General features: G+C 63.8%; 98 protein-coding genes, 1 tRNA gene, 1 other RNA gene and 2 pseudogenes (1 of these 102 only partly in view). 48 read left to right on the top strand and 54 right to left on the bottom strand.

Translation table 11 applies throughout. The annotated features are described in order from the left end of the window. Both ACTIF6_RS07530 and ACTIF6_RS07525 read left to right on the top strand, forming a co-directional pair. Positions 1-2,373, top strand: the 3' portion of a protein-coding gene (locus ACTIF6_RS07530) for a UvrD-helicase domain-containing protein (protein ID WP_439587348.1). Its footprint begins 969 nt before the window's first position; 2,373 of the gene's 3,342 nt are visible here — the last part of the coding sequence; the start codon falls outside the window, past its left edge; its stop codon occupies positions 2,371-2,373. Between the two features lie 8 nt (positions 2,374-2,381). Then, complete coding sequence (locus ACTIF6_RS07525) at positions 2,382-3,662, top strand: TIGR03862 family flavoprotein (RefSeq protein WP_439587347.1); 1,281 nt, start codon at positions 2,382-2,384, stop codon at positions 3,660-3,662. Here the strand turns inward: ACTIF6_RS07525 and ACTIF6_RS07520 are convergent. Continuing rightward, positions 3,629-3,988, bottom strand: a complete 360-nt coding sequence (locus ACTIF6_RS07520; RefSeq protein ID WP_439587346.1) for a DOPA 4,5-dioxygenase family protein — start codon at positions 3,986-3,988, stop codon at positions 3,629-3,631. The two genes, ACTIF6_RS07525 and ACTIF6_RS07520, sit on opposite strands and share 34 nt — an antisense overlap. Positions 3,989-4,079: 91 nt before the next feature. On the opposite strand from ACTIF6_RS07520, the gene ACTIF6_RS07515 reads away from it, so the two are divergent. The 4 genes from ACTIF6_RS07515 to ACTIF6_RS07500 all read left to right on the top strand — a co-directional run bounded on the left by ACTIF6_RS07515 (position 4,080) and on the right by ACTIF6_RS07500 (position 8,313). After that, positions 4,080-4,967, top strand: coding sequence for a LysR family transcriptional regulator (locus ACTIF6_RS07515; protein WP_439587345.1), 888 nt, complete (start codon positions 4,080-4,082; stop codon positions 4,965-4,967). 96 nt (positions 4,968-5,063) lie between these two features. Beyond that, positions 5,064-6,092 (top strand): dipeptidase, encoded by a 1,029-nt coding sequence (locus ACTIF6_RS07510; RefSeq protein WP_439587344.1) that lies wholly within the window; start codon positions 5,064-5,066, stop codon positions 6,090-6,092. Then, on the top strand, positions 6,089-7,060 hold the full coding sequence (locus ACTIF6_RS07505; protein ID WP_439587343.1) for a Bug family tripartite tricarboxylate transporter substrate binding protein: 972 nt from the start codon (positions 6,089-6,091) through the stop codon (positions 7,058-7,060). The genes ACTIF6_RS07510 and ACTIF6_RS07505 overlap by 4 nt, the downstream gene beginning before the upstream one ends. 8 nt (positions 7,061-7,068) lie before the next feature. Then, positions 7,069-8,313 (top strand): NAD(P)/FAD-dependent oxidoreductase, encoded by a 1,245-nt coding sequence (locus ACTIF6_RS07500; RefSeq protein ID WP_439587342.1) that lies wholly within the window; start codon positions 7,069-7,071, stop codon positions 8,311-8,313. Between the two features lie 62 nt (positions 8,314-8,375). Here ACTIF6_RS07500 and ffs read toward each other — a convergent pair. Continuing rightward, positions 8,376-8,472, bottom strand: an RNA gene (ffs, locus tag ACTIF6_RS07495) — signal recognition particle sRNA small type. Between the two features lie 36 nt (positions 8,473-8,508). After that, positions 8,509-9,636, bottom strand: a complete 1,128-nt coding sequence (locus ACTIF6_RS07490; protein WP_439587341.1) for an AIR synthase-related protein — start codon at positions 9,634-9,636, stop codon at positions 8,509-8,511. 62 nt (positions 9,637-9,698) lie between these two features. Between ACTIF6_RS07490 and dnaX the strand changes: the two genes are divergently transcribed. From dnaX to ACTIF6_RS07465, 5 genes are all read left to right on the top strand, one after another. Further along, entirely contained in the window at positions 9,699-11,558 is a 1,860-nt protein-coding gene (gene dnaX, locus ACTIF6_RS07485) for a DNA polymerase III subunit gamma/tau (protein WP_439587340.1), read from the top strand. 38 nt (positions 11,559-11,596) lie between these two features. Further along, on the top strand, positions 11,597-11,929 hold the full coding sequence (locus ACTIF6_RS07480; protein WP_439587339.1) for a YbaB/EbfC family nucleoid-associated protein: 333 nt from the start codon (positions 11,597-11,599) through the stop codon (positions 11,927-11,929). Positions 11,930-11,962: 33 nt separating this feature from the next. Then, positions 11,963-12,556, top strand: a complete 594-nt coding sequence (gene recR / locus ACTIF6_RS07475; RefSeq protein WP_439587338.1) for a recombination mediator RecR — start codon at positions 11,963-11,965, stop codon at positions 12,554-12,556. A 35-nt stretch (positions 12,557-12,591) separates the two neighbouring features. After that, entirely contained in the window at positions 12,592-12,996 is a 405-nt protein-coding gene (locus ACTIF6_RS07470; protein WP_439587337.1) for an MAPEG family protein, read from the top strand. 152 nt (positions 12,997-13,148) lie between these two features. Further along, positions 13,149-14,222 carry an ABC transporter substrate-binding protein gene (locus ACTIF6_RS07465; RefSeq protein WP_439587336.1) on the top strand — a complete coding sequence of 358 codons (1,074 nt, stop codon included), beginning with the start codon at positions 13,149-13,151 and terminating at the stop codon, positions 14,220-14,222. Positions 14,223-14,238: 16 nt separating this feature from the next. On the opposite strand, the gene ACTIF6_RS07460 is transcribed toward ACTIF6_RS07465, so the two are convergent. The 3 genes from ACTIF6_RS07460 to gloB form a co-directional block, all read right to left on the bottom strand. Beyond that, positions 14,239-14,616 carry a DUF4148 domain-containing protein gene (locus ACTIF6_RS07460; RefSeq protein ID WP_439587335.1) on the bottom strand — a complete coding sequence of 126 codons (378 nt, stop codon included), beginning with the start codon at positions 14,614-14,616 and terminating at the stop codon, positions 14,239-14,241. 155 nt (positions 14,617-14,771) lie between these two features. Then, positions 14,772-16,379 (bottom strand): transglycosylase SLT domain-containing protein, encoded by a 1,608-nt coding sequence (locus tag ACTIF6_RS07455; RefSeq protein ID WP_439587334.1) that lies wholly within the window; start codon positions 16,377-16,379, stop codon positions 14,772-14,774. Beyond that, positions 16,379-17,149, bottom strand: a complete 771-nt coding sequence (gene gloB, locus ACTIF6_RS07450) for a hydroxyacylglutathione hydrolase (RefSeq protein WP_439587333.1) — start codon at positions 17,147-17,149, stop codon at positions 16,379-16,381. Before gloB ends, ACTIF6_RS07455 begins: the two co-directional genes overlap by 1 nt. Before the next feature lie 102 nt (positions 17,150-17,251). On the opposite strand from gloB, the gene ACTIF6_RS07445 reads away from it, so the two are divergent. From ACTIF6_RS07445 to ACTIF6_RS07430, 4 genes are all read left to right on the top strand, one after another. Next, complete coding sequence (locus ACTIF6_RS07445) at positions 17,252-18,055, top strand: class I SAM-dependent methyltransferase (protein WP_439587332.1); 804 nt, start codon at positions 17,252-17,254, stop codon at positions 18,053-18,055. Between the two features lie 46 nt (positions 18,056-18,101). Beyond that, positions 18,102-18,536 carry a ribonuclease HI gene (rnhA, locus tag ACTIF6_RS07440; RefSeq protein ID WP_439587331.1) on the top strand — a complete coding sequence of 145 codons (435 nt, stop codon included), beginning with the start codon at positions 18,102-18,104 and terminating at the stop codon, positions 18,534-18,536. A 133-nt stretch (positions 18,537-18,669) separates the two neighbouring features. Further along, a complete protein-coding gene (locus tag ACTIF6_RS07435) occupies positions 18,670-19,839 on the top strand; it encodes an efflux RND transporter periplasmic adaptor subunit (protein ID WP_439587330.1) in 1,170 nt (389 codons plus the stop codon). Positions 19,840-19,865: 26 nt separating this feature from the next. Continuing rightward, positions 19,866-22,949, top strand: a complete 3,084-nt coding sequence (locus ACTIF6_RS07430) for an efflux RND transporter permease subunit (protein ID WP_439587329.1) — start codon at positions 19,866-19,868, stop codon at positions 22,947-22,949. An 89-nt stretch (positions 22,950-23,038) separates the two neighbouring features. Here ACTIF6_RS07430 and moeA read toward each other — a convergent pair whose 3' ends face one another. The 4 genes from moeA to ACTIF6_RS07410 all read right to left on the bottom strand — a co-directional run bounded on the left by moeA (position 23,039) and on the right by ACTIF6_RS07410 (position 27,004). Next, positions 23,039-24,316, bottom strand: coding sequence for a molybdopterin molybdotransferase MoeA (gene moeA / locus ACTIF6_RS07425; protein WP_439587328.1), 1,278 nt, complete (start codon positions 24,314-24,316; stop codon positions 23,039-23,041). A gap of 20 nt (positions 24,317-24,336) precedes the next feature. After that, positions 24,337-24,960: a molybdenum cofactor guanylyltransferase MobA gene (gene mobA / locus ACTIF6_RS07420; protein ID WP_439587327.1), complete on the bottom strand. Its 624-nt coding sequence runs from the start codon at positions 24,958-24,960 to the stop codon at positions 24,337-24,339. 10 nt (positions 24,961-24,970) lie between these two features. Continuing rightward, positions 24,971-26,086, bottom strand: coding sequence for a GTP 3',8-cyclase MoaA (moaA, locus tag ACTIF6_RS07415; RefSeq protein ID WP_439587326.1), 1,116 nt, complete (start codon positions 26,084-26,086; stop codon positions 24,971-24,973). An 87-nt stretch (positions 26,087-26,173) separates the two neighbouring features. Then, a complete protein-coding gene (locus tag ACTIF6_RS07410) occupies positions 26,174-27,004 on the bottom strand; it encodes a metal-dependent hydrolase (RefSeq protein ID WP_439587325.1) in 831 nt (276 codons plus the stop codon). Positions 27,005-27,105: 101 nt separating this feature from the next. On the opposite strand from ACTIF6_RS07410, the gene ACTIF6_RS07405 reads away from it, so the two are divergent. After that, positions 27,106-27,696, top strand: coding sequence for a TetR/AcrR family transcriptional regulator (locus ACTIF6_RS07405; protein ID WP_439587324.1), 591 nt, complete (start codon positions 27,106-27,108; stop codon positions 27,694-27,696). A gap of 43 nt (positions 27,697-27,739) precedes the next feature. Here the strand turns inward: ACTIF6_RS07405 and ACTIF6_RS07400 are convergent, their stop codons facing one another. Beyond that, positions 27,740-29,803 (bottom strand): sodium-translocating pyrophosphatase, encoded by a 2,064-nt coding sequence (locus tag ACTIF6_RS07400; protein WP_439587323.1) that lies wholly within the window; start codon positions 29,801-29,803, stop codon positions 27,740-27,742. Positions 29,804-30,113: 310 nt separating this feature from the next. Between ACTIF6_RS07400 and ppa the strand changes: the two genes are divergently transcribed. Beyond that, a complete protein-coding gene (gene ppa / locus ACTIF6_RS07395; protein ID WP_439587322.1) occupies positions 30,114-30,653 on the top strand; it encodes an inorganic diphosphatase in 540 nt (179 codons plus the stop codon). A 4-nt stretch (positions 30,654-30,657) separates the two neighbouring features. On the opposite strand, the gene ACTIF6_RS07390 is transcribed toward ppa, so the two are convergent. The 6 genes from ACTIF6_RS07390 to ACTIF6_RS07365 are packed head-to-tail and all read right to left on the bottom strand — an operon-like array spanning position 30,658 to position 33,902. Then, complete coding sequence (locus tag ACTIF6_RS07390; RefSeq protein WP_439587321.1) at positions 30,658-31,062, bottom strand: bactofilin family protein; 405 nt, start codon at positions 31,060-31,062, stop codon at positions 30,658-30,660. Between the two features lie 4 nt (positions 31,063-31,066). Further along, positions 31,067-31,390 carry a hypothetical protein gene (locus ACTIF6_RS07385; protein ID WP_439587320.1) on the bottom strand — a complete coding sequence of 108 codons (324 nt, stop codon included), beginning with the start codon at positions 31,388-31,390 and terminating at the stop codon, positions 31,067-31,069. Between the two features lie 9 nt (positions 31,391-31,399). After that, positions 31,400-31,921: a bactofilin family protein gene (locus ACTIF6_RS07380; RefSeq protein ID WP_439587319.1), complete on the bottom strand. Its 522-nt coding sequence runs from the start codon at positions 31,919-31,921 to the stop codon at positions 31,400-31,402. 31 nt (positions 31,922-31,952) lie between these two features. Beyond that, positions 31,953-32,381, bottom strand: coding sequence for a bactofilin family protein (locus ACTIF6_RS07375; RefSeq protein WP_439587318.1), 429 nt, complete (start codon positions 32,379-32,381; stop codon positions 31,953-31,955). A 16-nt stretch (positions 32,382-32,397) separates the two neighbouring features. After that, entirely contained in the window at positions 32,398-32,715 is a 318-nt protein-coding gene (locus ACTIF6_RS07370; protein ID WP_439587317.1) for a hypothetical protein, read from the bottom strand. A 5-nt stretch (positions 32,716-32,720) separates the two neighbouring features. Then, the gene (locus tag ACTIF6_RS07365; RefSeq protein ID WP_439587316.1) at positions 32,721-33,902 is read right to left on the bottom strand and encodes a GNAT family N-acetyltransferase; all 1,182 of its coding nucleotides are present in this window, start codon (positions 33,900-33,902) and stop codon (positions 32,721-32,723) included. A gap of 56 nt (positions 33,903-33,958) precedes the next feature. Between ACTIF6_RS07365 and ACTIF6_RS07360 the strand changes: the two genes are divergently transcribed. Next, entirely contained in the window at positions 33,959-35,653 is a 1,695-nt protein-coding gene (locus ACTIF6_RS07360) for an NAD+ synthase (RefSeq protein ID WP_439587315.1), read from the top strand. Here the strand turns inward: ACTIF6_RS07360 and ACTIF6_RS07355 are convergent. Then, positions 35,650-36,663, bottom strand: coding sequence for an asparaginase (locus ACTIF6_RS07355; RefSeq protein ID WP_439587314.1), 1,014 nt, complete (start codon positions 36,661-36,663; stop codon positions 35,650-35,652). The genes ACTIF6_RS07360 and ACTIF6_RS07355 overlap by 4 nt on opposite strands. 98 nt (positions 36,664-36,761) lie before the next feature. Here ACTIF6_RS07355 and ACTIF6_RS07350 point away from each other — a divergent pair, with 98 nt between their 5' ends. Next, positions 36,762-37,100: a P-II family nitrogen regulator gene (locus tag ACTIF6_RS07350; protein ID WP_056274681.1), complete on the top strand. Its 339-nt coding sequence runs from the start codon at positions 36,762-36,764 to the stop codon at positions 37,098-37,100. 3 nt (positions 37,101-37,103) lie between these two features. On the opposite strand, the gene ACTIF6_RS07345 is transcribed toward ACTIF6_RS07350, so the two are convergent. From ACTIF6_RS07345 to ACTIF6_RS07335, 3 genes are read right to left on the bottom strand one after another with little or no spacing between them, the layout of a single operon-like run. Further along, positions 37,104-37,691, bottom strand: coding sequence for a TIGR00730 family Rossman fold protein (locus tag ACTIF6_RS07345; protein ID WP_439587313.1), 588 nt, complete (start codon positions 37,689-37,691; stop codon positions 37,104-37,106). 18 nt (positions 37,692-37,709) lie between these two features. Then, positions 37,710-38,108: a diacylglycerol kinase gene (locus ACTIF6_RS07340; RefSeq protein ID WP_439587312.1), complete on the bottom strand. Its 399-nt coding sequence runs from the start codon at positions 38,106-38,108 to the stop codon at positions 37,710-37,712. 15 nt (positions 38,109-38,123) lie between these two features. Then, positions 38,124-38,657, bottom strand: a complete 534-nt coding sequence (locus tag ACTIF6_RS07335) for an RDD family protein (RefSeq protein WP_439587311.1) — start codon at positions 38,655-38,657, stop codon at positions 38,124-38,126. A 245-nt stretch (positions 38,658-38,902) separates the two neighbouring features. On the opposite strand from ACTIF6_RS07335, the gene ACTIF6_RS07330 reads away from it, so the two are divergent. From ACTIF6_RS07330 to ACTIF6_RS07305, 6 genes are all read left to right on the top strand, one after another. Further along, a complete protein-coding gene (locus ACTIF6_RS07330; RefSeq protein WP_439587310.1) occupies positions 38,903-40,678 on the top strand; it encodes an acetolactate synthase 3 catalytic subunit in 1,776 nt (591 codons plus the stop codon). Between the two features lie 113 nt (positions 40,679-40,791). Further along, positions 40,792-41,283 (top strand): acetolactate synthase small subunit, encoded by a 492-nt coding sequence (gene ilvN / locus ACTIF6_RS07325; protein ID WP_439587309.1) that lies wholly within the window; start codon positions 40,792-40,794, stop codon positions 41,281-41,283. 58 nt (positions 41,284-41,341) lie between these two features. After that, positions 41,342-42,358, top strand: a complete 1,017-nt coding sequence (gene ilvC / locus ACTIF6_RS07320) for a ketol-acid reductoisomerase (protein ID WP_439587308.1) — start codon at positions 41,342-41,344, stop codon at positions 42,356-42,358. A gap of 111 nt (positions 42,359-42,469) precedes the next feature. Further along, positions 42,470-43,279 carry a CDP-diacylglycerol--serine O-phosphatidyltransferase gene (gene pssA, locus ACTIF6_RS07315; RefSeq protein ID WP_439587307.1) on the top strand — a complete coding sequence of 270 codons (810 nt, stop codon included), beginning with the start codon at positions 42,470-42,472 and terminating at the stop codon, positions 43,277-43,279. A gap of 245 nt (positions 43,280-43,524) precedes the next feature. Next, complete coding sequence (locus tag ACTIF6_RS07310; RefSeq protein WP_439587306.1) at positions 43,525-45,066, top strand: 2-isopropylmalate synthase; 1,542 nt, start codon at positions 43,525-43,527, stop codon at positions 45,064-45,066. Positions 45,067-45,290: 224 nt separating this feature from the next. Further along, positions 45,291-46,427: a serine hydrolase gene (locus ACTIF6_RS07305; protein ID WP_439587305.1), complete on the top strand. Its 1,137-nt coding sequence runs from the start codon at positions 45,291-45,293 to the stop codon at positions 46,425-46,427. 10 nt (positions 46,428-46,437) lie between these two features. Here the strand turns inward: ACTIF6_RS07305 and ACTIF6_RS07300 are convergent, their stop codons facing one another. From ACTIF6_RS07300 to ACTIF6_RS07285, 4 genes are all read right to left on the bottom strand, one after another. Continuing rightward, positions 46,438-47,238, bottom strand: a complete 801-nt coding sequence (locus ACTIF6_RS07300) for an IclR family transcriptional regulator (protein ID WP_439587304.1) — start codon at positions 47,236-47,238, stop codon at positions 46,438-46,440. 75 nt (positions 47,239-47,313) lie between these two features. Continuing rightward, positions 47,314-48,051, bottom strand: coding sequence for an arginyltransferase (locus ACTIF6_RS07295; RefSeq protein WP_439587303.1), 738 nt, complete (start codon positions 48,049-48,051; stop codon positions 47,314-47,316). Next, positions 48,048-48,818, bottom strand: a complete 771-nt coding sequence (gene aat / locus ACTIF6_RS07290; protein ID WP_439587302.1) for a leucyl/phenylalanyl-tRNA--protein transferase — start codon at positions 48,816-48,818, stop codon at positions 48,048-48,050. Before aat ends, ACTIF6_RS07295 begins: the two co-directional genes overlap by 4 nt. A gap of 30 nt (positions 48,819-48,848) precedes the next feature. Beyond that, positions 48,849-49,187, bottom strand: a complete 339-nt coding sequence (locus ACTIF6_RS07285; RefSeq protein ID WP_439587301.1) for a VanZ family protein — start codon at positions 49,185-49,187, stop codon at positions 48,849-48,851. A gap of 438 nt (positions 49,188-49,625) precedes the next feature. Between ACTIF6_RS07285 and ACTIF6_RS07280 the strand changes: the two genes are divergently transcribed. The 3 genes from ACTIF6_RS07280 (at position 49,626) to ACTIF6_RS07270 (ending at position 51,134) form a co-directional block, all read left to right on the top strand. Further along, on the top strand, positions 49,626-50,681 hold the full coding sequence (locus ACTIF6_RS07280) for a serine hydrolase domain-containing protein (RefSeq protein WP_439587300.1): 1,056 nt from the start codon (positions 49,626-49,628) through the stop codon (positions 50,679-50,681). Positions 50,682-50,769: 88 nt separating this feature from the next. Then, positions 50,770-51,000, top strand: a complete 231-nt coding sequence (locus ACTIF6_RS07275) for a hypothetical protein (RefSeq protein ID WP_439587299.1) — start codon at positions 50,770-50,772, stop codon at positions 50,998-51,000. A gap of 58 nt (positions 51,001-51,058) precedes the next feature. Further along, positions 51,059-51,134, top strand: a tRNA-Asn gene (locus tag ACTIF6_RS07270). A gap of 84 nt (positions 51,135-51,218) precedes the next feature. Here ACTIF6_RS07270 and ACTIF6_RS07265 read toward each other — a convergent pair. From ACTIF6_RS07265 to ACTIF6_RS07235, 7 genes are all read right to left on the bottom strand, one after another. Further along, positions 51,219-52,298 (bottom strand): NAD(P)/FAD-dependent oxidoreductase, encoded by a 1,080-nt coding sequence (locus ACTIF6_RS07265; RefSeq protein WP_439587298.1) that lies wholly within the window; start codon positions 52,296-52,298, stop codon positions 51,219-51,221. 11 nt (positions 52,299-52,309) lie between these two features. Further along, positions 52,310-52,639 carry a ferredoxin FdxA gene (gene fdxA, locus ACTIF6_RS07260; RefSeq protein ID WP_439587297.1) on the bottom strand — a complete coding sequence of 110 codons (330 nt, stop codon included), beginning with the start codon at positions 52,637-52,639 and terminating at the stop codon, positions 52,310-52,312. 103 nt (positions 52,640-52,742) lie between these two features. Then, positions 52,743-54,071: a sulfate adenylyltransferase subunit 1 gene (locus ACTIF6_RS07255; RefSeq protein ID WP_439587296.1), complete on the bottom strand. Its 1,329-nt coding sequence runs from the start codon at positions 54,069-54,071 to the stop codon at positions 52,743-52,745. Beyond that, a complete protein-coding gene (gene cysD, locus ACTIF6_RS07250; protein WP_439587295.1) occupies positions 54,071-55,036 on the bottom strand; it encodes a sulfate adenylyltransferase subunit CysD in 966 nt (321 codons plus the stop codon). Before cysD ends, ACTIF6_RS07255 begins: the two co-directional genes overlap by 1 nt. 14 nt (positions 55,037-55,050) lie before the next feature. Then, positions 55,051-55,674 carry a phosphoadenosine phosphosulfate reductase domain-containing protein gene (locus ACTIF6_RS07245; RefSeq protein ID WP_439587294.1) on the bottom strand — a complete coding sequence of 208 codons (624 nt, stop codon included), beginning with the start codon at positions 55,672-55,674 and terminating at the stop codon, positions 55,051-55,053. An 18-nt stretch (positions 55,675-55,692) separates the two neighbouring features. Continuing rightward, a complete protein-coding gene (locus ACTIF6_RS07240) occupies positions 55,693-56,082 on the bottom strand; it encodes a DUF934 domain-containing protein (protein ID WP_439587293.1) in 390 nt (129 codons plus the stop codon). 10 nt (positions 56,083-56,092) lie between these two features. Then, positions 56,093-57,868 carry a nitrite/sulfite reductase gene (locus ACTIF6_RS07235; protein ID WP_439587292.1) on the bottom strand — a complete coding sequence of 592 codons (1,776 nt, stop codon included), beginning with the start codon at positions 57,866-57,868 and terminating at the stop codon, positions 56,093-56,095. 187 nt (positions 57,869-58,055) lie between these two features. Here ACTIF6_RS07235 and ACTIF6_RS07230 point away from each other — a divergent pair, with 187 nt between their 5' ends. Then, positions 58,056-58,868, top strand: a complete 813-nt coding sequence (locus tag ACTIF6_RS07230; protein ID WP_439587291.1) for a hypothetical protein — start codon at positions 58,056-58,058, stop codon at positions 58,866-58,868. 3 nt (positions 58,869-58,871) lie between these two features. Here the strand turns inward: ACTIF6_RS07230 and ACTIF6_RS07225 are convergent, their stop codons facing one another. Beyond that, positions 58,872-60,029, bottom strand: coding sequence for an FAD-dependent oxidoreductase (locus ACTIF6_RS07225; RefSeq protein WP_439587290.1), 1,158 nt, complete (start codon positions 60,027-60,029; stop codon positions 58,872-58,874). A 2-nt stretch (positions 60,030-60,031) separates the two neighbouring features. Then, complete coding sequence (locus ACTIF6_RS07220; protein WP_439587289.1) at positions 60,032-60,310, bottom strand: oxidative damage protection protein; 279 nt, start codon at positions 60,308-60,310, stop codon at positions 60,032-60,034. A 238-nt stretch (positions 60,311-60,548) separates the two neighbouring features. On the opposite strand from ACTIF6_RS07220, the gene ACTIF6_RS07215 reads away from it, so the two are divergent. Beyond that, complete coding sequence (locus ACTIF6_RS07215) at positions 60,549-61,319, top strand: ferredoxin--NADP reductase (protein WP_439587288.1); 771 nt, start codon at positions 60,549-60,551, stop codon at positions 61,317-61,319. Positions 61,320-61,330: 11 nt separating this feature from the next. Next, positions 61,331-61,858 carry a disulfide bond formation protein B gene (locus ACTIF6_RS07210; RefSeq protein WP_439587287.1) on the top strand — a complete coding sequence of 176 codons (528 nt, stop codon included), beginning with the start codon at positions 61,331-61,333 and terminating at the stop codon, positions 61,856-61,858. Here the strand turns inward: ACTIF6_RS07210 and argA are convergent. Continuing rightward, positions 61,851-63,191, bottom strand: a complete 1,341-nt coding sequence (argA, locus tag ACTIF6_RS07205; RefSeq protein WP_439587286.1) for an amino-acid N-acetyltransferase — start codon at positions 63,189-63,191, stop codon at positions 61,851-61,853. The two genes, ACTIF6_RS07210 and argA, sit on opposite strands and share 8 nt — an antisense overlap. 2 nt (positions 63,192-63,193) lie before the next feature. Here argA and hrpA point away from each other — a divergent pair, with 2 nt between their 5' ends. After that, positions 63,194-67,129 carry an ATP-dependent RNA helicase HrpA gene (hrpA, locus tag ACTIF6_RS07200; RefSeq protein ID WP_439587285.1) on the top strand — a complete coding sequence of 1,312 codons (3,936 nt, stop codon included), beginning with the start codon at positions 63,194-63,196 and terminating at the stop codon, positions 67,127-67,129. A 15-nt stretch (positions 67,130-67,144) separates the two neighbouring features. On the opposite strand, the gene ACTIF6_RS07195 is transcribed toward hrpA, so the two are convergent. Beyond that, positions 67,145-68,101 carry a FecR domain-containing protein gene (locus tag ACTIF6_RS07195; protein WP_439587284.1) on the bottom strand — a complete coding sequence of 319 codons (957 nt, stop codon included), beginning with the start codon at positions 68,099-68,101 and terminating at the stop codon, positions 67,145-67,147. A gap of 292 nt (positions 68,102-68,393) precedes the next feature. On the opposite strand from ACTIF6_RS07195, the gene ACTIF6_RS07190 reads away from it, so the two are divergent. Continuing rightward, positions 68,394-69,110 (top strand): (2Fe-2S)-binding protein, encoded by a 717-nt coding sequence (locus ACTIF6_RS07190; protein WP_439587283.1) that lies wholly within the window; start codon positions 68,394-68,396, stop codon positions 69,108-69,110. Between the two features lie 91 nt (positions 69,111-69,201). Here the strand turns inward: ACTIF6_RS07190 and ACTIF6_RS07185 are convergent, their stop codons facing one another. From ACTIF6_RS07185 to lptF, 5 genes are read right to left on the bottom strand one after another with little or no spacing between them, the layout of a single operon-like run. Further along, positions 69,202-70,383 carry a pyridoxal phosphate-dependent aminotransferase gene (locus ACTIF6_RS07185; protein WP_439587282.1) on the bottom strand — a complete coding sequence of 394 codons (1,182 nt, stop codon included), beginning with the start codon at positions 70,381-70,383 and terminating at the stop codon, positions 69,202-69,204. 7 nt (positions 70,384-70,390) lie between these two features. Continuing rightward, positions 70,391-71,335, bottom strand: a complete 945-nt coding sequence (locus ACTIF6_RS07180) for a CysB family HTH-type transcriptional regulator (RefSeq protein ID WP_439587281.1) — start codon at positions 71,333-71,335, stop codon at positions 70,391-70,393. Then, positions 71,332-71,697: a sirohydrochlorin chelatase gene (locus ACTIF6_RS07175; protein WP_439587280.1), complete on the bottom strand. Its 366-nt coding sequence runs from the start codon at positions 71,695-71,697 to the stop codon at positions 71,332-71,334. The genes ACTIF6_RS07180 and ACTIF6_RS07175 overlap by 4 nt, the downstream gene beginning before the upstream one ends. Before the next feature lie 6 nt (positions 71,698-71,703). Beyond that, positions 71,704-72,822, bottom strand: a complete 1,119-nt coding sequence (gene lptG, locus ACTIF6_RS07170) for an LPS export ABC transporter permease LptG (RefSeq protein ID WP_439587279.1) — start codon at positions 72,820-72,822, stop codon at positions 71,704-71,706. Beyond that, the gene (lptF, locus tag ACTIF6_RS07165) at positions 72,819-73,940 is read right to left on the bottom strand and encodes an LPS export ABC transporter permease LptF (protein ID WP_439587278.1); all 1,122 of its coding nucleotides are present in this window, start codon (positions 73,938-73,940) and stop codon (positions 72,819-72,821) included. The genes lptG and lptF overlap by 4 nt, the downstream gene beginning before the upstream one ends. Before the next feature lie 25 nt (positions 73,941-73,965). Between lptF and ACTIF6_RS07160 the strand changes: the two genes are divergently transcribed. From ACTIF6_RS07160 to ACTIF6_RS07145, 4 genes and pseudogenes are all read left to right on the top strand, one after another. Beyond that, positions 73,966-75,477, top strand: a complete 1,512-nt coding sequence (locus ACTIF6_RS07160) for a leucyl aminopeptidase (protein ID WP_439587277.1) — start codon at positions 73,966-73,968, stop codon at positions 75,475-75,477. 22 nt (positions 75,478-75,499) lie between these two features. Further along, complete coding sequence (locus ACTIF6_RS07155) at positions 75,500-75,949, top strand: DNA polymerase III subunit chi (protein WP_439587276.1); 450 nt, start codon at positions 75,500-75,502, stop codon at positions 75,947-75,949. 186 nt (positions 75,950-76,135) lie between these two features. Then, on the top strand, positions 76,136-77,323 hold the full coding sequence (locus ACTIF6_RS07150; RefSeq protein ID WP_439587275.1) for a branched-chain amino acid ABC transporter substrate-binding protein: 1,188 nt from the start codon (positions 76,136-76,138) through the stop codon (positions 77,321-77,323). Between the two features lie 110 nt (positions 77,324-77,433). Beyond that, positions 77,434-78,402, top strand: a pseudogene (locus ACTIF6_RS07145) (IS3 family transposase). A 45-nt stretch (positions 78,403-78,447) separates the two neighbouring features. Here the strand turns inward: ACTIF6_RS07145 and ACTIF6_RS07140 are convergent. The 7 genes from ACTIF6_RS07140 to ACTIF6_RS07110 all read right to left on the bottom strand — a co-directional run bounded on the left by ACTIF6_RS07140 (position 78,448) and on the right by ACTIF6_RS07110 (position 94,625). Continuing rightward, positions 78,448-79,224, bottom strand: a complete 777-nt coding sequence (locus ACTIF6_RS07140) for an SDR family oxidoreductase (protein ID WP_439587274.1) — start codon at positions 79,222-79,224, stop codon at positions 78,448-78,450. Continuing rightward, positions 79,221-80,732 (bottom strand): GMC oxidoreductase, encoded by a 1,512-nt coding sequence (locus ACTIF6_RS07135; RefSeq protein ID WP_439587273.1) that lies wholly within the window; start codon positions 80,730-80,732, stop codon positions 79,221-79,223. Before ACTIF6_RS07135 ends, ACTIF6_RS07140 begins: the two co-directional genes overlap by 4 nt. Next, positions 80,729-81,484, bottom strand: a complete 756-nt coding sequence (locus ACTIF6_RS07130) for a 4'-phosphopantetheinyl transferase family protein (protein WP_439587272.1) — start codon at positions 81,482-81,484, stop codon at positions 80,729-80,731. The genes ACTIF6_RS07135 and ACTIF6_RS07130 overlap by 4 nt, the downstream gene beginning before the upstream one ends. Beyond that, on the bottom strand, positions 81,481-86,118 hold the full coding sequence (locus tag ACTIF6_RS07125) for a MupA/Atu3671 family FMN-dependent luciferase-like monooxygenase (protein WP_439587271.1): 4,638 nt from the start codon (positions 86,116-86,118) through the stop codon (positions 81,481-81,483). Before ACTIF6_RS07125 ends, ACTIF6_RS07130 begins: the two co-directional genes overlap by 4 nt. 27 nt (positions 86,119-86,145) lie before the next feature. After that, positions 86,146-87,129, bottom strand: a complete 984-nt coding sequence (locus tag ACTIF6_RS07120) for a glycosyltransferase (RefSeq protein WP_439587270.1) — start codon at positions 87,127-87,129, stop codon at positions 86,146-86,148. Then, positions 87,126-93,569, bottom strand: coding sequence for a type I polyketide synthase (locus ACTIF6_RS07115; RefSeq protein WP_439587269.1), 6,444 nt, complete (start codon positions 93,567-93,569; stop codon positions 87,126-87,128). The genes ACTIF6_RS07120 and ACTIF6_RS07115 overlap by 4 nt, the downstream gene beginning before the upstream one ends. Before the next feature lie 93 nt (positions 93,570-93,662). After that, positions 93,663-94,625 (bottom strand): ExeA family protein, encoded by a 963-nt coding sequence (locus tag ACTIF6_RS07110; protein ID WP_439587268.1) that lies wholly within the window; start codon positions 94,623-94,625, stop codon positions 93,663-93,665. Positions 94,626-94,765: 140 nt separating this feature from the next. On the opposite strand from ACTIF6_RS07110, the gene ACTIF6_RS07105 reads away from it, so the two are divergent. From ACTIF6_RS07105 to epsE, 3 genes are read left to right on the top strand one after another with little or no spacing between them, the layout of a single operon-like run. Further along, the gene (locus tag ACTIF6_RS07105; protein ID WP_439587267.1) at positions 94,766-95,506 is read left to right on the top strand and encodes a WecB/TagA/CpsF family glycosyltransferase; all 741 of its coding nucleotides are present in this window, start codon (positions 94,766-94,768) and stop codon (positions 95,504-95,506) included. A gap of 4 nt (positions 95,507-95,510) precedes the next feature. Continuing rightward, positions 95,511-96,824, top strand: coding sequence for a glycosyltransferase family 4 protein (locus tag ACTIF6_RS07100; RefSeq protein WP_439587266.1), 1,314 nt, complete (start codon positions 95,511-95,513; stop codon positions 96,822-96,824). Further along, positions 96,821-98,032: an exopolysaccharide biosynthesis GT4 family glycosyltransferase EpsE gene (gene epsE / locus ACTIF6_RS07095; protein ID WP_439587265.1), complete on the top strand. Its 1,212-nt coding sequence runs from the start codon at positions 96,821-96,823 to the stop codon at positions 98,030-98,032. Before ACTIF6_RS07100 ends, epsE begins: the two co-directional genes overlap by 4 nt. A 6-nt stretch (positions 98,033-98,038) precedes the next feature. Here the strand turns inward: epsE and ACTIF6_RS07090 are convergent, their stop codons facing one another. Genes ACTIF6_RS07090 through ACTIF6_RS07080 form a run of 3 tightly spaced genes read right to left on the bottom strand, consistent with a single transcriptional unit; the run spans position 98,039 to position 100,443 of the window. Next, complete coding sequence (locus tag ACTIF6_RS07090; protein ID WP_439587264.1) at positions 98,039-98,884, bottom strand: glycosyltransferase; 846 nt, start codon at positions 98,882-98,884, stop codon at positions 98,039-98,041. Continuing rightward, positions 98,881-99,450: a hypothetical protein gene (locus ACTIF6_RS07085; protein WP_439587263.1), complete on the bottom strand. Its 570-nt coding sequence runs from the start codon at positions 99,448-99,450 to the stop codon at positions 98,881-98,883. The genes ACTIF6_RS07090 and ACTIF6_RS07085 overlap by 4 nt, the downstream gene beginning before the upstream one ends. A gap of 18 nt (positions 99,451-99,468) precedes the next feature. Next, entirely contained in the window at positions 99,469-100,443 is a 975-nt protein-coding gene (locus tag ACTIF6_RS07080) for a glycosyltransferase (protein WP_439587523.1), read from the bottom strand. A 311-nt stretch (positions 100,444-100,754) separates the two neighbouring features. Between ACTIF6_RS07080 and ACTIF6_RS07075 the strand changes: the two genes are divergently transcribed. The 6 genes from ACTIF6_RS07075 to ACTIF6_RS07050 all read left to right on the top strand — a co-directional run bounded on the left by ACTIF6_RS07075 (position 100,755) and on the right by ACTIF6_RS07050 (position 108,249). Continuing rightward, positions 100,755-101,561, top strand: a complete 807-nt coding sequence (locus ACTIF6_RS07075; protein WP_439587262.1) for a polysaccharide biosynthesis/export family protein — start codon at positions 100,755-100,757, stop codon at positions 101,559-101,561. Positions 101,562-101,563: 2 nt separating this feature from the next. Beyond that, a complete protein-coding gene (locus ACTIF6_RS07070; RefSeq protein ID WP_439587261.1) occupies positions 101,564-102,667 on the top strand; it encodes a hypothetical protein in 1,104 nt (367 codons plus the stop codon). A 12-nt stretch (positions 102,668-102,679) separates the two neighbouring features. Next, a complete protein-coding gene (locus tag ACTIF6_RS07065; RefSeq protein ID WP_439587260.1) occupies positions 102,680-104,221 on the top strand; it encodes a GumC family protein in 1,542 nt (513 codons plus the stop codon). Beyond that, a complete protein-coding gene (locus ACTIF6_RS07060) occupies positions 104,161-105,105 on the top strand; it encodes a CpsD/CapB family tyrosine-protein kinase (RefSeq protein WP_439587259.1) in 945 nt (314 codons plus the stop codon). The genes ACTIF6_RS07065 and ACTIF6_RS07060 overlap by 61 nt, the downstream gene beginning before the upstream one ends. A gap of 103 nt (positions 105,106-105,208) precedes the next feature. Continuing rightward, positions 105,209-106,756, top strand: a complete 1,548-nt coding sequence (locus tag ACTIF6_RS07055; protein WP_439587258.1) for an O-antigen ligase family protein — start codon at positions 105,209-105,211, stop codon at positions 106,754-106,756. A gap of 89 nt (positions 106,757-106,845) precedes the next feature. Continuing rightward, positions 106,846-108,249, top strand: a complete 1,404-nt coding sequence (locus tag ACTIF6_RS07050) for an oligosaccharide flippase family protein (protein ID WP_439587257.1) — start codon at positions 106,846-106,848, stop codon at positions 108,247-108,249. Positions 108,250-108,291: 42 nt separating this feature from the next. On the opposite strand, the gene ACTIF6_RS07045 is transcribed toward ACTIF6_RS07050, so the two are convergent. Continuing rightward, complete coding sequence (locus ACTIF6_RS07045; protein WP_439587256.1) at positions 108,292-109,464, bottom strand: glycosyltransferase family 4 protein; 1,173 nt, start codon at positions 109,462-109,464, stop codon at positions 108,292-108,294. 457 nt (positions 109,465-109,921) lie between these two features. Between ACTIF6_RS07045 and ACTIF6_RS07040 the strand changes: the two genes are divergently transcribed. Beyond that, a complete protein-coding gene (locus tag ACTIF6_RS07040) occupies positions 109,922-111,181 on the top strand; it encodes a tyrosine-type recombinase/integrase (RefSeq protein WP_439587255.1) in 1,260 nt (419 codons plus the stop codon). Between the two features lie 250 nt (positions 111,182-111,431). On the opposite strand, the pseudogene ACTIF6_RS07035 reads toward ACTIF6_RS07040, so the two are convergent. Then, a pseudogene (locus tag ACTIF6_RS07035) lies at positions 111,432-111,668 on the bottom strand (efflux RND transporter permease subunit); the annotation flags it as partial. Between ACTIF6_RS07035 and ACTIF6_RS07030 the strand changes: the two are divergent. Further along, entirely contained in the window at positions 111,589-111,909 is a 321-nt protein-coding gene (locus tag ACTIF6_RS07030) for a universal stress protein (RefSeq protein ID WP_439587254.1), read from the top strand. The pseudogene ACTIF6_RS07035 and the gene ACTIF6_RS07030 overlap by 80 nt on opposite strands. A gap of 52 nt (positions 111,910-111,961) precedes the next feature. On the opposite strand, the gene ACTIF6_RS07025 is transcribed toward ACTIF6_RS07030, so the two are convergent. Beyond that, positions 111,962-112,521, bottom strand: a 560-nt coding sequence (locus ACTIF6_RS07025; RefSeq protein ID WP_439587253.1) for a transposase, incomplete at its 5' end; no start/stop codon positions are given.

The raw sequence follows: 112,521 nt of genomic DNA, 5'->3' as shown, positions 1-112,521 counted from the left end.
CGCACACAGGCTGCCGATGCACAACACGCAGCCTGGCAACATCACCAGCGCATGGCACGCCTGTCGCGCGTGCTGCTGGCCAGCTTTGCCGAGCTCAAGCGCGAACGCGGCTGGGTCGACATGAACGACGTGGAAGGCGCCGCGCGGCGTCTGCTGGGCGACGCCGAACTCTCCGGCTGGCTGCAGCAGCGGCTGGACGCGCGCGTGCGCCACGTGCTCATCGACGAGTTCCAGGACACCAACCCGCTGCAGTGGCAGACGCTCTACGGCTGGCTGTCTGCCTATGCAGGCGCCGGCTCGGGCGAGGCGCCCTGCGTGTTCCTGGTGGGGGATCCCAAACAATCCATCTACCGCTTCCGACGCGCGGAGCCGCAGGTGTTCAGGGCTGCCCAGGCCTTTGTGGTGGAAGGGCTTGCGGGGGCGTTGCTCAGTTGCGATCACACACGCCGCTGTGCCCTTGCCGTAGTGAGCGTGCTCAACGAGGCCATGACCGCCGCCGTGCAGGCCGGCGAATACGGCAGCGACTTCCGTGCCCACACCACCGAAAGCATGTTCGAGGGCGCCGTGCTCTGCCTGCCACAGCTGCCGCGCAGCGTGCGCGAGCGCGACGAGGGAGAAGGCGATGTGGGTGAATGGCGAGACAGCCTGGTCACACCACGCGTGCTGCCGGAAGACACCATGTCCGCGCTCGAAGCCCGTCAGGCGGCCGACTGGGTGGCCGCAGAGATCGCCTCGGGTCGTCTGGCGCCAGACGACATCATGGTGCTGTCGCGCCGGCGCGAGCGGCTGGCCTGGATGTTCGAGGCCCTGCGCGAACGCGGCATCGCCAGCGAACAGCCTGAGAAGCTGGAGCTGGGCGATGCGCCAGCCGTGCAGGACGTGATGGCGTTGCTCGACGCCCTGGTGTCGACCGGGCACGACCTGAGCTTGGCGCGCGCGCTGAAGTCTCCGCTGTTCCTTTGCAGCGATGACGACCTGGCGCAGTTGGCCCGCCTGCGGTTGCAATGGACGCCGCCGCGCGGCGCCGATGGCGCAGCGATGGCGAGGCCGTCCTGGTGGAATGTGCTGCAACGCTTCGGCGGCCTGACGAGTGTTGAACAGCGCGGTCTGGCGCAAGACGACCACCAGGCCGCGCGGCTGCACGACGCGGCGCAGCGCCTCGCGCTCTATCGGCAGTGGGTCAACGAGCTGCCGCCGCACGACGCACTCTCCGCCATCTACGACCACGGCGACTTGCTCGCGCATTTTGCCCAGAGCGTTCCGGCTTCGCAGCGGCCCGCGGTGCTCGCACAGTTGCGCGATCTGCTGGCCCAATCGCTCGCCCATGAAGGTGGACGGTTCCTCACGCCGTACCGGCTGGTGCGCGCCCTCAAGGCGGGCGGTATCCGGGCCACGCCCGTGCACACGCCAGGCGCTGTGCGGCTGCTCACCATCCACGGCGCCAAGGGCCTGGAGGCGGACACCGTGCTGCTGCTCGACACCGACACCGGCGGCTCAAGGCCCGAAAGCATGGGCGTGCTGGTGGACTGGCCGGGTGAGAGCGCCGTGCCGCGCCGCTTCGTGTTTCTGGCCAGCGAGAAGAATCCACCCGCGTGTGCCGCCGACGCGCTGGTCATCGAACAGCAGGCGCGCTCGCTGGAAGAGCTCAACGCGCTGTACGTGGCGATCACGCGCGCGGAATCGCGCCTGGTGGTCTCCAGTTTCGAGCCGCATCAGCGGGGCGCCGCACTCACCTGGTACCAGCGGCTTGCGCCCCTGGCCAGCGCCGAAGCCGCGGCCGGGCCTGTGGCGCCAGGCCTCATGCGCGAGGCGGCTGCTTCGCTCGCGACACTGCCTGGCTTGCCCCTTTTGACCGCGAAGCCTGCCGAGCCGCCGACGCCCATCGCCCCACCCGTCGATGACGCAGCCAACCGCTTCGGGCTTGCGCTGCACCGCTTGCTGCAATGGCGACCCACACCCGTCGGCCACTTCGACTGGAACACCGGTCACACGCAGGCGGTGGCGCGTGAGTTCGAGCTGGATGCAACACAGGCACGCGATGCCCTGAACATGGCCAGACGCATCGTCGCGGGCGAGGCCGCCTGGGCCTGGGATGCGGATCAGCTCGACCACTGGGGCAATGAAGTCGAACTGTTTCACCAGGGCACGCTGTGGCGGCTGGATCGACTCGTGCGCCGACGCGAAAGTGGCGACTGGTGGGTGCTGGACTACAAGAGCGCCGCGCATCCCGAACGCCAACCCGAACTGCTGGCGCAGATGCAGCGCTACCGCGCAGCCATGGCCGCAGCGCGGCCGGGCGAATCGGTGCGCCTGGCCTTCATCAACGCGCAGGGCCGGCTCATCGAACTGCCGGCCGATCCGGATACTTTGTGAACACCGAGATGAACATCGACGTTGCCGTCATCGGCGGTGGGCCGGCAGGCCTCATGGCCGCCGAGGTGATGGGCCGCGCCGGCCTGGCCGTGCACCTGTTCGACGCCATGCCTTCGGTCGGTCGCAAATTCCTGCTGGCGGGCAAGGGCGGCATGAACCTCACGCACGCCGAGTCTTTGCCGGCTTTCGTGAGCCGCTACGGCGCACAGGCTGAGCGGCTGCGTCCGCTGCTTGACGCCTTCGGCCCGCAGGCCGTGCGCAACTGGGCGGCGGGCCTGGGCATCGACACCTTCGTGGGCAGCTCGCAGCGCGTGTTTCCGACCGACATGAAGGCCGCGCCTCTGCTGCGCGCCTGGCTGCAGCGGCTGCGCCACCCCGCAGGCGCCGGTGTGCCCGTGAGCTTTCACATGCGCCACCGCTGGATCGGCTGGGGTGAACGCCATGGGCTGGATTTCGAGACACCGCAAGGCGGCTTGCGCGTGCAGGCCCGGGCAACCGTGCTGGCCCTGGGCGGTGCGAGCTGGGCGCGTCTGGGCTCCGATGGTGCCTGGGTGCCCAGGCTGCAGACCGCTGGCATCGAAGTGGCACGGCTGCGGCCAAGCAACTGTGGTTTCGATGTGGCCAACGGCTGGTCGGCCTTCTTTGCCGAGCGATTTGCCGGCCAGCCTTTCAAGTCGGTCGCCCTTCGAACCACCGACAGCCAGGGTCACGTCTTCCATCGCAAAGGCGAATTCGTGGCCACGGCCACCGGTGTCGAAGGCAGTTTGATATACGCCGCCTCCAGCCTGCTGCGCGACGAGATCGAGCGACACGGTAAGGTCACGTTCGAACTCGACCTGCTGCCCGATCGCAGTGCCGATCAGGTGCTGGCCCAGGTCACCCATCCCCGCGGCTCGCGCAGCCTCTCCAGCCACCTCAAGAGCCGGCTTGGCCTCGAAGGCATCAAGATGGGCATCGTCAACGAACAGGTGGACAAGGACACCCTGCACGATCCCGTGCGTCTGGCGGCATTGCTGAAGGCCTTGCCCATCACGCTGCTGCGGTCTCGCCCGATCGATGAAGCCATCAGCAGCGCAGGGGGCGTGGCGTGGGAGGGGCTGGACGATTCGCTGATGGTGCGTTCGCGCCCCGGGCTGTTCTGCGCCGGTGAAATGCTGGATTGGGAAGCGCCCACCGGCGGCTATTTGCTCACGGCCTGCCTGGCCAGTGGGGTGCGAGCGGGCGAGGGCGTGGTGGCCCACCTGCGCACGGGCCCTCAGTCGATCAGCGCTTCCAGAATCAGCGGATAAGACTTGCCCAGCCAGAGCGCGGCGTCGCGATGATCGCTCAGCGCATCACCCGTATTGGGGTGGAAGAGCACATCCAGCGTCCCGTGGTTCAGTGCGAGCCAACTTGCGACGTGGGCGAACTCCGAGGCGTCGAAGGCCACTTGAAACGTCCAGGCCGGGTGCGGGCCAACAGGCTTTTCATGGAAGCGCCCGACCTGCACGCGCGAGCCGAGCTCGGTGGTGATGACCTCGCGCAAGGCCCAGGCCGCGTCACGCATCTCGGCGCCGAAGTACACATGCGCGTGCCAGCTGTGAATGAAGGATGGGGGGCGCGGGGTGATTGCCATGGGGACAAGCTCGGGCCATTGATCTGCGGGCCAGTATAGGGGGTTGTGCAGATGGGCTCGGTCGCACAAAGTCGGTACATTTGGTCGCGCCATGATCAACTTGCGTCACGTCGAGGTCTTCTATGCGGTCATGCGCACCGGATCGGTGACGCATGCCGCGCGATTGCTGAACGTCACACAGCCGGCGGTCAGTGTGACATTGCGGCAGTTCGAAACCCGCTTGAAGCTCAGGTTGTTCGAGCGCACGGCAGGCCGCCTGGTGGCCACCCCGGAGGCACGTCGTCTGATGCCCCATGTGGGCGAGATTTTTGGTCGTCTGGACGCGATCGAACGGATGAGCCAGGATCTCGCGCATGGGGTGCTGGGCAGCTTCTCCGTGGCTGCGACCCCACCGTTGTGCGACGGACTGGTGGTGAACTGCGTGGCGCAGTTCGCTCGAAAGCGACCGCACGTGAGCGTGGGTATCCAGGCGACCGTTTCCAGCACCGTGGTCGATCGGGTGATCAGCGGTGAGGTGGATCTTGGGGTGGTATTCGAGCCGGTTGTCAGCGCCGCGATCGATGTGGAGGAACTGGCCATGGCAACCATCGGTTGCGTCATGCCTTCCAAACACCGGCTTGCTCGCAAGCGCTCCATCGAGATGAGTGACCTGATCGGGGAACGGCTGATCACATACCTGCCCCATGCTCTGCTGCGGCCCTACATTGATCATCTGCTGGGTGATCTCAAAGGAGCGTTGCAATTCCAGGTGCTGTGCGGCCACTCGTCCACTGCCATCGCGCTGGCCACCGAAGGCGCGGGTCTGGCGCTCATTGAATCCACGCTGTTTCGCGCGCGATCGCATCCGGGCTTTGTGCTCAAGCCATTGAAACCGACGATGAACTTGAAGATCCTTCTGCTGCGACCCATCCGCGCGGCCCGCTCGAATGTGATCGAAGACTTCGTCCAGATGCTCCGGGAGCGTTCGACACAAGCATGAATGCCATTAGCTCACGTTATGAGCCACCCCCCAACTTTTGATTGGTAGAGAGCAGTGCAGGCGGCTTAAGCTGCGCCCCGAAAGGGCAGCAACTTCATGACCGCATCAGTGAACACAGGCAGCAGCGCTGCGCAAAAGCTTCTTCAGTCTTCCATCGTCATCGACACACTGGGTGGTGCCGTGGTGCATCCGACGCCGCATGTGGCGCAAGGCACCTACGAAGAGAACATGGTCGCCGCAGGCTGGAGCGTGCTGCACGCCTGCCTGGTATCGGAGCCCTCCTATTCGCCCAGCTTCCATAACCTGTTGACGGCGGTGTACGAGAACCTGCTGAACTTCGAGATGAGTCCCAAGGTTCGCCACATTGAAACCGTGGATGACATTTACGAGGCCAAGAAGAACGGACAGTTGGGCGTGATCTTCGGTGTGCAGAACTCCACCTGGATCGAACAGGAGCGCGAACGCATCAGGCTCCTCTACAAGTTGGGTTTGCGGACCTTGCAGCTCACCTACATGGAGCGCAACTGGATCGGTGACGGCTGCCTGGAGCCGGAGAATCGCGGTCTTACAAACTTCGGCATGCAGGTGGTGCGAGAGTGCAATCGGCTGGGCATCGTGATCGATTGTTCCCACGTTGGCATTCAGACCACGCTGGACGCCGTGAAGTGCTCGAAGCAGCCCATCGTCATCTCACACACCGCCGTGCGGGCCATCACAGACAACCCGCGCTGTGTCACGGACGAGCAGATGAAGGCCGTTGCAGACAAGGGGGGCACCATCGGCATCACCACCTTCTCTCCCTTCATCCGATCCGATCGCCAACCCACGCTGGACGACTACCTCGACCATTTCGACTACGCGATCAACCTTATCGGGGAGGACCACGTGACCTTCGCGACGGACTGGTTTGACGGCAAAACCAAGGTGAACTGGGCAACGCCCTGGTACTACCCGGAAGTGACGCAAGGAAAGCAGTACGAGGGCCTTGGCCTCGTTGGCTTTGCTGTGCGTGCAGAACTCATCAACGTGGTCGAGCGGATGCTGCAGAGGGGCTACGGCCCTGAACGGATCCGCAAGCTGCTCGGGGACAACTTTATTCGCGTGCTGAAGGAGGTCTGGAAATGAAAGTCCTGTTTGCTTTTGCTGCCTTGTGTGTTGCGCTTGCTTCGCCATTGACGGGCTTGGCGCAGCAGTACCCCTCGCAGCCGGTGCGTGTGGTGGTGCCCTTCACGGCGGGTGGCTCCACCGACGTCGTGGCCCGCATCGTTGCCGAGAAACTTTCCCCACGCCTCGGTCGGCCCGTGCTCGTGGAGAACCGTGCAGGTGCTGGAGGGGCAATCGGTTCTGACCATGTGGCCAAGTCCACACCGGATGGACACACGTTGCTGGTGGGCACCAGCAGCACCATGGCCATCGCACCGCATGTGTACACCAAGCTTCCCTACAGTCCCGTGCGGGATCTGATTCCCGTGACGCTTCTGGGCACCGCCGACATCATGGTTGTTGTCAACCCGAACCGTGTGGCTGCGCGGAACATCAAGGAACTCGTGGCCTACGCGCAAGCCAATCCCAACAAACTCACCTTCGCGTCAGGCGGCAACGGATCGATTTCTCACCTGCTGGGCGAGTACTTCAAATCGATGGCCAGGGTGGATCTCGTGCACGTGCCCTACAAAGGGGACTCCCAGATGGTCACTGACCTCCTGGGCGGACAGGTCGACATGGCCTTTGGAACAGCAGTGGCCTTCCTGACCCATCTCAAGTCCGGCAAGCTCGTGCCGTTGGCGGTCACCAATCCGCAGCGCTCCACCAGCCTGCCTGATCTGCCCACGGTGTCCGAAGCCGGTGTTCCGGGCTACGAAGCCATCCAGTGGTTCGGCATTGCGACGCCAGCCGGAACGCCGGCGGCGGTGGTGCAAAGGCTTTCCACGGAGTTTCGAGCGATCCTCGCCATGCCCGATGTGCAGGCGAAGTTTCGTGAGCTTGGCTTCGAGGTGGTCGGAAACACATCGGACGAGTTCGGCCAGTTCCTGCGCGCCGAAGATCAGAAGTGGAAGAAGGTTGCCGATACGGCGGGCACCAAGCTGGATTGAGGTCCTGCATGCACCATCAGCACGTCGCGGTGATCGGGGCAGGCATCGTTGGACTCGCCACTGCCGCGCAACTCCAGATTCGCGGAGCGCGGGTCACACTTGTCGATCCAGCGGCGCCAGGCGAAGGCTGTTCTCTGGGCAATGCCGGATGCCTGAGCCGCGCCTCCGTCGTACCAGTGGGATTGCCGGGATTGTGGAAAAGCGTTCCCGGCTACCTGCTTGATCCCAAAGGGCCTTTTCGCATTGATTGGCGTTACGCGCATCGCATCGCGCCGTGGTTGTGGAAACTGCATGCTGCGAGTCGGATCGATCGCGTCAATGCGATTGCGGATGCCTTGCATGCCTTGCTCGATCCCGCGATCGAGGAGTGGCGATCCCTGGCTCAATGGGCCGGTGCACCTGAGCTGATTCGCCAAGAGGGATACGCTTTCGTGTACCGGAGCGAAGCCGCCTTTCAGGCCGATGCTCTCGGCCGCGAACTGCGCAGGGCTCGAGGCGTGAAGATCGAGATCCTGACCGGAGGCCAGATTCAGGAGCTGGAGCCGGCGTTGTCGCCAAGCCTGACCCACTTGACGTGGATGCCGGAGCAAGGCCATGTGCCCCAACCCTTGCGGTTGTCCCGGCAGCTGGCCACAGCGTTGTCTGCTGCGGGGGCCCAGTTTGTTCGATCGAAAGCCATCGACTTCGAATTTGCCGAAAACAAGGTGGCCGCTGTGGTGACCGAGTCCGGACGACTGGCTTGCGATGCGGTCGTTCTGGCGGCCGGCGCGCATTCGCGGCCGCTCGCATCAAGGCTGGGCGCCACTGTGCCGCTGGACACCGAACGCGGCTACCACGTGATGCTGAAGTCGGAGCGCGGCGCGCCCCGCATCCCCGTGTGTTCGGGCGAAGGCAAATTCTTCGCCACTCCCATGGAAGACGGCTTGCGCGTGGCTGGAACCGTCGAACTTGCCGGCCTGGAGCGACCGGCCGTCGATGCCCGAGCCCAAGCACTGGCCGAGCTGGTCACGGGCATGCTGCCCGGAGTCGACAACACGGTGCAGCGCAGCTGGATGGGTTTTCGGCCCTCCATGCCCGATTCGCTGCCGGTGCTCGGTCGATCAGAGCACCATGCCAACGCGTTCTTAAACTTTGGCCACGGCCACGTCGGTCTGACTGCGGCGGCACCGAGCGGTCGCCTTCTGGCCGAGATGATTGGCGGGGAAAAAACGACCATTGACCCCGCGCCATACCGTGCAAATCGCTTCGTGTGACGAAGCCGGGACGGTTGAAAGCATTTCCGTTCTCTGGCGAGACGGAAAAAACTCTTTGAAAAGGTGACGAGCCTTGACCCCGGCACTGGATTCACAGTTAGGGCTGCTTGGTTCCCCACCTGACCCGGTTGGCCGCTTCACCATGCGGGAAGGCCCGTCGAGGTCTATTGTAGGCGACGGGCCGTTTCGATGCGTTCAGCGCAGTTGCAAGTCTTCGTTGCCAAAGGTGATCGACAGCGGCTCGATGACCAGTTGCTTGGCGCCGGCTTCGACCCGCCCCGCCACCAGCGCATGCACGCCTTGCGCCTTGGCGATTTCCACGGTGCGTTCGGCCTGATCGGCGGGCACGAAGATGGCGAAGCCCGCGCCCATGTTGAGCGTGCTGTAGGCCTCGCGGTCGTCCTGCTTCGCGTGCTGCTGGATGAACTTGAGCACCGGCGTGACTTCGGGCACCTGGGTGATGCGGTAGGTGAGTTCGGCGGGGTGGCGTAGCAGCTTGCGCCAGCCGTGGCCGGTGATGTTGGCGCAGTAGTGCGGCTTGACGCCAGCGCGGTAGAGCGCTTCGGTCACCGGCGAGTAGAGCACGGTGGGCGCGAGCAGGGCTTCGCCAAAAGTCAACCCGGGGCTGACTTCGGTGAGATAGCCCTGCGGCAGGCGTTCGGCCAGCTTGCGGGCCAGGCTCAAGCCGTTGGCGTGGATGCCGCTGGAGGCCAGCAGCACGATGGCGTCGCCCGCGCCGAGGCGGTCGCCCACCGAGAGACGTTCTTTGGGGTTGATGAGCCCGGTACACGAAGCCGCCAGGTCGATGCGGCCGGCTTCGACGATGCCTGCCAGCGCGGGTGTTTCGCCGCCGCCCCAGGCCACGCCGCAGATGTCGCAGGCTTTTTTCCAGCCGGCCACCAGGGCCTGGGCGCGCGTGGCGTCGCCAAACCAGTCGCTGCCGCCAGCGGCCCAGTAGGCCTGCACCACCAGGGGCGTCGCGCCCACGGTGATGAGGTCGTTGATGGCCATGGCAATGGTGTCTTGCGCAATGCCTTCGTAGTAGCTCTTGCCGGTCAGGCGTGCCATTTCGTCGGCCACCAGGGCCTTGCTGCCCAGGCATTCGACGATGCTGGCCAGGTAGAACGGGCCCACGTCGACCACGTAGGCTGACTCGCCACGCGAAGCGGCAATTTCGCTGAAACCATGCGCGCCGAGGTGGGCGCCGGTGGCGGCGGCGGCGCGTTGCGCGGCCACTTTCAGGGGGTCGATCAGGTCGTAGTTGACGCCGGCTTGTTCGTAGCTCAGCGTGTCGGTGGCGGCGGGGGAGGTGGGGGAAGACATGGGCAGGATTATCCGGGATCGGCGGGGCGGCCCGCCGAGGGGGCACCCGTAGAATGCGGGGAATGTCCTACCTCGTGCTCGCCCGCAAGTACCGCCCCAAGACCTTTGCCGAAATGGTGGGCCAGTCGCACGTGGTTCAGGCTCTCTCGAACGCGCTCACCACCCAGCGGCTGCACCATGCCTACCTGTTCACCGGCACGCGCGGCGTGGGCAAGACCACGGTATCGCGCATCCTGGCCAAGTCGCTCAACTGCCTGGGCACAGACGGGCAGGGCGGCATTACTGCCGAACCGTGTGGCGTGTGTCAGGCCTGCACCGACATCGATAGCGGTCGCTTTGTCGACTACACCGAACTCGATGCCGCTTCCAACCGTGGTGTGGACGAGGTGCAGGCGCTGCTGGAGCAGGCGGTCTACAAGCCGGTGCAGGGCCGCTTCAAGGTTTTCATGATCGACGAGGTTCACATGCTGACCAACACGGCTTTCAATGCCATGTTGAAGACGCTGGAAGAACCGCCCGAGTATCTGAAGTTCGTGCTGGCCACCACCGATCCCCAGAAGGTACCGGTGACCGTGCTCTCGCGCTGCCTGCAGTTCAACCTGCGCCCGATGGCACCCGAGACCGTGCTGGAGCATCTGCAGCAGGTGCTGCAGGCCGAGCAGGTGAGTGCCGATGTGCAGTCGCTGCGATTGATCTCGCGCGCGGCGCGAGGTTCCATGCGCGATGCGCTCTCGCTCACCGACCAAGCCATTGCCTTTGGCGGCGGCCAGTTGCAGGAAGCCACGGTGCGCCAGATGCTGGGGGCGGTGGACCGCTCTTATGTCCTGCGCCTGATCGATGCGCTGGCGCGAGCCGATGGCTCGCAGGTGGTGGAAACGGTGGATGCGCTTCGCCTCAATGGGCTGAGTGCCGCTTCCACGCTGGAGGAAATGACCGGCGTGCTGCAACGCATGGCGGTGCTGCAAGCGGTGCCAGGTCACGCGCAGGCCGAAGGCCAGGACGATCCCGACGAAGCCCAGATCGCTCAACTGGCGCAGAGCCTGCCGGCCGACGAGACGCAACTGCTCTATAGCCTGTGCCTGCATGGTCGAGGCGAACTCGGCCTGGCGCCCGACGAATACGCTGCGCTCACCATGGTGCTGCTGCGTTTGCTGGCCTTCAAGCCTGCGGGCGCCGCGGAAAAAAAAACACTGAAAACCGCTGAGCCAGCGGTGCGCCCGGCGTCGCCCGTGGCCGTGGTCGCGGCGCCCGTTGTCATTCCGCCGCGCCCGCCAGCCATACCCGCTCCGCCCTCGAAACCTGTGCAGGCGGTCGTGGCCGCGCCGCCACCGACCCCGGCAAAGCCTGAAACCCACGCTGCGGTCGAAGAACCCGACGAGGCGCCCTGGCCCGAAGACGACGGCCCTCCCTGGGAGGAGACCGAGCCGACGCCCGGCCGCGTGCTGGCCATTCCCGTGCGCGACGCGGGCGAGCCCGGGCGGCTGGATCAGCCACAACCGCGCGCCACCGAGCCGATGGCTGCGCCCGGTGGCAGCGAAGAAGGCGATTTCTGGTTCGACACCGTGATGCAGCTTGTGCGAGCCGAAGTCATCACCGCGCTCGTGCGTGAGCTTGGCCTGCAGTCGCAACTGGTGGCGCGCGATGCCGGCCAGTGGATGCTGCGCGTGGATCGCGGCTCGCTCAACCAGGGCAATGCGCGTGATCGACTCGCCGCTGCGCTGCAGACGCTGGGCCACGAGGTGCGCCTGGTGGTGGAGATCGGCAGCATCACCGACTCGCCGGCGCGGCGGCTGGCCTTCGCGGCGCAGCAGCGCCAGCAGCAGGCCGAAGCGGTGATTCTGGGCGACCCGTTCGTGCAATCCATGATGCGCGACTTTGGCGGCAAAATCGTGCCGGGTTCGATCAAGGCCACCAGCGCCTGAGCGACTCATCATTCTTTCATTCAGACACAAGGAACACCATGTTCAACAAAGGACAACTTGCCGGCCTCATGAAGCAGGCGCAGGCGATGCAGGACAACCTCAAGAAGGCCCAGGACGAACTGGCCCACATCGAGGTGACGGGCGAATCGGGTGCTGGCCTGGTGAAGGTGCTGATGACCTGCAAGCACGACGTCAAGCGCGTGACCATCGACCCCAGCCTGCTGGCCGACGACAAGGACATGCTCGAAGACCTGGTGGCTGCTGCCTTCAACGCGGCGGTGCGCAAAGCCGAGGAAACCTCGGCCGAGAAGATGGGCAAGCTCACGGCCGGCATGCCGGGCCTGCCCCCTGGCATGAAGTTTCCTTTCTGAAGACCTGAACGCCGCCGTCCTTCCAGGAGCCACATGGCCGACAACCATTCGCTGGAACTGTTGATCCAGTCGCTTCGGCGGTTGCCCGGCGTGGGCGTGAAATCGGCACAGCGCATGGCGTTCCACCTCTTGCAGCACGATCGCGAAGGCGCGGTGCAGCTGGCGCGCGCGCTGGAACACGCCGCAGGTTCGGTGAAGCACTGCTCGCTCTGCCACACCTTCACCGAAGACGAGCTGTGTCCCACCTGCCGCGATCCGCGGCGCGACCACAGTCAACTCTGCGTGGTGGAAACGCCGGCCGATCAGGCCGCCATGGAGCGCACCGGTGCCTACAAAGGCCTGTACTTCGTGCTCATGGGCAAGCTGAGCCCGCTGGATGGTGTAGGGCCGCGCGACATTGGCTTGCAGAAGCTTTTTGATCGCATCAGCAGCGAGGCCGATTTGCGCGAGGTCATTCTGGCCACCAACTTCACCGCCGAGGGCGAGACCACGGCGCACGTGATCGCGCAGGCGCTCAAGGGCCGCGGTGTACAGGTGACGCGGCTGGCGCGTGGTGTGCCGGTGGGCAGCGAACTCGAATACGTGGACCTGGGCACCATCGCCCATGCCCTGGTGGACCGGCGCTGATCAGGCGCAGGTTTCTGGATGGAGAGAAGCACTTCATGAAGCTCGCAGGATTGACAGTGGCTTATTGGGCGGTGTTGGTGGCGGCCCTGTTGCCGCTGGCGTGCGGCTGGCTCGCCAAGTCGGGCAGCTTTGGCAAGTCCAGGCGCGATGGAGGCTACGACAATCACAACCCCCGCGCCTGGCTGGCCCGCCAGACCGACTGGCGCGCGCGTGCCAATGCGGCGCAGGCGAACAGCTTCGAGGCGCTGCCCTTCTTCATCGGTGCGGTGATCATTGCCCACCAACTGGGTGGCACGCAGATCCGGATCGACGTGCTGGCCTTCGTTTTTGTAGTGCTGCGTCTGCTCTATATCGCGATGTACGTGGCCGACATGGCCACTGCGCGCAGCTTGCTCTGGACGGCGGCGCTCGCGGTGAACGTCGCGATTCTGTTCACCTGAGAACGGCGCGTTCGTCGCCAACGCCCGTTACATCGACTTGCATTTGCGCTCGGTACAAACCCGCTCGGGATTGGTCCCGATGCGGCTTTGGTCCATCGCCCCTAGGCTCGAGGCTCACCAAGAAGTGTGAGCCAAGAGAGGAAAACCGGGTCATGTGGAGTCGCCGTCAGTGGGGTCGCGCCTGTGCGCTCGGAATGGTCGCTGCAGCACTGCCGCCTTTGCACGCCCAGAACGCGACCGCGCCGTCCACCACAGCTTCTGGTGGCTTGCCGAAGGCGGCTGCGCCGCGCCTCGTGATCGCAGCCTACGATCGGTCTTCCTTTTGCTACTTGCCCCTCACCATTGCTGAACGCCTGGGCTATTTTGCGCAAGAGGGGCTGGACGTTGAAGTGCGCGAGTTTGCCGACGCTCAACTGGCGGCGCAGGCCGTGCAGGCAAACACCGCGCATGTGCTCTCGGCACCCTACAGCAGCACCATCACCCTGCAGACCCGGGGCCAGAGTTTTCAGTCGTTCGTGTTGCAGGGACGTGCGCCGCAGATCGTGCTGGGCGTGTCGCTCAAGACCATGGCGCACTACCGCCAGCTCAGCGACCTGCGAGGTCGTCGGGTGGGCGTGGTGTCCGACGGATCGTCCTCACACCGCCTGGCGAGCATGGTGCTGGGAAAGGCGGGGCTGCGACCGGGGGAGGTGCAGTACGTCGCCCAGCCCGCACCGGTGCTGGCCCTGCAGGCGTTCCGGCGCGGGCAGCTCGACGCGATCAGCTACAACGATCCCACGGTGACCGAACTCGAACAGAGCGGCGAATTGCGAGTGGTGGTGGATACGCGCAGCACGCGGGGCACTGCAGACGTTTTTGGTGGGCCCATGCCATCGGGCTGCCTCTGCGCGCCGACGGATTTTCTGGCCCAGAACCCCCGGGCCAGCCAGGGCCTGGCCGATGCCATGGTGCATGCGCTGAAGTGGTTGCAGACGGCGGGGCCTTCGGATCTCATCAAGGCGGTGCCGGAACGGCACTTCCAGGGCGACCGGGCGTTGTACCTCGCGGCCTTCGCCCGTGTGCGCGAGGCCTGGACGGTCGATGGGCTCATGCCGGATGCGGGTCCGGCTACTGCGGCGCGCATGTTGGCCCTGTTCGAAGAAGCGGGCTCGGTGCAGCGGGTGGACCTGGCCCGCACCTTCACCAACGACTTCGCGCGCAAGGCCAAGGCCCGTTTCCGGGCCTAGGCGACCAGCGCAAGGATCAACGCAGGGTCGGGGTGGCACCGACGGCGAATTGCGGCGTCACTTCGGTGTTCTTGTGTGCGGCTGCATAGGCCGATCCACTGTCTTCACCGGTGATGGCGGCCACGCTGTCGCGCGAGGCCTGGTACTCGGCAATGACTTGTTCGCGGGTCTTCTCGCTGCGGAAGTCGCGCGTGGGGTTGTACGAGGTCGACCAGGGGTTCACGCCGGCCTGCTTGAACTGGGCCAGTTCGGCCTGGACTTCGGCGCGGGTGCGGGTGGACGTGAAGGCGGTGTCATCGATGCTGATGTCGCCAGCGAGCGAGGTGCCGGCAAAGGCGCTGCCCGTGGTGGCGGCGATAGCGATCAGGGCGGCGATGGTGGACTTGCGGTTCATGTGAATCTCCAGAACGGTCATGCGAAAGTGCATGGGGAGAAGTTTGAACTTCAATCCTCTGAAGAAAAATCACTTGGCCCAGCATGCAGCATTGCGGTATCCGCAACAATGCCACGCTTGAATCCCGCGCACGCGGCCTCAATACGACACCGCCCCTATTTCTTGGTCGTCGTCGCAACGCGCGTCTTGCTCGACGAGCTGGCAGCCTTGGCCTTCACCGGTTTGCGGGTCGACGCGGTCGTGGTCTTGCTCTTGCTCGAGCTCGCCGCCTTGGTCACTGGCTTCTTGGCGTTGCTGGCGACAGTGGCGCGCTTGGGCAGCAACAGGGTGATGCGCTGGCCCGCCTTGAGGGGCGCGTTCACCGCGAGCTTGTTCCAGTCCGCCGCGCTCACCGGGCTCACGCCATAGCGCCGTGCCAGGCGTGTCAGGTTCTCTCCCTGGCGGGCGCGCACCGTGGTGCGCGAGAGCACCACGTCAGGCTGCAGGCTCAGGCGCGCGTTGTCCGCCACGTGGCTGGGCACGTCGCCATTGCGTTTGTCGGTGCGTGGCACCAGCAGACTGGAGCCGGCACGCACCTGCATGCGCGGTGGGATGTTGTTGACGCTGCGCAGTTCGGATTCGCTCATGCCCACACGCGCAGCGGCTTGCGCTACCGACATGGTGGTGGGCACGACCCAGGCGGTCCAGCTGGCCAGCGGTCCGGTGTGTCTGCTCAGGTTGTCCTCGAAGATCACCGCGTTGTCCCAGGGCAGCAGGATGTTGGGCGTGCCTGCCGCCATCACCATGGGCTGTTTCAGCGAAGGGTTGAGCACGCGGAAATCCGCTTCGCTGATGCCGGCCAGGCGCGAAATGACGGCCACGTCCATGTCGCGCTGGAGCGTGACGGTGTCGAAGAACGGGTGGTTGCCGATGAGGGGTAGGGTGGTGTTGTAGGCCTCGGGCCGCGCAATGATGTTCTTCACCGCCTGCAGTTTGGGCACGTACTGGCGTGTCTCTGCGGGCATGGTCAGGTCGGTGTAGCTGGTGGGCTGGCCCAGGCGCTGGTTGCGGGTGATGGCACGGTTCACGTTGCCCTGGCCCCAGTTGTAGGCAGCCAGTGCCAGATGCCAGTCGCCAAACCGGTTGTGCAGCTGTTGCAGGTAGTCCAGCGCGGCGCGGGTGGAGGCCAGTACATCGCGCCGGTCGTCGCGGAAGACGTTTTGCCGCAGATCGAAGGACTCACCCGTGGCGGGCATGAACTGCCACATGCCGGCCGCGCGAGCGCTGGAGACAGCCTGCGGGTTGAACGCGCTCTCGATGAAGGGCAGCAGCGCCAGTTCCATGGGCATGTTGCGGCGCTCGATCTCTTCGACGATGTGGAACAGGTAGCGGCTCGAGCGCTCGGTCATGCGCTGGATGTAGTCCGGCCGCGTGGCGTACCACTGTTCGCGGTCGCGCACCAGTTCACCTTGCAGGTCGGGCATGGCAAAGCCTCTGCGAATGCGGTCCCACAGATCGGCGGGGGCATCAAGGCTGGCAACACCGTGTGTGCTGGTGTTGGAGATGCCGATGGCGCTCAGCGGAATGTCGCTGGGCAGGCGGTACGAGGGCAGGCTCCTGGGCGCAGGTGTGGGCGCAGGAACGGTGGAGGCCTGAGGTGCGGTCGGGGCGGTGGCGGGGTCGGGAGGCAGGGTGGTGGCGCAGCCGGAGAGCAGCAGGACCAGAGCGGTGCCGGCGAATGCAAGCCGGCGGCGGAAGATCCCGGGTAGCGAGGAAAGGGTCATCAGAAAACGTTCTTCCATTCCCGAAGCGTGGCGAAGACCGTCACGGCATCGGTGGGTTGGCCCGGCGATCGGGCTTGTGCAGTCCGCACCACCTCAGCCTGGTCGGTGCGCAGGAAAGGGTTGATGCGTTTTTCCAGCCCGATGGAGCTGGGCAGCGTCGGAAAGTTCTGCGCTCGCTGCGCCTGGCAGCGCAACTGGTAGGCGGCGAGGTCGGCGTTGTGCGGCTCCACCGCCATGGCAAAGCGCAGATTGGACAAGGTGTATTCGTGTGTGCAGCAGACACGGGTGTTGTCGGGCAGGGCGGCCAGACGGGTGAGCGAGTCCAGCATCTGCGCTGGCGTGCCTTCGAACAGGCGACCGCAACCACCCGAGAACAGGGTGTCGCCGCAGAACAGCAGGGGGGTACCTTCAAAATCGGCCGCGTAAAAAGCGATGTGGCCGGCGGTGTGGCCCGGCACCTCGAGCACCTCGAAGCGCAGACCGAGGGCTTGCACTTCGTCGCCTGCGCTCACGCGTAGCAGCGGCTCGGGCATGCGTTCACGCGCCGGGCCGATCACGCGCGCGCCAGTGGCTTCGCGCAGGGAGGCCACGCCGCCGGTGTGGTCGGGGTGGTGGTGGGTGATGAGGATCGTGTCGAGTCGCAGACCCTCCTTCGCCAACCACTGCGTCACGCCGTCGGACTCGCCGGGGTCCACGACCAGGGCTCGCTGACCATCGTGCAGCGCCCAGATGTAGTTGTCGGTGAAGGCCGGGATCGGAGTGAGGTGCATGGAGCGGAATCGGGGTGAGGGCGTGTAGAGTGCGGGCTGGCCGTTTCGGCGTCCCGCAGTGTCGCAGACTTCCAGCTGGGGCCGCAGCCTGCTTTACAAACCATGACCGCAAAAATTATAGGGTTGACCGACTGGTTCGGCACCGCGCCGGGCCGGTACCTGCTCGAGTGGGAACAGACCCAGTTTGACCTGGTGGCAGCCGACCTCTTCGGCTTCAACGCCTTGCAGCTCGGTCTGCCGGAGCTCGATGCCCTGCGCAACAACCGCATGCCGCACCGCTGGCTGGCCTTGCCCGAGGTACTGCCCCCGCGGCCCGACGACGACGGTGAGGTTCAAGCCGGTGCAGGCGCGCCGCGCGTGGCGCTGATCACGGACGCCGCCGCACTGCCTTTTCCGCCCGCCAGCCTCGATCTGGTGGTGTTGCCGCACACGCTGGAGTTCAGCGCCGATCCCCATCATGTCCTGCGCGAGGTGGAACGTGTGCTCGTGCCCGAAGGGCGCGTGGTGATTTCAGGATTCAATCCGGCCAGCCTCTGGGGCTTTCGCCAGGGCCGCAGCCGCTTCTGGGAGCGTACAGGCCTTCGTTCGAAGGGGGGACCAGATCTCTACCTTCCCGATGCGGGTGAGTTCATCGGCCCCTGGCGCCTGCGCGACTGGTTGCGATTGCTCAGCTTTGATCTGGAGTCGGATTGCTACGGGTGCTACCGCCCTGCGATGCGCACGGAGAAGTGGTTGCAACGCAGTGCCTGGCTCGATCGGGCTGGCGCGCGCTGGTGGCCCATATTCGGTGCCGTGTATTTTGTCGTGGCGGTCAAGCGCGTGAGAGGCATGCGCCTGCTGGGCCCGGCCTGGAAACCCCGCAGGGTCAAAGCCGCCGCGCCGGTCCCTGTGGCCAACCGGCATTGATGGCCCGGCTTTGCCGGGCCTTTGCACAACGAGAAGAGGAACTGTCTTGAACCACGTGGTGATCTACACCGATGGCGCCTGCAAGGGCAATCCTGGCCCGGGTGGCTGGGGCGTTTATCTCAAGTCGGAGGGCTTTGAGAAGGAGCTGTGGGGCGGCGAGCGCAACACCACCAACAACCGGATGGAACTCACCGCTGTGATCGAGGCGCTCAGCGCCTTGAAGCGGCCGTGCCAGGTTTCCCTCTACCTCGACAGCGAGTACGTGCGCAAGGGCATCACCGAGTGGATCCATGGCTGGAAACGCAAGGGCTGGATCACGGCTGCAAAGCAACCGGTGAAGAACGCCGAGTTGTGGCAGAAGCTTGATGCCCTGGTGCACGGCGGCGTGCACCAGATCGAGTGGCATTGGGTTAAGGGACACGCTGGCGACCCTGGCAACGAACGGGCCGACGCTCTGGCGAACAAGGGCGTTCCAGCGTGAGATTTGTACGGGCCTGAGCGTCGGAAAGCGGAACTTCCAGCCTCCGTTTTCGCTCAGCGCTGCTACATTTCGTTTCTTTGACTTGTCAACACCCTGATAGGGCGTTGACGCTTTTCCCCGGGCAATTACATCCATGGCGAACAGAGCGCTCTACGTGTTGGTGGCCGTGGCCGGCATCGGCCTGGCCTCTGGCGCGGGCTGGTGGTTTCAGAACCGGGCAGCCAGCGACCCGGCCAGGGGCGCATCGAATCCGGCCCCTGCAGGCCGAATCGCCAATGCCGGTGGTCCGCCCAGTGTGGAAGTGGCGCGGGTCAAGACGATGCCGCTGCAGGACGATGCGCAGGCGGTCGGCTCCCTCAAATCACGGCAGAGCGTGACCATCAAGCCTGAGACCGCGGGCCGCGTGGCGCGCATTGCCTTTGCCGATGGTGCCCAGGTGCGTCGGGGCCAGTTGCTGGTGCAACTGGACGACACCCTGCAGCGAGCCGAACTGAGCCAGGCGCAGGCGCAGCTGTCCATCGCCCGTGCGAACCTCAAGCGCAACCAGGAACTGGTGGCCCAGAATTTCGTGGCCCAGCGCGTGGTGGAAGAAAGCCAGGCGAACCTTCAAGTGGCCGAGGCCCAGGTGGCGTTGGCGGAAGCGCGCATGCAGCGCATGCGCATAGCGGCCCCCTTTGATGGCACGCTCGGCCTGCGCAGCATCAACCTCGGGCAGTACGTGGGAGTGGGCGACGCGCTGGTGAACCTCGAGGACACGTCCCAGCTCACCGTGGACTTCCGCCTGCCCGAGCGCTACCAGAGCCGCATTGCGCCAGGTCAGGGCGTGCAGGTGCAACTGGACGCAATGCCGGGCAAGAAATTCGAGGCGAAGGTGCTGGCGGTCGATCCTCTGCTCGATGCCAACGGGCGCTCCATTTCTGTGCGTGCCGCCATGCCCCGCACGCCGAATGTCGATCTGCGTCCCGGCATGTTTGCGCGGGTGCTGATCGTGTTTTCGGTGAACGATGGCGCGCTCGTGGTGCCCGAAGAGGCCATGGTGCCGCAGGCGGGCAAACAGTTCGTCTACGTGGTCGAGGAACAGGGCCAGGGCGACGCGAAGAAGCTCGCCTCACGCCGGGTCGAGGTGGAACTCGGCGTGCGGCGTGGTTCCGATGTCGAGGTCGTCAAAGGCTTGGCGGTCGGGGCCATGGTCGTGGTGGCGGGCCAGCAGCGCCTGCAACGTGACGGCACCGTGGTGAAGGTGGTGGACATGGCTCGCGTGGGCCAGGCGACGCCGGCCGCCGCCAGGCCTCCAGCTCAGTGATGACTTGAATCCGCTCAGGAGTCCTCGTGCAACTGCCTGAAATATCCATTCGACGCCCGGTTTTCGCCTCGGTGCTGTCCTTGCTCATTCTGCTGGTGGGCATTGTTTCGTTCAATGGCCTCACGGTGCGCGAATACCCGCGCATCGACGAACCCACCGTGACCGTCACCACGCGCTTCGGTGGCGCCTCCAGTGAAGTCATCGAATCTCAAGTCACCAAGGTGCTGGAAGATTCGCTCGCCGGCATCGAGGGCGTGGACATCATCACGTCCATCAGTCGGCAGGAACAGAGTCAGATCACCGTGCGCTTCAAGCTGGAGCGCGACCCGGACTCCGCTGCCGCCGACGTGCGCGACAAGGTCAGCCGAGTGCGGCAGCGCTTGCCGTCCGACGTGGACGAGCCGACGATTGCCAAGGTGGAGGCCGACGCCACCCCCGTGATCTGGCTCGCGCTGAACGCCGACACCATCTCCCCGCTGGAGCTCAGCGACCTGGCGAACCGGTTGATCAAGCCCCGGTTGCAGACAGCGCCCGGCGCGGCCGATGTGCGTGTATGGGGCGAGCGCCGCTATTCCATGCGCATCTGGATCGATCCGGATCGCCTGGCGGCCTACAGCCTGACGGTGCAGGACGTGGAGGATGCCCTTCGTCGCTCAAACCTCGAGGTACCCGCGGGCCGCATCGAGAGTTCGCTGCGCGAATTCAACGTGACCGCTGCCACCGACGTGCAGACGCCGGAGCAGTTCCGCGCCATCGGCATTCGCACCATCAACGGACAGACCATCCGCATCGGCGATGTGGCGCGCGTGGAGCAGGCGCCGCAAGACGAGCGCACCTCGGTGCGCTACAACGGGCGCGACGCGATCTCGCTGGGCGTGATCCGCCAGGCCACGGCCAATCCGCTGGAGCTGTCCGCCGCGGTGCAGGAGATGCTGCCCCGGATCACCGAAGAATTGCCGCCCGGCGTCAGCATCGAGGTGGCCAACGACAACTCGATCTTCATCGACCGATCCATCAAGGCGGTGTACACCACCATCGCCGAAGCAGCGGTGCTGGTGGCGTTGGTCATCTTCATCTTCCTGCGCACCTTGCGCGCTTCCGTCATTCCGCTGATCACCATCCCCGTGAGCCTGATCGGCTCGTTCGCGCTGATGGCGTTGTTCGGCTTCTCCATCAACACGCTCACGCTGCTGGCGCTGGTGCTGGCCATTGGTCTGGTCGTGGACGACGCGATCGTGATGCTGGAGAACATCTACCGGCATATCGAAGAGGGCATGAAACCCTTCGAGGCGGCCATCAAGGGGGCGCGCGAGATCGGCTTTGCCATTGTGGCCATGACACTCACCCTGGCTGCGGTGTACGCCCCGCTGGCCTTCACGCCCGGACGAACCGGGCGGCTGTTTGCCGAGTTCGCGCTGGCGCTGGCGGGGGCTGTGGTGGTCTCGGGCTTTGTGGCGCTCACGCTCTCGCCCATGATGTGCTCCAAGCTGCTGCGCCATGTCGACAAACCGAGCCGCTTCGACCGTTTCATGGAAAGGGTGCTGACAAGCATCAACCAAGGTTACGACCGCACGCTCAGCCGTTCGTTGAACGTTCGCTGGCTGGTGGTGGCCGTGATGCTCTGCAGTGCCGCCGGCAGCTGGTGGCTGTTGCAGACGACCCGTTCCGAGCTCGCGCCCATGGAAGACCGTGGCGTCGTGCTGGCCAACATCAATGGCCCCGACGGTGCCACGCTGGCCTACACGCGCCGCTATGCGGAGGCGATCGAGAAGATGGCGATGGAACAACCCGAGTTCGACCGCATTTTCACCGTGGTGGGCAACCCTTCGGTGGCCCAGGGCAGTGTGGTGATGCGAGGCAAGGCCTGGGAAGAGCGCGACCGCACCACCATGGAGATCGCAGGCAAGATGGCGCCGGGCATGGCTGCCCTGCCGGGCATCAGCGCGTACCCGATCACGCCGCCGTCACTGGGCCAGGGTTTTCGCGAACGGCCGGTGAACTTCATCATCGTCACCAGCGACACCTACGAAAACCTTTCGGCGGTGGTTCGTCAGTTCCAGGATCGCATGGCACAGAACCCCGGCCTGGTGCAGGTGGACACCGACCTGCGCCTGAACAAGCCCGAAATCCGCATGGACGTGGACCGCGAGCGCGCGGCCGACATGGGCGTGAGCGTGGACAACATTGCCCGCACGGTGGAGACCATGCTGGGCGGGCGGATCGTCACCCGCTACAAGCGCGACGGCGAGCAATACGACGTGGTGGTGCAGACTGTTTCGGCCAACCGCAGCACGCCTGAGGACATCGACCGCCTGTTCGTGCGTGGCCGCGGCGACGCCATGATCCCCCTGGGCTCGCTCGTGACCACGCGCGAGGTGGTGGTGCCGCGAGAACTGAACCACTTTGGCCAGCGCCGCAGTGCGTCCATCACGGCCAACATTGCGCCCAGTTATTCGCTGGGCGAGGCGCTGACGTTCATGGAACGGACGGCGGCTGAAATCCTGCCCGCAGGCTATGCCACCGACCTGAACGGCCAGAGCCGGGAATTCCGCAACTCATCTGGTTCGCTTGCGCTGGTGTTCGTGCTTTCACTGCTGTTCATCTATCTGGTGCTCTCGGCCCAGTTCGAAAGCTTCATTGATCCGCTGATCATCATGCTTTCGGTGCCGCTCTCCATGCTCGGTGCCTTGCTGGCGCTCAAACTGACGGGAGGCACGCTGAACGTGTTCAGCCAGATCGGGCTGATCACACTGGTGGGCCTGATCACCAAGCACGGCATCCTGATCGTGGAGTTCACCAACCAGTTGCGAGCGCAGGGTGTGGAGAAGATCGAAGCGGTCAAGCGTGCCGCCGGCCTGCGCCTGCGTCCGATCATGATGACCACCGGAGCCATGGTGCTGGGTGCGTTGCCGCTGGCGCTGGCCACAGGTGCGGGCGCCGAGAGCCGGCAGCAGATCGGCTGGGTGATCGTGGGGGGCATGTCGGTGGGCACCTTGCTCACGATCTTCGTGGTGCCGACCATGTACACGCTGCTGTCGCGCCGCAAGACGGAGCATCCGGCTGTCCAGCCTGCGCACGAAGAACCAGTGGGCGCGATTCCGGCGAAGTAAGGCAAAAGCAAGCGATCCGGCGCCGGGCCGCCCCAAGCCGGATCAGCCCCGGGGGCAGCAACCCGCACAGCGGCGCAGCGTGGGGGCCTTCAGACCACGCCGTCGAACATCATCACGTCGACGGCATCTCCCACGGCCACATTGCCTTGCGCGTGGTTCAGCACGATGAGGCCATTCGCTTCGACCATGGAGCTCAGCACGCCCGACCCCTGGTTGCCGGTGATGCGCACGCTCAATCGGCCATCGGCCTCTCGCGTCACGATGCCTCGCTGGTACTCGGTGCGGCCGGGCTTCTTGCGCAGCGCTTCCGAGCTATGTGCCTGCAGCAGCACCGGCTCGCTGGCCACCCCCCCCATGAGCTTCTGCAGGGCAGGGCGCACGAAGGCGAGAAAGGTCACCATGACTGCCACAGGATTGCCGGGCAGGCCGAAGAGCAGCGAAGAGCGGCCGCCTTCCTGAATGCGGCCGACGGCCATGGGTCGTCCTGGGCGCATGGCAATGCGCCAGAAGGCCACATCGCCCAGCTGCTTCATCATGGCCTTGGTGTGGTCCGCTTCCCCCATGCTCACGCCGCCGCTGGTGATGATGGCGTCGGCCCTGGCGGCGGCTTCGCGAAACGCGGACTCCAGCAGCGCGGGCTGGTCGCTTATGACGCCCATGTCGATCACGTCCACGCCCATGCGCCTCAACAGGCCGAAGACGGTGTAGCGGTTGCTGTCGTACACCGCGCCTTCGCGCGGTGACTCGCCCAGGCTCAGGATCTCGTCGCCGGTGGAGAAATAGGCCACGCGCACGCGGCGGAACACACGCACCGTGGGCAGGCCGAGGCTGGCGATGAGGCCCAGCGCGGCAGGGCCCAGCGTCTGGCCCTGGCGAAGTGCGGGCCGGCCGGCCATGAGATCCTCGCCGAGCAGGCGGCGGTTGTCGCCTGCGCTCACCACGCCAGGCGGCATCTCGATGCGTTCGCCGTCGACCCGCACGAATTCCAGTGGCACCACCGTGTCGAGTCCCTGGGGCATGATGGCGCCGGTCATGATCTTCACGCAGTCGCCATCTCCCACCTCGCCGCTCCAGGCCTTGCCGGCGAAAGCGGTGCCGACCACCCGCAGGCGCAGCGGCTCACCGCCTTTGAGCTGACTGCTTTTCAGCGCGAAGCCGTCCATGGCCGAGTTGTCGTGCGGCGGCACGCTGATGGGCGAGATCAAGTCTTGCGCCAGCACGCGGCCAAGGGCGTCGAACAAGCCGATGTCTTCGGTCTGCGAGACCGGTTCGACCAGGCGGGAAAGAAAGTCGTTGACGCTGGCCGCACTCAGCGCCTTGGGGTCATAGCCCTGCAGCTCGGCGGCGATCTGCTCGATGGATTTCATGGGAACAGCAAAAGGAGGGCTCAGCTCTTTTCCAGCGCGTGCAGCTCGGCCAGGGTGTTGGTGTTGTAGAAGGCGCGCCGATCGTCGCCCGGCTGGTCGAAAGCCACCAGCACGGTGCGGTGCTGGGCGGTCCATTTGTCGATCTTGCGCCCTCCGGCCTGCGTGAATTCCACCAGGCTTTCCAGCAATTCGCGCTTCAGCAGGCAGAACACGGGTTGGGGACGCAACTGGCCGTCTTCTTCCAGCGCAGCGGCCATGGCGATCTCGGTGTGTTCGTCGTCAAACGCCTGTGCGAGGCGCTCGGCCAGATCGAGTGGGAACAAGGGCGTATCGCAGGGCACGGTGAGCAGGTAGGGCGATTCGCAGCGCTCCAGGCCGGTCATGAAGCCCGCGAGCGGGCCAGCATAGTCGGTTAGCGTGTCGGGCCAGACCGGCACGCCGAAGGCCTCGTAGGCGCCCAGGTTGCGGTTGGCGTTGATCATCTGCTCGCTGAGCAGGTTGCCTTGCTGCATCTGCAGGCGCAGCAGCGTGTGCAGCGCCAACGGCGTGCCGTTGAAGTTCTGCAGGCCCTTGTCGACCCCGCCCATGCGGGAGCCGCGCCCGCCTGCGAGCACGATGCCGGTGATTTCGTGGGGTTGAATCATGGAGTTTTGGTCATCCGCCGATGTAGCTCATTTCAACCCGGCGTTTTCCAGTGGAGTTGTCATGAGGCATGCTCGCCCGCAACTCGGAATACCGATCGTTGCGGCCCTGCCAGATGGCGGCGATGGCACTGGCCAGTTGTTCGTCGGTGGCATCGCCCCGGATCAGGTGGCGCAGGTCGTGGCCCTGGCTGGCGAAGAGGCACAGGTAGAGCTGGCCTTCTGTGGACAGGCGCGCACGGTTGCAGTCGCCGCAAAAGGCTTGCGTGACGCTGCTGATGACGCCGATCTCGCCAGAGCCGTCCGCATAGCCCCAGCGCTCTGCCGTCTCGCCTGGCGCCGACGGATCGAGCTGAACCAGAGGCAGTTCCCGGTGGATGCGCTGGATCACCTCGCGACTGGGCAGCACTTCGTCCATGCGCCAGCCGTTGGTGGCGCCCACATCCATGTACTCGATGAAGCGCAGCACGATGCCGGTGCCCTTGAAGTGACGTGCCATGGGCAGGATTTCGTGCTCGTTGGTGCCGCGCTTGACCACCATGTTGACCTTGATCGGCCCGAGCCCCGCCGCCTGCGCGGCCTCGATGCCATGCAGCACATCGGCCACGGGGAAGTCCACATCGTTCATGGCGCGGAAGATGGTGTCGTCCAGGCCATCCAGACTGACCGTGACGCGCTGCAGCCCCGCGGCCTTGAGCACTGAGGCCTTGCGCGCCAGCAGCGAGCCGTTGGTGGTGAGCGTGATGTCCAGCGGTTGGCCTTCCACCGTGCGCAGCGCGGCCAGCTGCTCGATGAGGATTTCCAGGTTCTTGCGCAGCAGCGGTTCACCGCCGGTGAGGCGGATCTTCTGCACCCCATGCGCGACGAACTGGCGCGCCACCCGCGTGATCTCTTCAAAGGTCAGCAGCGAACTGTGGGGAAGATAAGGGTAATCCTTGTCGAAGATGTCCTTGGGCATGCAGTAGCTGCAACGGAAATTGCAGCGGTCGGTCACGCTGATGCGCAGGTCGCGCAGTGGCCGGCCCAGCGCATCCCCGAGCAGGCCCGTGGTCGCGATCGGCTTCGCCGGGATGGTCACGGCTCGCGTGATCAGGCGCTGGTCGATCAGGGGAATGACACGTTCAGACATGCACCGATTATGGGCGAGGGTACTGGGTGGTGCATCCGAGTATCCCCGGCACCCGGGCTCGCCGTGCGGGCATGCCGACGAGCTCCATCAGGCGGCTTCTGGCCGCCCTACCTGGGTGTATTGCGCGCGGTTGTCGCGCAGCCAGTTTTCCGAGAGGTCGCTGCTCTGCTGCTCTGGGTGAAAATCTTCGCTGAAATAGGCGCGCCAGGGCTTGAAGCCGGTGCGCAGCAAGCCCTGGCGTCCGAACAGGTGCCGCGCGCCGCTGCGCCAGGTGCTCCAGCGCCAGAGGGTGCCGTCGCGCCGCAGATTGTTCAGGGTCTGGCGCAAGGCATCGGCGAGAAAGACCAGCGTGATGCGCCGCATCCACTTCACACGCCAGGCGTGGCTGCCGCCCAGGGCCTGGTACAGGTCGAATGCCGTGCTCTTGTGCTCGGCTTCTTCGGCGCTGTGCCACAGCCAAAGGGTCTTCAGGCGGGGCTCGCAGCCATCCAGTACCTCATGGTGCGTCAGCATCCACTCGGCGAACAGGGCGGTGAAATGCTCGTTGGCGGCGGTGATGGCCAGGCTGTGCCGAGGGTCGGTGCCCGCCAGCAGCTTCATGCGCTCGTCGGCCCGGGGAGCCCACGCGTTGACCAGACCGTGCTTCTCGATCTGCGCATTGAACAGCGCGTGGATGCGGCGGTGCGTCGCTTCCTGGCCGATGAAGCCTTGCACCTCGTCCCGCAACCCGGTCTGCTGGTCCGGTGGCAGCGCCTTCAGACCGTTGCGCACCGAATCAATGAAGAACTGCTCTCCTACGGGAAAGCTCATGGAGAGCGCGTTGAACCAGGCGGTGAGAAAGGCGTCACCCGAGCACCAGTGGCGCTGCACAGGTTGTTCGAGGTCGATCAGGAGTCGGCGGACGACGAGTTCGGTCATGGCGTTCAGTGGGGAAAGTGATTTGGTACGATGCGGTACCAAAGGCCACATGGTGCCCCGCGTCGCGCGATCTGTCAACCCAGGGCCTAAGATGCCGCTCCATGAAAACCCGGGAATCGTCCACCGCCCCCAGCGCGCAGACCGATCATCACGGTCGCCTGCTGGACGCCATGGCCCTTGTGGCAGCCAGCCAGGGCCTCGCGGCCACCTCGATTGCCGCCGTGGTGGCAGAAGCCGGGGTGTCCAAGCGCACGTTCTACGAGCATTTCACGGGCAAGGACGACTGTTTCCTGGCCCTCTACCGTGCCGCCAGCGGCTCGGCGCTGCGCACCCTGCGCGAGGCGGTCGACCCCACGCAGCCCTGGCAACACCAGGTGGAGCATGCGCTCGGCGCCTACCTGGCGCACCTGGCGTCCGGGCCCCAACTCGTCCGCATGCTGTTTGTCGAAATCCACCACCTGGGCCAACCCGGCGCCGAGGTGCGGCGCGAGGTGATGCAGTCGCTGGCCGACTTCATGCTCCAGACAATCCAGGATCGGCTCGCGCTCACCCCCGACAGGGCCATGGCGGCGGTGGGTGGCATTCACGAGCTGGTGCTGCAGGCCATCGAGCGCGGCGAAGCCGATCACTTGGAGCGCCTGGCTCCGGAGGCCAGTGCGGTGGTTCGTCTGCTCGCGGGCGCGCAAAAATAAAACGGCCCGCTTGTGCGGGCCGTTGAAGCTCAGGTCGAACCGATCAGCCCGCCATGGGCAGCAGCGGCACGATCAGCAGGGCCACGATGTTGATGATCTTGATCAGCGGATTCACCGCCGGACCTGCCGTGTCCTTGTAGGGGTCGCCCACCGTGTCACCGGTGACGGCGGCCTTGTGGGCTTCGCTGCCCTTGCCACCGTGGTGGCCATCTTCGATGTACTTCTTGGCGTTGTCCCAGGCGCCACCGCCCGTGCACATGGAGATGGCCACGAACAGGCCCGTGACGATGGTGCCCATGAGCAGGCCACCCAGCGCCTTGGGACCGAGGAACACGCCCACCAGAATCGGCACCACCACCGGCAGCAGCGAAGGAATCACCATTTCCTTGATGGCTGCGGTGGTCAGCATGTCGACCGCCTTGCCGTATTCGGGCTTGGCCGTGCCTTCCATGATGCCGGGGATCTCCTTGAACTGGCGGCGCACCTCCACCACCACCGAACCGGCGGCGCGTCCCACGGCCTCCATGGCCATGGCGCCGAACAGGTAGGGGATCATGCCGCCGATGAACAGGCCGATGATCACCATCGGGTCGCTCAGATCGAACTTCACCTGGTGCCCATAGGTTTCCAGCTTGTGGGTGTAGTCGGCAAACAGCACCAGCGCGGCCAGGCCTGCGGACCCGATGGCGTAGCCTTTGGTCACGGCCTTGGTGGTGTTGCCCACGGCGTCCAGCGGATCGGTGATGTCGCGCACGCTGCTGGGCAGCTCGGCCATTTCAGCGATGCCGCCAGCGTTGTCGGTGATGGGGCCGTAGGCGTCCAGAGCGACCACGATGCCGGCCATGCTGAGCATGGCGGTGGCGGCCACCGCGATGCCGTACAGGCCCGCCAGCTGGTAGGACGCAACGATGCCGACGCACACGAACAGCACCGGCCAGGCGGTGGAACGCATGGACACGCCCAGGCCGGCAATGATGTTGGTGCCGTGGCCGGTGGTTGACGCTTGCGCGATGTGCTTGACCGGCGAGTACTGCGTGCCGGTGTAGAACTCGGTGATCCAGACCAGAACGGCCGTGAGCACCAGGCCCACGGCGCAGGCGCCGAACAGGCGCAGCTGGCTGCCGGTGGCGGTGATGGCGTTGTCCGGCATGATCCACGCCGTGACGAACCAGAAGGCGATGAGCGAGAGCACGCCGGCAATCGCCAGGCCCTTGTACAGCGCGGGCATCACGTTCTTCATGCCCGGGCTGGCCTTGACGAAGAAGCAACCCACGATGGACGCCAGGATGGACACGCCACCCAGCACCAGCGGGTACAGCACGGCCTGCATGGGCGCGGCAGCGACCATCAGTGCGCCGAGCACCATGGTGGCGATCAGCGTGACCGCATAGGTCTCGAACAGGTCGGCTGCCATGCCGGCGCAGTCGCCCACGTTGTCACCCACGTTGTCGGCAATCACCGCCGGGTTGCGGGGATCGTCTTCCGGGATGCCGGCTTCCACCTTGCCCACCAGGTCGGCGCCCACGTCAGCACCCTTGGTGAAGATGCCGCCGCCCAGCCGCGCGAAGATGGAAATGAGCGATGAGCCAAAGGCAAAACCGATCAGCGGATTGATCAGCGTGGCCAGGTTCTTGTCGGGCGTCAGGTTGCCGTTGCCCGCCAGGAACCAGAAAAAGCCCGCCACGCCGAGCAGGCCAAGCCCCACCACCAGCATGCCGGTGATGGCGCCGCCGCGAAAGGCCACGTCCAGCGCCGGGCCGATGCCTTTGGTGGCGGCCTGCGCAGTGCGTACGTTGGCCCGCACCGAGATGTTCATGCCGATGAAGCCACACGCACCTGACAGCACCGCGCCCAGTACGAAGCCGATGGCGGTGGTGGCGCCCAGGAAGAACCCGATGAGGATGGTGATGACCACGCCGACGATGGCGATGGTCTTGTACTGCCGGGCCAGGTAGGCGGCGGCACCGGTTTGAATGGCCCCGGCAATTTCCTGCATGCGGGCGTTGCCCGCGTCTTGCGAAAGGATCCAGCTGCGGGACCAGAAACCGTAGACGACGGCCACCAGCCCGCAGGCCAGCGCGAATAACAGCGCACTTTGTCCAACCATGAAAGACTCCTGCTTGTTTCAAATGTTCGACTTGGAGGGGGCAACGCCTCCGGGGCTGCCCCCGCTGCGTTGCTTCCTCGCTGCCGGTCGCGCTGCAAGGAGCAGCGCACAAACAGGGCGATTGGCCAACGCATCGAATTTAGCCTCAATCGGCTTAAATGCACGCGCGGTGCGTCGGGAAGTCAGCTTCGAATCAGTAAAATCAGGGTAAATCCTAGGCCGCCGGCTCGCTTTGCGCGACGTTCCGGCCGCCAGGCGGCCAACCGTACGGATGGCGCGCTACCGTTTTCAACCAACCTTTCCCTCGAACATGTCCCTTGACAACGTCACCCCTGGCAAAAACGTCCCGGAATCTTTCAACGTGATCATCGAAATCCCGATGAACGCCGATCCCATCAAGTACGAGGTGGACAAGGAAACTGGCGCAATCTTCGTGGACCGCTTCATGAGCACCGCCATGCACTACCCCACCAACTACGGCTATGTGCCCAAGACGATTTCGGGCGACGGCGATCCGGTGGATGTGCTGGTGATCACCCCGGTGCCGCTGATCCCCGGCGTGGTGGTGCCGTGCCGTGCCCTCGGCATCCTGAAGATGCAGGACGAGGCGGGTGAAGACGGCAAGGTGCTGGCCGTGCCGATCGACAAGATCCTCTCCATCTACACCCAGTGGCAGAAGCCTTCGGATCTGAACCCGATGCGCCTGAACACCATCCAGCATTTCTTCGAGCACTACAAGGACCTGGAGCCCGGCAAGTGGGTCAAGGTGCTGGGCTGGGAAGGCAAGGACGCCGCACACCAGGAAATCCTGGACGGTATCGCCAACTACGAACGCATGCAGAAGGCTTGAAGGATCAACCCGAGGTGGTCCCCAGATCGCCCCGGTATTCGATCTTGCCGCGCACCCGCGCCCTGGGGTGCATGTCGATCAGTTCGTCATAGCTGGCATCTCCCATCAAGGTGGCCGAACCGGTGATTTCCAGTGCCTTGCGCGCGATCACGGTGCCGATCACCTTGCCTTCGATGAACACGTAGTCCGCTTCCAGCCGGGTGTTCTCGATCACCCCGGTGGCGCCCACGTGCAGCGTGCCGCCGGTCTCGAAGCTGACATTGCCCTTGAGGTGGCCGTCGATCTTGATGCCCTGGTCACGGCTGGACTGGAAATGGCCTTCGAAAGCAGATCCCTCAGCGATCAGGCTGGTGATGGCGTTCAGGCGTTCGCTCGGTACGAGCCGCGAGGGGGTTGGCTGGGCATTCATGAGTTCAAGGTTCCTGACGGATCGGTGGGATTTCGGAGGGCGGCAGCGGTGCGGTGCTTGCAGCGGGTTGAGCAGGCATGACGGTGAAGCGAGGCGAGTGCAGGCTGGTCTGCGAGACGCTGAGCATCCACACCGCCACCGCGGCGGCAGCAGCCAGCACCAGCAGCAATGCGAGGCCGTAGCGCCAGAAGGCCCAGGCGAACCAGCGCAGCGCCACTCGCCGACGGCTTACTCGGCGATCGCGCGTCCAGCTCGCGCGCAAAGCCGACTGGCGCAAGGCCTCGGCATCGGGACTCGTGGCGCGGGATTCCGATGGGTCGAGCGGCACGGCGCGTCTTCACAGCTGGCCTGGTGGCAAAGCGCGTTCCAGCGTGGCATTTAGGTCGGCGCCGTTGACCTGGATGCGTCCGTAGCGAATGATGCCCTGCACGCGTGCCGTGTCGTGCAGCGACACCTCGCCCTGGCCCGCATCCAGAATGCCATCGGTCTGGCCCATGACGGAAATCTTCACCGCGGTGATGTCGCCCTTCACGCGCCCGGTCTCGGTGACCACCACCGTGGCCTCGGAACCTTGCGCCTGCGTAAGGTTGCCCTCTACCACGCCGGCGATGCTGCAAGGACCGCGCAACTGGGCATTGCCCGTGAACAGCATGCCCTCGGCGACCATGCTGCGCGAGGGCAGGCCTTCGATGGCGTCTGTCAACACCACCGGCTGCATCTGGGGTGGACTCGCGCTTGCCGTGGGGGACAGGGCATTGCCCACCTGCACCTGGAGCGACTGGCCATAGGGGGGCGACGGATTGGGCGGATACGCGGATCCGGTCGGGTCGAAGTCAGGAATCTGGTATGAATCGTTCATGTCGTTGCTGGTGCTGTGAGCTGTGCGGGCCTCAAGACCGGTCTTTCAGCACAGGAATGTTGCCGCCGAGTTTGAGCGTCTTGAACGGGCCTTGCAAGTTCGCACCTTCATAGAGTTGCAACCGGCGTGCCATCAAGGTGCCGGTGGACACGCCTGTCTTGGACACAAAAGCCATGCCCTGGCATTCCAGGCTGGTGTCGGTCGGGCTGCCGCCGGTGGCGCCGAGCTGGCCGAAAAGATAGAAGTCGTCATCCACCTGCACGCGCCCACGCACAACGCCACCAGTCCAGATGATCAGGCGGCCCCGCACGCGAATGTTGCCAGTGATGGTGCCCTGCACGAGCAAGCCGCCTTCGAATTCGAGATCGCCGCTGAGCACGCTGCCGGCGGCCACCCGGTTGATCACGACCATCGCGATCGGGTCGATGGTGAGGGTGTCCTGCGGCGTTTTGGGTTCCATGTTCAGGCAAGCGGATTCAGCGGTAGATCGCAGCGGCCCAGAACCCTGCAGAGAGCAACAGACTCAGCATGCCGAGACAGGCGAACCACAAGGCATGGCGTTCAAGACGCCGTCGCCACACGCCGGGACGCTGGCGGGGTTTGCCCAGCGACGATGCGCTATGGCCCAGCAGGATCCATTCCTGCCAGCGGGCGGTCAGTCGAGCTTCGCCGCTGGCCAGATTGACGTCGAGTCCTTGTTCGGCCAGACGCTGGGCGTCGAGCTGGCGACCCAGCAGCACCGACAAGGGCGGTCCCACGATCGTCTGGGTGAAAAAGGCGTCCGTGTCGTCCATCCGGCCTAGTTTATAGAAGCAGGGTCGCGCCTGAGCGGGTTGCGAAAGGCCAGGTGGTCCAGGTACTGTTCGATGCCTTGGCCCTCTCGTTCCAGAAAGCGCGCCACGGCATCGGCAAACGATGGATGGGCGAGCCAGTGCGCGCTGGTGGTGGTCACCGGCAGCAGGGCGCGCGCCATCTTGTGCTCGCCCTGGGCGCCGCCTTCGAAGCGCAGGTAGCCATGCTGAATGCACCAGGCCAGCGGCTGGTAGTAGCAGGCCTCGAAATGCAGGCAGTCCACCCGTTCCAGTGCCCCCCAGTAACGTCCGTAGGCCACGCGCCGATCGGGGTCGATCCCGATCAGGCTGCAGGCCATGGGCCGACCGTCGCGCTCGGCGACGAACATCAGCCAGTTCTCGGGCATGGATTGCGCCATGCGCCGGAAGAAGTCGCGGTTTAGGTAGGGCGCGTTCCCATGCTCAAGGTAGGTGCGCTCGTAGCAGCGGTAGAAGAAATCCCAGTCTTGCGGCGAGATGTCGGCGCCGCGCGAACAGCGAAAGCCCACGCCTGCGTCATGCACCTTGCGCCGCTCCTGGCGGATCTTCTTGCGCTTTCCCTGCTGCAGGCTGGCGAGGAAGTGGTCGAAGTGCTGATACAGGCCACCACCGGGATGGTCGTTCTTCCAGTGGAACTGCACCGTGTGGCGCAGCATCAGCCCTGCGTGTTCGGCTGCCGCCACGTCCTGCGGCTGCGTGAAGAGCAGGTGCAGCGAGGACAGGTTCTCCTCCTTCACATGCCCGACCAGGGCGTGCACCAGCGCACGGCGCGCTGCCTCATCCCGTGCCAGCAGGCGGGCACCGGGCACCGGCGTGAACGGCACGGCTACCAGGGCCTTGGGGTAGTAGTCCAGCCCGTGCTGTGCATAGGCGTTGGCCCAGGCCCAGTCGAAGACGTATTCGCCATAGGAGTGGTTCTTCAGGTACATCGGGCAGGCGGCCTGCAATTCATCGCCATGCCAGAGCGTGATGAAGCTGGGCTGCCAGCCGGCCGCTTCGCGCGCACAGCCGCTTTCATGCAGCGCCGCCAGGTACTCGTGGCGCATGAAAGGGCTCGGGTCAGGTTCGTTCGCCAGCAGTGCGTTCCACTGGGAAGGGTCGATGTCCACAGGTGAAGAGAAAACCCGGGTGACATAATCGTTTTCAGTCAAGCAACGCCTCCACCCGCCGCACTTTCGCGGCACGTTCAGCCAGATTTCCAGACCCCATGACTCTCTCCATTTGCGTGGCCCAGCTCAACTTCGTGGTGGGCGACATGGCGGGCAACGCCCGGAAAATCATCGACGCCGCGCAGCAGGCGCATGCCCGTGGTGTCCGGTTGCTGCTCACGCCCGAACTCGCCCTCTGCGGCTATGCGGCCGAAGACCTGTTTCTTCGCCCGGCCTTCATCGATGCCTGTGATGATGCCCTCAAAACCGTGGCCCGTGAGACCGCCCAACTCAAAGGCCTGCACATCGTGGTGGGACATCCCGCGCGATCCCAGGAGGCAGGCGGTCCACGGCGCGAGCGCAGCGTCTCGGTGGCCCATCTGCACAACGCCGCCAGCGTGGTGTGCGAAGGCCGGATCACCCACACCTACGCCAAGCGTGAGCTGCCCAACTACCAGGTGTTTGATGAGCGCCGTTACTTCGTGCCAGGCCATGCGGCCTGCGTGTTCGACGTGACGGGTGAGGATGGGCGGCCGGTGAAGGCCGGGCTGCTGATCTGTGAAGACGCCTGGTTCGATGCGCCTGCGGCGGATTGCAAGGCGGCTGGTGCCGAACTGCTGATCGTCATCAACGCTTCACCGTTCCACGCGGGCAAAGGCGGCGAGCGCGAGGCCACCATGCGTGAACGTGTGCAGGCCACCGGCCTGCCCATGGTGTATGCCCATCTGGTGGGCGGGCAGGACGAGATCGTGTTCGAAGGGCGCAGCTTCGTGCTGGGTGCCGATGGTGCGCTGGCGGGGCGCGCGGTGAGTTTCGAGGAAACCCTGTTCGACGTGGTCTTCGCCCGCACTGGTGCGGGGTGGACGATCACCGCCGACATCGACCGTGCCCACAGCCCGGAGGCCGACCTGTGGCATGCGCTGGTGCTGGGTGTGCGCGACTACCTGGGCAAGAACGGTTTTCCCGGCGCCATCCTGGGCTTGTCCGGTGGCATCGACTCGGCCCTGGTGCTGACGATTGCGGTGGACGCGCTCGGCAAGGACCGCGTGCGCACCGTGATGATGCCTTCGCCCTACACGGCCGACATTTCCTGGATCGATGCGCGCGACATGGCCGCGCGCCTGGGTGTGCGCTACGACGAGATCGCCATCGCCCCGCAGTTCGAAGCGTTCAAGACCAGCCTGGCGCAGGAATTCGCCGGCCTGCCTGAGGACACCACGGAGGAAAACCTGCAGGCCCGCATCCGCGGCACTTTGCTCATGGCGCTGTCCAACAAGTTCGGCAGCATCGTGCTGACCACCGGCAACAAGAGCGAGATGGCCACCGGTTACTGCACGCTGTACGGCGACATGGCCGGCGGTTTCGCAGTGATCAAGGACGTGGCCAAGACCATGGTGTTCAAGCTGGCGCGCTGGCGCAATGCGCACGACCCGTATGGCACTGGCACCAACCCGATTCCCGAACGCATCATCACCCGCCCGCCCAGCGCCGAGCTGCGGCCCGACCAGAAAGACCAGGACAGTCTGCCCGAGTACCCGGTGCTCGACGCCATCATCGAGCGCTACATGGAGAACGACCAGAGTCCCGAGAGCATCGTGGCTGCAGGTTTCGAGCGCGCCGACGTGGACAAGGTGGTGCGCCTGATCCGCATCAACGAATACAAGCGCCGCCAGGCACCCGTCGGCATCCGCGTCACCCACCGAAGTTTCGGCAAGGACTGGCGCTACCCGATCACCAGCAAATACCGAGCCTAGAGCTTCAGCACGGCGCGCATCTCGCCCACCTCGATACCTGCGGCGTTTTTCAACGGCGGCGGAATGAGGCTGGCCAGCGCGGCGCGACTCTCGTCGTCGAGCCAGCCCAGCTGTTCCAGGGCCGATACAAAGGCCACCATCAGCGGTGTGAGTTGCCCGTCGCTGACCTTGGCAGCAATGCCGATGCCCCGGTTGAAGCTGGCCAGGGCCTGAACGCCGTCGGCACCGACTTTGCTGACCCAGTCGCCGCGGCCAGCTCGCATCAGGGCGAGGTCGTTGCGGCCCCGGCCACTGACGAGCTCCGGGTGCCGGCTCATGGCTCGGGCGATGCGCAGCGGGGCATCGCCATAGACCGGATCGGGCTCGGTGAGGGTGAGGCGCGCGAAGCCATGCGCAAGCGCCAGCAGCGGCACGGCAAAGTTGGGCGCGCTGCAGCCGTCGATGCCGCGCACCAGTTGATCGGGCGGTACGCCCGTGAAATGGCCGACGCTGCGGGCGATTTCCTGTTGCACGGGGTGCGACGGATCGAGGTAGTCCGCGAGCGGGGCGCCCAGCGAGTCGGCCAGCAGCAGCATGCCCGTGTGCTTGCCGGAGCAGTTGTGGTGCAGGCGGGAGAAGCGCGCGCCGGGCTCAGGCGTCCTGCCGGTGGCGCCAAAAAAGAAGGGCACGTGGGTACCGCAGGCCAGCGCCGATTCGCTGGCACCGATGCGTGCCAGCAACGAAGCCGCACGCTCCACGTGCATGGGTTCGCCACTGTGGCTGGCGCACAAAAGGGCCACATCCGCATCGTCCAGGTTCAGCCGGTCGGCCGCGCGGGCGATCAGAGGCATGGCCTGGAAGGGCTTGAGTGCGGAGCGGGTGAAAAGCGGCGCACGCACGTCGCCCACACTGGCCAGAAGCCGCCCTTGTGCGTCCACCACCGCCAGAGAGCCGTGGTGCACGTTCTCGGGGTGGCCGCCGCGGAACGCGACGGTGAGGGGTACATGGGCCGGGAGTGAGGTCGATGGCATGGGACGTCTCGATGGAGCAATGTCCGAGTGTACGAACGGGCGAGAGGGCCTTGGGCATAATCGGTTGACCATCCCCGCATCGCCCTGGAGACAAACGCATGAAGCAGATCACCGCCGTCATCAAACCGTTCAAGCTGGAAGAGGTGCGCGAAGCACTGGCCGAGCAGGGCGTGACCGGCCTGACCGTGACCGAGGTCAAGGGCTTCGGGCGCCAGAAGGGTCACACCGAGCTGTACCGCGGCGCCGAGTATGTGGTGGACTTCCTGCCCAAGGTCAAGGTCGAGGTGGTGGTCAAGACCGTGGACGTGGAGCGCTGTGTGGACGCCATCATTCGCGCGGCCCGCACCGGCAAGATCGGTGACGGCAAGATTTTCGTCACCTCGGTCGAGCGCGTCGTGCGCATTCGCACGGGCGAAGAGGACGAAACCGCCGTCTGAGCTTCAGATCGCTTCGATGCGGGCTTCCGGCGCCATGCCGGCTGCCTGCACGAGGTCGGGCAGCAAGGTGGCGATGTCACTGCCGACCCGAATCAGGTCCATCTGCCAGTCGTTCATGAACTGCTGTTCCACGCCGGTGCGAATGAACGTCATCAGGCCGTCGTAGTAGCCCGCCACATTCAACAGGCCCACCGGCTTGTCGTGGTAGCCAAGCTGGCGCCACGTCCAGACTTCGAAGAACTCCTCGAAAGTACCGATACCTCCGGGCAGTGCCAGGAAAGCGTCCGCACGATCGGCCATGAGGCGCTTGCGCTCGTGCATGGTGTCCACCACGTGAAGTTCGGTGCAGCCCTGGTGAGCCCATTCCTTTTCCACCAGCGCCTTGGGAATGATGCCCACCACGCGTCCACCCGCGGTCAGCGTGGCTTCGGCCACGATGCCCATGAGTCCGTTGCGTCCGCCGCCATAGACAAGTTGTCCTCCACGGCTTCCGATCCATTCGCCCACGGTTCGTGCTGCTTCGGCAAAAGCCGGTTCGGTGCCGGGACGAGAACCGCAATAGACACAAAGTGAGAAGGTGGTCGATGTCATGGTGTGAAGTGGAAAAGTTCAGCCCCAGCGTGTCCAGATGGCAGCCAACCACACACCAGCCCAGGTCAGCAGGCTGAGCAGCACGGCCGCGCTGCCCATGTCCTTGGCGCGTTTGGACAGGTCGTGCCACTCCGGGCCGATGCGGTCAATGGCGGTTTCAATGCCCGTGTTCAGCAGTTCCACCACCAGCACAAGCACCACCGAGGCGGCCAGCAGCGCAGTCTCAACCCAGGTCTGGCCAAGCCAGAACGCCAGCGGAATCAACACCAGCGCGGCGACCGCTTCCTGCCGAAAGGCGGTTTCGCCCCAACCGGCACGCAGGCCAGCCAGCGAATAGCCCAAGGCGTGCCAGATGCGTGAGAGGCCGGCGCGCTGCTTCTGGGCATTGACGGGCTCCTGGTAAGGGTGCTGCTTCATGGGGAGAGGAGAGCGTCAGGGTGCCGGGCGGCGCACGGGCTCGGTGGTGTCGTGCACCAGGCGGGTGCCGGCCAGCGCGTCGTGCAGGAACTGCCGCTCCGGATGAAAGCGCGAGAGCAGGGCCCACACCAGCACCCAACCGATCATGAGCACCGAGGTTTCGGCGCCCGATGCGCCCAGTGCTGCCGACAGCGCGAGCGGCGGCAGCAGCCAGAACCAGGACAGCAGGTAACGCAGCAGGGCCCGTGGCTGGGTGACGGCATGGCCTTGCCGGTCGACCACGCGGATGTGCCAGGTTTTCATGGCCAGGGTCTGTCCCTTGGCCCAGAACCACACGAAATAGATGCCGAACACGACGAAAAGAAACCCCTGCCGACCCATGCGGTTTTCCAGCCCATGGCGGCTTTGCGTGAGTGAACTGAACAGGTAGTCGGCGACGAAGACCACGGCGAAGAGCAGCATGCCCTCATACATCCAGCAGGCCATGCGGCGGCGCAGCGGGGGTGCAGTCAGGAGGGTGGGGGAGGAGAGAGCGGTCGGCGCGGTCATGTCCGGCAGATTGTCGCATCGGTACCAAGGCCACCCCCCGCGCCACAAAATTTTGCCGCAGCGCCGCTGGGTGGCGATGTTGCAGTGCGATAATGCGCGTTGCATTCAATCAGGCAAACGGATCAGGGTCCGGCGGGGTATGTGTCCGCCCATGGCCACTGGTCTCAAGTCTCGAAACCATTCCACAAGATCTGGTCTAGAGGCACCCAAGGTTTTTCGTCAGAGAAATTCTCGAAAGGTTCATCATGGAAATCAGCAAGGCCGAACTGGCCTCGGCGGCTGCCGCCAATGGCGCGGGCAGTCAAGAACTCCGCGGCGCAGAAATTCTCATCAAGTCCCTGCAGGCTGAAGGTGTGAAGTACATCTGGGGTTACCCCGGTGGCGCGGTTCTGCACATCTACGACGCGTTCTACAAGCAGGACACCATCCAGCACGTGCTGGTGCGCCACGAACAGGCAGCCGTGCACGCGGCCGATGGCTACGCCAGAGCCACGGGCGACGTGGGCGTGGCTCTGGTCACCTCCGGTCCTGGTGTGACCAATGCCGTCACCGGCATCGCCACGGCCTATATGGACAGCATCCCCATGGTGATCATCACCGGCCAGGTGCCCACGGCCGCGATCGGTCTGGACGCCTTCCAGGAATGCGATACCGTCGGCATCACCCGCCCTATCGTGAAGCACAACTTCCTCGTGAAGGACGCGCGCGACATGGCCATGGTGATGAAAAAGGCCTTTCACATCGCGCGCAGCGGCCGCCCGGGCCCAGTGGTGGTGGACATTCCGAAGGACGTGTCCTTCAACAAGGTGCCTTATCACGGCTACCCCGACTCGGTGGAGATGCGTTCCTACAATCCGGTTCGCAAGGGTCATGGGGGGCAGATCCGCAAGGCCCTGCAACTGCTGCTCGCTTCCAAACGCCCCTACATCTACACCGGTGGCGGCGTGTTGCTGGGCAACGCCACCAACGAATTGCGCACGCTGGTGGACATGCTGGGTTACCCGGTCACGAACACGCTGATGGGCCTGGGTGCCTACCCGGCCACTGACCGCAAGTTCCTTGGCATGCTGGGCATGCACGGAACCATCGAAGCCAACAACGCCATGCAGAATTGCGACGTGCTGCTGGCCGTGGGCGCACGATTCGACGATCGCGTGATTGGCAACCCCAAGCACTTCGCGCAGAACGAACGCAAGATCATCCACGTCGACATCGATCCTTCGAGCATTTCCAAGCGTGTGAAAGTGGACGTGCCGATCGTGGGCGACGTCAAGGACGTGCTGACCGAACTCATCAACATGTTGCGCGAAAGTGCCACCAAGCCGGATGGCAAAGCCCTGGCGGCCTGGTGGGACACGATCGAGACCTGGCGCTCGAGGGACTGTCTGAAATACGACCGCGGCAATCAGGACGTGATCAAGCCGCAGTACGTGGTGGAAACGCTCTGGAACATGACCAAGGACGCCGACGCGTACATCACGTCCGACGTGGGCCAGCACCAGATGTGGGCTGCGCAGTACTACCGGTTCAACGAACCACGCCGCTGGATCAACTCAGGTGGATTGGGCACCATGGGCGTGGGCATTCCCTACGCCATGGGCATCAAGCTCGCCAAACCCGACAGCGAAGTGTTCTGCGTGACCGGTGAGGGTTCGGTGCAGATGTGCATCCAGGAACTCTCCACCTGCCTGCAGTACAACACGCCGATCAAGGTCATGGCGTTGAACAACCGCTACCTCGGCATGGTCCGGCAGTGGCAGGAGATCGACTACGAAGGCCGGTACAGCCACAGCTACATGGACGCGTTGCCCAACTTCGTGAAGCTGGCCGAGGCCTATGGCCATGTGGGCATGCTGATCGAGCGACCACAGGATGTTGAACCCGCCCTTCGCGAGGCGCGCAAGCTCAAGGACCGCACCGTGTTCATGGACTTCCGCACCGATCCGACGGAGAACGTGTTCCCCATGGTCAAGGCCGGCAAGGGCATCACCGAGATGCTGCTGGGATCCGAAGACCTCTGACCCTTCCGCGAAGCAGTGGACGCCCGCTGCTTCATTCCCTTAGACGAATCTATTGTCCGTCGAGCCTGTGCATTACCGTGCACAGGGGAGGGCGGCGAAAAGAGGAATCGCACATGAAACACATCATCGCTGTCCTGCTGGAAAACGAGCCCGGAGCATTGTCTCGCGTGGTGGGCCTGTTCTCTGCTCGGGGCTACAACATCGAGTCGCTCACTGTGGCGCCCACCGAGGACCCCAGTCTCTCTCGCATGACGATCCAGACCGCGGGTTCCGACGACGTCATCGAACAGATCACCAAGCATCTCAACCGCCTTATCGAGGTGGTCAAGGTGGTCGACCTCACCGAAGGTTCGTACACCGAGCGCGAGCTCATGATGGTGAAGGTACGCGCCGTCGGCAAGGAGCGCGAGGAAATGAAGCGCATGGCCGACATCTTCCGGGGTCGCATCATCGATGTGACCGAGAAGAGCTACACCATCGAACTCACCGGTGACCAGGGCAAGAACGATGCTTTTCTGGAAGCCATCGACCGCGGCGCCATTCTCGAAACCGTGCGCACCGGTGCCAGTGGCATCGGTCGCGGCGAACGCATCCTTCGCGTGTAAGAAAATCCACGCGATCCCATCTCTCATCCCGACAACACATTTCAACCGGAGCAATCTCATGAAAGTTTTCTACGACAAAGACTGCGACCTGTCCCTGGTCAAGGGCAAGACGGTCGCCATCATCGGCTACGGCAGCCAGGGCCACGCGCACGCACAGAACCTCAACGACAGCGGCGTGAAGGTCGTCGTTGGCCTGCGCAAGGGCGGCGCCTCGTGGGACAAGGTCGGCAAGGCCGGGCTGAACGTGCTCGAAGTCAACGAGGCCGTCAAATCGGCCGATGTCGTCATGATCCTGCTGCCCGACGAACAGATTGCCGAGGTCTACAGGAACAACGTGGAACCGAACATCAAGCAAGGCGGCTCGCTGGCCTTTGCCCACGGCTTCAACGTGCACTACAACCAGGTCGTGCCGCGCGCCGATCTGGACGTGTGGATGGTCGCGCCCAAGGCCCCGGGCCACACCGTGCGCAGCACCTACGCCCAGGGCGGCGGTGTTCCCCACCTCGTGGCGGTGCACCAGGACAAGTCGGGCAAGGCGCGCGATCTGGCGCTGTCCTATGCCATGGCCAACGGTGGCGGCAAGGCCGGCATCATCGAGACCAACTTCAAGGAAGAGACCGAGACCGACCTGTTCGGCGAGCAGGCCGTGCTGTGCGGCGGTGCGGTCGAGCTCATCAAGATGGGCTACGAAACGCTGGTGGAAGCGGGCTACGCGCCGGAGATGGCGTACTTCGAGTGCCTGCACGAGCTGAAGCTGATCGTGGACCTGATCTACGAAGGTGGCATTGCCAACATGAACTACTCGATCTCCAACAACGCGGAGTACGGCGAGTACGTGACGGGCCCCGAGGTGATCAACGAGCAGTCGCGCGTGGCCATGCGCAACGCCTTGAAGCGCATCCAGAACGGTGACTACGCCAAGATGTTCATCGCCGAGGGGCGCACGAACTACCCGAGCATGACGGCACGGAGGCGCAACACGGCCGAGCACAGCATCGAGGTGGTGGGTGCGCAGCTGCGCGCCATGATGCCCTGGATCGCCAAGAACAAGCTGGTGGACCAGACGCGGAACTGAGCGGCCTGCAAGCGTTCGACAAAGGCCACTTCGGTGGCCTTTTCCGTTTTTGCGACTGCCTTACACTGGCCTTTTCGCTATTCCCGGAATGCCGGGAGAACAAGAGACACCATGCACGACGGCTCTGAATCCCACATGACACCGAGCGAAGAGCGCCCGAAGCGCGTGAAGGGCATCTACATGTTGCCCAACATGATCACGCTGGCCGCGCTGTTTGGCGGTTTCTATGCCGTGGTCATGGCCATGAATGGCCGATACGACCTCGCCACGGTCGGCATCTTCGTGGCCATGGTGCTGGACAGCCTGGATGGCCGTGTGGCCCGGCTCACCAACACGCAAAGCGCCTTTGGTGAGCAGATGGACTCGCTGTCGGACATGGTTTCGTTCGGCGCTGCGCCTGCGCTGATCGCCTACGAATGGACCTTGCGCGACCTTGGGCGCTGGGGCTGGATTGCCGCCTTCGTGTACTGCGCCTGTGCGGCGCTGCGCCTGGCGCGCTTCAACGTCAACACTGCCGTGGTCGACAAGCGCTACTTTCAGGGTTTGCCATCGCCGGCGGCTGCCGCACTGGTGGCTGGCTTCATCTGGCTCATGACCGAGCTGGGCGTTCCTCCGCAGGACGTGACCTGGTTCATGTTCGCCTTGACGCTCTACACCGGGCTGACCATGGTCACCAACGTGCCGTTCTACAGCTTCAAGGACCTGAGCCTGAAGAAGAGCGTTCCTTTCGCTGCCATCGTGCTTGTGGCATTGGGCATCGCAGTGATCAACATCCACCCACCCACGGTCTTGTTCGGCCTGTTCGTGGTCTATGGCCTCTCGGGCTACGCGCTCTACTTCTGGCGCAAATCCAAGGGTCGACCCACCAGCGTGATCAGCACGTCCACCGACGAGCCCGACGAACGTGGCCTGCACGACTGAGGCCTGTGCAGCAGCGAAAGCTCGATCGTTTCTCCCTATCGGCCTCACTTCGCCTTTGTGCTACATTCGTCACCATGTTCCAGATTTCGATTTCGCTACTACTGGGTGTCCGACACGGGCAGGTCTGGTAACGCGCGAGCGATTTCCCACAAAACGGCCCGTTTGCACCTGCAGCGGGCCGTTTTGTTTTGGAACTGCAGGTTTATCTAAGAGCCGCCCACAAGGCGACACACCGGAGCATTGAGATGAGCGACAAACTGATCATTTTTGACACCACCTTGCGCGATGGCGAACAGTCGCCCGGCGCCTCCATGACCAAGGACGAGAAGCTGCGCATCGCCCGTCAGCTGGAACGCCTGAAGGTGGACGTGATCGAGGCAGGTTTTGCCGCCAGTTCCAATGGCGACTTCGATTGTGTGCACGCCATTGCCAACACCATCAAGGATTCCACGGTCTGCTCACTCGCGCGAGCCAATGACCGTGACATTGCCCGGGCGGCTGAAGCGCTCAAAGGCGCGAACCGTGCCCGCATCCACACATTCATTGCCACCAGCGCGCTGCACATGGAGAAGAAGCTCCGCATGACGCCCGATCAGGTGCTGGAGCAGGCGATACAGTCGGTGCGCTTTGCGCGCAATCTGGTGGACGACATCGAATTCAGCCCCGAAGACGGCTACCGCAGCGACCCGGACTTCCTCTGCCGTGTGCTCGAGGCGGTCATCAAGGAGGGGGCAACGACGCTCAATATTCCCGACACGGTAGGCTATGCCGTTCCCGAACTGTACGGCGAGTTCATTCGAAACCTGCGGGAGCGCGTGCCCAACTCCGACAAGGCCATCTGGTCGGTTCATTGCCACAACGATCTGGGCATGGCGGTCGCGAACTCGCTGGCTGGTGTGATGATTGGTGGGGCACGCCAGGTGGAGTGCACGATCAACGGCCTGGGCGAGCGCGCGGGCAACTGTTCACTGGAAGAGATCGTGATGGCGGTGCGCACCCGTCGCGATTACTTTGCTCTCGATGTGGGTGTGGACGCGACCCAGATCGTGCCGGCCAGCCGCATGGTGAGCCAGACCACCGGGTTCGTGGTGCAACCCAACAAGGCCGTGGTGGGGGCCAACGCCTTCGCCCACGCCAGCGGCATTCACCAGGACGGCGTTCTCAAGGCCCGCGACACCTACGAAATCATGCGGGCCGAGGACGTGGGATGGAGCGCCAACAAGATCGTGCTGGGCAAACTCAGCGGGCGCAATGCTTTCAAGCAGCGCCTGCAGGATCTGGGCATCGAGATGGAGTCCGAGAGCGAGATCAACACCGCCTTCGCCGCGTTCAAGGAACTGGCCGACCGCAAGAGCGAGATTTTCGACGAAGACATCCTGGCTTTGTGCAGCGACGAAAGCGTGACGGCGGAGAAGGAGCAGTACGGTCTGGTCTCGCTCAAGCAACGCAGTGAGACGGGTGAACGGCCGCATGCCAATGTGGTGTTCACGGTCGACGGCCACGAGATTCAGGGTGAGAGCGATGGAAACGGGCCAGTAGACGCTTCTTTGAAAGCGATCGAGAACCACGTCAAAAGCGGCGCCGAACTGGTGCTGTATTCGGTCAATGCCATCACAAGTGGTTCGACCGAGAGCCAGGGTGAGGTGACGGTTCGCCTGCAGCACGGTGGCCGGGTGGTCAATGGGGTGGGCGCCGACCCGGACATTGTTGTCGCCTCTGCCAAGGCTTACCTGAGCGCTTTGAACAAGCTGCACAGCAAGGCCGACCGCGTTGCCGCTCAGGGGTAAATAAAGACCTTTGAAATCAAGTACTTGATGAATTCTGCTTCGTGAAGGAAAGAAATGATGCCGAAAGTAGCATCTGTTCTACTGATCACTGAAGAAGACTTTACAAGCATTTGATATTGCTAGTTTTTTTCTGCTTGTCTATACTCCGCTCCAGCGTGGTGCATCTAGCTGGAGTGGAGTTCATGGTCATGGGTATCGTTCGGTTTCAGAAAATTCTCCTGGGAATGGCCTTGGTCACTGGTCTGGCCGTATCCACCCTACCTACCGTCGCCCAGGCAGCGAACAGCCCATCGAAGGTCGCCAAGGCCAAGAAATCCTCCACAGCGCAGAAGACCACACCACGCAAGACGGTGGCCAAGCGCAAATCCGAAGCCAAAGTGTCGAAGGCTCCAGCGCAAAAAACCGTGAAAGCCGCTGGCACCAGCAACAAGCGTGTGAAGATGCAGATGGCCGCTGGAAAGGCCACGTCGATGCACAAGGTTTCCGTCAAGCAACGATCGACCTCACGTCCCAGCGTGGTTCGTGCCGCCGTTGTGCACCGTCCATCGATGGGTGAAACACTTGGCCTGCGAGGCAACGACGATCCACTCGAGCTCAATTCCAGTGTGGCACTGGTGATCGACCAGCAGACCAACGAAGTGCTTTTCAGCAAGAACGATTCGGCCGTGCTGCCGATTGCTTCGCTCACAAAGCTCATGACCGGACTCGTGATAGCCGATGCGGAGCTGGACATGAACGAGATGATCACCATCACTGGCGATGACATCGACACCTTCAAGGGGAGCCGGTCACGCCTGGCCGTAGGCACGACCCTGAGCCGGGGTGAGTTGATGCACCTGTCGTTGATGTCGAGCGAGAACCGCGCGGCGCACGCGCTGGGTCGCACCTATCCCGGTGGCATGCAGCAATTTGTGCGGTTGATGAACCAGAAGGCAGCCTCCCTGGGCATGGCCGACACGCGCTATGTGGAGCCCACGGGCCTGTCCAGCCTAAATCAGTCCAGTGCGCGGGACCTTGCCACGCTGGTGTCCGTTGCTTACCACCGCCCCATCCTGCGCAGCCTCTCCACCTCGCCCGGTTATGAGGTCGAGCTCGGCCGCCGCACGCTGCACTACAACAATTCCAACCGGCTGATCAAGAACCCGGATTGGGAGATCGGCCTTCAGAAAACCGGCTACATCTCGGAGGCAGGCCGTTGCCTCGTGATGCAGGCCAAGGTGGCCGGCCGGCAGTTGATCATGGTGTTCCTGGATTCGGCCGGCAAGGTCAGCCGCATGCAGGACGCCGAGCGTGTGCGCCGTTGGGTGGAAGTCCAGACCGATACCACGCAGCCGCTGGCTCGGCACCAGCCGCAAGGCTGATTGGCTCGCGTCAGCGCGCGGCTGCGGGGACAGGAACCTTCGGGCAGCCCAGTGCGGCCGAGATTTCAGCCGCAGTTGAACGCAGCTTGGGCACCCAGTTCTCGTCGATTCGATCCGCTGGCGCAGAAATCGACAGACCCGCCACCAGCTTGCTTTGGTCGTCGTAGATGCCGGCTGCCATGCAGCGCACCCCCAGCTCCAGTTCTTCGTTGTCGCGCGCCAGGCCGGCCTGGCGGCATTGCGCCAGCTCACGTTCCAGCGTGGGGAGTTGTGTGAGGCTGTTTCGCGTGTTTCCGGCAAGACCGGTGCGTGTGGCATAGGCGCGCACACGTGGTGGCTCGTCGTCGGCCAGGAACAGCTTGCCCACTGAGGTGAGGTGCAGCGGTGCCCGCCCGCCGATGGCGCGTACCACCTGCATGCCGGATCGTTCGCTGTACGCGCGCTCGACATACACGATCTCGTCACCTTGGCGCACGCTCAGGTTCACGGGTTGCTGGATGAGCTTGTGCAGCTCACGCATGGGCAGCAGCGCAGCATCTCTCACGCTCAAGCGTGCTTTGACGAGATTGCCCAGTTCGAGCAGCCGCATGCCGAGACGGTAGCTGCCCGCCTCGGGGCGGTCCACGAAACGGCCAATGGTCAGGTCGTTGAGGATGCGGTGGGCGGTGGAGGGATGCAGGCCGGTTTTCTCGCTGATCTCCTTGAGCGAGACCGGATCCTCTCGTGAGGCGAGCACCTCCAGCAGATTGAACATGCGTTCGATCACCTGAACGGTGGGCGTGCTGGCCAGGGTTTCAGATCGTTTGGTCATGGGTGCGGTGGGTTGCCGCGATTTTACAAGATGAAATCAAAGCCCGCTAAACGGGGTTTAAACCCTTCTGGGGTATCACGCCGACGGGGTCCAGTGACCTTCGACCAGCAACTCGTGCGGGTGAAAACCTGCCTTGTAGTTCATCTTGCTGCTCTGGTTGATCCAGTAACCCAGGTAGACGTGCGGCAGGTCGAGCGCCTTGGCCTGCGCGATCTGCCAGAGCACGCTGTAGGTGCCGTAGCTGGCCTTGTCGTCTGGCTCGTAGAAGGTGTAGACCGCGGAGAGTCCGTCGTTGAGCACGTCGACGATGGACACCATCTTGAGCTTCGCCGGCTCATCCCCCGTGGCCGGCTCGTGGAACTCGACCAGTCGGGAATTGACGCGGCTTTGCAGCAGGAACTGGGTGTACTGGTCGATGCTGTCGTGGTCCATGCCGCCCCCTGCGTGGCGGCTGTTCTGGTAACGGAGATACAACTGGTAATGCTCGGGGATGAAGCACAGCTTGAGCACGCGGGTCTGCAGACGACCGTGTTGTGCCTGGGTCCGCCGCTGGCTGCGGTTGGGCTGGAACTGCGCCACGGGTACGCGCAGGGGCACACAGGCCTGGCAGCCATCGCAGTACGGGCGGTAGGTGAACATGCCGCTGCGCCGGAAGCCGTGCGTGACGAGATCCGAGTAGGCGTCGTTGTGGATGAGGTGACTTGGGGTGGCGACCTGGGAACGGGCCTGGCGGTCAGGCAGGTAGCTGCACGGGTAGGGTGCCGTGGCGTAAAACTGCAGCGCCTGAAGGGGGAGTTCTTTGAGATGGGTCACGCGAGACGACCGTCGTCGAAGAGGAGTTCCTGCCAGTATACGGGCGAGAATTTCCAGTTGGGTGCGGGGTGGAGCAATGCCGTGCGCACGTGGGCGCAGAACGCATCGCGCGGCATCAGGCTCCCGCCCAGCGAAGCGAGATGCGCCGTGTCCTGCTGGCAGTCGATCAGGGGCAGGTCTTGGTTGCGACAGAACGCCACTAGCGCCGCCAGCGCGATCTTCGAGGCATTGCTCCGGCGGTTGAACATGGATTCGCCATACACCATGTTGCCGAGGTTAATGCAGTAAAGGCCGCCAGCAAGTTCGCCGTCAATCCAGGTTTCGACGCTGTGAGCGATGCCCGCATCGTGCAGGCGAACGTAGGCCTCCACCATGGCGGGCAGGATCCATGTGCCGGTCTGGCCTTCGCGCGGGGTGTGGGCGCAGGCGCGGATGACGCGTTCGAATTCATCGTCGAAGCGGATCTCCAGGCGCCCTTCGCGCAGGTACCGCTGGATGGTCTTTCGCAAGGATCGGTGCAGCCGGAAGGCGCGCGTTTCCAGCACCATGCGCGGGTCGGTGCTCCACCACAGAATGGGCTGGCCCGCGCTGTACCAGGGAAATACGCCACGCGAATAGGCTGCGACCAGGGTGGGGACGTCCAGCACGCCTCCCGCTGCGAGCAGGCCGGGTGCCGGGTCGTTGGCGCCCCAGGCACTTTCCACCGGCGGAAAAGCCTGGCCTGGCTCCAGCCAGGGCAAAGCGCGGGTGGGTGGGGTCTGGGTCATGCCGCTATTGTGCGCGGCGGCCCGTTTGCTTCAAGCCCGGATGGCCCTGTGGCGGCTCAGGAGCAGCCAGACGGCGGCACCCAGGCCAATGCCTACCCCGTCTGCAGCCAGGTCGGCCCACTCGCCGTAGCGCCATCCGGTGGCGGCCTGGGCCAGTTCGATGACACCGCCAAACAACAGCAGCCCAAGGGCGACACGAGGTGCATGCTTTGGGTATGAGAGCAGGCCGAGCACAGCCAACCAGGCAAAGGCAAGTGTGTGCTGGGCTTTGTCCCAGATGTTGAAGGGTTGTGGCGGGAGCATGGCCACCGGCACCAGCGATGCGATACCGATGCCTATCACGCTGAGCCAGAAGAGCGCACGGATCATGCCTTGCTCTCCGACTTCATGAACACACAGAGATGTGCGAGCCGCCTCGGATAGGGAGGTCGCGCATCGATGTCGAAAAGGATGTTGAGGTCAGTGCTTCTGCGCATCGGGAAATGAATGTGGTCGTGTGCCGCGGCGATGATCGCACACGCTGCTCAATCGAAGAACGTCCGTGTCGATTGACGACGTCACGAAAAAATCTCACCCGAGATAGAGGACCCTCGATACGATGCACACGCGATCGGTCGATTTTCCGGGGAGATGGGCATGGGATTGCGTTCAACCTTCGTGCAACTTTCGTCCGTGTTCCTTTTCCTTGCCACGCCCGGGCTGCAGGCCGCACCGGACGAAGAACTTCTGGGCCGCGATGCCGGATATCCCAGAGGTAGCCCGCAGCAGGTGACCGCTGAGCGGTACAAGGTGGGCAGCTACAGCGCCATGCCCGAAATCTTCCCGAGCCGACCGAGTGCCAAGGCGGGGCCTGTGTGGGATCTGCCACCGGGCAAGGAATTGCCGGCCATTGCCTACGCGTTGCGTGGCAGCCAGGTTCCACTGGCCGAGTATTTCGAGCGGCGCCGCGTCACCAGCTTTTTGGTTTTGCACCGCGGACAGGTGCGCCTGGAGAAGTATCAATACGGCAGAACGGCAGATCAACGGTTTGCGTCGTACTCCATGGCCAAAAGCGTCACAGCCTTGCTGGTGGGCATCGCCGAAGAGCGTGGGCTGATTCGCTCGCTGGACGACAAAGCAGAAGCTTATGCTCCGGAACTGGCGGGCAGCGCTTATGGCGGCATCACCATTCGCCATTTGCTGCAAATGGGCTCGGGAGTGCGCTGGGTAGAAGATTACGGAGGCCGGGACGATGTGGCCGAGCTCTGGGGTGCCTTGTTTCGCATTTACGCAGGCGGCAACCCCACCCAGGTGCTTGCCAGGCGTCGCCCGATGGATGCAGAGCCGGGTACACGATTCAAGTACTCGACCGGTGAGACCCAGGTGCTTTGCCACGTGCTCAAAGGCGCGACCCAACGCACGGTGGCAGACCTCACATCCGAATGGTTGTGGCAACCGCTGGGAGCACAGGCCGACGGAGCCTGGCTGGTGGGATGGCAAGACATCGAGTACTGTGGCGGCGGCTTCAACGCCACCACCCGGGACTACGCTCGGTTAGGCCGACTGCTCGCCCTGGGAGGTCGTCGCGACGGAACGCAGATCGTCCCGGAGGCTTTCCTTAAAAGGGCCACGGATCCAGATCAGCAGCCACCCGGTTTTCGGTTGAACGAGCCAGGCCCTCGTTTCGGCTATGGGTATCAGTTCTGGTTGTTCAACGGTGGATTCATGCTGTTGGGTGTGTATGGTCAGGCGATCTATGTGGTGCCTGCGCTGGACCTGGTGGTGGTGCACACGGCAGTGTGGCCCAAATCGTCGGACCCCGACTCTCGCGAAGAGCGAGATGCCGTGTTCCGCGCCATTGGCCGGGCAATCGCTCAGGAGTGATCGGGCTGCGATCGCGCGGTTGTCCTACAGCATCGACGAACCGAGCCTCTGAAAATTCGGCCTTTCCATCCCTTCACGGAGGCCACGCATGAGAGCCGCTGTCGAGTTCTGCATCTTCGGAATTGCGCTGTTCGTCGCAGTTGTCGCTGGCTTCTATCTGGCTTTGGCGCTGGGCTTCCGCGAGCCGATATGGGAGCCCCTGTCGACCATGGCGATTGCTGTCGGCAGCATGGGACTTCTGGGGTTGCTGCGCACCGACGAAGATCTGGAGCCACGGCTGGACAGCAGCGCATCTCCTGAATTCGATTCAGCAGGGTGAGCAGAAAAATGCCGCCTGTCCGGGAGCGTCCGAAAACGACGCTATAATTCGAGGCTGTTCCCTGATAGCTCAGTCGGTAGAGCGACGGACTGTTAATCCGCAGGTCCCTGGTTCGAGTCCAGGTCGGGGAGCCAGAAATTCCAGAATGAAACAAGCCTCTTGGTCATAGGGCCCAGGGGCTTTTTTCTTGCCTCGGTTTTGCCTCGCTCGTTCTTGCCTCAGTCGCCCACAGGCGGTGCCACGCCCAGCACCTTGTGGAGCCGCGGACTGGTGGTGGTGTATTGCAGCTGGACGGGCCGGTTCGGAAACACGAGCGGCATGGCGCCGAAGGCGGCGAGCGCGCATTCGTGGAAGCCGCAGAGGATGAGCTTCTTCTTGCCGGGGTAGGTGTTGATGTCGCCCACGGCGAAGATGCCCGGGATACTGGTGGAGAATTTCTCGGTGTCCACCACGAGCTGCTTGCGCTCGATGTCCAGGCCCCAGTCCGCGATGGGTCCGAGCCTGGGGGAGAGGCCGAGGAAGACGAGCAGGGCGTCCAGTGGCACCGTGTGGGTGACGGCATCGGGGTCGGTCACTTTCAGGCTGCTGAGCCGACCGGCCTGGTCGGTCTCGAAACCGGTGGGCTGGCCCACGATGAACTGCATGTCCTTGCGCTCGCAGAGTTCGCGCATGCGGGCAACGCTTGCGGGGGCGGCCTGGAAACCGTCGCGGCGATGGACGAGGGTGATGCTCTGTGCGCGATGCGGGCTGTCGGGTTTCGCAAACTCGATCGCCCAGTCCAGCGCGGAATCGCCACCGCCGGCAATGACCAGATGTTTGCCGGCGAAGTCGGCGGGATTCGTGACGTGGTGGAAGAGTTGAGTGCCTTCGAATGCTTCAAGGCCATCCAGCTTGAGCTTGCGTGGCTGGAAGGCACCCACACCCGCGGCAATGAAAAGCGTCCTGGTGAGAAAAGTGGTGCCTCTGGATGTGGCCACGAAGAAGCGACCATCGTCCTGCTTCTCGACCATCGTCACTTCCTGACCCAGGTGAAACGTAGCGCCGAAGGGCTTGATCTGCGCCAGCAGCCGGTCGGCGAGCTCCTGGCCCGTGCAGACCTGAATGCCGGGGATGTCGTAGATGGGCTTGTCGGGGTAGAGCTCCACGGGCTGTCCACCGGGGCAGGCCAGGGAGTCGATCACGTGGGCCTTGATCTCCAGCAGGCCCAGCTCGAACACCTGAAACAAGCCTACCGGTCCGGCGCCCACGATGACCGCATCGGTCTCGATGGCGCCTTCGTGAACGCTCGAATGGGCCATGGCGCGCGGGTTCAGCGTTCGAGTTCGGAGAGTTTGTCGGTGCGGTCTTTCCAGTCGTCGGCGTCGGGCAGCGGGGCTTTGCGCTTGGTGATGCTCTTCCAGCCGGGCAGGCGCGCCAGTTCCGCGTTGAGCACGATCATGTGCTGCTGGTCCTTGGGCAGGTCTTCCTCGGCATAGATCGCGCTCACCGGGCATTCGGGGATGCACACCGCGCAGTCGATGCATTCGTCCGGGTCGATGGTGAGGAAGTTGGGGCCTTCGCGGAAGCAGTCGACGGGACACACGTCCACACAATCGGTGTATTTGCAGCGGATGCAGGCTTCGGTGACAACGTGGGTCATGGTGATGATCGGAATCAGGGGAATCCCGGATTTTAGGGTTTCCGGGAGGATGAGGCCGGGGTATGTCCCTGGCCTCGATGCAAGTTAAAGGCCTTGCCCGTGCTCAGAGCACCAGCAGCGCGCCGGCGGTGCGGTGGCTGGCGGTGTCCACCAGCACCAGCGAACCCAGGGCGCGCGAACGCTCGAAAGGCAGGGTGGCCAGGGGCTCCTGCAGCGTCAGTTCGATGTGGCCGATGGCGTTGGGTTCGAGCTGTGTGGCGTCTTCTTCGGCCAGGGTGTGGATGTCCAGACGGTGCACGATGCGCTTGATCTTGGCCTTGACCCAGCGGTGGCCGTGCAGCGCCCAGTAGACGCGCCCGGGCACCAGGGTCTCGTCGTCGAGCCAGGCCACGGTGGCGCGCAGTTCGCGGCTGCCGGTCGTGGTGTCGTGGGCTTCGTCTTCATCATGCGACAGCAGCCAGTCGCCGCGCGAGACGTCGACCTCGCGGTCGAGCACGATGCCGGCGCTGTGGCCGGCCAGCACGGCCTGCGGCTGGCGCACATGGTTGAGCACCTGGGCAACCACGGCGGTCTGGCCGTTGGGCATGATGCGCACCGGCTGGCCGGGCTGCACGCCACCTGTGGCCACGCGGCCCCAGAACACGCGCCTGCCTTGCGAGGTGTCCGACGAACTGCTGAATTTCTCCACCCACTGCACTGCGAAAGCGAACGGCAGCGTGGTGTCGGGCGCTGTCACGGGCAGGCCTTCCAGGATCTGCAGCAGCGTTGGACCGGTGTAGCCGCACCACTGCGGCTCTTCGCTGGCATCGACCACGTTCCAGCCCTTGAGGGCCGAGATGGGCACGATGGCGGTCACGGGGATGCCCGCCTGCTGCGCGAACTGGCGCAATGCCGCACCGATGTGGGCGAAGGCGGTGGCACTGTTGGCCACGGCGTCGAGCTTATTCACCGCAAACACCACCGAGGGAACGCGCAGCAATTTCAGCAACAGGCTGTGGCGGCGCGTCTGGGGCAGCAGCTTCAGGTCCGCAGAAGCCCAGTCGAGCTTGGTGGCATCCACCAGCACCACGGCGGCGTCAGCGCTAGAGGCCGCGGTCACCATGTTGCGGGTGTATTGCTCGTGGCCCGGTGCATCGCCAATGATGAACTTGCGCGCCTCGGTGCTGAAGTAGCGGTAGGCCACGTCGATGGTGATGCCCTGCTCGCGCTCGGCAGAGAGGCCATCGGTGAGCAGCGCCAGATCGGTCTGGCCCTGGCGTTGCACGCCGGCCAGGTGGTCCTGCAGCACGGCTTTGCTGTCGACCAGCAGGCGCCCGATCAGCGTGCTCTTGCCGTCGTCCACGCTGCCGCAGGTGATGAGGCGCAGGGCTGAGCGGGTGTCCTTCACGAGGGCTTGAACGGGTTCGGCCCGAACGGATGAAATGGTGGTCATCAGAAGTACCCGTCTTTCTTGCGTTTTTCCATGGAGGCGTCGGACGTCTTGTCGTCCATGCGCGTGGCACCACGCTCGCTCACTTCGGCGGCCAGGGTCTCGATCACGATGTCGTCCGCAGTGGCGGCGCGGCTTTCCACCGGGCAGGTGCAGGTGATGTCGCCCACGGTGCGAAAACGCACGTCGCGCACCTGCACGGTCTCACCATCGCGCGGTGGCGTGAGCCCGGTCACCGGCACAAGAAGGCCGCGACGGTCCACCACCTCGCGCTGGTGGGTGTAGTAGATCGAAGGCAGCGCGATGTTCTCGCGGGCGATGTACTGCCACACGTCGAGCTCGGTCCAGTTGCTGATGGGAAACACGCGGAAATGTTCGCCCGGCTGCAGGCGGGTGTTGAACAGCGTCCAGAGCTCGGGGCGCTGGGCCTTGGGCTGCCACTGGCCGAAGCTGTCGCGGTGGCTGAAGATGCGTTCCTTGGCGCGCGCCTTCTCCTCGTCGCGCCGCGCGCCGCCAATGAGGGCGTCGAAGCGGAACTCGTCGATGGCTTCGAGCAGCGTGACCGACTGGTGCACGTTGCGACTCTCTTCGGGATGGGCCAGTCGCACGGTGCCGCGTGCCATCGAATCTTCCACGCAGCGCACGATCAACTCGGCGCCCAGTTCCTTCGCACGCAGGTCGCGGAAGTCGGTCACCTCGGGAAAGTTGTGACCGGTGTCGATCATCAGCAGCGGGTAGGGAATGCGGCCCGCACCAAAGGCTTTCTCGGCGCACTTGAGCATGACCAGCGAGTCCTTGCCGCCGGAGAAGAGCAGCGCCGGGCGCTCGAAGGCGGCAGCCACCTCGCGCAGGATGAAGATGGTCTCTTCTTCGAGCGCGTCCAGGTGAGCGTTGCTCAGGTGGTGCTGCTCGCTGATGGCGTGCTGCAGGGCGGTCTGGATCACGTCGGGTTCGGTGCGGGCGTTCATGGGTAGTTCGGAATTCAGTGGGCCAGATGAAGACCGCATTCGCGGTTGTCTTCGCCCTTGGTTGGGTCCAGGTAGTCGAAGTTGTTGGGCAGGCCGTGGGCCTCGCAGTACTGGTGCAGCTCTTTGGACGACCAGTGCAGCAACGGTGCGACCTTGATCAGGCCATCGGGGTTGATGCTGACCGGGTCCATCTGGGCGCGAACGGCGGTATCGGTGGCCCTCAGCGCGGTGAACCAGACCTTGGGCGCCGTCTCGCGCAACGCGCGAGCAAAGGGCTCCAGCTTCACTTCTTCGGTGAACGCAGCATGGCGCGGGTCGTCGAGTGACGGTACCGGTCCGTCTACCGCCTCGTGGTGCGCGCGGGAACGGCGCGGCAGGTAGATGCGCAGGTTCAGATCCAGCTTCCGGCTCACTTCATCGGCAAAGCGGTAGGTGGCTTCGGTGTTGTAGCCGTTGTCCATCCAGACCACGGGCACATCGGGTTTCACGCGCGTGACGAGGTGCAGGATCACGGCCTCGAACGGCCGGAAGTTGGTGGTGACGATGGCTGGCAGGTCCAGGCCGAGTGCCCACTCCACCAGTCCGGGGGCGTTGCGGCCAAGTTCGGTGTTGATGTGCGTGAGGTCGATGGCGCTCATGGTGTCGGCTTTCGGTGCTCAGGCGGACGCGAAATGGGGCGCGGTGTGCACCGCATCCCCCTGGTAGAACGCGGGGTAGTGGGCCAGCAAGGCTTGGCCGTGCGCCAGATCCTGGTCGGCGCGCAGCACGGCCTGGCTGAAGCCGCTGCGCTGCATCTGCACCAGCTGGTCGATCAGCACGTCGCCGGTGGCGCGGATGTGACCGGTGAAGCCGAGGCGGCGGCGCAGCAGGAAGGCCTGGCTGAACGCGCGCCCGTCGCTGAACTTGGGGAAGTTCAGTTCGATGGTTTCGATGCCGCTCAGGTCGAGTTCGCGCGGGTCGGCGTCGTTGGCGACGGACAGGCGCTGGTCTTGTGGCTCGCGGGGTTCGAAAGCGTTGGCGCTGAAGACGTCAAGGTTCTGGTTCATGGTGGCTTCCTCAGGCGGGTGCACGGGCCGTGCTCACGCGCACTGCGTTGGCGGCGGTCTTGAAGGGCTCGGCGCCGGCACGCTTGAGTGTTGCTACGAAGGTCTCGCCGGTCTGCCGCTGCGCGCGGTAGGTGTCGAGCAGGGCTTCGATCACGTCGGGCACTTCGCTGGCGGCAAACGATGGGCCGATCACCTTGCCCGGCGTGGCTTCGCCAGAGAGGCGCGTGCCGTCCGAGCCACCGAGCGTGACCTGGTACCACTCCTGGCCGTCCTTGTCGACGCCGAGGATGCCGATGTGGCCGCTGTGGTGGTGGCCGCAGGAGTTGATGCAGCCGCTGATGTGCAGGTCGATCTCGCCCAGGTCGTGCAATTCGTCCAAATCCGTGTAGCGGCCCAGGATGGCCTGTGCCAGTGGCAACGAACGTGCATTGGCCAGATCGCAGAAATCGCCACCGGGGCAGGCGATCATGTCGGTCAGCAGGCCGATGTTGGGCTTGGCAAGTCCCAGGCGGCGTGCTTCGCGCCAGAGCTCGGGCAGCGCGTCGCAGCGCACCCAGGGCAGCAGCAGGTTCTGTTCGTGCGTCACACGCGCTTCGCCCGATGAAAAGCGCTCGGCCAGATCGGCCGCGCGGTCCAGTTGGTCGGCGGTGGCGTCGCCTGGTGCCTGGCCGAAGCGCTTGAAGGAGAGCGTGACCGCGCGAAGGTCCGGGTTCTGGTGCGGCTTCACGTTCTGCTGCAGCCAGCGGCTGAACTCCATGTCGTCCTCTGCGGCGGCCTTGAGGATGTGGGCGATCTTGGCGTCGGCGCTCTTGCGGTCGCAGCTGAGCGGCGGCGTGACGAAGAAGGCACTCACGCGATCCAGCTCGGCCTGGGTGATGGTGTGCGGTGCACCATCCTTCTCGAGGATGTCGCGGTACTCGGCTTCCACCTGATCGGTGTAGGCCTGGCCTTCGGCCTTCACCAGGATCTTGATGCGGGCCTTGTAGATGTTGTCGCGGCGGCCAAAACGGTTGTAGGCGCGCACCACGGCTTCCAGGTAGTTCAGGATCTGGTTCCAGGGCAGGAACTCGCGCAGCACGGTGCCGATGATGGGTGTGCGTCCCATGCCGCCGCCCACGCGCACCTGGAAGCCCAGGTCACCGTCCACATTGCGCAGCAGGCGCAGGCCCACGTCGTGCCAGGCGGTGGCGGCGCGGTCTTCGCGCGCGCCGGTGATGGCCACCTTGAACTTGCGCGGCAGGAAAGCGAATTCGGGGTGCAGCGTGCTCCACTGCCGCATGATTTCCGCGAAGGGGCGTGGGTCGGCCACCTCATCGGCGGCGATGCCGGCCAGTGCGTCGGTGGTGATGTTGCGGATGCAGTTGCCGCTGGTCTGGATGCCGTGCATGTTCACGCTGGCGAGCAGATCCATGACCTCGGCCGAACGCGAAAGCGGAATCCAGTTGTATTGCACGTTCTGCCGCGTCGTGAAGTGCGCAGTGCGGTCGGGCAGCGTGGGCACCTCTGAGAGGCCCGCGTTGGCCTTCGACGTGTCGTGGTCTTCCTTGTGGTCGTAGTCGCGCGCAATCTTCGCGAGCACGCGAAGCTGCGGGCTGGAGATCTCGCCGTAGGGCACGGCCACGCGCAGCATGGGGGCGAAGCGCTGAACGTACCAGCCGTTCTGCAGGCGCAGCGGCTTGAACTCGTCGTCGCCCAGCGTTCCGGCCTGCCAACGGGTGAGCTGATCGCGAAACTGGGCGGCGCGCAGGTGCACGAACTGGCGGTCGAATTCTGAGTATTGGTACATCGTCGTCGTGGGCAATAGCAATCAAGGGACTGTAGAGAAAAGGCCATATATCCCAAACGATTTTTTGTTCATGGGTATATAGCCCTGGTGCATATGCAAATGCGGGGAGTGAGCGTTGCTTCGAGAAATTTCCGTTCGTCCCTCCAGATCGACCGCACATCGCGTTAGCCGTCGTAACATTCATGCCATGCAGAAACAGCGCATTCTGGTCAGCGTGGTGGGTTTTTCCGACGTGGAGCGGCACGCGCTCAACACGATCTTCCGGCTGTCCCAGGAGCGTGAGGTGGCCTATGCGCCCTGGGCTCCGCTCACACCGCCGGGCACCAAGGCGCCCACGGGCATGGCCCAGGTCGCGCTGGTGGACGGGGAAAGCGCCGAAGCGGTGCTGGCCCATGCCAAGGAAATGCCGGCCGGCCAGCGGCTGATCTGGGTCGGGCCCGACGCTCCCGACCACGCCTGGCGTGTGCTGGATCGACCGATCGAATGGGCCGCGGTGTTGCACGACCTGGACGCCGTGTTCGCCGCTCGCCAGGCCGATTCCGGCCTGCTCGACCTGGACGTGACCTCGCCGTCGCCGCTGGATCTGGCGCTCGACCTGGACATGGAGACTGGCGTTGAACCGGTCCGGCGCGCTCTGGTGGTCAGCGAAGACCCCGAGGAGCGCACCTACCTGCGCACCCGGCTGGCGCTGGCCGGCGTCGTGCACGTCGACGAGGTGATCGACACCGAAATGGCGGTCGACCTGTTGAGCCGTCAGGCCTATCTGTGCGGCTTCTTCAATCTGGACGACCACCACATGGACGTGTGGTCGCTCATGCGCGTGTTCGTGCAGCGCAACCCGCAGGCGCTGGCGCTGGCCACGAGCGAGCTCGCCGGGCCGCTGGCGGGCTGGTGGCGGCGACGCCGGGTGCGGCGCGACGCGCACCGCGTCGGCGTGACGGCGCTGCTGGAGCGCCCTTTGCAGCCGCGCCAGATTTCGGAGTGGCTGGAGCTGATCTGAGCCTCAGGGCTGGCGGCGAGCGTGCCGCCAGGCAAACCGTGCCGGGTCCAATGCGGCCACCAGATCGGGTTCGGCCCCCGCAGGTTCACCTTCGATGTCCGCCGCGAGCCAACCCGCGCACAGATGGGCCAGCGTGATGCCGCGCGAGCCGAGCGCAGTCAGCAGGTACAGGCCCTGCCGCCTGGGCGTTTCCTCCAGTGGAACCCGCCCGCGACGAAAACCTGCCGCGGCCATGTGCTGGCTCAAGGCCACGGCGTCCGGTACAGCCCCCACCAACGGCAGGCGATCCAGCGATGCACAGCGCACCTGGGCCCAGCCCCGCAGTTCTCCGCAGGCTTGCAGCGAGCGCAGCCTATCGGCGGCCGGTGGGCAGATGGTCTGCAGGCTGCCTGCATTCGCCTCATGGGCTTCGGGTGTGAGGTGGGTGCTGGAATCGCCGCGTGTGTACGTCGACCCCATCGCCCACAGGCGCGCCGGCCACTCGGGGGGCAGGCCGCTGTCTTCGTAGGCTGGCACGAAAACGCCGCTGTCGCGCTGCGGGCGCATGGCCAGTGGCGCACCGTGAAGCTCGGCCAGGCTCATCTGCCCCTTCACCGGCCGCAGCGGCAGGTGCTCGGGCTCCATGAGTCCGCTGGCGTCGGTGAGCAGGGCATGGCTGCCATGGGCGGCGGCGATCACCGCCACCGGCGCTTCGACCAGCATTTCGCCGGCGGCGTTCACCGCTCGCCAGAGGCCCGAGGCCGTGCGCTCGAGGCGATGCACTGACGCCTGCCAGTGCGGCGTCGTGCGCGAGGCGGCCTCCACAAGCCAGGCCTGCACCAGCGCGGCAGGTCGTACCAGGGCTGCGGGCCAGCGGCCGGGGTCGTGGCCGAGGTTGTCCACCTCGCAGGCTTGCCAGCCTCGACCCTGCGGCACCAGACGCTGCAGTTCGGCCAGCGTGGCCTGCATACCCAGCGCGGACAGGCGCGAGAGCGGGGTGGGCGCCCGGGTGACGTGCGGGCTGAGCATGCCCACTGGCAGCGCAGAGGCGCCACGCGCCGGGCCGCTGGCCGCGTCCAGCAAGGTGATGTGCCAGCCCCGGCGCGCCAGCTGCGCGCACACGGCAACGCCGGCCAGACCGGCACCGATCACCAGTGCGTGGCGGTGCGACCCGCCGGGCACGCTCACTCGTCCCGGGGCGGCGGCACGTAGCCGGCGGCGGCGTCGGCGCCTTCGCCGAAGAAGTGCTTTTCCATCTGCCGGGCCAGGTACTGGCGGGCGCGGGCGTCGGCCAGGTTGAGCCGGTTTTCGTTGAGCAGCATGGTCTGGTGCTTGAGCCAGGCGGCCCAGGCTTCCTTGCTCACGTTCTCATAAATGCGTTTGCCCAGTTCACCGGGGTAGGGTGGGAAGTCGAGTCCTTCGGCTTCCTTGCCGAGCTTGATGCAGTTCACGGTGCGTGCCATGGCGTTCCTTGGGGCGTGGTGTTAGATGATCTGGTTATAACGAATGGAAGAATTTATTCGTTCCAGAACAGGTGGATCACCGGCATGATCCCGGCTTTGCGGGTGTTCCTGGGGTGTTCGGGCCAATGGCCGAGCGCCACTGTAGCAAGGTTTGGGCGCCCAGCCTGACAAGGCCATGGAAGCACCCAGTGCATGAGTTTCTACAATACCGGGTTACCGTTCCACAGGACTTGTTTTCATGAGTGCATTTCAGGAAGAGCGCGTGTTGAGCGTCCACCACTGGACCGACCGGCTGTTCAGCTTCACCACCACGCGCGATGCCTCGCTGCGTTTCTCCAACGGCCACTTCACCATGATTGGCCTGCGCGTCAACGAAAAACCGCTGCTGCGCGCCTACAGCATCGTCAGCCCGAACTACGCCGACCACCTGGAGTTCCTGAGCATCAAGGTGCAGGACGGCCCGCTCACCTCGCGCCTGCAGCACATCCAGGTGGGCGACACGATCATTGTCGGTCGCAAGCCCACCGGCACGCTGCTGATCGACTACCTGCTGCCGGGCAAGCGCCTGTACCTGCTGGGCACCGGCACCGGGCTGGCGCCATTCCTGAGCATCGTGCGCGACCCTGAGACCTACGAACGCTTCGAACAGGTGATCGTGGTGCATGGCGTGCGCCAGGTCAACGAACTGGCCTACCGCGAATTGCTCTCTCAGGAACTGGTGAAGGACGAGATCCTGGGCGAGCTGGTGCAAGGCAAACTGCTGTATTACCCCACGGTCACCCGCGAGCCCTTCGTTCACCAGGGGCGCATTCCGCAACTGCTCGGTGAAGGCGTGATCGCCAAGGACCTGGGCCTGCCGGCGTTCAACGCCGTCGAAGACAGGGTGATGATCTGCGGCAGTCCGGAAATGTTGCGCGACCTGAAGGCACTTTGTGAGAAAACCGGACTCAAGGAAGGCAACACCACCACCCCGGGCGATTTCGTGATCGAACGCGCCTTCGTGAGTTGAGGATTTCCACCTTGTTCGCCAGCCTGTCCACCGCTTCCCCGCGCTCGCCTTTCGAGAGCCACCCTCGCCAGATCCTGGCGCTCATTGCCCTGGCCTGCGTGGCCATGCTGGCCTACGGCATGTACCTGCAGCACGTGGTGGGCCTGGAGCCGTGTCCCATGTGCATCGTGCAGCGCTATGCGCTGGTGCTGGTGGCCCTGGTGGCCGGCATTTCGGCGGCCTTCCGTGGCCACGGCCTGCGCCGCGTGGGCGTGGGCGTGATGGGCGTCTTCGCGTTGTTCGGTGCCTTCGTGGCCGCGCGCCAGAGCTGGCTGCAATGGAATCCACCCGAGATCATGAGTTGCGGACGTGACTTCTTCGGCATGATCGAAGCTTTCCCGCTGCGCCGCGCCATTCCCATGATCTTCCGGGGTACCGGCGATTGTTCGGTGATTGACTGGACCTTCCTCGGCCTGTCGATCGCGAACTGGTCCTTCCTGTGTTTCAGCGCCATTGCCCTGCTGGCCGTGGCGCTGTGGGTGAAGCGCCCCGCTAGCTGAGCTTTTTCACGAGGACCTGGCTCTTGCGGTCCCAGTTGTACTTGCGCTTGCGCGCCTCGGGCAGCCAGTCGGCGCTGACCTGAACGAACCCCCGCTTGATGAACCAGTGCATGGTGCGCGTGGTCAGCACGAAGATGCTCTGCAGCCCCTGCGCCTTGGCGCGCGTCTCGATGCGCTTGAGCAGCCGTTCGCCATCGCCCTGGCTCTGTGTGTCGGGTGAGACGGTGAGCGCGGCCATCTCGCCGGTGCGTGCTTCCGGGTAGGGGTAGAGCGCGGCGCAGCCGAAGATCACGCCGTCGTGCTCGATGATGGTGTAGTTGCCGGCGTCGCGTTCGATCTCCGTGCGGTCGCGCTTGACCAGGGTACCGTCCTTCTCGAACGGCTCGATCAGGGCGACGATGCCGCTCACGTCGTCCATGGTGGCCTCGCGCACGCTCTCCAGCTTCTCATCCACCACCATGGTGCCGATGCCGTCGTGGGTGTAGATCTCCAGCAGCAGGGCACCGTCCACCGAGAACGGCAGGATGTGGCTGCGATCCACGCCGCCTTCGCAGGCGCGGATACAGTGCTGCAGGTAGAACGCGGTGTCGGTCGGCTGGGTGGGCGCCGGCAGGGCGGCGAGCATCTTCTTGGCATCGGCCAGGGGGAGTTCGGTGTCGATGCCGCTTTCGGGATCGGCCTCGTCCACGCGGATGCCGGGCACCTCGGTCAGGAACATCAGCTTGTCGGCTTGCAGCGCTACGGCCACCGAGGTTGCCACGTCTTCCATGGTGAGGTTGAAGGCCTCGCCCGTGGGCGAGAAACCGAAGGGCGAGAGCAGCACCATGGCGCCCATGTCCAGTGTGCGCTGGATGCCTTCGGTGTCGACCTTGCGCACCAGGCCGGAGTGCTGGAAATCTACCCCGTCCATCAGGCCCACGGGGCGTGCGGTGATGAAGTTGCCCGAGATCACGCGCACGGTGGCGCCCGCCATCGGCGTGTTGGGCAGGCCCTGGCTGAAGGCGGCTTCGATTTCGTAGCGCAACTGGCCGGCGGCTTCCTGCGCGCAGTCGAGCGCCACTTCATCGGTGATGCGCATGCCGTGCGAATACTTCGCCTCGTGTCCCTTCAGTCGCAATTGCTCGTTCACCTGCGGGCGAAAGCCATGCACCAGCACGATTTCCACCCCCATGCTCTGGATGAGCGCCAGATCCTGCGCCAGGCTCTGCAGCTTGCCCGCCGCGATCGCTTCGCCCGCAATGCCGACCACCAGCGTGTTGTGGCGGTGCTTGTGGATGTAGGGCGCGACCGAGCGGAACCAGGGGACGAAGGTGAAGTTGAAAACGTTGGACATGGATGGCAGCGGGCGGTAGGCCGGGCGCGGATAATGGCCGGCTGCCCGATTCTGACCGAGTTTTCCCGTTGCCTTCCACACCGCTGCACATCGAATTTCCCGAATCCCTGCCCGTCTCGGCCCGTCGCCACGAGATCGAGCAGGCCATGCGCGAGAACCAGGTGGTGATCGTCTGCGGTGAGACCGGCTCGGGCAAGACCACGCAGATCCCGAAGATCGCGCTGGCCATGGGCCGTGGCAAGTGCAACGCCCAGCCGGGTCAGCGCGGCCAGCTCATCGGGCACACCCAGCCCCGGCGCATTGCGGCTTCCAGCGTGGCCAAGCGCATCGCAGAGGAACTGAAGACGCCGCTGGGCGAGGTGGTGGGCTACAAGGTGCGCTTCCAGGACCGGCTGTCGAAGGACGCGTCCGTCAAGCTCATGACCGACGGCATCCTGCTGGCCGAGACGCAGACCGACCCGGACCTGCGCGCCTACGACACCATCATCATTGACGAGGCGCACGAGCGCAGCCTCAACATCGACTTCCTGCTCGGCTACCTGCGCCAGCTGCTGCCGCGCCGGCCTGACCTGAAAGTGGTGGTGACGTCCGCCACCATCGACGCCGACCGCTTCGCGCAGTATTTCGCTTCTAAGAAGGGGCCGGCACCGGTGCTCATGGTCTCCGGTCGCACGTTTCCCGTGGAGGTGCGCTGGCGGCCATTCGAGGAAAGCCGCGACTACGACCTGAACAGCGCCATCGCCGACGCGGTGGACGAACTCTGGCGCGGGCCTGCCGGTGGAGACATCCTGGTGTTCCTGCCGGGCGAGCGCGAGATCCGCGAGGCCGCAGACCATCTGCGCAAGCACCTCAGCCACATCCCCACGCTGCGCAATGCCGAGGTGTTGCCCCTGTTCGCCCGCCTGTCGCAAGCCGAGCAGGACCGCATCTTCCAGGACCACAGCGGGCGGCGCATCGTGCTCTCCACCAACGTGGCCGAGACCTCGCTCACCGTGCCGGGCATCCGCTTCGTGATCGACGCCGGCACGGCGCGCGTGAAGCGCTACAGCTTTCGCCAGAAGGTGGAGCAACTCATGGTCGAGCCGATCAGCCAGGCCGCGGCCAACCAGCGCGCCGGGCGTTGCGGCCGCGTTGCCGATGGCATCGCCATCCGGCTCTATGACGAGGCCGGCTTCAACGGCCGGCCGAAGTTCACCGATCCCGAGATCCTGCGCAGTTCACTGGCAGGTGTCATCCTGCGCATGAAGGCCCTGCGTCTGGGCGCGGTGGAAGACTTCGCGTTCATCGAGGCACCGCAGAAGCGCGCCATCGTCGATGGCTACCAGTTGCTGACCGAGCTGGGCGCGGTGGACGAAGACAACGAGCTTACGCCGATGGGCCAGACGCTGTCGCGCCTGCCTCTGGATCCTCGTGTGGGCCGCATGATTTTGGAGGCCCAGCAGCGCGGTGCGCTTGACGAGGTGCTGGTGATCGCGTCATCCCTCAGTGTGCAGGACGTGCGTGACAGGCCCATGGACAAGCAGGCCCAGGCCGACCAGGCCCACGCGAAGTTCGACGACGAGAAGAGTGAGTTCAGCGGCACGCTCAAGCTCTGGAAATGGCTGGACGACACCAAGGGCGGCCACGGCAAGGACCACAAGCTCAGCCACCGCCAATACGACAACGCGCTGCGTGAGAATTTCATCAACGTGCGCCGCGTGCGCGAATGGCGCGACATCCACACCCAGTTGCACACCGTGGTGGCCGAGCACAAGTGGAAGCTCAACGACAAGCCAGCGAGCTATGAGCAACTCCACCAGGCCATGCTGGCGGGCCTGCTCGGCAACGTGGGCCAGAAGAGCGAAGCAGAAGACTGGTATCTGGGTGCGCGCGGCATCCGCTTCTACCGCCACCCCGGCGCCAACCTGAGCAAGAAGCCCGGACGCTGGATCGTCTGTGCCGAGCTGGTGGAGACCACGCGCCTCTTCGGTCGCGGCATCGCCAACATCGAACCGCTCTGGCTGGAGCAGGTCGGTGGCCACCTCATCAAGAAGCAGTTGCTCGACCCGCACTGGGAGAAGAAGGCCGCGCAGGTAACTGCGCTGGAGCGCGCCACGCTGTACGGCCTGGTGGTCTACAGCAACCGCCGCACCGACTATGGCCGCGTGGATCCGGTGGGCGCGCGCGAGATCTTCATCCGCGAAGCGCTGGTGGCTGGCGAGTGGGACACGAAACTGCCGTTTCTGGCGGCCAACCAGAAACTGGTGCGTCAGGTGGGCGAGCTGGAGCACAAGTCGCGCCGGCAGGACGTGCTGGTCGACGACGAACTCATCTACGCCTTCTACGACCAGCAGCTTCCTGCCAACATCTGCAATGGCGCGACCATGGAACGCTGGTACCGCGACGCGGTGCGCGAGAACCCGAAGCTGCTGCTGCTCACCCGCGAGGAACTGATGCGGCATGAGGCCGCGGGCATCACCACGCAGACCTTCCCCAAGACGCTGCGCCTGGGGGGAGTGGATTGTGCCTGCAGCTACCTGCACGAGCCCGGCGACCCGCGCGACGGTCTGTCCGTCACGCTGCCGATCTTCGCCCTCAACCAGGCCAGCGAAGACCGCTGCGACTGGCTGGTGCCCGGCATGCTCAAGGAGAAGGTGCTGGCGCTGCTCAAGACCCTGCACCAGCGCCCGCGCTCGCGCCTGGTACCGCTGCCGGCCACCGCCGAGCGCTTCGCGCAGACGCTGTGCGAGCCCTCCGTCTTTGGTGCGGGCAATCTGATGGACGCTGTGCTCAAGCTGGTGCGCGAAGCCACGCAGCTCGACATTCAGCGCAACGACATCAAGGTCGACATGTTGAGCGCGCACCACTTCATGCACCTGCGCGTGGTGGACGAACACGGCCGGCAACTGGGCCAGGGCCGCAACCTGGCCGCGCTCAAGGCCGAACTCGGCGCGCAGGCGCGGGGTGCTTTCCAGGCGCTGGCTTCGCTCAAGATGGAGGGCCTTCGGACAGCGCCTCAAGCGCCCCCGAAAGGCAGTGCGACGCCAGCAACCCCCAAGGTGGGCTCCCAACCTGCTGCGGCTGTCAGCGCCGCGCAACGCCACACCGCCTGGGATTTTGGTGAGTTGCCCGAACTCATGGAGATTCGCCAGGGCCAGCAGACCCTGATCGGGTTCCCTGCGTTGGTGGATGACGGCGATGCCGTGCGCATCGAAGTGTTCGACGAACCCGCGGTGGCGCAAGCGCGTCACCGCGAGGGCCTGCGCCGCCTGTTCGCGCTGCAGATCCGCGATGCCCTGAAATACCTTGAGAAGAACCTGCCTGGCCTGCAGGCCATGGGCGTGGCCTATCTGCAGGTGGGCAAGGAGTCCGGTGGCGGCACGCTGGAGGAGCTGCGCGCGCAGATTCTCGAACTCGCGCTGGATCGGGCGTTTCTGGGCGACCCGCTGCCCACCGATGAGGCCGCCTTCAAACGCTGCCTGGAAGAGGGCAGAGGCCGATTGACACTGATTGCCAATGAAATCGCGCGCACGGCAGGCACCGTGCTCGCCGAATACGCCGCCGCCGTTCGCAAGCTCAAGGACAGCAAGCCTGCCGCCGACGTGGCCAGCGACATTGCGCAGCAATTGCAGCGACTGATCCCCAAGCGCTTCCTGTTGCAGACACCCTATGCGCAACTGCAGCACCTCCCGCGCTACCTCAAGGCGGTGCAGTTGCGGCTGGACAAGTTGCGCGCCGACCCCGCGCGCGACGCCGCCCGACTGGCGGAGTTGCGCCCGCAAGACCAGCGCTTCTGGCGGCTGGTGGCCGAACGCAAGGGGGTGCAGGACGCGCGCCTGCAGGAACTGCGCTGGCTGCTCGAGGAGTTGCGGGTGAGCTTCTTCGCGCAGGAACTGCGCACGCCTCAGCCGGTGAGCGTGAAGCGACTGGACAAAGCCTGGACCCAGCTCAGCGCCTGAGCCGAGCCGCCGACATCAATTCGCAGCCAGCGCCACACGGCCTTCCCGCACGCCCAGTGAGGCATCGGCCTGCAGGCGCTTGACGACGGCCTCGGCGTCCTCTCGCGTGGCCAGTTGACTGATGCGGACCTCGTGGCGGCCATCCTTGGCCACCATGTCTGCGGGGTAGCCAGCGGATTGCAGGCGAGTGCGCAATGCGGCGGCGTCTGTCATGCGGGGCAGCGTGGCCGCCACGGCGCGCCAGCGGCCGCCTTGCAGCAGCACGCCCTGGCCGGGTTGCATTTCCGCCTGACCGATGAATTTGGCCAGTTGGTCGGGCGTTGCCTGGCCAGCTGGCTTCTCGGGCTGGCCGGTGAACACCACCCAGAAAGCACCCGGTTTTTCCAGTTCGATGCCCGCCTTGCCGTCTCGCACCACCTCGACCTTGCCGTCGAACACGCAGACCGCGTCGTGTGCCGCGTCGGTCATGGCCCAGAAGTCGGTGCCACGGATGCCCACCGTCGCAGTGGCCACTTCCAGGTTGAGCTCGCGCTTGTTGCCCAGCGCCTTGCTGCTGTAGTCGGTGGCGTAGCGGAAGACGCCCGTGACCAGCTTGAACGCGCTTTTCTGTTCGCTGGGGGCCACGCTGCTTTCACGGCGGGTATCAAGCGACTGGATGAGGAATTCACTTTGCTCGCCCAGCTTGATGGTGCTCTTGTCGTCCATGCGAAGCAGCATGCGCGAGCCGTTGGCGGTGATGGCCTTGTCGTTGGCGCGCAGTTGGGCACCGGGTTCGGCCGGGCGGCGCTGACCGTCGCGCTCCACCCACGCAGGCAATTGAACCGCTTCAACCACAGTGGTGCCAGGCGCCGCATGGGCGCGCGGACTCATGCCCCAGACGAGAGCCCCGAGGGCCAGCACAGCAGTTGTCTGCCGGATAAAGGAGCGGCGGTGCCCACCCTGGTTGGCGGAAAGGGTGGTCAAGGGTTTCATGGATGTGTCTCCGAAAACAGAAAAGAAAAGGATGGCCTTGGAGGTGACCCCCGGCCCTTGCCTTTGAAAGTACGTTGATTTCGGCCATCCGGATGCAAGATTGAGTTTCATCTGCATGCTGTTGCACCACATTTGTGCTTCAGGCGTGATGCGGTTCACACAGAGATGCACGGCCCCGCTCCGCTGAATAGGTGCCCGGCGCGAGGGGGCGCTCATTGACAGCGCCCGGCCTCATGCGTTTCACTCGGCTCATGTTGCCCATTGGGTGGCAGCGTCTGCTGGAGTTGAAATCATGGATCGACGCGAATTTGTGGAAGTTTGCGCGCTGGGCGGCGGCTCTCTCGCCGCGACGCTGGCGGGTACCGCATGGGCGGCCGACGCCAAACCCCGTTCCTACGGCCGGGTGCAGTTGCTCGACGACCTCGGCAAACCCCTGAAGGCCTCCGGACTCAAACCACAGACCAATTACGTGTTTCATTACCCGTTCGAGGCCACACCGGTGTTCCTGCTCGACCTGGGCAAGCCGGCCACCCCGACGGCGCTGGCCACGCGCGACAAGCGGTCCTACCAGTGGCCCGGTGGGGTCGGTCCCCGACGCAGCCTGGTGGCGTTCTCTGCCATCTGCGCCCACAAGCTCGTGTATCCCACCAAAGAACTCAGCTTCATCAGCTTCCGAAAGGGTGCGGCGGTGAACCCGCAGACGCCCAGCAAGGGCAACGACCTGATCCACTGCTGCGCCGACCACAGCCAGTACGACCCGGCACGCGGGGCGCAGGTGCTCAGTGGCCCGGCGGAACAACCCTTGTGCGCGGTGCTGATGGAGCACGACCCGAAGAACGACACGCTCACCGCCACCGGCACGTTGGGCGGCGAGCTGTTCGACGACTTCTTCAAGAAGTACGAGATGAAGCTCAGCCTGGAAGCCGGGCCGAATGCGAAACAGGCGGTGGCCAGATCGGCCGTGGTGCGGGAACTGGACCAGTTCTGCCGAAACCCGGTGCGGTGCTGACCACGCCTCCACGCTCCACGCCTGCGCCGGTCGCTGGCGCCCAAGGGGGCTGATGCGGCTTGGGGGGCACGGCGCCGGACCGTTGCGGCTCTCAGAGCCGCGAGAGCCGGGTGAGGGCCTCGCGCAAGGTCTCGTCCTTTTTGGCAAAGCAGAAGCGCACCACGCGCTGGTCGAACCCGTTGCCGTAGAAGGCTGAGAGCGGAATGGCGGCCACGCCGATCTCGCGCGTGAGCCACTGGCAGAAGTCGCCTTCGGGCAGATTGCGCTCGGGGACGGCAAGCTCCGAGATGTCCACACACTGGAAGTAGGTGCCTTCGCCGGGCAACATTCTGAAACGGGTGGTGGACAGGCCATCGCGGAACAGGTCGCGCTTGCGCTGGTAGAACGCTGGCAGTTCCAGGTAGGGCGCCGGGTTGCCCATGAACGCGGCCAGCGCGTGCTGCATGGGGGTGTTCACGGTGAACACGTTGAACTGGTGCACCTTGCGGAACTCGGCCGTGAGCGGTGCGGGCGCCACCACGGTGCCGACTTTCCAGCCGGTGACGTGGTAGGTCTTGCCAAAGCTGCTGACGATGAAGGCACGCGATGCCAGGCCCGGAAAGCGCGCGGCGCTCTGGTGCTGCTGTCCGTCGAACACCATGTGCTCGTAGACCTCGTCGCTGATCAGCAGCACGTTGGTGGGCGCGAGCAGTTCCTGCAGACGCAGCATGTCGGCCTCGCTCCACACCGTGCCGCTGGGGTTGTGCGGGCTGTTGAGGATGAGGGCGCGCGTGCGCGGCGTGATAGCGGCGGCAATGCGGTCGAAATCGGGGCGAAAGGTGCCGGGTGTCAGCGGCACGCGCACCGCCACACCGCCAGCGAGCTCGATGTTGGGCACATAGCTGTCGTAGCAGGGCTCGAGCACGATGATTTCATCGCCCGGGTGCACCACCGAGAGGATGGCGGTGAGGATGGCCTGCGTGGCACCGGCGGTGATGGTGATCTCGGTGTTCGGGTCGCACTCCAGGCCGTAGAGCGCTTTCATCTTTGTCGCCATGGCCTGGCGCAGCGCTGGCGCGCCGGGCATGGGCGGGTACTGGTTGTGGCCAGCCTGCATGGCCTGGGCCACCGCGTCGACCAGGGCCGGATCGCAATTGAAATCCGGGAAACCCTGGCCCAGGTTGACCGCACCGTGCTCGGCCGCCAGGGCCGACATCACGCTGAAGATGGTGGTGCCGACGTTGGGCAGGCGCGAGACCAGGGGAGGGGTGGATGCAGGCATGCGGGCAGACATGGATGGATCAGAGTTCGTAGTCGTCAGGGGTGCCGCTCATGGCGCGCAGGATCAGGTCGCGCGAGAGCCGGTCGCTCAGCAGTTCAGCAAAACGCAGGACGAAATGGCGCAAATAGGTGCCTCGCTTGAACGCCACGCGCGCCAGGTTGTGGCCGAAGAGCTGGGCTGCGGGCCGCGAGACCAGATCAGGGGTCTGGTTGTCGCCCTGCATGGCCATTTCGGCCACGATGCCCACACCCATGCCCAGCTTCACATAGGTCTTGATCACGTCCGAATCGATGGCCTCGAGCACGATGTTGGGCTGCAAATGCCGCAGGGCAAAAGCCTGGTCAATGCGGGTGCGACCGGTGTAGCTGGGGTGGTAGGTGATCAGGGGCAATTGCACCAGGTCTTCGAGCGTGATGCGCTCGCGCTCCAGCAGCGGGTGGTCGAACGGAAACACCAGCACGTGCTGCCATTCGTAGCAGGGCAGGGTGACGAGTTCGGGGTAGTTCACCAGCGACTCGGTGGCCATGCCGATTTCAGCGACTTCCTCCATCAGCATGCGGGCAACCTGGTCGGGCGAACCCTGGTGCAGGCTGATCGCCACCTTCGGGTAGGCCTGGCGCAGCGCCGCCACCGGACCGGGCAGCACGTAGCGAGCCTGCGTGTGGGTGGTGGCAATGGAGAGCGTGCCACTGTCCTGGGCCGAGTACTGCTCACCGATGCGCTTGAGGTTGTTGACCTCGCGCAGGATGATGTCGATGCTCTTGAGCACCTGCTGTCCTGGTTCGGTGACGCGCTTGATGCGCTTGCCGTGGCGGGCAAAGATCTCGATGCCGAGCTCGTCTTCGAGTTCGATGATGGCTTTGGACACCCCGGGCTGCGACGTGTGCAGCGCCTTGGCGGCCTCGGTGAGATTGAGGTTGCGGCGCACCGCCTCTTGCACGAAGCGGAACTGGTGCAGGTTCATTCAATGGACTCCAGAGCAATCCTGGCCAGCAGAGCCGTCAGGCGTGGGTCTTCACCCGCGGGGGGCAATTGCTCGAAGCGCACGCCTGGGTGAGCATGGCCCAGGTGGGCCATGAGCTGCGGCAGATCTTCCCGAGCGTGCTTGCCCATGCCGAAAAACAGGGGCAGCACACGCACCTCGGTCGCTCCCGCCGCCACCACATGGCGCGCCGCCGTGGTCAGATCGGGCTCGCAAAGCTCGAGGTAGGCGCAGGACACGGGCGAGTCCGGAGCGTTGCGGGCGATCTGGTTCGCCACCGATTCGACCGGCTGGCGCCACAGAGGATCGCGCGATCCATGTGCAAACACAATGACTCCGAGCATGAAGCCCTACCTCCGAAGCACCAGCCAGCCAAAGGCCGCGAGCGAGAAGACCGAATAGATCAGCGCGGGCGACGCGGCGGCCAGCCAGGGTTGCCACTGGTTGAGGTTGCCGATGTAGCCGAAGACGTTGTTGAGCAGGAAGAAACTGATGCCGATCATCACACCACCGAACACGTAGCCGGTGATGCTGCCCGAACGGAAATGCAGGTAGGCGAATGGCAGCGCCAGCACCACCATGACCAGACAGCTCAGGGGATAGAACACCTTGCGCCAGAACTCGATCTCGTAGCGCTGAGCGGTCTGGCCGTTCGCTTCGAGGTGGCGGATGTAGCCGAACAGGTCGGCCGTGCGCATGCGCTCGGGCTTGAGAAGCGCCACCGACACCATCTCGGCATTGATGCCGCTGGGCCAGCGGAAGGTCTCCATCTCGCGCTTCTGGACGCGACCCGAGGCGAGCCCTGCGTTGTCGAACTCGCGGCGCTGCACCTTGCGCAGGGTCCAGGAATCGTCGACCTCGATCTGTCCGGTGGCTGCGTGCAGCGTGGAAACCAGGAAGCCCTGGTTGTTGAATTCGAAGACGCGCACGTTGCTCAGCGCCCCCTGGGCCGACATGGAGCCCACATTGACCGAGAAGTTGCTGTACGGCTGGCGTTCCTTCAACCACGCGCCGGTGCTGCCCAGGCTGATGTTGCCCTGGTAGCGCGCCTTGAGCAGTTGGGCGGTGCGGTCCGAGATCGGCGCCAGGTAGTCGCCGATGGCAAAGGTAAGAACGACGAACACAGCGCCCAGACCCAGCAGCATGCGCAGCGCCCGCCAGGGTCCCAGGCCGCTGGTGCGCAGGATGGTGTATTCCGAGCCCTGGGCCAGGCGCGCCAGCACGAAAACGGCCCCGATCAGCACCGCGATGGGCAACAGTTCATAGATGCGGCTCGGCATGAGCAACGTCACATAGAGCAGGGCGTGCGGCACCTCATACACCAGCTCGGGCATGAGCACAGAAGGTTTGCCCAGCGCGGGCAATTCGTCGACGAAATCGAAGAAGAAGAAAAGCGAAAGAAACGCCACCAGCACGAAGGCCACGGCAGCGAACACTTCGCCGTAGATAAGACGGCGAATGGTCCTCATGCGCGAGCCTCCACGACGGCACGGCGGTTGCGCTGCGCGCTGATCCAGCCGCGCACGCTGAGGTTGAAATGGCGCTTGATGAGCCACAGCACAGTGAGTGTGAAGACACCGCCGTGCAACATGAGCATGAACCCACCCAGGCTGAACAGTCCGCTGGCCACCCAGCTCTGGCCCAGGTTCAGCAGGTTGTAGTAGAAAACGAAAGCGAACAGGGTGAAGAACAGGTTGCCGCCGCGACCTGCTCGTGGGTTGCCGGTCGTGGTGGCCAGTGCGATGAGCACAAAGTTCAGCGACGTCAGCCCCATGCCGATGCGCCAGCCGAGTTCTCCCAGGTTGGCCGCGGTCGGCTCTGTGATGAGTTCCCAGCTGTTGCGCGCCTTGAGCGCCTGTGCGCCTCTCTGGCCCACCGCCGACGTGCCGATCTGGGTGCCGTATTCCTCGAACTCGCTCACGCGCTGACTGCTCTGGTCGGGTGCCGTCTCCAGGCGCTGGCCGTTGTTGAGCATCAGGAACTGCTGGTCCTTCACCCATTCGATGCGACCCGAGCGCGCTGAAGTCACGGTCTCACGCCCGTCGTTCTCGGTGCTCGAGATGAAGATGTTGCGACCTTCGGTGCCGTCGGCCGTGTCCTTGTCGATAAAAAACACACGCCGGCCACTGGACGATTCCTGAAACTGCCCTGGTGCCACGCGTTCCAGATCGCCTCGGCGCTCGAAACGGTCACGCAGGTTGTCGGTCTGCTGGTTGGCCCAGGGCCAGACGAAAAACACACCGAGAGAGATCACCAGAAGGATCGGCCACGAGAAACGCATGACCGGGCCGAGAAAGCCCCCGAGCGAACGCCCGCTGGAAAACCAGATGATCATCTCGCTGTCGCGGTACATGCGCGAGAGCGTGAAGACAATGGCAATGAAGAGCGCCAGCGTAAGGATGGTCGGCATGCGGCCGATCACCGTGTAGCCCAGCACCAGCGCGATCTCCTCCGGGTTCACACTGCCGCGTGAGGCCAGCCCCAGTGTGCGGATCAGCAGCATGGTCAGCACGATGGTGAACAGGACCACCAGCGTGGCCCCGAAGCTGCGCGCCAGCTCTTTGCGGATGGAAGAATGGAATAACATCGATCGAGAACAGGAAAGCACGATTATGGACTTTGAACTCAAATCCCTTTCGCCCGCCCAGGCCACCCAACTCGCCTGCGATGCCCTGCTGGTGCTCGTGCCGGACGCCAGGCCCTCAGGTGATGCTCCCGATGCGCTCAGCCAGCTCGTGGCTCAGGCCACGAAGGCCGGCGACCTCGAATCTGGCGTGGCCAAGCTGCTGGCCTGCTACCGGCCCGAGGGTTTCAAGGCGGCCCGGGTCATGCTGGTTCGTGCTGGCGACGGCTCTGCGGCCTCGGTGCGCAAAGCCGTGGCGGCGGGCGTCGGCGCGCTCCGGCAGCCGGGCATCCAGCGCCTGGGGCTGGTGCTCAGCCTGCTGGCTGCGAGCGACGCGGTGGCTCGCGCAGCGGTGCAGGCCGCTGCCGATGCCACCTACACCTTCACCACCACCAAGCCCTCTGCCAAGGCTCGCGCGCTTCGCCATGTCGTGCTGGGCGTGAGCCAGCCCGCAGCGGTGCGTCAGGGATTCGAGACCGGCAAGGCACTGGTGACCGGCGTCGAGTTTGCCAAGGAGTGGGCCAACCGTCCAGCCAACCACGCCACGCCCAGCATGCTGGGCGATGCGGCGCGCAAGCTGGGCCGTCACGCACGCATCAAGACCGAAGTGCTCGGCCCCAAGCAGGTCGAGGCCCTGGGCATGGGTTCTTTTCTTGCTGTGGCCAAAGGGTCGGCTGAGCCTTTGCGCTTCATCGTCATGCAGTACAGCGGTGCCGCCAAATCCAGTTCGCCTGTGGTGCTGGTGGGCAAGGGGATCACGTTCGACACCGGCGGCATCTCGATCAAACCCGCGGCCGAAATGGACGAAATGAAGTTCGACATGGGTGGGGCCGCCAGCGTGCTGGGCACCTTTGCTGCCCTGGCCGAACTGCAACCCGCCATCAACGTGGTCGGCCTGATCCCTAGTTGCGAGAACATGCCCGACGGTTTGGCCGTGAAGCCTGGCGATGTGGTCACCAGCATGAGCGGGCAGACCATCGAAATCCTGAATACCGACGCCGAGGGGCGCCTGATCCTTTGCGATGCCCTGACCTACGCCGCGCGCTTCAAACCCCGCAGCGTGGTGGACATCGCCACACTCACCGGTGCCTGCGTGATTGCCCTGGGTGGCGTGCGTTCCGGTCTTTTCTCCCCGCGCGACGAGCTCGCCCAGGCCCTCCAGCAGGCCGGTGAAGCCTCGCAGGACCTTTGCTGGCGCATGCCCCTGGACGACGATTACGCCGAGGGCCTCAAGTCCAACTTTGCCGACATGGGCAACGTGGCTGGCCGAGCGGGCGGTGCCATCACCGCTGCCAAGTTCCTGCAGAAATTCGCGCAAGACCTGCCGTGGGCCCATCTCGACATTGCCGGCACCGCCTGGAAAAGCGGTGCCGCGAAGGGGTCAACCGGCCGGCCGGTACCGCTGCTGCTGCAATACCTGATCGATCAGGCATCACTGGACGCCGCGTCGTCCCCTGCGAAGGCAAAAAGAGCAGGTTCGTCCCGCGCGCGCAAGGCTTGAAGCCGGCGCACAAGCCATTGCCATGACCGAAGTGGCCTTTCATTTCAATGCGCCTGACAAGCTGGGCTATGCCTGCCGCCTGCTCAGGAAGGCCTATCTGCGCGGCGCACGCCTGCTGGTGCTGCTCGACGAACCCGATCGTCCCTCGCTGGATGCCGCGCTGTGGACCATGGCTCCCGGCGCCTTCATTCCCCATTCGCATACATCGGACCCTGGTTTTGTCTGGTCACGCTCACCCATTCAGCTCGCCTCCAGCCTGCCCGTTCAGAGCCATGCCACTGTGCTGGTGAATCTGTGCAATGAAGTGCCCTCGGGCTTTGACCGTTACGCCCGCGTGATCGAGGTGGTGACCGGTGGTGATGCTGATCGACAACAGGCTCGCGAGCGCTGGAAGTTCTACAAAGAGAACGGAATCGAACCCCTGCGGCACGACCTGCGGTTGGCGCCTCCTGAATCGCAGATTTCTCACTGAATGCCCCTGTGCATGCATTGCGCTAATGGAGGATTCAATGACGTGATGAGCATTTGGGAAAACCCTCGATCTGCCTTTGACCGTCGAATGACCGCGAAATCCGTGCGTTTTTTGGAGTATCTTTATGGATGTGGAGAAAAAAAAGTTCCCTCCGCATTCCAACACTTACCCTTTCTGAGGAAAACCATGCAACTGAACATCAAACTGGCCGTCATTGCGGCGGCTGTCGCTCTTGCCGCTTGCGGCAAAAAAGAAGAGGCTGCTGCTCCGGCTGCCGCGCCTGCGGCGGCTCCCGCGGTTGCTGCTCAGGTTATCAAGATTGGTCACGTGGGCCCCACCAGCGGCGCCATTGCTCACCTCGGCAAGGACAACGAGAACGGCGCCAAGATGGCGATCGAGGAACTCAATGCCGCTGGCCTCACCATCGCTGGTGCGCCCGTTACCTTCGAACTGCTGGCTGAAGACGACGCCGCCGATCCCAAGCAAGGCACCGCTGCCGCCACCAAGCTGGTGGATGCCAAGGTCGCAGGCGTGATCGGCCACCTGAACTCGGGCACCACCATCCCGGCTTCGCAGATCTACAACGACGCAGGCATTCCTCAGATTTCCCCCTCCGCCACCAACCCCAAGTACACCCGTCAGGGCTACGCCGGCGTGTTCCGCATGGTGGCCGACGACGTGCACCTCGGCGGCACCCTCGGCAAGTACGCCGTGGAGACCCTCAAGGCCCAGACCGTTGCCGTCATCGATGACCGCACCGCCTACGGCCAAGGTGTGGCTGACGAGTTTGAAAAGGGCGTGGCAGCCGCTGGCGGCAAGGTGGTGGGCCGTGAATTCACGAACGACAAGGCAACCGACTTCAACGCCATCCTGACCACCCTGAAGGCCAAGAAGCCCGACGTGGTGTTCTTCGGCGGCATGGACGCCGTTGCCGGCCCGATGCTCAAGCAGATGAAGCAACTGGGCATCAACGCCAAGTTCATGGGTGGTGACGGCATCTGCTCCAGCGAACTGCCGAAGCTGGCCGCCGACGGCATGGGCGAAGAGACCGTGTACTGTGCGGAAGCCGGTGGCGTGGAAGGTGAGCAGAAGGAAGGCATGGACAAGTTCCGCGCCGACTTCAAGGCCAAGTTCGGCGCCGACGTGCAGGTGTACGCTCCTTACGTCTATGACGCCGTGAAGGTCATGGCCAACGCCATGGTCACCGCTGGCTCGGCCGACCCCAAGGTCTACCTGCCTGCTCTGAAGGCCACCAACTACAAGGGTGTGACGGGCAACATCGCCTTCGACGAAAAGGGCGACATCAAGAACGGTGCCCTGACGCTCATGACCTACAAGGGTGGTCAGCGCACGACCATCGCCGTGATTCGCTGATTCAGCGAACCTGGGTTCACTAAAAAAGCCACCTTCGGGTGGCTTTTTTCTTGTATGTGACCCGTCCTGACAGGAGTTGACACCTTTTTGAAAAAGAAAAGGCAGGTCAAATGGAATCAGGCATCAAGCGCACGCAGAGGGATTACACGCCGGCTTTTAAGCTGGGAGTGGTCGTGCAGGTGGAAAAGGGCGAACTGAGCCACAAGCAGGCGCAGGAGAAGTGCGGGATTCAGGGGCGCTCGACGGTGCTGGTGTGGATGCGCAAGCACGGTCGCCAGGGGTGGGGGCGTGCGGCATCATTGGCGGCCAGACTCCTGCACAGCTCACGCCCGAGCAACAGATCAAGGCTCTGCAGGTCCAACTCAAGCAGGCGCAGGAGAAAGCGCAGCTGTTTGAAGCGGTCATCGAAGTGCTGCGCAAGGATCACGGGGTGCGCATCGTAAAAAAGCCTTTGGGCAAGTCCTCGAAGAAGCGCTCGTCCAAGGGCTGAGCGTGAGCAGGGCTTCAGGCGCCACCCCAATCTGCTCAAGGCTGGGGAGCAGCAGGTGCACGCCGCAGGCAGTGAGCAGGTCTGGGTGGCCGACATCACGTATGTGCCCACGGCAGGCAAGTTTGTGTATCTGAGCCTGGTCACGGACGCGTACTCCCGCAAGATCGTGGGCTGGCATGTGCACGAGAGCCTGCAGACCGAGCAGGTGGCGCAGGCCATGAAGATGGCCCTGCGCCAGCGACAGACGAGCCAGCCTCTGGTGCATCACTCGGACAGGGGCATCCAATACTGTTCAAGCCACTACCAGGCGATACACCGGCGTCACGGCATCACCTGCTCGATGACCAATGGCTACGATTGCTACCAGAACGCCCTGGCCGAGCGGGTCAACGGCATCCTCAAGACCGAGTTCCTGCTACAACGCCCTGCCGATCTGAAGCAGGCCCGGCGCATGGTGGCGCAGTCGGTGCATATCTACAACCATGAGCGACCTCATTCATCGCTCAAAATGCAAACGCCCGATGCGGTGCATCGGGCGTCATTGGCCGGCCTCTCCCGGCTTTGTTCTACCGTCCCGGTGTCAACTTAATTCAGGACGGGTCAATGGCCGATCAGGCAAGCAGTCGAACAGGCTTTATGCCTGACTGCGGATATTCAGGCGACGCGCGGTTCGAGATCGCAGAAGAAGCCGATCCTTGATCTTGCCTTTCAGCGACCTGGGCGGCAGCATTTCCATGTCTTGCTCCCAGATCGAACCGTTCAGGGAAACGTCATTCCAGAGCGCCAGTTCGACGCCCCAGCGGGCAGCCGTCTGAGGGTTCAGGCCGTCGGCGATGCCCATGTCTGTAGCCAGCATGCCCGGCATCCAGTCGTTGATGACGATGTCCGGAAAGCGGTCTCCGACATCGGCCCGCAGTGCCCTCGTGAAAATGCGGGCAGCCCCTTTGGACACCGCGTAGGCAGCGCTGGCTGGCAGAGGGGCCAGGTCTGCAAAGGTCGACACGTTCAGAATGCGGCCCTGGCCTGTTTGCACCATCTGCTTCAACGCGGCATGGCTGCAGTTCACCACGCCCCCGAGGTTGATCGCCACACTGTGCATGAAGCTTTGTGGTGTCTCGTCCAGAAAATCGCGGCGTGGGTAGACCGCTGCGTTGTTGATGAGGATCGTGACCGGTGCCAGTTCGCGGGCCAGTCGATCCATGACCGCGTTGACTTCCTCCGGTGAGCTCACATCGACGGTGCAAGGGTGAAAGCCTGAGCCCGCCAAGCGGGCGGTTTCGGCCAGTGCATCCGTGCGTCGCCCGAATCCGGCGACGAGCACGCCTCTGCGGACCAGTTCCACGGCCATGGCCTGCCCCAGTCCGCTGCCGGCACCTGTCACGATCGCAAGGCCTTTGCTCAGGTCAGTCATTGTTTTGTGCTCATCAGATGCGCCACACGCAGTGCGTTGGCCGCAATGGTCAGGCTGGGATTGACGCCGGTGGAGGTGGGGAAGAAGGATGCGTCTGCCACATAGAGATTGTCAATCTCATGGGCGCGGCAATCGGCGTTCAAAACGGAGTTAGTTGGGTCGTTGCCTGAGCGCAGCGTGCCGCAGGGATGTCCGTAGTTGAGCTCCGGGCGCCAGTCAACAAATGTGGGGCGCATTCCCCTGAAAGCCCGTTTGATGGCTTTGCGGAACAGCTTTCGCCTTTGAATCAATTCCGGGTGGAGCGTGTATTCGAATCTAATCTGCAAAGGCTGATCCGGATCGAAGGTGACCCGGTTCTCCGTGTACGGAAAGTCTTCCAGCAGCCCGACGAACAACTTGGCCTGACCCATGGCCAGGGCGGCCAGCCCGGCGGCCATCGGAGCCAATGGGGCCAGCGACCTCAGCGCGGATTCCTGCAGACGCTGCTTGAGAAAATGGGTGATCTCTCCGTAGGATACGTTCACGCCCATGGCTTGCACCATGCCCAGGCGTTGGCCGTTGAGCATGTAAAGATCCCTCAAACCCACGGATTTGCTTGCCTGCGATGGACTGGCTCCACCACGTGGCCAGATGGCGAACATCTCGTTGAGATGGAACATCAGGTGCCGACCAACCTGGTCGTTGCCGTTGGCACAACCGTTTGGCCAGTAGTCGGTGCGAGAGGCCAGCAGCAAGCGGGGGGAGCTCAACGCGCCCGCCGCCAGCACGAACTGCCTGGCGCGCAGCTCAAAGGTGCGACCATCCCGAAGGATCTTCACATGGTTGATGTGATCGGACGTGCCGCCGAAAGCCATGACCTCGGATCGATCCAGCAAGGTGGCGTTCCCAGTGGCCAGCGCAGGTTCAAGACCGGCCGAGCGGCCGTCCATCTTGCACGGACGTGGGCACTTGACTCCCACGCATTCGTGGCACCCTTCCAGGTGGCGGATCGCCGTGTGCAGCCGATAGGGAGTGAGTCCGTTGCGCTGGAGGCCTTCCATGATGGCCGTGTCTGCCGCGTTGGTCGCCTGTGTCGCGCCTTGAACGCCATACATGGCTTCTGCGGCGTCGAACCATGGTTGCATCGCTTGCGCACTGGTGGGCCATCCACCCACAGGGTGGGGCCGCCCTTCCTGATCGTCGAAGTCGTGCGGCTCCGGCCTTTCGAGCGTGGCCGCGTAGAAAACCGAACTGCCGCCGGCGCCACTGCCCAGGGGGGCAAAGAAAACCCGTTGCTTTCCATTGACCGTGGCGTGCACGGGGTCTGGCCAAGCGCCTCTGATCGCGCGTGCCGTCGGGTCCCCCAGGGCTGCATCGAGGCCGTTGCGTTCGGAGCGGATACCCTGCCGGCCCTTTTCAATGAAAAGCACCGATCTGCCACTTTCAGCGAGCGCGCGCCCTGCGGTACCGCCCCCCACGCCCGTGCCGATGACGATCACGTCCCAATCGCGGCTGACGAGTTCGTTCAAGCGGGATTCTCCAGGTTGCATGACACCACATGTTCAGCCAGCGAAGCGGGGCCCATATGTGCTCGGGATGCGCAATAGGCCACCACCCCGCCGTTGAACGAAAAGACATGACCGGTGCAATCGGCAAGCCGATCATGCCCCGCCGCGCCGTGCAGCAGGACCCGGAAATCGGCGCCCCCGGGGATCCATTGCACTGAAACATCCTGGAATTCCAGCAGGGTGCGCCTTTGAGGGTAGTGCCATTTGTAGAACGCCTCTTTGGCCACAAACACCCGCGTGGCGAGCAAAGCCCGAGTGGATGGGCGCTGCGCCCGAATCTGCTGGCGTTCATCTGGGGTGCAGATGATGTCCCACATGAATTCGTCGACGCCTGGTTTCGATTCGATGTCGATGCCGATGGACGTCCACCGGTCCCGCGTGCCAACGACCGCAATGCATACATCGGTCGTGTGCGAGATCGATCCGATCAGGTCTTCAGGCCAACACGGCGAACGGTCCGGATGGGATGGGATGGCGCGAGCAGGTCGATCCAAGCGCCGCATTGCAGTTCGTGCCGCGTGGCGGCCTGCCGCAAACTCGCGCTGGCGGCGTGGAATGGCATGGGCCACCGCGATCTGCTCCTCGGGCCACAGTCCGGCAGGGTCGCCGTCCACACCGGTGCAGACCACGGCCACACCCGAAGCACCGAGCCTGGATTGCAGCTCGGCTTCCAGATTCAGGTGCGTGGTGGTGACGGTGGTCTGCACGATCACCTGGTTTCAGGTGCTGCCTTGCCGCCTCGCATCGCCCGTCGGCGCGACATGGCGTCGGATCGCATCTGCGCACGTTCGGCCGTCTCTGCGGCCACCGCCACCTTGTCCTCCTGGCGGTCGTCGAGGTGCCGCGCCAGGGCAGAAAGGGTCGGGAAGCGGAAGATGTCCGTGATGCTCAGGCGGGTGGAACCGAGAGCTTGACGGATTTCGCGATGGGCCTGGACCGCCAGCAGGGAATGCCCGCCCAAAGCGAAGAAATTGTCCTTTGCGCCGACCTGTGGAACACCCAGTACACGCGCCCAGATCTCGGAGATCTTCAGCTCGATTTCGTTTTCAGGTGCCACAAACACTTCGGTCTTCGCGCGTTGCGTGCTGGCGCTCGGTGCGGGCAGGGCTTTGCGATCGACCTTGCGGTTGGGTGTGAGCGGGAATTCGTCGATGGTGACGAAGTGGGCCGGCACCATGTGTTCGGGCAACTGCCCGGCGATCGACTCGCGCAGTGTGTCGATCTGCAGCCCTGGTTCGGTGCGCAGGTAGGCGACCAGGCGTATGTCGCCCGGGTTGTCTTCGCGCGCCGCCACCACGGCCTGATGCACGCCGGGTTGGCCTTCCAGCACGGCCTCGATCTCACCGAGTTCGATGCGGTAGCCGCGGATCTTGACCTGGAAGTCGGCTCGACCCAGAAAGTCGATGCGGCCGTCCGGGCGCCAGCGGGCCAGGTCGCCGGTGCGGTACATGCGGGCGCCGGCCGGAGCGGCGCAATCGGGGCGCACGAACGGGTCGGCGGGGAAACGCTCGGCGGTGAGGTCGTCGCGCTGCCAGTAGCCACGCGTGACGCCATCGCCGCCGATGTAGAGCTCGCCTGGCACGCCCACGGGCACAGGCTGGCGGTTTTCGTCAAGCACGTACATCTGCGTGTTCGCGATGGGTCGACCGATGTTGATCACCGCATCGCCAGCGCTGGCGGTTTCAGTGGACGACCAGATGGTGGTCTCTGTGGGGCCGTACATGTTTTCGATGGTCGCCGTTGTCACCTGGCCCAGCTCGGCCACCAGCGTGCCGGGCAGTGCCTCGCCACCGATCATCATGAGCTCCACCCGGGACAGGGCGGAACGCGCCTCGTCGTTCATGGCGATCATGCGCGCCATGCTGGGCGTGCACTGCAGATGGGTCACGCCGTGGCGCAGGATCTGCGCGGCGATGGAGAAGTCGTCCTCGGCCACTGTGGTGGGCTGGTTGGTGCGGCGCAGCACCTCGGCCAGCGGCACCAGGCTTTGCAGCACCTGCTCGGTGGGAATGCCGTAGTCGATCAGGCAGGCCACTTCGCCCACGCCGATGCGCTTGAGTTGCTCGACACGGGCCAGGCAGTCGTCCACCGTGCCAAACAGGCCGGAGTCTTCGAAGTAGCGCAGGAAGGCGAAGTCGAGGATGGCGTCCATTTCCTCGTCGTTGAGCGAGCGCAGGTCGAGGTCGAACGGGTTGTTCACGCCGGCCGGCTTCTTGAAGGCGGGGAAGGCCCAGGCGTATTGCTTGATCAGGCCTGCGGCGCTGCGCAGGTAGTCCTTCATGGGCTCGCGTGCCACCGCGCGGGCCTGCTCGCGGTCGCCGGCAATGAAGGTGTGCAGCATGAGCGTGACGGTGAAGTTCGCAGGATCATGGCCGGCGTCGCGCAGCGCCTGGTGGTAGATCTTGATCTTGCTGCCGACCTCGTCCACTGTCTGCCCCAGCAAGTGGGTGAGCACGTTGGCGCCGATGGCACCCGCTTCCTTCCAGGTTTCAGGGTTGCCGGCGGTGGTGACCCACACCGACAGTTCCTTGGACACAGGGCGAGGCTGCGTGACCACGTTGAAGGGTTCGCCGCTGGCGGTGGGGAAGGGCACTGCTTCGCCACGCCAGAGTTTGCGAAGTTGTTCGATGGTGTCGAACATCGCCTTCTTGTTGTTCGGTGGCGTGTTCTGCGGGCGCAGCACGAAGTCGTCAGGTTGCCAGCCGGAGGCAATGGCCAGCGCGGCGCGGCCATTCGTCAGGTTGTCGATGATGGCCCATTCTTCGGCGATGCGCGCCGGGTGGTGCAGCGGTCCCACGCAACTGCCCGCGCGCACGCCGATGTTCTGCGTCACGGCGGCCACCGCGGCACCCGTCACCGAGGGGTTGGGGTAGGGGCCGCCAAACGCGTGGAAGTGGCGCTCCGGCGTCCAAACAGCACAGAAGCCATGCTTGTCGGCGAATTTCGCGCCTTCGAGCAGCAACTCGTATTTTTTGGGGCCCGCACCGTCGTCGTTGCCCCAGTAGTACAGGCTGAAATCGATCTTCTGCGCGGAGATGGGCGTACGTCCACTGGACACGAGTGCGCGGTTCTCGTCGCTGGAGAGCACCAGCTTGAAGCCGCGCGCCAGGGTGTAGAACAGTTCCAGCACCGAGATATCGAACGACAGGCTGGTGACCGCCAGCCAGACGCCGGGCGGGTCGTGGCGGATGCGGTCGTCCATGCCACGGAAGAAGTTGGCCACGTTGCGGTGTTCCACCATCACGCCCTTGGGGCGGCCGGTGGAGCCCGAGGTGTAGATCATGTAGGCGATGTCGGACGGCTGCACGCCACTGTCCGGGTTGGTGTCGGGCTGGGCGGCGATCTGCGCGTCCTGGTCGATCACCAGCACCTGCGCCTGATGGGATGGCAGGCTGACCACCAGGGACGACTGCGCCACGATCACGGGCGCGCCGCTGTCTTCGATGTAGAGCGCCACGCGGTCAGCGGGGTAGGCGGGGTCCAGCGGCACGTAAGCGCCACCGGCCTTCTGGATGGCGAGCGCACCGATCAGCAGCTCCAGCGAGCGCGGCGTGTACAGGCCCACCAGCGTGCCCGGCTTCACGCCCATGCCACGCAGGCGGTGCGCCACGCGGTTGGCGCGCGCGTTGAGTTCCGTGTAGCTGAGCGCCGTGCCTTCGAACACCACGGCGGTGGCCTGTGGCGTGCGCTGGACCTGTGCTTCGAAGAACTGGTGCACACAGGTGCCGCGCTCGTAGTCGCAGCGGGTGGCGTTCCAACCATAGAGCACCTGCTCGCGCTCGGCGCTGGACATGATGGGCAGCAGACCCAGGGGTGAGTCTTGCGCCGAGGCTTCGCCCAGCGCGTCCAGCACCCATTGCAGGCGCTGAGCCAGTTGGGTGGCGGCGTCTTTGGGGAGTCGGGTGGTGTCGTGCCACAGGGTAATGTCGCCTTCAGGCGTGCACTGGACAGTCACGACGCTGCCTTCGATGGCACCGCCCGCGAGCGTCAGCCCCACTTGCGGCACCGACAGGCCCTTGATGGCTGGGTCGCGCACCACGAGGTCCAGCGCAAACGCCGGATGGCGGCGTGCCTGATCCAGGACGGCAGAGCAACGCGCACTGAATTCGGAGAAAGGCGTGTCGCCAGAGGCGGACAGGCGTAGAGGCACCCAGGTGGACAGGTACCCCGGCGCCTTGGGCGCGGCGGGATCGCGGTAGGCAAGATCGAACACGGCCTTGCCGCTCACGCGGGCCACCCAGGCGCCCACTGCAGCCAGCAGGCAGTCACCCGAGAGCGATGCGGGCACCTTCAAGCTGGTCTGGTGCCAGTTGGTCGGGCTTTGGGCTGCGGTTGCCGAGGGCAGGTCGATGGCTTCAGGCGACTGCAGGTTGCGGCGCCAGGTGGCTTCGCCCGCCACCACGCGCGCCATGGCATCCGTGAGGGCCTGCGCCGCAGCGGGGTCCAGCAAGGGCAGGCGCGCGCCGGAGCGGGTGACGGTGGACGGGCAAACCGGTTGACCCAGCATGTCGCGCAGGCCGGTCAAACGCACCGGCACAGTGGCGGTGCCAGCCACCAGGCCTGCCGGTGTGGCCTCGATCACTTCACCAGGCGCGGCGCTGCCAGCGGCAGGTTCGGCCACTGCTCCGGTGACCAGCAGCACCTGGCCATCGATCTCCAACTTCGGGCAGGTCAGCGGATTCCAGTAGGTGCTGTGGTCGAGTGCGCACACCAGCGCCGCCAGGGTGGGGGCGGGCTGTGCGAAGTCGAGCCGCGCTGCGGCGGCGGGGCGATCCAGGCGGGCGTGGTAGCTGCGCTGGCTCAGGTCTTGAGGAGTGCGTTTCAAGCCAGGGCCGCGCAGGTCGGCGAGCAGCTCCGCGAAGCTTTCCATCGCGGCTTCGTAGCAACGTGTGTTCAGGGTGAGCGCGGTTTCGTTGGGCGCCATGTCGAACAGCTTCTGCTTGACGATGTCGCCTTCGTCGATGCCGCCTTCAATGAGGTGCCAGGTCACGCCGTGCTGGCGTTCCTGCTCAAGAATGGCCCACACCGGCGCATTGAGGCCAGCATGCCGGGGCAGCGCGCCATCGTGGAAATTGATGGCGCCGCGTCGCGCCTGATCCAGCACGGCTTGCGGGATCACCGATAGGTTGGCGATGCTGAAGAGCCAGTCGAATTCCAGCCCCGCCAGCCGCTGGGCCAGATCTTCTCCCGGCGTCTCTACCCGCAGGCCCAGGTGCAAGGCCCAGGTGCGGATGTCTGCATTGCGGGTGACCACCGCGCCGATCCGGTCGCCTCCTTGCAGCATGCGTTCGGCGCACTGGATCAGCAGGGACTCGTTGCCCATCACCACACAGGAAAAATTGCTCATGGATGGCTCCGTAGACGTTTGAAAGGCTCAGCTCGGCCGGCCGCCCACGAGCTTGCGCTGCCACAGGCTGCGCAGTGCGTGGGAAATGAGGTCGCCCAGAAAACGGTCGGGGCCCCCAGTTCGCTTTTTGCCAAGAGCCTGCCGCGTGAGCTGAACCAGCGAGCCAGCCACATAGGCCAGCGTGGCCAAGGCGGCGTAGAAGGCGCCGTGGTTCTTGGTGAAATACCAAAGACGCGAATCGAACCAGTAGCCCGGCATGCGCTTCCAGGTCCTCATGCCGGTGGACACCGATCCGATGTGCATGACCTGGCTTTTCGGGAGATAGACGGCCGTCCATCCTGCCCTGCGTGCGCGCAGGCACAGATCCGTTTCTTCGAAGTAAAGGAAGAACCGCTCATCAAAGCCCTGGGTTTCCTCCAGTACCCGATGGCGGACCATCAGGCTCGCGCCGGCCATCCAGTCCACCTGCAGGGCTTCCATGGGTTCCTGCAAGGGCACGATGTAGCGTTTGAGCAGGAACGAGATCGGCCCCGTTGCTGCGGCACTCTCGAACTCGCTGAAAACGGTCGGGAAGCGGAAGGCCGACTGGTGGTAGCCACCGTCTTCACCATGGATGCGGCTGCCCGCAAAACCCACTTGCGGGTGGCTCTCGAGATGCTCCAGCAGCACCCGGATGCAGCCAGGTTCAGGAAAGGCATCTGAATTGAGGATGTAGACGTAATCGGGCGCCGAGCCGTCAGGCAATCCCTGGCTAATGCCGTAGTTGTTGCCCGCCCCGTAGCCCCCATTGCGACCTGACTGCAGCACCCGTACACGGTCCCAGCCTCGCATCTGCACACCTTGAAGCAATTTTTCATACGACCCGTCGCGAGAGTCGTTGTCGACCACGGTGATGGCGCCCGCCAATCCCTCCATTTCGCGCAAGGCAGCTTCTACAGCGCGCAGCGTAAGGTCGGGTGTCCGGTAGTTGAGCACCACGGTCAGTACTTGGGGTTCTCTGGATGGGTTCACGCAGTCTTTCCTGACTTCTGGGCCGTTTCGATGCAATCCTTCATCAAACTGGCCATCACTCGGACATTGGGCTCGAGCACCATGGAATCGTGGTCGCCCGGCACCTCCAGTACTCGCAAGCCGGGCAGGTATCGGGTCCAGTCGTTGTCAGCAAACACATACTCGCGTCCTGCGCTGACCCAGCGTCCACCGGCGACCTTCCAGTGCAGGCTCAGGGGTGGCCGAAACAGCACAGCGGGCCCATTCCACACCTGCAAACGGTAGCGCGGCAACGCCCCGAGGAACGCGGCCTGGATCGCTTCATTGTTCAACTGATGCGCTTGCGGTTGCAGGGGTGGCGCATTCCTGTTGCGCAGCCGATGGAGTTCCCAACGAACGCGTTGACGCGCCCATTTCGACACAAAACCAATGCCTTCCTTGCGCAGTTCGGCCAGTTTGATGAACGCCTTGTCGACTCGGTTCAGCAGTGGGCGCATGGGCAGAGGCGTGTCCAGCAGCACCAGCAGACTGACCTTGTCGCCAGCTGCCTCCAGCTGTCGCGCGATCTCATAGGCCGTAATGCCGCCGCCCGAGAAGCCACCCAGAAGGTAAGGGCCGTGCGGCTGGACCTGGCGCATCTCTGCAATGTAGTCCGCTGCTGCGTCCTCGAAAGTTTCATGCGGTGCCTGGTCCCCGTAGAGGCCGCGGGCCTGCAGGCCATAGAAAGGACGATCGGTCCCCAGCAGACGCGCCAGGTGCCGAAGGTTCAGCACGTTGCCGAACATGCCGGCAACCAGGAAAAATGGTGTGCGATTCCCGCCTTCGCCATCGTGCATGGGCACCAGGTGGACAAAGCGGCGCTTGGGCGGAGGTACTGCGTTGCCCACAATCGACGACGACGGATCTGAAGACCCGGTGTCGCCGATGCGCTCGCGAATCATGGCCGCGCACAGTGCAATGGTGGGCGCCTCGAACAGCACCGAAATGGGAAATTCGACCCGGTAGGCCTTCTTCACCATGGCGAACAGCCGCACCGCGATCAGCGAGTGCCCGCCCAGGTCAAAGAAGCTGTCTTCCACACCCACCTGGTTCACGCCCAGCAGTTCTTCCCAGAAGCCGACCAGCGTGCGCTCCACATCATTGCGGGGCTCCACGTAGTCGCTGTCCAGGTCGGGACGCTGAAACTTCTGACCCGAGCCTGCATCGGCCGCCATCGCCTGGCTGGCCTGACGGATCAGCGCGTCGAGGTTCATGGAGGACACCACCACCTGGGGCAGACCGGTGGCCAGTGCGCGGCCGAACGCGTCGGCGCCTTCAGCGGGCAGAATGCCCTGCGAGATGTTGTGCTGCAGTTGCTCTTCCGCAGGGGACAGCCGGGCTTGTGCGTCGGCCTGACCGGCATCGTCGAACACCAGTTCGCGCGCGTCCAGCCTGCTGCTGGATGCCGCGAAGCCGCCTTCCTGCAGGCGCTTGATGGAGAAGCCCAGCACTTCCACGCACACCTCGCCCTGGGCATCGCACAAACTCACGTCGAATATCGCAAACGGTGCGTCGGCCCGGTTCTCCTGTGCGTTGCGCACCCAGCTCCAGACCAGGGTCGGCAGCGGGCGATGCACCCGCACTTCCCGATAAGACACCGGCACCCAAAGGTGGTCGGGTGCGTAGCCGGCGATCAGGCGCATGGCCCAGCCAGTCGCGAGGTCCAGAAGGGCAGGGTGCAGCAGGTAGCCTTCTTCCAGATCACCGTGAAAGGCCGAGGGAAGTTGCAGGTGCGCGATGCCTTCGCCTTCGCCATAGGCCACCGACTGCAGCACGCGCCAGCGTGGCCCGAAGTTCAGGTGTTGCTCCTGGGGCGAGCGCAGGCCCGCAGCGTCGGCCGCGCGTTGCTCCGTGCAACGGGCCGTCAAGGCGCCAATGTCCAGGGCGGGTGCTGCGGGCAACGCGCCCGGCACCAGCGTGGCCTGGGCGTTAAGCTGGAAGCCTTGTCGGCCTTCGAACACCACATCGCTGCGCACTTCCAGCGCATAGCCTTCTTCGCTGCGCGCCAGCGTCACCCTCACGGCGCGGGTCTGTTCGTCGTTGACGTCCAGCGGCCGGAAGAAATACAGATCGCGAATCGCGAACGGCCCGGTCTCGCCGTTGCCGCGCAAGGCCTGCGCCGCCAGTTCCAGGTAACCGGTGCCCGGCAACAGCGCCTGGCCCGAAGCGGTGCGGTGGCCGTCGAGAATCCAGCGGTCCTGCGTTCTCCAATTGGCGGTGAACAGCCGGTGCCCGGCACGGTCGAAGGTGACTTCGTCGAGCAGCGGGCTGTCGGCGCTGTGACGCGGCGCGGGTGCAGCCTCGCCCAGGCGGTTGGCCAGGGCCTTGGCGGCCATGCCCACCTCGTTCCAGATGCCCCAGTCGATCGCCAGCACCCGGGTGCGGCCGCCCGCGCGGCTGTGCGCGTAGGCGTTGAGGTATTCGTTGGCGGCCACGTAGTCGACCTGGCCCGCCGGGGCGGTGACGGTGCTGGTGGAGGAGAACAGCACCATCTGATCGATGCTGCCATCGGGGAAAAGGTCGTGCAGGATCTGCACGCCGTGCACCTTGGGCGCGAACACTTCCTCCACGGCACCGGAGGTCTTGGTCAGCAACGGCCCGTCGTCCACCACGCCAGCGGCGTGCACCACGAGGTGGACGCGCCCGAAGCGCTGGCGGGCCTGCTCGGCGGCGGCCTGCATGTCCTTGACGTTGCACACGTCGGCGGCGACTACGAGCACCTCGGCACCCAGGCTCTGCAGCCGTCGCACCGCCCGAATGCGCTGCGCCTGCGCACTCTGACCATCGCGCCCTCGCAAAAGCGCATCCCATTGTTCTGGCGCCGGCAGTGGCTGTCGGGTCAGCAGCACCAGGCGAGCGCCTTTTTCTCGCGCAAGGCGTTCAGCCACCGTGAGCCCGATCCCGCCCAGACCGCCGGTGATGAAGCACACCGCACCATCGGGCAACTGAGCCAGCGGCCCGGCTTCGGGCAGGGCCAGTGGGGCATAGCCCAGTTCGAATCGCTTGTCGCCGCGAAGCGCCGCCACGCGGTTGCCCGCGGTGGAAAAAACCTCTTCGAGTACGCGCTCGGTCAGGGTGTCCAGTGCTTCAGGCTGGGGCTTGGCGCGCCAGCCTTTGTCCAGCACGGGCAGGCTCACGTCCAGCACGCTGCAGGTGAGGCCGGGCAACTCGCGCGGGGCCACACGGGCCGGGCCCATGAGTGTGGCTTTTTCGGGGTAAGGCAGGGCCTCGTTCCGCACGCGTGCCGCGCCGGTGCTCAGCACCGTGAGGTGCAGCGGCTTGGGCAGATTTTCTTCGGCCAGTGCCTGTGACAGGAACAGCAGGCTGAAGAAGCCGTGCTCAATGTTGCGATGGAAGAAGCTGCTGCCAGGACGGAAACGTTCTTCGCGCGTGACCAGCCAGGCGTGCACGATGTGCTGAGGTGGTTGGCCTGTGGCCATGAGTTCCCGCATCAGATCGTCGTAACCTTCACGACCCCGCTCGGGTGCCAGCAGGTATTCGTGTTCGCTCACGCGGGCAAATACGTCGCCAGCGCGCACCCGCGTGACGCGGTGACCTGCTGTGAGCAGGCGCTGCACCAGCGCCTCGCTCAGGCCCGTATCGTCCATGAAGATCAGCCAACCCTGTGGCGGGGTGCCAGCCAGATCCTGGGTCACGTCGAAATCGACATCAGCCTGACGGGGCCGCCAGCGCGGCTGGTAGCCCCACTGGCCGACGTCGTCGGTGCGAACCGATTGCTCCGGCTCCGGCGATGCGTGCCGCGTCTGGCCGGGCTCGATGAAATACGGTTTGCGCTGGAAGGCGTAGGTGGGCAGCGGGACACGGAGGCGGCGCGCCTCGCCCCATATGGGCTCCCAGTCGACCTTCACGCCAGTTGCCCACAGGCGGCCCAACGTGCCCAGGAACCACACATCGTCGGCGATGGCGTGCTCTGCGTGGCGCAGCGAATTGATGACCTGGCCTGAAGGCACTCCGTTGGCCTGCGCCAGGGAGCCCAAGGCCTTGCCGGGGCCGACTTCAAGGTACACGCGACCGCTTTCCTTCATGAGCGCGGCCATGCAGTCGGCAAATTGCACCGTGTTTCGCAGGTGTGCCACCCAGTACAAGGGGTCGGTGGCCTGAGCGGCGCTCAGGTGTTTGCCGTCCTTGTTCGAGAAAATGGGCAGCGCCGGTGGGCTGAGGCGGATGCTGCGCAGATAGGCCTCGAAGCGTCCCAGGATGGGTGCGAGCATGCGCGAGTGCGCGGCGATGTCGATCGGAATTCGCTGGGGTTCCACTTCTCGAGCGCGCAACTCGGCTTCCAGTGCGTCCAGTGCGTGTTGCGGACCAGACACCACACACAGCTCCGGCGCATTCACACTGGCCATGTCCAACTCGCTGCCCAGCAAGCCGCGCACTTCGGCGGCCGCCAGCGGCACGCTGAGCATCCCGCCCACGGGCACGGTGTCGAACAACTGCCCGCGCAGCAAGACGAGGCCAATGCAGTCTTCGAACGACATCACGCCAGCCAGGCAGGCCGCCGTGTTCTCGCCCATGCTGTGACCCACCAAAGCGGCGGGCTTCACGCCCCAGGACATCCACAACTGCGCCAGCGCGTACTCCACGATCATGATCAGCGGCAACTGCACCGAGGGGCGCCTGAGCTTGTCCACCGCCTGTGCGTGCTGACCGGGGTCGGGCAGCCACAAGGAGCGGATGTCGTAGTCCAGTTGGCGCTGCAGCACCTCCAGCCCGCGGTCCATCCAGTCCTGGAAGACCGGTTCCGTGGCGTACAGCTCGCGCGCCATGCCAGCGTATTGAGCGCCGCCCCCCGGAAACATGAAAACCACTTCAGGGTCGTCTCCGAGATGACTGTGGGTGAACACGCGACGGGTATCGGTGCCTTCGAGCAGAGTCGCCGCCTCTTCGTGGGTCGCAGCCACCAGCACACGCCGGTAGTCGAAAGCGCGGCGGCCCTGCTTGAGGGTGAAAGCGACGTCGGCCAGAGCCTGTTCAGGGTGGTCACGCAAGTGAGCGGCCAGCGCCCTGGCGTTGGCGTCTACGGCGGCCCGCGAACGGCCCGAGACGACCAGCAGCTGGAACGGCCAGTCCGATGGTTCAGAAGCTGCCGCGACCGGTGCTTCTTCCAGCACTGCATGGGCATTGGTACCGCCCACACCGAGCGAATTGACGCCAGCTCTTCGTGGGCCTTTATGGGACACCCATGCACTCAGCGCGTGGTTGACCCTGAACGGGCTGGTGTCGAAGTCGATCGAGGGGTTGGGTTGTTCGTAGCCCAGGCTCGGCGGAATTTCCTTGTGCTTGAGTGCGAGCGCGACCTTGATCAAACTGGCCACACCCGCAGCGGTGTCGGTGTGGCCAATGTTGGTCTTCACCGAACCGATTCGGCAAAAGCCCGAGTCCTGCGTGGTTTCGCGAAAGGCCTGCGTCAGCGCCGCGACTTCGATCGGATCGCCGAGGTAGGTGCCCGTGCCGTGGCACTCCACGTAATCGATGGTTTCGGCCGAGACACCCGCCACAGCCTGCGCTTCAGCAATGGCCTTGGCCTGGCCATCCACGCTGGGCGCCAGGTAGCCCGCTTTGGCGGCACCATCGTTGTTGACGGCCGTGCCCTTGATGACTGCCCAGATGTGGTCGCCGTCGCGCAAGGCGTCGTCCAGGCGGCGCAACACCACCACGCCCGCACCCGAGCCGAACACCGTGCCCTGTGCGCGGTGGTCGAAGGCGTGGCAATGGCCATCTGGCGAGAGGATTTCGCCTTCCTGGAAGATGTAGCCTCGCGCGTGTGGCAATTCAATCGTCACCCCACCGGCCAATGCCATATCGCATTCGCCACCCAGCAGCGCCTGGCAGGCGTAGTGGACAGCCACCAGCGACGTGGAGCAGGCGGTCTGGATGTTGACGCTGGGACCCTTGAGATCAAAGATGTGGCTGACCCGCGTGGAGAGAAAATCCTTGTCGTTGCCGGTGTGACGCAACAGGAACATGCCTGTGTTCGCCACGAGATCGGGGTTGGAGCAGATGTTGAAATAGAAATAGCTGCCCATGCCGCAACCGGCATAGACCGCAATCGCGCCTGGAAAATGCTCGGGTGGGTGTCCGGCGTTTTCCAGCGCCTCCCAGGCCACCTCCAGGAACTGGCGGTGTTGCGGGTCCATGATGGCCGCTTCCTTTGGGCTGAAGCCAAAGAAATCCGCGTCGAACTGCTCGAAACCTTCCAGCACAGCCGCCGCAGGCACGTAATTGCGGTGCCGCATGCGCTCCGGAGTCTCTCCAGCAGCCAGCAGTTCGGCCTCTGTGAGTCGCCGAATGGATTCAATGCCCTGGCGCAGGTTGGACCAATAAGCAACTGCGTTGGATGCACCCGGCAGGTGGGCGGCCATACCCACGATGGCGATGTCGTTCGATGCGTCTGATCGCATAGTCACACTGTTCTCGCAGGTACGGTCGCTCGATATACCCCCCATGGGTAAGTAATTATCACTCGACAGTTTGTTACAACAGCGTGTGCTCGATCACGCTTTGGGCGAATCCGAAGGCGTGGAAAAAGAACTGTCTCCAAATTGACTATTGCCAGACTGGCTATTCCTGAAGTTGATATCGCCCAGCACGCCGTACTGGCTGCGATCGTTCAGGACTTCGTCAACCAAGTGCACATCGATCAGCCGCGCTTCAGCGGCAAATCCGTAAACCAGGGCCGTGTCGCAAAGAATATTGATGCTGCGCGGAATGCCGTGCGCTGCCTTGGCGATCTTGGATGTGGCCAATGGCGTGAACAGTTGCCGTTCTCGGCCAGCCACCTTCAGCCGGTGATCGATGTAGTCCCCGACTTCGACCGAATTCAAAGGGGAGATGTAGAAATCGGCCGCCACCCGCTGGGCGAACTGCTGCAGTTCCGGGCGTTGGAGCAAGGTACGCAGTTGCGGTTGACCAACCAGCACCACCTGCAGCAGCTGATCCTTGTCCGCATTGATGTTGGAGAGCATGCGAAGCGACTCCATGGCCGCTGGATTGACGTTCTGGGCTTCGTCGACGATGAGCACCACCCTGCGGTTCTGGCTGTACTCTTTGATCAAGAAGCGCTGAAAGGCGTCGTAGCGAGCGACATTCGAGAGTCCGTCATAGGGTTGGCCAAAGGCCAGCATGATCCATTCGGTGAGATCGGCGAGGTCAGGGTGCGTATTGGTGACCAGGCCCACCTTGACATCGCTCCCCATTTCATTGAGCAGGCGACGAATCAAAGTGGTCTTGCCACAACCGATGTCTCCACAGATGACTGTGAAGCCCGCCCGGTTGTGAATGGCGTACTGCAGCATGGTGTAAGCCAGCGAGTGGCGCTTGCCCATGTAGAGAAAGTCTGGATCGGGCTGGATGGAGAAAGGTTTTTCTCTCAAGCCGTAGAAGGATTCGTACATGTTCTGCGTGGTGGTGAATGCGGGGGAGCGGTTCTGGCCCACAAGCTGGGCGACGAGCAGCAACAGAGTGCATGTCGACGTGCGAGAAGTCGCATCATTGGGCGATCAGTCCCATTGGTTCGCCGATTCAGTCGAGACATTATCGACTACGATGCCGCAGGAATTGTCGCGCGTGGCAGCGTCAGATCGAATCGAATGGACTTATGACCAATGTATGTGAAATATGTGGACTGCCAGTCTCGCGCGGCGATCTGAGCGGCCATGTGCAGGAAGTCACAGACCGCGCAAGCCGTGGTGATGGCGCGTGGCTTCTGACGCTCAATACCGAGATGCTGGCCCGCGGCGTTCGGGATCCGGGCTACTGGAATTTGATCAAGAAGGCCGACATCATTACCGCAGACGGCATGCCGCTCGTCTGGGCGTCTGGCTTCAAGCGCCAGGGCGCATCCATTGCCGGTCGCACTACGGGGGTTGATCTGGTCGATGCATTGCTTCGCTCAAGCCAAGTGCCCCGGTTCGCCGTGATCGGCGGCCAGAGTCCCCTTGTCACCATCGAACAATATGGTGCAAAGGCTCGCGAGGCCTGCACCTTTGTGTTTGACGGCAAGGTCGATCTGTCAGAAGGGCAATTGCAGATGTTTTGCGACGAACTGCATCGAAGCCAGGCACAGATCGTCTTCATTGCGCTGGGCGTTCCCAAGCAGGATCAGCTGGCGCTCGAGCTGCGCCGGCGCATGCCTCACCTGGTGCTGACGGGCATTGGCGGCACCTTCGAAATCCTGGGTCCGCAAGGCAGCCGCGCTCCGGGCTGGATGCAGAAGGGCGGGCTGGAGTGGCTTTACCGTCTGGGCAATGAGCCCGGCCGGCTATGGCGACGTTACCTCATCAACTATCCGCGCGGCATCTGGTTCCTGCTCAAGGACTGTTTGGTGGCGGGCAAGTGAACCAATGAGCTCCCCGCGCGCCCTCCTGATTGCCGAGGCAGCCAATCCCGAATGGTTCAGCGTCCCGCTGATTGGATGGTCGCTTTCCACGGCCATTGCCAAGGAAACCGATGCCCACATCGTCACCCAGATCCGCAACCGCGACGCTTTCTTGAGGGCCGGATTGAGGGAGGGTGTGGACTTCACCGCCATTGATTCGGAAGCCGTCGCCAAATGGCTCTGGAAACTGACCAACCTGGTGCGCGGTGGGCAGGGCATCGGCTGGACCACCGAGACCGCGCTGGCCAGTTTGACCTACCCCTATTTTGAATGGCTGGTCTGGAAGCAATTCGGGCCCAGAATTCGCGCAGGGGAGTTTGACGTCGTGCACCGCATCACGCCGCTGACGCCCACTGCGCCCAGCTCTCTGGCACGTCGTTGTGCCAAAGTGGGGGTGCCGTTCATGCTGGGGCCGCTGAATGGTGGTGTGCCCTGGCCCACAGAGTTCGACCGCGAGCGTCGCAGGGAAAAGGAATGGCTCTCCTATGTGCGTGCGGCGTACCGACTCATGCCTGGAATCAGTCAGACCTACCGCCACGCGGCCAAGGTGCTGGTGGGTTCGCGCTTCACGCTCGGCGATCTGCCGGCGAAGCACCGTGGCAAGTACATCTACATGCCCGAGAACGGGATTGATCCCCAGCGCTTCTGGCAGACGGTCCAACCTCGCGCGGACGGGCCATTGCGCGCAGCATTTGTGGGTCGACTGGTCCCGTACAAAGGGGCCGACATGCTTCTGGAGGCGGCACGCGAACTCCTCCGAGATGGTTCGCTGACCATCGACATTGTCGGCGACGGGCCCATGATGGATGAGCTGCGGGCCAGCGTGCTCGAGCATGGACTTGGGTCCGCCGTGACCTTGCATGGGTGGGTGCCGAACGAGAAGGTGCAGGACATCCTGTGCCAGTGCGACATCCTGGCGTTTCCGAGCATTCGAGAGTTTGGCGGAGGCGTGGTGCTGGAGGCCATGGCATTGGGCGTCGTTCCCGTCATTGTCGATTACGCGGGCCCAGGTGAACTGGTGACACCGGAGACCGGCTTCAAGATTCCGATTGGTACCAGGACCGAGATCGTTGCGGGCTTCCGCACGGTTCTCTCTCGGCTGGCCGGATCCCGTTTTGAAGTGCACGAACGGTCTGAAAAGGTGCGCAAGCACATTCAGGATGAGTTCGTCTGGGCCGTGAAGGCCAGGCGCGTGGTCGCGCTCTATGCCAGCTTGGCGAAACCACGGGTTAGCCGTGCGGATGTGCGTGTGACGAATCCCCTGGAAGGAGCGCCATGAAGCGAATTGGCATCCTGATTCCTGAGTTTCCTGGACAGACTCACAACTTCTTCTGGCGCGAGATCGAGGCGCTGAAGGAGATGCGTGCCGAAGTTGCGCTGTTTTCCACCAGGCGCCCACCTTCGGGCATTCGCTCCACCACATGGGGCGAGGCCGCGGCACAGGAAACGACGTACCTGTACCCGATGCCGGTAGGAGCCGTCTTTGGCGTGATGCGGGACCTGTTGCTGTCGCCCGCTCGTCTCTTTCGCTGCTTGCGGATGTTCTTCGCCTCAACTGGGCAATTGCAGCAAGGCGAATCGAAGTTCCGTCTTCTGGTCATGATGATGATCGGCGTCGGCCTGGGGCGCATGTGCAAGGACCGCGGATTGCAGCACTTGCATGTTCACTCCTGCGCAGATGCTGCCAACGTAGCGCTCTTTGCGCACACCGCATTTGGCGTGACGTACAGCATGACGTTGCACAACCCATTGTCGATCTGGGGTGGAAATCAGTCGAACAAATGGAAGCATGCGAGCTTCGGTATTGTCATCGCGGACTGGATTCTCCAGGACCTTCGGGCCAGGCTCGGTGCATCGCTTCCGGCCAGGTTGTTCATCGCGCCCATGGGCGTGAACGTCCAGGTCTTCAAGCGCAAGGCGACTTATCGGGCAATGGAAGAGGGCGTTCTGAAAATCTTCTCCTGCGCCAGGCTCAATCCAGCGAAAGGATTTGAGGTCCTGCTGGATGCGGTCGACCGGCTGCGCAAGTCGGATCAGGCGGTCGCACTCACCATTGCAGGCGAAGACGATCAGGGCGGCAGCGGATACCGCAAGCGTCTGGAATCCGTCATCGCCGAGCGCGCTCTCGGGGATGTGGTCCGTTTGCTGGGCGCGGTTTCCGAAGAGCGTGTTCGCGCTGAACTGGAAGACGCGCACGTGTTCGTTCTGGCCAGCTTTGAGGAGCCATTGGGCGTGGCGATCATGGAGGCCATGGCCATGGAGGTTCCAGTGATCGCGACCCGTGCTGGAGGTGTGCCTGGCCTCATTTCCGATGGGGTGGATGGCCTGCTGGTGCCGCCGTCTGATGCAGCAAGCCTGTCGGAAGCGCTGTCCAGGGTCGTGCGCACACCGGATCTGGCGCTCGAGCTGAGCTCACGCGGGCGCGCTCGAATCGAGCAGGCGTTTCATCACCGGCTCAGTTCAAAGGTGATCTTCGATCAAGTGTGACCCCGCTCAGCGTCCGCGGGTCCAATGCGTGGAGCCCTGCCGGGATCGCACAGCCAGCGTCACTGCCGCATAGACGAGGAATCCAGCGGGCTCGCGCAGGCCGAGGGCGAGCAACTGCTTCAGGCCAGGGGAGGTCTTGCCCTCGTTCTTGAGCAACTCCGGCCACTTGCGGGCGATCTCCTTGACGCCCTCGTCCTGCCGGCGCCTGACCTTCACGAGTCGACCAAATCCCTCCACCATGGGCCATTCGTAGGTGGCCGGGACGCCTTTGCGTTCATGCGGTGCGAACAACAGCCGTACATAGGTGTCGTCGGAAATGATGGCAGGGAAACGGCCCCACCTTGCCCGTCCGGCCGCGTTCATTGCAAACACCCCAAAGCCGGGGGCTTCACTGCGAGCAAATGGGAGCTGCTGCCAGAAACGGGCATATGCCCGTGTGACCGCCGAGCGGGCGGGCGCTATGCGTGGGATGCCGCTGGCATAGCGGGGTGCCTGCGTTGCGGCCAGTTCCGAGACCAGCATGCGCACCAACTCTGGGCTCACGATGACGTCGGCGTCGAGATAGATGCGCAGATCGCCCAGGGCCAGATCGTCCCCGACATTCAGCGCATTCAGCTTGCCAGGCTCAGCCAGATCAACCACCTGCATGGTCCAACCCATGGCGGTGGCGGCAGTCTCGAATGACCTGGCCACGGCTACGGTTCTGTCTGTGCAGGCATTGGCAACCACGAGCAGTTGCACCGGAACGTTGGCGGGCTCCGATGCCATCAGGGCCCGAAGACAGTCGGCGATGTAAGCCTCTTCATTGTTGGCCGGAAGAACGATGGTGAGCCCGGTGTCGCCCGTGCTCATGATGGGATCCGGGCCCGTCGCAGGGCCCCCCAGCTGATGAGCACGAGCGAACCCATTTCGAGGATCCAGTTCAGTGGCAATCCGCCCCACCTCCAGCCCAGAATGGCGTCGACATGGTGAAAGGACGCCGCCCTGACAGCCACGAACACGATCAGGCCCGCCGCACCGGCACAGGCGAGGAGGGTGGGCGCCGGGGCATGCCAGACCAGCACCGCCATGGCCGCGAGTGCCGTCAACCCCATGACGATCACGGCGGCGATGAACGCTTCCTGGTATTGGCGCCGGTTGCCGTACCAACCCTGTTCGGTCGCCAGAACCCGCGCGAACTCGGTCAGCGCAGTCTGTAGGTCGAGCTGCTTGTTGATACCCAGCGCCACCATTGCCAGCATCAGCAGGCGCCAGATCAGTTGCTCATTGTCGCGCAGGACGACTTGCTTGTGGCGTTTGTACAGCAGAACTCGCAGGCACGCCCAGGCGGTGCAGACATAGAGCGCGACCGTGATCCAGCCACCGACGGTGGGGTCGCCGATGCCCGGTGACCACGCGCCGATCCATCCCTGATTCATGTGCCTTGTCCTTGTCAGCTACTTGTACTCAATGATCCGGCCTGTTCGTCCCAGCAACTTGGTCATGCAGAACTTGAGCACACCCTGGACTTCGGCGAACTTGCCGGTCAATGTGAGAAAGGCGATCAAGGGAGAGTTTTGGCGAATGGTGAGCTTGATCCATTGCAAGGGATAAATCAGGACGAGAAGCCACGCAAAAGGACTCACGAAGAGGCCCAACAGGGCAATGGTGACAGGAAGCACCATGCCCCACAGAACCGCGCGCGAGGCCTCATGCACCCAGTGGCGATCGGGCGATGCGCCATGTAGCCACGCACCCTCAGCAAAGGCATGACCGGTCCGGACGGCCCGTCGCCACCATTGGCGCCACTGGGTGATGGCCGCATCGTGCCGGGTCATTTCCTGGTCCAGGCGGTGGACGCGCCAGCCAAGGCGTCGCAGCCGCAGGCACAGCTCGGGCTCTTCGCCGGCGATCAAGCTGTCCCTGTAGCCACCAGCCAGAACCAGTGCATCCAGACGAAACAGCGCGTCACCACCGCAGCTCAGGGCATCCCCGACGGGCACGTTCCATTCCAGGTCGCAGATCCGGTTGTAGATGGACTTGGTCGGATAGCGCTCACGACGGCGACCGAAGGCCACCGCACAATTCGGGTGGGCCTCGATGTAGCTGCGGGCCGCGTCGATCCATCCTGGGACGACCTCGCAGTCGCCATCGACGAACTGGACAAATCGCAGCCTTGGGTGAAGGTCGAGCAGATGCCGGTAACCCACGTTGCGGGCTCTTGCCGCGGTGAAGGGCGTTGCCAGATCGAGGGACAGCACCTCGGCACCCATCGCCCGCGCCATTTCCACGGAACCATCCGTCGATCCCGAGTCGACGTAACAAGCCGCGCGGGTGAACGGCAGCACGGACGCAAGACAAAGGCGCAGGCGCTCCCCTTCGTTGCGACCGATGATCACTGCGCCGATCGTGGCTCTAGAAGTGTGCGGCATTGTTGCGATCCAGGGAGCTGCAGCGCGCAGGAATGTCGGTGGAGACTGGGTGAAGCGGCACGTCGCTGACCACCGACCGCGTTGGCGCAAATGACGGCATGGTCACCCACGACACTCAGGCTCAACATATCGCGCGCCCATTTGCGCTGATGGGGTGCGCCTGTGCTTGCAGATGATTCATACCGCTGATCGTAAACAAACCGGACTGTTCACGACAATGTAAATGCAGGAGGTGGGGAACTATGTCACACGGTGGTCGAACCATGGGATGTCCGAAAAGTGACAAGTGAGCTGGTTCGCGGAGTGGATTCTTGACGCGACCCTGGACCACACCATGCGAAACACATGGATGGATCGTTGATCTGTTCACACTTGGTTGCCAGCTTGATCGATTAACATGGGGCGTGGAGAAACAAGATGTGACAGCAGCCCTCGCTTCGTCGTCGCGATTCTCACGCAAGACCTTCTCGCATGACGCATCGGCGGACAGCGGCCATGTCGCGCCAGAGCCACGCACCGGTCTGTTGTCCAGCCTGATCCACCTAGGAGTTTTGAGCATGAAATTTGCAGTGCAATCCCTCTGGTCCGTGTTGCTGCTCCTGGTTGCCACAACAGCCTGGGCCCAGGTAGCAACCTCCTATCAATTGCGTCACGGCGACGTTCTGACCGTGTCGGTCTGGAAAGAGGAGGCCCTGCGCATGGAGGTGCGCGTGCTGCCTGATGGCAGCATCACCTTCCCTCTGGCCGGTCGTGTAGAGGTGGCCGGCCTGACCACCCCGCAAGCCGAAGAGCGCATCGCCAGCAAGATCCGGAAATTCATCCCTGAGGCGGCGGTGACCGTTGCAGTCACCGGTATCGAAGGCAGTCGGGTGTATGTGCTGGGCAAAGTGATTCAGCCAGGCCCCGTCACGCTGATGTCGCCTTCGACAACGGTGCTGCAGGTGATCAGCCAGGCCCGGGGTCTGGACCGTTTTGCCAATGGCAATGCCATCCAGGTCTTGCGCCAGACGAGCGCAGGCACGACGGTTCTTCCCGTTCGGTACGACGACCTGATTCGCGGCAATTCGCTGGAAACGAACGTCGTGCTTCAGCCCGGCGACACGATTCTGGTGCCCTGAAGATGAATTGCGTCAAGACGATCGTTTGCATCGCCGCTGTAATGGGCGCAAGCGCGAACACGGCGCTCGCTCAGCACACATTCAGCATGTCGAGTGAAGTCGAGAGGGTCGAGAACCCTCTGCTCACCAATATCAGTCCGGGTGGCGTCACCGTCCTGCGCTTTGCACCCACCTACGCCTTTGAGTCAAGAGGCGAACGGTACCGGTCGAGACTGTCCTTGAGTGCAGTGATCGAGCGCACAAGCGACACCACTTTGCTGGCGAACCGCGATTTCCCCAGCGCCGGCTATACCTGGGGCTACGCTTGGCCGTCGTCTGACCTTGAGTTGCGTGCCAATCTGTCTGAGTCTGCCACCCGCAATACCCAGTTTGCGGATTTTGGACGTGTCACCGTGGATGCGCGGGAGCGGGAGTTTCTCACGGGCGCGCGATGGAACAAGGAAATGACGGAGCGGACCCGGTTGACCCTGAATGCCACCAACAGGAGGGTCGATTACGACACCCCGTTGCTGGAGGACTACCGTGAACTGCTGCTTTCCAGCCGGGTGACCTGGGATCACTCCGAGACAGAAGCCTATTACTTCGAGCCGTCCCATTCAAGGTTGACGCCATTGAACGGAGGTGCAGTTTCCACCCAGACACGCTGGCTGGTGGGCACCACGAGGGCGCTGTCCCAAGAATGGTCGCTTGACGCGTTTGGTGGGCAGTCGCGTGTCAAAGGCGCTCAGACCGAGACCGGTACATTGGGAGGCGTCCGCCTGAACTACACCGGCAGCCGACTGACCTCGGGACTGGAGTGGAGTCGGGACGTAGCGCCCATTGGTGCGGTGTCTCGGTACGTCAGGAACGAGTTGCTTGGCGTGCGCGTCGGCTATCGATTGACCGAGGGAACATCGGTGGCCGGCCGCTATTCACAGAGCCGATCCACTGACGTCGCCACCGGCCGTGGCAGCCTGTTCGCGCTGTCCCTTGACAACCAACTGGCTGCGCGCTGGACTTCTTCGGTGGGTGTTGAAGAGCGGAGGTCCAGTGGCTTCGGCGGGCTCTCGGGTCGCGGATGGGCGGTTCGAGCGGGTTTGGTCTATTCGTATGCATCAGGCCTTTGAGGGCGATATTTCATGTTTGGTGACTACCAGCTCAGTCTGCACGACTACCTCTCCATCCTTCGGCGACGGGCGCTGGTGATGATTCTCGTGTTCGGCGCCGTATTGACTGCTGCCGTGGTCTTCGTGTTCACCCAGCCCAGGGTGTACGAATCCACGGCGACGATTCTTGTGGAAGGTCCGCAGGTCCAGGTGGCGGCGACAGAAGGCGCAACGCGCCCGCGTGCGGAAGATCGTGTAAACCTCATTCGACAGCGGCTGATGACACGAGAGAATCTGATCCGCGTCGCTGGCGAACACCACCTCTTTGCCGGCGAAGATGGGAGGACGCCTTCTGACACCGATATCGTGAACGCCATGCGTCAGAGCATCCGGATTGAACTGATGGGTGGAGCAGGCGATCCCTGGGCGCCTCGTCCGGCCTCCGTTTCCTTCAACTTGTCTTTCGAATACGGGGATCCGGAAAAGACACTGGAGGTGACCCGCGAACTGGCCAATCTTTTCCTGTCCAGTAACCGGCAGGATCGCGTCGATCAGGCTTCCCGTACGACTGACTTCCTCAGTGGGGAGGCCGAGCGCGTGCGCAAGGAGCTGGAGTCGCTGGAGGCGCAGATCGCCACCTTCAAGTCCCAGCATGGGGGTTCGCTGCCAGATAGCAGCGCCGTGACGATGGGCGGACTGCCGGCTCTTGAAGCCGACCTGCGCAATGCCGAGCGCGACTACCGCCTGGCAGTCAGTGAGCTGCGCTCGCTCGAAGTCGAGCTGAATGCTGCCAGAAGGGGCGTTACGGCATCGGGTGCGGTGACGGCAACAACTCCAAGCCAGACCGAGCAGGAACTCGAGCGCGCACGTGCACAACTGGCAGGGTTGCGTGCGATTTATTCGGAAGATCACCCTGATGTGCGTTCGCTCGTGCGTCGCATTCCCAGCCTGGAACTTGCAGTTGCCAATGAGGCACGCGTGCAGACGCCAGCGAGAAATGCGGCGAGAGAACAGATGGTCCTGGCCGCCTCGCGGCTGGAAGCTCAGATGGAGGCGGCACGCTCGAGGGCAGACCTGCTGTCCAGCCAGCAGTCGACGCTCAGGGGATCCATCGCGCAGATTCGCGCCCAAGCCAGCCGGGCGCCCCAGTTGGAGCGACAGCTTGCCGGCATGCAACGTGACTACGAGGCTGCCCGGACCAAATACGAAGAACTGAGAACCCAGTTGATGTCGGCACAGGTGGTTGAAAACCTCGAAGGCGGTCAGCAGGCCGAACGGTTTACGTTGCTTGAGCCGCCTCTGCTGCCTGAATACCCCATCAAACCCAGTCGCAAGAAGTTGATGGCGGCAGGCTTGGCTGCCGCCATTGGTGCCGCGCTGGGCGTCGCCCTTTTGTTGGAGATGTTGCTCGCGCGCGTCTGGGGCGTCAATGCCTTGACGGCTGCTGTGAACCAACGGCCGCTGGCGGTCATTCCATACATCCCCATCGGATCGGAAATTGCCGCCCTTGAAAAATGGCGCAAGGGTTCGGTGTTCAGCGCACTGCTGGCGGCCGGCCGCTCCCGATCACGCTGAATCTTGTCACGTCACGCCCAGACCTAGGAACCGTCGCCGCCATGGAACGCATCAAAGAAGCCCTTGAAAAGGCCAGGACGCAACGCGGGTCCCCCGACGAGTTGTCGAACGCCGCCAAACTTCGCCTGGCGGCCAAACCGGCTCCAGCCGTCATGGTGGAGCCTCCATCGAAGATCGACGCCGACATTCACTACCGGCAGACCCCGGTTGTTCAACTGGATCTGGAGCATCTCGAAAACAACCGCATCGTGGCGCATCAAAAGCAGCACCCGGTGTCCTGGGCATTTGACCTGCTGAGAACCCAGGTGCTGCAGAAAATGGACGAGAACGGTTGGCGCACGCTCGCGATCACTTCGCCGACCATGGCCTCGGGCAAGACGGTGGTAGCGATCAACCTTGCCATCGGCATTGCACAACAGACCAACAGAACATCGTTGTTGCTGGACTTCGACCTGCGTCGCCCGCAGGTGGCCGGCATGTTGGGCCTCAAGCGTGACATCTCGCTCAACGAAGTCCTGGTGGGCAGTGCCCGCGTCGAGGAAGCGATGGTGAATCCAGGCCTACCGCGGTTTGTGGTGTTGCCGACGCAGCAGCCATTGCCCCGTTCGGCCGAAGTGCTCGGCTCGAGCAAAGTGGCAGCGCTGATTGACGAGCTCCGAGAACACTACGCCGATCGAGTGGTGGTGGTGGATCTGCCGCCCGTGCTGGCGGCCGACGATGTGCTGACCATCCTGCCGCGCATTGATTGCGTGCTGATGGTGGTCGGCAATGGCGCATCCACGCGCAAGGAAATCGACGAATCCATGAGCCGGCTCTCGAAGTTCAATCTCCTGGGGGTGGTCCTGAACAAGGACGATGCGCCCAGCAACAACGAGTACTACTGAGCGGCACCACCCGATCCAGAACGTGAACATGCTCTGGAATCGCTCAACTTGTCCTCACCATTGAGCCCACGCTCGGCCTGAGCGCTGAGTGCAATACCACGCCATGTCTGAAGCCATCCGTGCACTCATCGTGATCCTCGTGCTAAGCGGCGCGCTGCTGTATGTGGTGCGCCCGGCGGTGATTCAGGTGATTCCGGAAAAAACCTTTGATCGCTGGCGCAAGCTCTGGTTTTTTGCCACGCTGGCGTGGTTTCTTTCTTTCAGTTTCTGGCTATATGCCGTGGTCATGGCTTGCATGCTGTACGTAGTACGCCGCAAGGAAAGCCACGTGATGGGCCTCTATTTCCTGCTGCTCTTTGCGGCCCCTGCCGTTCAGGTTCCCATTCCAGGCCTGGGGATCATCGATCACCTTTTCATGCTGGATCACTATCGGATCCTGGCGCTGTTCTTGCTGCTGCCTGTGGCTCTTCGCCTGATGCGGGACCCGTCCACCCATCGTTTTGGCAGGTCCCCGGTCGACTGGATGCTGGCAAGTTATCTGGTGCTCACCGGCGTGTTGGGCATGCTGGAAACCAGTCCGACCAATGCCGCTCGGATCGTGTTTCTGCAGCTCATCGATGGATACCTGCCCTATTACGTAGCCAGTAGAAGCATCAAGAGCGTCGAAGACTTTCGTGGAGCGCTGGCGGGACTGTTGATCGGTGCGCTGCTGGTCTCCGTTTTTGCGATTTTTGAGGTCGCGCGAAGCTGGAAGCTGTATCAGGCCTCGATCTCAGAGATGGGGCTTTTCGTACACCCGCACTACAAGACACGGGGCGCATTCCTGCGCCCGGGGGCGTCTCTCCTGGACTCGATTGTGCTGGGCCTGGTTGTCATCGTTGCGCTGGGTGCATGGCTTTATCTCAAAGATCTTGTCGTTGGCAAGTCGCGCCACCTTCTCCTGTGGATGGTTTTGGGTATCGGCGTGCTGGCTTCGCTTTCTCGAGCTCCTTGGCTTGCATCCGTGTTGATGGTCTTCGTGTTTGTCGCTCAAGGCGAAAAAGCAGTGGGTCGAGTGATGCTGGTCTTCATGGGACTGTTCTTGTTGATGGCTGTGCTCAGCCTGTTTCCCGCTGGCAGGACCATCATCGACCTGATTCCCATCATTGGCGAGGCGGAGCAAGGCAGCATCGAGTACAGGGCCAATTGGTTTTCTGTGGCCATGCCGCTGATCGAGCGCAACTTCTGGTTTGGCGATCCGCGCGTGCTTCAGGCGCCTGAACTTGAGGTCATGAGGCAAGGGGAGGGGATCATCGACCTGGTCAACCTTTTCCTCTCCGTGATGCTGCACTACGGAGTCTTTGGATTGTTTTTCTTCGCGGGCATGTTCTTGCGAGCACTGTGGTTGGTGCGACGCTCGGAGAAAGGCATTCGTCTTGTCTCCAAGGATCTGAGCCGACTGGGAAGAGCGCTGATCAGCATCGTGATTGCCATGATTTTTGTGCTGATCACCTTGAGTTCCATCTCGGCGGTACCGATTCTGATCGTGACGGTGCTGGGACTCTGTTCCGCCTACGGATTTCTCATCCAGGCCGAGTGGCAGGTAAAGAGACGCGAAATGAACGTGAATGAGCGACGGACTGGCTCGCAGAAGCTCAATCCAGGTCATTGAACCCAGCACACATGTCGAGCTCTTCCGACAACGCCGATTCGCAGATCTCGCCTCCTGAGAGTCTGGGCGGACGTGCGAGATCAGGGGCCATGTGGACCATGGTCATGTTTGGCCTCGGCCAGATCCTGCGTCTTGGCTCCAACATCATTCTTGCAGCGATCCTCTTTGAAGAGGTGTTTGCATTGATGGCCATCGTCACGGCTGTGATGATGGGTCTTGGGATGTTCACGAACATTGGGTTGAACACCAACGTCATCCAGAATGCGCGTGGCGACGACCCTGAATTCCTGAATACCGCCTGGACGCTTCAGGTGATCAGGGGATTCTTTCTGTTCCTCGTATCCGTCTTGATGGCCTGGCCGCTGTCACGCATTTATGGTGCAAACGATCCCCAGGCGTATGAGTTGCTGTATCTGATTCCGATCGTGGCCTTTGGGACCTTGATCCAGGGCTTTCAGTCGTCAAAGCACTTCACGACGGTCCGGCATCTGCGGATGAAAGACATCGCCAAGCTGGAGTTAATTCACGGACCCGTCAATACCGCACTCACGTTGCTGCTGGCTTGGTACTTGAAATCAGCCTATGCACTCGCTATCTCGGCGATTCTGTCCAGCGCGCTCTACGCGGCGTTGGGCTACTGGATGCTGAAGGGGCAGAAATCACGCTTCTGCTGGAATCGCGAAGCGGTGAAGACCATCATTTCCTTCGGAAAGTGGATCACTGTAGGAACGCTGTTCACCTTCCTTGCGCTCCAGTCGGATCGGCTCGTGTTGGCCGGCATGTACGCCCTTGGGGAGTTCGGCGTGTATTCCATCGCAGCCAGCCTCGCTGTTATCGTGCCGACGTTGGTGGCACAGATCCAATGGAGTGTGCTCTTCCCCTGGTATTCGCGCATGCTGGAGCAAGGCATGTCCTTGCCCATGGCATTTGCACGAACACGCACGGCGATGATGGTGATTTCCAGTTTTCTGTGCGCGCTGTTGATTGCTGGCGCTGGCACCTTTTTCGAGTTGGCCTACGACCAGCGCTACGCCATGGGTGGCGTGCTCTTACCCATTCTCGCAGTGGGAGCCTGGTTCAACTGCCTGGAAAACATGTACGGCGCCGCATTTGTTGCCTCCGGGCGTCCGATGTGGACTGCCATCACCAGCGGAAGCAAGGTTGCCTCGTTTGCACTCTTGCTGATACCCATTTCTGTGTTCAAGCTCGACCTAGTTTATGCCGCTGCCTTTTTGTCCGTCAGTGAGGTGGTGCGTTGGTTCGTCGGCCAGTGGTTGGGGCGCAGTCTCGGGTTGCGCAATGCGCGGGTGGAAATGGGCATGTGCGCTTTCTTTCTGTCGATTTCGCTTGCCGGATACTGGCTGGTGACGCACGCGCCGTATGTCTCTGAGCTCAAGCCGTTCTGGCGTTTGGCGGTTCTGGGATGCGTGACCACCGCGCTGTTTGCGCCGCTCTTCCTTCGCTATGTACTCCCATTGGTGAGGCAGAGGTGAAACGCAGCCTAGGCCACCAATGCCACCCCACTTGACGAACGGTCAGCCCTGACGTTTTCGGGCCACGGCTTCTTGCAGCAGCTTGGCCGTGTGCTTGCCCCATGCGTCCCAGTTCAGATGTTCGTCAAATTCCTGTCTGGTACTCAGGCACAGGTTCCAGTAGCTGTCGGGCTGATCCAGATACCGCTCGACCATTGCCGCAAACTCTGCAGGGCCACTGCCTATGGGCAATGCATGGCCATTGACCCCGTCGCGGATCGGCACTCCGCCCACTCTCAGGCACAAAGACGGCACCCCGTAGGCAGAGGCCTCGCAGAACACAAAGCCGTAGCTTTCATAAGACGGCATCACAATGAAATGCGCCTTGTCCAAGGCCTGCTCGAACACGGCGAACTGCTCAGGTACGGCTTTGTCCAGATGGCGGTGCACGGTCACGAATTCGTTGCGGTGAAAGTCCGGCGGCATGCTGCCAATCACCGTCAGTCGCGCGTCCACTCCGCGCTCACGCAGCAATTGCATCGTATCGAACGCCATCGGCCCGCCTTTGGCAAACCAGTTGCGCCCAATCAATAGCAGGCGAACGGGGCCGTTGCGTGAAATTTCAGTCGGGGTGACACGGGGTGTGGGTGCGGTCAGATTGGCCCCCCAAGGAATCCAATGCGAAGTCTTGTCGGTCAATCCATAGCGCGCATCAGCCAGTTGCTTCAGCCAACTGGATGGCCACAGCTGCAGATCCGTCGATTGGAAGGTACGGTTTTCGCAACGTTCGATCCAGTCGTCCAAAATCCGTCCGACCTTGCTCGACTTGTGAAAATTGCCAATCTCGGAGTTGCGATAGGTGGTCTGTGTCGCGTCAGAGGTAAAGACCTTGACCATCGGGTAGGGGGTAGCGACACGGTACATCGATTGGAACGAATAGGCCCCGAACAACACGTCGTACTGCCCTTTGGCCAATTCACGACGCACACCCGCAGAGATGATGCGTGCCAGCATCAGATGCGCCCGCCACCGCGCCCGCATATTGATCCGCTCTGGCGAGGCATGTATCAGGCGGCGCAAAGGTTCAGCGCCATACCATGTGTTTGGCAGGATCGTCACATCGCCTGCATGCTTCGCGAGTGCCTCATAAATGCGGGTATTCCCACCGGAATACGGATTCCTGTGCAACGGCGAGATGTCGCACAAATACGCAATCTTTAAACGACCCGCGGTCATCGGCCCTCTCCAATGCGTTGTCCCTGACTGCAGCGTCAATACGGCCAGACTGCGGCGGGTTGTTTCAGAAAAGCATCACGGATTGCCGTGCCAAAAGATTCATCATACTGACTATCACCATAGTCATGGCCTACGCGGCCTCTGGTTTGTGATTTTGTTGGTTCCCTATCGCGGTGGTTGTGACGGGTCTTCGTCCTGGCACCCGCACCAGGACGTGCATTGCTTTACGCGACGCGTCCAGAAGCAACAAAAGCCCCGTTTCTCTAGGAAACGGGGCTTTGAGGTGGTATCTCTAACGTTGGCGAACGCTGAAAACCGATCACTGGCGGAGAGGGCGTCTGCCGAACAGGGATTCTAATCCGTCCAACTTTGTCTAGTTCGTGCCCGCTTTTCCTCTGAGATGGGGCATCTTCTCGTCCAACGCCGTGCTACGGGATTCAGCCCAATTTAAGCAATAATGGTAGAAGGAATGGTAGAGTTAAGATTCACTATGGCTAGAAAAGCAAAAGAACTCTCTGCACTAGAGGTCGGTCGTCTGACCGCACCAGGTCATCATGCTATCGGAGGCGTCGCTGGTCTCTACTTGTACGTGGCGAATACTGGCTCGCGCTCGTGGGTGCTGCGCGTCACAGTAGGAGACAAACGCCGTCACATGGGCTTGGGCGGATTCCCCGACGTCACGTTAGCGCAAGCGCGGGACAAGGCCAGACGAGCCCGCGATGAAGTGGAGCAGGGGGTCGATCCTATTGTTCAGCGTGTCATGGTGGCCAGTAGGTTGCGGGCGCAGCAAGCCACCGAAAAGACCTTCAAGCAAGCTGCCGAGGCGTACATAGAAGCTCATGGGGATGGGTGGAAAAATCCCAAGCACCGAGCTCAGTGGGCCGCTACTTTGGAAACCTATGTCTATCCCGTGTTCGGTAATCTGCTGGTGCGTGACGTTGATCAGGAACAGGTACTGAAAGCCCTCGATCCAATCTGGAAGATAAAAAATGAAACCGCTTCCCGGGTCCGCGGGCGCATTGAAAATGTGCTGGACTGGGCGACTGTTCGCAAGTACCGCTCAGGCGAAAACCCCGCTCGGTGGAAAGGCCACCTTGATCATTTGCTTGCGGCGCCCAAGAAGGTCAAGAAAGTCGAGCACTACAAAGCACTTCCTTTTGGCGAGATGCCTAAGTTCATGGTGGAACTGCGTTCTCGGGCAGGAATGGCGGCTCGCGCGTTGGAATTTGTCATTCTGACTGCGGCCCGTAGTGGGGAGGTTCGCGGAGCAACCTGGTCTGAGATTGATCTAAAAGCCCGGCTTTGGGTTGTGCCTGCTGAACGCATGAAGTCGGGAAAGGAGCACCGGGTGCCACTTTCGGATTCTGCTGTGGCCGTGCTCAAGAATTTGCCCAAGCTGGAGGACAATGAACATGTGTTCTTTGCTGTGCGTGGAGGACAGCTTTCAGACATGGCGTTGACGGCTGTGGTGCGCAGGATTGGCGTGGCAGCAGTGCCTCACGGGTTTCGCTCCACCTTTAGAGACTGGGTCGGGGAGACCACTGACTATGCGCGGGAACTGGCAGAGCAAGCGTTGGCCCATACCCTGGGCAATGAAGTAGAGGCCGCATATCGGCGAGGCGACGCATTGGAGCGACGCCGAGTGATGATGGGCGATTGGGCGGTCTATTGTGCGGGAAAGAAAAAGCCGTCAATAAGCGAGTTCTTAAAGGGCTGACCCATCGTTTTGAATGCCGAGAACTGGCCCACTTTGACTGTGTGCTCGTGTAGCGGTTCACTTCTTTGCGGGACAGGAATGTAGGTGCGCTCATTCAGCCGATCTTGTCGACGCCCCCGGCAAGGCCAACAGCGCAAGTAGGGCCATGATGCCTAGCCCCGCCGACAGCCAAAGTGCCCCCGCCCCCCATCGCACCAGCGCTATTCCGAAAAGAAACGGGGCCAGGGCCTGCGAGGCACTCGGGGCCGATTCAGCGCCGCCGCCGCGTCAACCTGTAGGCCACCGGCACCACGAACAGCGAAAGCAGCGGCGCGCTGATCATGCCGCCGATCATGGGTGCTGCGATGCGCTGCATCACCTCGCTACCAGTGCCCAGGCCCCAGAACAGCGGCAGCAACCCGGCCACGATGGTGGCCACCGTCATGGCCCTGGGCCGCACCCGCAGCACCGCGCCTTCTCGGATCGCGTCCAGCAGCGAGGGTTCGGAGATTACATTGCGCTCGCTGGAGCGTTATCTGAAGGTCAACGGCGTCACGGTGGCGACGCACTCGGGCGGCCCCGGGGACAACGACGTGGGCAACTCTCTGCTGTCAATGGCGGCAGACATGAGCGCCGAGTTGCTGGTGATGGGGTGCTACGGTCACAGCCGGGCGCGCGAATGGGTGCTGGGGGGCGCGACGCGCACCATCCTGCAAACGATGACGCTGCCGGTGCTGATGTCGCACTGAAAGGAGAGGGAGACAGAAGATGGAAGAGGACCCAGGGAAGAGGGCGATCCTTCTAGGATGAAACTACCGCCTCGCCAGCAGGTGAGATCTGCACGTTGAATCCGATCTGCTGGAGTCTTCGTACAAGGCGGTTGGCGGTTTTTTGGGCATTGGCGTGGTCGAAGTGTGCCGCGCCCAGGTCGTTCCACTCGGTGCCATCGCGCAGCATGTGCCATGCGGCTGTGAGCATGGAGGCGGCTACGGCGATGATGGCCTTCTTGGCACCGCGGCGCGCACGGATGCGATGGAACTGCGCTTGCAGATAGCTGCCCTTGACCCGCACGGCTGCCCAGGCGGCCTGGACCAAGGTGGCCTTGAGCCACTTGCCGCCGCGGCGCAGCCTGGTGGATCGGCGCTTGCCCGCACTCTCATCGTTGCGTGGACACAGGCAGGCCCAACTCAGCAGATGTCCAGCGGTCTGGAAGCGCGACATGTCGACGCCGATCTCCGCCACGAGGACGTTGGCACTGACCGCGCTCAGGCCCGGCATGGTGCTCAGCAGCTTGGCGGCTTGTCGAAAGGGCTCCAGGCCGTGGCCCACCTCTCTTTCGATGTCGGCCACGGCCTTGTCCA

Origin of the sequence: Hydrogenophaga sp., assembly GCF_051860785.1 — a bacterium.
In the GTDB taxonomy this organism is placed as follows: Bacteria; Pseudomonadota; Gammaproteobacteria; order Burkholderiales; family Burkholderiaceae_C; genus Hydrogenophaga.
The sequence above is the reverse complement of the archived record's forward strand: the minus strand, read 5'-3'. Positions and strand labels throughout refer to the sequence as shown.

Excerpts from the sequence above, each read along its gene's own strand:
- ACTIF6_RS07470 (WP_439587337.1), top strand. The coding sequence starts at position 12,592 with ATGAAGCTCGCAGGATTGACAGTGGCTTATTGGGCGGTGTTGGTGGCG.
- ACTIF6_RS07065 (WP_439587260.1), top strand. The coding sequence starts at position 102,680 with ATGTTTGGTGACTACCAGCTCAGTCTGCACGACTACCTCTCCATCCTT.
- gloB (WP_439587333.1), bottom strand. The coding sequence starts at position 17,149 with ATGCACCTCACTCCGATCCCGGCCTTCACCGACAACTACATCTGGGCG.
- ACTIF6_RS07500 (WP_439587342.1), top strand. The coding sequence starts at position 7,069 with ATGCACCATCAGCACGTCGCGGTGATCGGGGCAGGCATCGTTGGACTC.
- ACTIF6_RS07285 (WP_439587301.1), bottom strand. The coding sequence starts at position 49,187 with ATGATCCGTGCGCTCTTCTGGCTCAGCGTGATAGGCATCGGTATCGCA.
- ACTIF6_RS07370 (WP_439587317.1), bottom strand. The coding sequence starts at position 32,715 with ATGGACGACACGGACGCCTTTTTCACCCAGACGATCGTGGGACCGCCC.
- ACTIF6_RS07380 (WP_439587319.1), bottom strand. The coding sequence starts at position 31,921 with ATGAACGATTCATACCAGATTCCTGACTTCGACCCGACCGGATCCGCG.
- ACTIF6_RS07150 (WP_439587275.1), top strand. The coding sequence starts at position 76,136 with ATGCAACTGAACATCAAACTGGCCGTCATTGCGGCGGCTGTCGCTCTT.
- ACTIF6_RS07390 (WP_439587321.1), bottom strand. The coding sequence starts at position 31,062 with ATGAATGCCCAGCCAACCCCCTCGCGGCTCGTACCGAGCGAACGCCTG.
- ACTIF6_RS07090 (WP_439587264.1), bottom strand. The coding sequence starts at position 98,884 with ATGAGCACGGGCGACACCGGGCTCACCATCGTTCTTCCGGCCAACAAT.
- recR (WP_439587338.1), top strand. The coding sequence starts at position 11,963 with ATGGCCGACAACCATTCGCTGGAACTGTTGATCCAGTCGCTTCGGCGG.
- argA (WP_439587286.1), bottom strand. The coding sequence starts at position 63,191 with ATGTCCAACGTTTTCAACTTCACCTTCGTCCCCTGGTTCCGCTCGGTC.
- ACTIF6_RS07045 (WP_439587256.1), bottom strand. The coding sequence starts at position 109,464 with ATGACCGCGGGTCGTTTAAAGATTGCGTATTTGTGCGACATCTCGCCG.
- lptF (WP_439587278.1), bottom strand. The coding sequence starts at position 73,940 with ATGTTATTCCATTCTTCCATCCGCAAAGAGCTGGCGCGCAGCTTCGGG.
- ACTIF6_RS07230 (WP_439587291.1), top strand. The coding sequence starts at position 58,056 with ATGCAGAAACAGCGCATTCTGGTCAGCGTGGTGGGTTTTTCCGACGTG.
- ACTIF6_RS07180 (WP_439587281.1), bottom strand. The coding sequence starts at position 71,335 with ATGAACCTGCACCAGTTCCGCTTCGTGCAAGAGGCGGTGCGCCGCAAC.
- hrpA (WP_439587285.1), top strand. The coding sequence starts at position 63,194 with ATGGCAGCGGGCGGTAGGCCGGGCGCGGATAATGGCCGGCTGCCCGAT.
- ACTIF6_RS07125 (WP_439587271.1), bottom strand. The coding sequence starts at position 86,118 with ATGAGCAATTTTTCCTGTGTGGTGATGGGCAACGAGTCCCTGCTGATC.
- mobA (WP_439587327.1), bottom strand. The coding sequence starts at position 24,960 with ATGATTCAACCCCACGAAATCACCGGCATCGTGCTCGCAGGCGGGCGC.
- ACTIF6_RS07115 (WP_439587269.1), bottom strand. The coding sequence starts at position 93,569 with ATGCGATCAGACGCATCGAACGACATCGCCATCGTGGGTATGGCCGCC.
- ppa (WP_439587322.1), top strand. The coding sequence starts at position 30,114 with ATGTCCCTTGACAACGTCACCCCTGGCAAAAACGTCCCGGAATCTTTC.
- ACTIF6_RS07445 (WP_439587332.1), top strand. The coding sequence starts at position 17,252 with ATGACCGCAAAAATTATAGGGTTGACCGACTGGTTCGGCACCGCGCCG.
- ACTIF6_RS07275 (WP_439587299.1), top strand. The coding sequence starts at position 50,770 with ATGAGAGCCGCTGTCGAGTTCTGCATCTTCGGAATTGCGCTGTTCGTC.
- ACTIF6_RS07055 (WP_439587258.1), top strand. The coding sequence starts at position 105,209 with ATGTCTGAAGCCATCCGTGCACTCATCGTGATCCTCGTGCTAAGCGGC.
- ACTIF6_RS07405 (WP_439587324.1), top strand. The coding sequence starts at position 27,106 with ATGAAAACCCGGGAATCGTCCACCGCCCCCAGCGCGCAGACCGATCAT.
- ACTIF6_RS07155 (WP_439587276.1), top strand. The coding sequence starts at position 75,500 with ATGACCGAAGTGGCCTTTCATTTCAATGCGCCTGACAAGCTGGGCTAT.
- ACTIF6_RS07245 (WP_439587294.1), bottom strand. The coding sequence starts at position 55,674 with ATGAGCGCCATCGACCTCACGCACATCAACACCGAACTTGGCCGCAAC.
- epsE (WP_439587265.1), top strand. The coding sequence starts at position 96,821 with ATGAAGCGAATTGGCATCCTGATTCCTGAGTTTCCTGGACAGACTCAC.
- ACTIF6_RS07330 (WP_439587310.1), top strand. The coding sequence starts at position 38,903 with ATGGAAATCAGCAAGGCCGAACTGGCCTCGGCGGCTGCCGCCAATGGC.
- ACTIF6_RS07195 (WP_439587284.1), bottom strand. The coding sequence starts at position 68,101 with ATGAAACCCTTGACCACCCTTTCCGCCAACCAGGGTGGGCACCGCCGC.
- ACTIF6_RS07240 (WP_439587293.1), bottom strand. The coding sequence starts at position 56,082 with ATGAACCAGAACCTTGACGTCTTCAGCGCCAACGCTTTCGAACCCCGC.
- ilvC (WP_439587308.1), top strand. The coding sequence starts at position 41,342 with ATGAAAGTTTTCTACGACAAAGACTGCGACCTGTCCCTGGTCAAGGGC.
- fdxA (WP_439587297.1), bottom strand. The coding sequence starts at position 52,639 with ATGACCCACGTTGTCACCGAAGCCTGCATCCGCTGCAAATACACCGAT.
- ACTIF6_RS07190 (WP_439587283.1), top strand. The coding sequence starts at position 68,394 with ATGGATCGACGCGAATTTGTGGAAGTTTGCGCGCTGGGCGGCGGCTCT.
- ACTIF6_RS07455 (WP_439587334.1), bottom strand. The coding sequence starts at position 16,379 with ATGACCCTTTCCTCGCTACCCGGGATCTTCCGCCGCCGGCTTGCATTC.
- ACTIF6_RS07520 (WP_439587346.1), bottom strand. The coding sequence starts at position 3,988 with ATGGCAATCACCCCGCGCCCCCCATCCTTCATTCACAGCTGGCACGCG.
- ACTIF6_RS07300 (WP_439587304.1), bottom strand. The coding sequence starts at position 47,238 with ATGACCAAACGATCTGAAACCCTGGCCAGCACGCCCACCGTTCAGGTG.
- ACTIF6_RS07070 (WP_439587261.1), top strand. The coding sequence starts at position 101,564 with ATGAATTGCGTCAAGACGATCGTTTGCATCGCCGCTGTAATGGGCGCA.
- ACTIF6_RS07215 (WP_439587288.1), top strand. The coding sequence starts at position 60,549 with ATGAGTGCATTTCAGGAAGAGCGCGTGTTGAGCGTCCACCACTGGACC.
- ACTIF6_RS07280 (WP_439587300.1), top strand. The coding sequence starts at position 49,626 with ATGCCCGAAATCTTCCCGAGCCGACCGAGTGCCAAGGCGGGGCCTGTG.
- pssA (WP_439587307.1), top strand. The coding sequence starts at position 42,470 with ATGCACGACGGCTCTGAATCCCACATGACACCGAGCGAAGAGCGCCCG.
- ACTIF6_RS07460 (WP_439587335.1), bottom strand. The coding sequence starts at position 14,616 with ATGAACCGCAAGTCCACCATCGCCGCCCTGATCGCTATCGCCGCCACC.
- ACTIF6_RS07105 (WP_439587267.1), top strand. The coding sequence starts at position 94,766 with ATGACCAATGTATGTGAAATATGTGGACTGCCAGTCTCGCGCGGCGAT.
- ACTIF6_RS07510 (WP_439587344.1), top strand. The coding sequence starts at position 5,064 with ATGACCGCATCAGTGAACACAGGCAGCAGCGCTGCGCAAAAGCTTCTT.
- moaA (WP_439587326.1), bottom strand. The coding sequence starts at position 26,086 with ATGTCTGAACGTGTCATTCCCCTGATCGACCAGCGCCTGATCACGCGA.
- ACTIF6_RS07525 (WP_439587347.1), top strand. The coding sequence starts at position 2,382 with ATGAACATCGACGTTGCCGTCATCGGCGGTGGGCCGGCAGGCCTCATG.
- ACTIF6_RS07265 (WP_439587298.1), bottom strand. The coding sequence starts at position 52,298 with ATGGCCCATTCGAGCGTTCACGAAGGCGCCATCGAGACCGATGCGGTC.
- ACTIF6_RS07505 (WP_439587343.1), top strand. The coding sequence starts at position 6,089 with ATGAAAGTCCTGTTTGCTTTTGCTGCCTTGTGTGTTGCGCTTGCTTCG.
- ACTIF6_RS07400 (WP_439587323.1), bottom strand. The coding sequence starts at position 29,803 with ATGGTTGGACAAAGTGCGCTGTTATTCGCGCTGGCCTGCGGGCTGGTG.
- ACTIF6_RS07100 (WP_439587266.1), top strand. The coding sequence starts at position 95,511 with ATGAGCTCCCCGCGCGCCCTCCTGATTGCCGAGGCAGCCAATCCCGAA.
- ACTIF6_RS07140 (WP_439587274.1), bottom strand. The coding sequence starts at position 79,224 with ATGACTGACCTGAGCAAAGGCCTTGCGATCGTGACAGGTGCCGGCAGC.
- ACTIF6_RS07360 (WP_439587315.1), top strand. The coding sequence starts at position 33,959 with ATGACTCTCTCCATTTGCGTGGCCCAGCTCAACTTCGTGGTGGGCGAC.
- cysD (WP_439587295.1), bottom strand. The coding sequence starts at position 55,036 with ATGAACGCCCGCACCGAACCCGACGTGATCCAGACCGCCCTGCAGCAC.
- ACTIF6_RS07355 (WP_439587314.1), bottom strand. The coding sequence starts at position 36,663 with ATGCCATCGACCTCACTCCCGGCCCATGTACCCCTCACCGTCGCGTTC.
- ACTIF6_RS07080 (WP_439587523.1), bottom strand. The coding sequence starts at position 100,443 with ATGCCGCACACTTCTAGAGCCACGATCGGCGCAGTGATCATCGGTCGC.
- ACTIF6_RS07175 (WP_439587280.1), bottom strand. The coding sequence starts at position 71,697 with ATGCTCGGAGTCATTGTGTTTGCACATGGATCGCGCGATCCTCTGTGG.
- dnaX (WP_439587340.1), top strand. The coding sequence starts at position 9,699 with ATGTCCTACCTCGTGCTCGCCCGCAAGTACCGCCCCAAGACCTTTGCC.
- ACTIF6_RS07160 (WP_439587277.1), top strand. The coding sequence starts at position 73,966 with ATGGACTTTGAACTCAAATCCCTTTCGCCCGCCCAGGCCACCCAACTC.
- ACTIF6_RS07220 (WP_439587289.1), bottom strand. The coding sequence starts at position 60,310 with ATGGCACGCACCGTGAACTGCATCAAGCTCGGCAAGGAAGCCGAAGGA.
- ACTIF6_RS07375 (WP_439587318.1), bottom strand. The coding sequence starts at position 32,381 with ATGGAACCCAAAACGCCGCAGGACACCCTCACCATCGACCCGATCGCG.
- ACTIF6_RS07435 (WP_439587330.1), top strand. The coding sequence starts at position 18,670 with ATGGCGAACAGAGCGCTCTACGTGTTGGTGGCCGTGGCCGGCATCGGC.
- ACTIF6_RS07060 (WP_439587259.1), top strand. The coding sequence starts at position 104,161 with ATGGCGCAAGGGTTCGGTGTTCAGCGCACTGCTGGCGGCCGGCCGCTC.
- ilvN (WP_439587309.1), top strand. The coding sequence starts at position 40,792 with ATGAAACACATCATCGCTGTCCTGCTGGAAAACGAGCCCGGAGCATTG.
- ACTIF6_RS07465 (WP_439587336.1), top strand. The coding sequence starts at position 13,149 with ATGTGGAGTCGCCGTCAGTGGGGTCGCGCCTGTGCGCTCGGAATGGTC.
- ACTIF6_RS07235 (WP_439587292.1), bottom strand. The coding sequence starts at position 57,868 with ATGTACCAATACTCAGAATTCGACCGCCAGTTCGTGCACCTGCGCGCC.
- lptG (WP_439587279.1), bottom strand. The coding sequence starts at position 72,822 with ATGAGGACCATTCGCCGTCTTATCTACGGCGAAGTGTTCGCTGCCGTG.
- ACTIF6_RS07030 (WP_439587254.1), top strand. The coding sequence starts at position 111,589 with ATGGTGGCCACCGTCATGGCCCTGGGCCGCACCCGCAGCACCGCGCCT.
- ACTIF6_RS07085 (WP_439587263.1), bottom strand. The coding sequence starts at position 99,450 with ATGAATCAGGGATGGATCGGCGCGTGGTCACCGGGCATCGGCGACCCC.
- ACTIF6_RS07410 (WP_439587325.1), bottom strand. The coding sequence starts at position 27,004 with ATGACCGAACTCGTCGTCCGCCGACTCCTGATCGACCTCGAACAACCT.
- ACTIF6_RS07515 (WP_439587345.1), top strand. The coding sequence starts at position 4,080 with ATGATCAACTTGCGTCACGTCGAGGTCTTCTATGCGGTCATGCGCACC.
- aat (WP_439587302.1), bottom strand. The coding sequence starts at position 48,818 with ATGACCCAGACCCCACCCACCCGCGCTTTGCCCTGGCTGGAGCCAGGC.
- moeA (WP_439587328.1), bottom strand. The coding sequence starts at position 24,316 with ATGAAATCCATCGAGCAGATCGCCGCCGAGCTGCAGGGCTATGACCCC.
- ACTIF6_RS07050 (WP_439587257.1), top strand. The coding sequence starts at position 106,846 with ATGTGGACCATGGTCATGTTTGGCCTCGGCCAGATCCTGCGTCTTGGC.
- ACTIF6_RS07185 (WP_439587282.1), bottom strand. The coding sequence starts at position 70,383 with ATGTCTGCCCGCATGCCTGCATCCACCCCTCCCCTGGTCTCGCGCCTG.
- ACTIF6_RS07490 (WP_439587341.1), bottom strand. The coding sequence starts at position 9,636 with ATGTCTTCCCCCACCTCCCCCGCCGCCACCGACACGCTGAGCTACGAA.
- ACTIF6_RS07345 (WP_439587313.1), bottom strand. The coding sequence starts at position 37,691 with ATGACATCGACCACCTTCTCACTTTGTGTCTATTGCGGTTCTCGTCCC.
- ACTIF6_RS07040 (WP_439587255.1), top strand. The coding sequence starts at position 109,922 with ATGGTAGAAGGAATGGTAGAGTTAAGATTCACTATGGCTAGAAAAGCA.
- ACTIF6_RS07335 (WP_439587311.1), bottom strand. The coding sequence starts at position 38,657 with ATGACCGCGCCGACCGCTCTCTCCTCCCCCACCCTCCTGACTGCACCC.
- ACTIF6_RS07480 (WP_439587339.1), top strand. The coding sequence starts at position 11,597 with ATGTTCAACAAAGGACAACTTGCCGGCCTCATGAAGCAGGCGCAGGCG.
- ACTIF6_RS07255 (WP_439587296.1), bottom strand. The coding sequence starts at position 54,071 with ATGACCACCATTTCATCCGTTCGGGCCGAACCCGTTCAAGCCCTCGTG.
- ACTIF6_RS07310 (WP_439587306.1), top strand. The coding sequence starts at position 43,525 with ATGAGCGACAAACTGATCATTTTTGACACCACCTTGCGCGATGGCGAA.
- ACTIF6_RS07350 (WP_056274681.1), top strand. The coding sequence starts at position 36,762 with ATGAAGCAGATCACCGCCGTCATCAAACCGTTCAAGCTGGAAGAGGTG.
- ACTIF6_RS07340 (WP_439587312.1), bottom strand. The coding sequence starts at position 38,108 with ATGAAGCAGCACCCTTACCAGGAGCCCGTCAATGCCCAGAAGCAGCGC.
- ACTIF6_RS07305 (WP_439587305.1), top strand. The coding sequence starts at position 45,291 with ATGGCCTTGGTCACTGGTCTGGCCGTATCCACCCTACCTACCGTCGCC.